This is a genomic window from Yersinia bercovieri ATCC 43970 (assembly GCF_013282745.1).
GTDB lineage: Bacteria > Pseudomonadota > Gammaproteobacteria > Enterobacterales > Enterobacteriaceae > Yersinia > Yersinia bercovieri.
This window is the reverse complement of the sequence record NZ_CP054044.1, coordinates 2,245,612-2,360,954: the sequence shown is the minus strand read 5'-3', so window position 1 is coordinate 2,360,954 and position 115,343 is coordinate 2,245,612. Positions and strand designations below refer to the sequence as shown.

The window sequence follows — 115,343 nt, the reverse complement described above, 5'->3', positions numbered from 1 at the left end:
ATAATCACCGCGAAAGTTAACTTACGAGGTATTGCTGACATATACTTACTCCTAGTGTGGGTTATTTCGGCTGAAAACGCGCACGCGCGATGGCCGCTTGCCAGAGGCGATAGTTATCTTGCATCTCCGCACTTTGAGCGCGCGGTTCGATGTACTCCACTTCACGGGGTAGCGCCGCAAGTTGCTGGCTATCCTGCCACCAGCCAAGGGTTTTCCCGCCTAAATAAGCCGCCCCCAACGCCGACACTTCTGCGGTGTGATTGCGGATCAAAGTGCGTTGCAACAAGTCAGCTTGAAATTGCATCAGCCAGTGATTGCTGGTCGCGCCACCATCCACCCGTAGCTGTTCAAGGCGATGATTACCCGCCCGTTCCATGGCAAAAAAGACATCCGCGATTTGGTAAGCGATCGACTCCAATCCTGCGCGAGCCAGTACTGCCGGTGTCGTCGCATCGGTCAAACCACAAAATAGCCCCCGCGCCTGACTGTCCCAATAAGGTGCACCTAACCCGGAAAGTGCGGGGACGAAATAGACCCCCTGGTTACCTGGTTGGCTCTGCGCCATTTCGGTCAGGCGAGCTAAATCAGTGATGCCCAACATGCGTGAAACCCACGCCACACCTGAGCCGGTATGGGTGATATTGCCTTCGAGGGCGTAACGTAATTCGCCGTCATGCCAGGCAATAGTGGTGCTCAAGCCATTGCTCTGTGTCACGGCCTGTTTCACGGTAGTCATTAGAGAGGAGCCAGTGCCGTAGGTGGCTTTGATTTCACCGGCGCGGTCACCGCCCTGCCCATAGAGCGCGGCATGTGAATCACCAATTTGCGCCACAATTGGCACACCCGGTGACAAGCCGATAATACCGGTATTGCCAGTGTGTCCGTGGATAGCCGCCGAGGGTAAGACCGCCGGTAGGCAGAGGCTAGGGATACCAAATAGCGCCAACAGATCAGGGTCCCACTGCCCCGAATGGATATTAAACAGCTGAGTGCGCGCCGCATTGGAGAAATCGGTAGAGAAGCTTTGACCGCCAGTGAGTTGCCAGGTTAACCAACAATCAATAGTGCCGACACACAACTTGCCGTGAGCCGCCCGTTCAACGCCCCGTGGGATCTGCGCTAACAGACCGTGGACTTTAGCCGCGGGGAACAGGGGATCAATCTGCAATCCGGTGCGCTCTGCAATCATGGCCGCTTCCGGCAACTGACTCAGGGTCTGGCAGAAAGTCTCAGAACGCCGGCACTGCCAACTAACCACTTGCGTCAGTGGGTTGCCGGTTGCTCGTTCCCAAATCAGCACCGATTCGCGCTGGTTGCTGATAGCAATACCCGCAACGCGCGCGCCAACCAATTGACTCAGGCAGCCTTCAATCGCCAGAGAAACCGCCTGCCAGATTGCTAGCGGATCTTGCTCCGCCCAGCCGGGCTTTGGGTGCTCCAGCTGTAATGGCTGCGAGGACTTAGCCAGAATCTGTCCTGCCATATCCACCGCAATAGCTTTAGCATTGGTGGTGCCTTCATCAATAGCCAAAATAATCGGCGTCGACACCGCCGACCTGCTCGGCGTTAGCATAGTTACTCTCCTCGGCAAAACCGCAGCGCACGAGCCACAATGCCTGCCGTATCAAAGCCATGATAGGCACGCATCTCTGCTCTATCGGCAGCAATCGCATAACCGCCATCGGGAATACCGAGTCTAACCAGCGGAATAGCACAACCCGCTTCAGCCAGCACTTCAGCCACCAGACTGCCCACACCGCCATTAATATTGTGTTCTTCGATGGTAATCACCCGCTGGCTGTTTTTGAGGATGGTTAACAGTTGTTGAGTATCACACGGACGAATCGAAGAAACATTGACCACCGCAGCAGAAACCTGGTTATCCGCCAACACTGCCGCGGCACTAACAGCCTCATGCACTGTAGAACCCATTGCTACCAGAGCAATATCCTGCCCTTGCTGTAAAACATCAATCTGGCCGGGGATAAATTGGTAGTGCTCATCATGTAGTTGCGGTAAAGATTTACCATCGAGACGGATATAGACCGGCCCTTGATGGGCCAGGGCATAATCGATTATCTGGCGGCACTCTTCTGGGTCTGAGGGCGCATAGATTTCGATATTGCCAAAGCCGCGCAAGATAGAAATGTCGTCGATACAGTGGTGGGTACTGGCCAGCGGCCCATAACTGGCACCTGAATTGAGGCCAAACAGTTTTACATTGCTGTTGTTGTAGCAAACATCAATTTTGAGCTGTTCGTTGGAGCGCGAAATCAGGAATGGCGCGGCATTACAGGTCACCGCTACTTTGCCGCCCATGGATAGACCCACCGCCGTGCCGACCATCGCCTGCTCGGCAATACCGACATTCACCACCCGATCAGGAAAGCGGGTCATAAATGGCCCGATTTTGGCCGTCGAGGTGGAGTCTGCCACTACTGGCACCAGATCCACGCCGTTATCCACCGCGTTAATAAACTGCTCAACCATCACTGAAGCCAAATGTTCTGCGTTACTCATCATTTAATTCCTCCAGTGCCAGATCAATTTCAGCACCTTTTGGCACCCGGTGGTGCCACTCCACACGCCCTTGAATAAAGGAGATCCCGGCCCCTTTTTCGGTGTTAGCAATCACCACATTGGGTTTGCCGTTTTGTTGCAGCCCCTCCAGGGTTTCCACCACCGATTGCATATCATTGCCACGACATTCAGTGACTTGTAGGCCAAATGCCTGCCACTTATCCGCCAGCGGATCAGTGTTCATGATTGATTTAGTGGTTCCTGCCAGCTGGAGTTTATTTTTATCGTTGATGATTATCAGGTTATCTAGTTGGTAGTGAGCAGCCACTAGCGCGGCCTCCCAGTTGCTCCCCTCCGCCAGTTCACCATCACCAGTCAAAACAAAGACCCGACGTTTGCTGTTGGCACGTTTTGCCGCCAGCGCAATCCCCACCGCGACCGGCAAGCCATGGCCCAAAGCACCGGTATTTAGCTCAATACCCGGCGTTTTATGTTTTACCGGATGGCCCGGTAGATGGGAGTTCGCATGTTGATAGGTCGCCAACCAAGCTTCGGGAAAATAGCCGGCCTCGGCCAGGCAGCAGTAATAACCGCCCACCGCGTGGCCTTTAGATTGCACGTAGATATCGCGCTCAGGATCAGTGGTGCGATCTGGTGCGCAATTAAGGAGGCGAAAATAGAGTGCGGTCAGAATCTCTACCTGCGAAAGATCAGCACCGGTATGCCCCCCTGCCGGGCTATTCGCATTAAGCAGGACTATCCGGCGGCGGATAGCACGCGCCTTTTTCACCAACTCATCGACTGACAATGAATACGGATTCATGACATTACCTCTCTTTAATTTTTATCCGCCAATGAATTTTTACTCATTACCGAATATTTATTCCTGATAGTGCTAAAAAATAGCTCTCATCAAGCCTGTCCGGAAAACGCCCTCCGGCATGACATCTTCACTGTTCTGTGGCCCACAGGTCGATATCGCCCGTCGGCCGGTGATAGGTGCTGCTATCTATTGACGCTAGATTTTTGCGAGACTATCGCCGCTTTGTGCTGCATCCGGTTTTGCATTTGGTCGATAATGACCGCCACAATAATCACGATACCTTTGATGACCATTTGCCAGAATTCACTGACCCCCATCATCACCAGCCCGTCGGCCAAAATACCGATAACAAATGCGCCAATTAATGTCCCGAGAATGGTGCCCCGGCCCCCGGCCAGAGAGGTTCCGCCCAATACCACAGCGGCGATGGCATTCATCTCAAAGCCACTGCCATTCGCGGGATGGCTCGCCACCAGTTGAGCAGAGACGATGATCCCGGCAATGGCAGCGCAGAAACCAGAGATGGTGTAGACCCAGACTTTGACCTGCCGAACTTTGACGCCGGAGAGCTCTGCGGCCCGCTCGTTATCACCAATGGCGTAAACATGGCGGCCAAAAGGCAGGCGACGTGCCACATAAGCAATCACTAACGCCAGAATAAACATAATCCAGATGGCAATCGGCAACCCCAGTAGCGTGCCGGAACCCAGTAGGTCAAAGCCGGTATTCCCCAGTTGCGGATTCCCTTGTAAACCCGGGAAGGTTTCGCCGCCGGAAATCAACATCGCCGCACCGCGTACCACATACATGGTGCCGAGGGTGCAGATAAAGGGCGCGACGTTATAGCGGGTGATAATCCAGCCATTGAGCGCGCCTATCAGTGCACCAATAGCCAATACCACCGGAACCACAACCCAAACACTGGGGAAGATGGCAATACCAAACATCGGTAAAACAATACCTTGGGTGATCATCCAGCCAGCAATCATGCCGCACAGGCCCAAAGTTGCACCGATAGAGAGGTCGATACCGGCGGTGATAATGACGAAGGTGATGCCCAAGGCGAGGAAGGCATTGATTGCAATGTGCTTCACCATAATGATCAAGCTACCGGTCGCCAAAAATCCCGGAACCATCACGGAGAAGAAACCCAGAATCAGGAACAGGGCAATAAAGGTGCGCATCTTGAGCAGAAGCAGCAGCATATTTTCCCGTGACCAAGACGCGCCACCGGGCTGGTGACTCGCCAACGCAGTGCCAGTTGTTGCTTTCATCATTCAAACCCTTGTGCGCTTGCCGTAACCAATGCCGACTCATTGGCCGACTGACGAGAAACATTCGCGGTCAGTTTGCCGTTCGACATCACCAGAATGCGGTCAGATACCGCCATGATCTCTTTCAGATCTGAGGTGGAAAACAGAATGCAGATCCCCTGCTCAGAGAGTTTCACCATCATTTCAAACACATCTGCTTTTGCGCCGACATCAATACCCCGTGTCGGCTCATCCAGCAGCAAAATGTTCGGACTGGTAAGTAATGAGCGCCCAATCACCACTTTTTGCTGATTGCCACCACTGAGTGCCTGAATCTCCACCTGCGGCGAAGAGACTTTGATCGACAGATCACCAATCACCGTCGCCACCACCTGCGCTTCACTCTCCTGCCAGATAGCAAAACGATGTTTTAGCCGACGCCATAAGCTGGAGATAGTCAGATTATTCGCCACCGATGACACCGGGAAAATACCGGTTTTTTTACGATCTTCCGGTACTAAACTCATGCCCAAGCGGATGCGTTCTGCGGTAGAGGTTTTGCTGCTAATCGCCGTGCCATTGAGCCGGATGGTGCCGAGATAGTTCTGTTGTGTGCCCAACAGGCACTCAAACAGTTCGGTGCGCCCCGCCCCCATCAACCCGTAAATGCCGACAATCTCCCCCGCCCGCACTTGCAGTGAGACTTGATTTACCACGGTGTTACCGGATTCATTGATTAAAGTGACATTATCGACTTCCATCATTGGCGCGCCGAAAGTCCGGTCCGGATGGAGGAAACTGGATACCGGATCGCTGCCTAGCATTTCACGCACAATCCACGGCACATCAATCTCTTTGACCGCCGCTTCGGCTTGAAAACGACCATCACGTAAAATGGTGATGTAGTCGCCAATCGCCATCAACTCCTCCAGCCGATGGGAGATGTAGACGATAGAGACCCCCTGCCGCGTCAGCTCGCGAATCACCCGAAACAGAATATCGACTTCAGTTTTACTCAGTGCCGAGGTCGGCTCATCCAAAATCAAGATATCCGCCTGCTCAGCCAGCGCCTTGGCAATCTCAATCAATTGCTGCTGGCCCACTTTCAGGTTAGAAACCATCTCTTTCGGCGAGATGGCCTGATCCAGACGCACCATCAACTGTTCTGCGATCAACTCCTGTGCAGCCTGATTAATCGGTTTCAAACCTTGCTGGATCTCACGCCCCAGAAAGATGTTCTCCGCGACGTTGAGATTCTCCGACAAATTCAGCTCCTGATGCACCATGCCGATACCCAGCGCTGCTGCCTCGCGGGTATTGGCAATGGTCACCGACTGCCCGTTCAGGTAGATCTGCCCTGACGTCTGCTGCTGTACTCCAGCCAGAATCTTCATCAGTGTCGATTTACCCGCACCATTTTCACCGATGATCACATTCACTTTGCCGCGATACACGTTATAACTGACGGCATCTAGCGCCAATGTGCCGGGAAAACGCATCGAAATGTCCTCAGCACGCATGACGATGTCAGGTCTGTGGTCCATTAGTGGCTCTCCTTATTTAAGCTGAGCGGCACCGCATTACTGAGACCGGTAGCGGTGAGTGTCACCGCCGCCAAGACTTCGACTTGCTGCCCCACCCAACTGGCGTCGGGTTTTGCCACATCCTGTAAAGCACGTTTACTGAGCGCCTTAGAGAGCTGGGCGTATTGCACCTGATTTTTAAAATCTTCGAAGCGGATAAAAGTTGATGCATCACGGATAGCATTGCCCTTGACGATTGGCCCCAATTGCAGCACCTGCTCATCGCCATCGACCACCAACTTAATCGCCCCCTCCCGCCCTTCGGTGTCTAGCGCCACCACTTTGCCGCTGAAGCGGACAAAATGACTTTGGCTATTTTTCCCTATTGCTGGCTGACTTTGCTGCTGTTTCACTTGCTGCCAACTGAGTGCATTGCTGTTGGCAAACGGCATCACTTTACTCACCCAAATGGTGGCGGCGACTTTGTCCGATGGTTGGTTATAGTCACTGACTACCGCATTGGGATCGACCGGCAGAATAGGTTTGCCGTTCTCATCTAAATCCACCACGGTGCAAGCCACCAGCAGCGCACTTATCACCAACAAACCGCCTGCTTTCGCTAGAGCACTGAACCACATACTGCCTCCTGTCAGGAGGGGCTGTTACGCCCCTCATTGCCTTTTAATCGCGCGTTTTAGCAAACCCGCTCAAAGGGTTACTCTTTCAGCGCAAAGACATTCAGGTTTTTGGCATTGTTTTCATCAATCAATACGCAGTCCATCAGCTGTTTTTCTTCCTGACCGGTAGAACCGGTTTTCAGGTATTTATCCGCCTGAACCACCGCCATCTGGGCCTGTGCCCAACCTGGCTGAAGCACGGTGGCTTTGATATTGCCTTTGTTGATGATGGAGTCGCGAACATAGTCGCTGCCGTCAAATCCAACCACGATGACATCCTTGCGGCCTGCGGCTTTTAATGCAGCTTCAGCGCCTAATGCCATGGTGTCGTTACCGGAGATAACCCCAGTGATATCTGGGTTAGCCTGCAAAATGGACTCCATACGGTTGAAAGCTTCAGTCTGGCTCCAGTTTGCAGTCTGTTGGGCGACCATCTTCATGTCGCTATGTTCATCGATCACGTCGTGATAGCCCTGTGAACGGACGTGGGCGTTGGTATCAGATTCACGCCCCAACAACTCAACATATTTGCCTTTGCCACCCATCAAGGTGACAAATTTCTCTGCGCCCAGCTGTGCGCCCTGGTAGTTATTGGAGACTATTTGTGAAACGGCAATCCCGGTTTCATTGATTTCACGATCAATCAGGAAGGTCGGAATACCCGCGGCTTTAGCTTTTTTCAATGGCCCGATAGTGGCATCAGAGCCGGCGTTATCCAGAATGATCGCCTTGGCTTTACGGGCGATGGCGGTCTCCAGCAGTTGGTTCTGTTTGTTCACATCGTCATCATGAGAGGCCACCAGGACGGTGTATCCCAACTCCGTCGCTTTGGCTTTAGCACCTTCTGCCTCGGCTTTAAAAAAGGGGTTGTCGTGAGAGGGGGTGATGATGGCGATCAGGCCATTACTGGCGGCACCAGCAACACCTGCCATGGAGATCAATGCTGCGGTAAGACAGGATTTCAGTAGGGTATTTTTCATTATTTTTCTCCGCATTGAATATATATTCACTATTAAATTTATATTCAATCTAATAATACAAACCCCTCTCGGCTTGTCCAATATGAGAGCAAGGAAAGTAGAAGCCGGTCACAAATTGGTCGATTGTCGGTAGGGATAGGTTGGAGAAAAATCGTTTTTTTAGCCGGTAGCCACAGTAAAAGCGTATTGATTATCCCAACAAACGGTATAAAATTTTATACATGCATCAAGGAGTGATGAATGAGTAGAAAAGTAATAGATTGGCGTGGCAGTGCACTTGAAGATTTGAAGGCTTTTCCGGAAAGTACGCGTGCAGTGGCAGGAAAGCAGCTAAGGAATATCCAATATGGCCTAGAGCCTAACGATTTCAAACCAATTAACAATTGGGGTGCAGGCGTCATTGAGATACGATTGGATGATAATTCAAGAGCTTTTCGTGTCGTGTATGTCGCTAAATTTGAAGAAAAAATTTACGTCTTACATAGTTTTCAAAAGAAATCACAAAGTACCAGTCTGAGAGACGTCAACATTATTAAAGCGCGTTACAAAGAAATTATTCATGAGCGGAGGACAAAAGATGAGAGATAAAATTGACACAGCATCACGTCACATTACAACCGCTGAAGACAATATTTTTGCTGATTTAGGTTTCTCAGATATTGAGGCAACTCAGTTGTTGGCTGAATCAAATGCAGAAATTGAACAGGCTTTAGCAATGAAAAAAACACTGATGACGTCAATTGCCAGTTGGATCAAATCAGAAGGAATACGGCAAGTAGACGCGGCCACATTATTGCATGTGTCGCGTCCAAGAGTTTCCGATGTGGTTAATCAAAAAACTGAGAAATTCACCCTTGATTCATTGATAAGCATGGCCGGACGTATTGGTAAAAAAGTCACGCTAGTTATCAAATAGCTCAATCTTTTAATTCAGCGATATAACTCAACCACAGTCGATGTTACCTGTAATTCATCTTGCCAATGGGTCAGTGTGAGGGTCGTCAGCTCAGCCAGCCCCTGATAAAACGGGTGGTTGGCATCGGCTTGTAGTAAGGCCAGATAGCGATAACTCCAGGGGAGCAAGTGCTCTGCCAATAGAACAGGTAAATCCGTCGGTTGATGCTCAGCCAGCCAGGCGGCCATCATCAGCAATAAACCAATATGATCCTCCGGCTCTTGCTGTGCCAAGGTCACCTCCACCTGCTGTTGCGCCATCCAGTCACGCAGTTTTAGCGTCGAGTCGCCAAACAGCACATTTTCTTTATCCCGATAGACCGACCCCCATGGCGGCGCGGGCAGTGCATAGGGGCCAATAAATAGGCGCTGCCAAGCCTCTTCCCGCGTCTCTTCCGGCTGATGTTGCGCCAATAGTGCAGCAATGGGCATGAGCTGCGCTGCAAGGCCATAAGGCCACTCCGCGCCCCACGCACCGCAGCTCAGTTGCGCCACCATATCACTGCACGCCGGACTGTCCGGCGCATAATAAAACAGCGCACCCAACACCTGTCCTGTCAGCGCAATCCGTTGATAAATAGAATCTATTTCAACCATCCCTCAGCCTCCCACCGCCATACCCACCGTCATATGCAGCCCGTAAAACACCCCGCGCCCAATCAATTCGCCAGCAATAATGAGTAGCATGGCAAATATCAGGCCGAGCATCATCGGCGTGCGGCCTCGGATCAGCGGACAGATCCAGCACCCCAACCCCAGTACCAATAGCACCAAGCGCCAGACCATCAGTGTGCCGTAATGGGGGATGAGGTAGGCTGCCTGCTGAACTGAGCTGTAGAGAGTCGACAAACTCGCCGCCTGCATGATGACACTGGCCACACTGACAATCAGCGCCAGGAGAGTGATCATCGGCAGTTGTAGCATCATGCGCCCATTAATATCAGCCAGTTGCAGCAGCAGATAGCCCAACAGCGGCCCACCAATCAGCGCGGTCAAGACAAAGCCCAGCGGGGTGTAGAGGTTGTCCCAAGTCGGCACCGTATCAATGGCATAGACTCGACACATGGCATAAACAAATACCACGCCCAAGACCATCGCCACCGTCAACCATATTTTGCCGAGCATAGCGGGCATTTTGCCCCAGACCGCCAACAGCCAGTAAAAGCCAGCCACCGCAAAGAAGGCTGAACCCGCGGCAATCTCATTGCTCAGCGCCGACTCACCAACCTGACTGAGTGAATTGAATGCCCGCATTGGTGAACCTAAATGCAGTGTCGAGGCGATAAAGGCTAGTGCCATCAGCAGCCACAGCACCAACATGCTGCGGTGCAGCCGCTGCTGCTGCCCGCGACTCAAATCGCCAAATATCAGTGCCAGACCGAGCACTATAAAGCCCCCGACCACACACTGCCCCAGAACTGTAAAGAGCATCAGTGGCCATTCATGCCATCCCGTACCCATGTTATACCTCCTTCGGATTTGCCAGATGACCGGTGGTATCTCTGACCGGGCGGCTGTTGGCATTCGGTTTCACGACAATATTGGGCAGCGTGAAATGGGCGGCGGGCAGTGGCGCGACCTCAGCCAACTCGCCATACTTCTCACGCAGTTCATCGATCGGCGCCATATCCAGCGCTCGCAGTGGGCAGGAGTCGACACAAATCGGCTTTTTACCGGCGGCGACGCGCTCGTAGCAGCCGTCACACTTGGTCATATGCCCTTTTGTTTCGTCATACTGCGGCGCGCCGTAAGGGCAAGCCATATGGCAGTAGCGGCAACCGATACAAATGTCTTCGTTCACCACCACAAAACCATCATCCCGCTTATGCATAGCACCACTCGGGCAGACCTTGGTACAGGCCGGATCACTACAGTGGTTACAGGCGATGGAGAGATAGTAAGCGAACACATTCTGATGCCATGCGCCATTATCCTGCTGCCAATCACCACCGGCATACTCGTAGATGCGGCGAAAGCTGACGTCAGTGGATAAGTTTTTGAAATCCTTACAAGCCAGCTCGCAAGTTTTGCACCCAGTGCAACGGCTGGAGTCGATGTAAAAACCATATTGCGTCATCTGTTAGCTCCTTATGCCTTGCTGACTTGAACGAGGTTGGTGTGGGAGGGGTTCCCTTTCGCCAATGGAGAAGGGCGCTGCGTGGTCAAGACGTTGATACTGCCCGCCCGATCAATGCGCTTCTCATCCGGGCTATACCACGCCCCCTCACCCAGTGCGACCACCCCCGGCATCATACGTGGCGTCACTTTGGCATTGATTTGCACTTCACCACGCCCATTAAAGATCCGCACCATATCGCCGTTTTTGATCTCGCGCTCTCCGGCATCTATCGGGTTAATCCACATCTCCTGGCGGCAGGAGGCTTTCAGCACATCAACATTGCCGTAAGTGGAGTGAGTTCTGGCTTTGTAGTGGAAGCCCGTGAGCTGCAACGGGTATTGCTGATTAAGCGGGTCGTCAAAGCTCTCAAAACCGGCGGCATAGACCGGCAGTGGATCGATAACGTCATCGGGTTGCAGCTCCCAAGTGGCGGCAATCTGTGCCAACGCAGCGGAATAGATCTCAATTTTGCCCGAGGGAGTGGTGAGTGGATTGGCCACAGGATCAGCGCGGAAAGCTTGGTAAGCCACATGGTGACCCGCCGGATCGCGCTTTTTAAAGATGCCCTGTTCGCGGAACGTCTCGAAAGAGGGCAGCTCAGGGATCACTTGCTGCGACTGCTGGTAGAGGTGACGTAACCACCCCTCCTGTGTGCGCCCTTCGGTAAATTGCGCCTCGACCCCCATGCGTTTTGCCAGTTCACTGGTCATTTCATAGATGTTTTTACACTCAAAGCGCGGTTTGATCACCTGATCAGCAAAAATCACATACGCCATGTTGCCACTGGAGGCATCGAGGCAGAAATCCATCTGCTCGGAGGCGGTGCAATCGGGCAAGATAATATCGGCGTACTTAGCCGACGAGGTCATGTGGTTATCGATTACCACAATCATTTCGCATTTCTTATCATCTTGCAGAATGTCATGGGTGCGGTTGATTTCAGCATGCTGATTAATCAGGCAGTTACTGGCGTAGTTCCAGATAAACTTAATTGGCACATCCAGCTTATCTTTGCCCCGCACACCATCACGGGTGGCGGTCATCTCCGGGCCACGCTCAATGGCATCTGTCCACAAGAACATGGAAATACTGGTTTTGACGGGATTTTCCAAGGTGGGCATCCGCACAAACGGCAAACCATAAGAGCCTTCACGCGCGCCGGAGTTGCCGCCATTAATGCCCACATTACCGGTCAGGATAGCTAGCATCGCAATGGCGCGGCTGCTGTTTTCGCCGTTGGCATGGCGCTGCGGCCCCCATCCCTGCGCGATATAAGCCGGTTTGACCGAACCTATTTCGCGCCCCAACTTAATGATTTTTGCAGCTGGAATGCCGGTGATGGCGGCCGCCCACTGCGGGGTTTTGGCGGTTTTATCGGCCCCCTGCCCCAAAATATAGGCTTTATAATGGCTATTTTTGGGCGTACTTTCCGGCAGGGTTTTCTCGTCATAACCGACGCAGTATTGGTCGAGGAACGGTTGATCGACCAGATTTTCGCTGATCATCACATGGGCCAGCGCAGAGGCGAGTGCGGCATCAGTGCCCGGTCGCAGTGGGATCCACTCATCCTCACGGCCCGCCGCGGTATCAGTATAACGGGGGTCAATCACAATCATCTTGGCATTGGATTTTTCCCGCGCCTGCTCCAGATAATAGGTGACACCACCGCCACTCATTCGTGTCTCACCAGGGTTGTTGCCAAACAGCACCACCAGCTTGCTGTTTTCGATATCTGACGGGCTGTTGCCATCAGCCCAGCCACCATAGGTGTAGTTCAAACCGGCGGCAATCTGCGCGGTGCTGTAGTCACCATAATGATTGAGGTAGCCGCCACAGCAATTCATCAGCCGCGCAATAAGGGTTGAACCCGGCGGCCAGGAGCGGGTCATGGTGCCGCCCAGTGTCCCTGTGCCGTAATTCAGATAAATAGCTTCGTTACCATAATCTTTGATGATGTGTTGTAGGCTGGCGGCGAGAGTGTCATACGCCTCCTCCCACGAAATCCGCTTGAATTTACCCTCTCCGCGCGCACCAATGCGCTTCATCGGGTACTTCAGGCGGTCTGGGTTATAGACCCGTCGGCGCATCGAGCGACCACGTAAACAGGCTCGCACCTGATGCAGCCCATCAAAATCATCATCACCGGTGTTATCGGTTTCGACATATTTTATTTCGCCATCCACCACATGCATACGCAGCGGGCAGCGACTGCCGCAGTTAACCGTGCAGGCACTCCAGACAACTTTGCCATCATCAGCAGTGGCGGGGTTAATGGCAGATTGAACAGCCTGAGCGGTGCGGGAAAAGGGTAGCGAAAATGCCCCTGTTGCCACGGCAAGGCCGCCGACCAGTGTGGTTTTGACCAGTTTGCGGCGCGTGACTTCTGCCGTTAACAGTCGGGATTCGTTGGTCTCTTTCATAAGATTCCCACTTGGTTGCATTCCAGAAAAGGGAGGACACCCGCAATGGGTGAAATCCGATTAATTCAAAAAAATGAGTAATTCAGCGGGAGGGGAAGAGAGATCAGAAGCGGCACCTGAGTGCCACTACACCAATTGTTATAATTAGGATAATAAATAGACCGCCCCCGCCAGTATGACCCTACCCTTTTTGGGTAGTGCGGGAGTTGTTTGGTATCAATAAAGCAATGAGGATTACCCCCTCCTCACGGCTTTATGATGAATTTGTGATGGATAACCGTTCTAATCAGCACGCTTGATGATACAGCGCCATAATCTCATCAACTGAGGCTTCACGCGGATTTCCCCCGGTACAGACATCAGCAAATGCAGCGGCGGCCAGTGCCGGAATATCATCGGCCTGCATCCCTACGGCGCTCAAGGAGGCTGGAATGCCAATATCACGATTCAATGCAATTACCGCCTGAATAGTTTGTTCCCGCACCTGTTCCAGTGGCGAATTCAACGCATTATCGACCCCCATCGCCATAGCGATTTGGCGGAAACGTTCCCCGGTATAAGCGGCGTTATAGCGCATGATATAGGGTAATAAGATGGCATTGGCGACACCATGGGGCATGTTATAAAACGCCCCCAAAGGGTGCGCCATCCCATGCACCAACCCTAGTCCCACATTCGAAAACCCCATGCCGGCAATATACTGCCCCAGTGCCATATCTTCGGTTGCGGCCGCATCTCCTTGCACCGAGGCGCGCAATGAGCGACTGATGACCTCAATGGCTTTAAGATGCAGGGCATCGGTTAGCTCCCACGCCCCTTTCGTCAGGTAGCCCTCGATCGCGTGGGTCAAGGCATCCACGCCAGTGGCCGCTTTAAGGGCGGCTGGCATACTGTCCATCATATCGGCATCAATAAACGCCACCGCCGGAATGGCATGGGGATCGACACAAACAAATTTGCGCCGCCGCTCTTCGTCGGTAATCACATAGTTAATGGTGACCTCTGCCGCAGTACCGGCGGTGGTTGGGATAGCCAGAATCGGCACACTAGAATTGTGGGTGTCGGCCACCCCTTCCAGACTGCGCACATCAGCAAATTCAGGGTTATTAATGATGATACCGATGGCTTTGCAGGTATCTTGCGGTGAACCACCGCCCAGGGCTATCAGGTAATCCGCCCCACTTTGGCGAAAGGCGGCAACCCCTTGCTGCACCATGTTGATGGTGGGATTGGGTTTGACGGCATCAAAAACCGTAAAATCCAGGCCAGCCTGCTCCAACCGACTGATTAGGCGAGTCGCGACGCCACATTCGAGTAGCATTTTATCCGTCACCACCAGCGCTTTTTGATAGCCACGCCGCTCAACTTCATCGGCCAGTGCTGCCAGTGAACCACGACCAAACCACGACATCTCATTTAAAATCATTCTGTTCATGATGACTCCTCGGTGTTTTTAACCGCCACTAATTTTTACCCAAAAACGCCTCTTTTGGCCTCAAAGCTACTCTTCGACGCGCAAACCGTAGGTTTTGAATTTTTCCAAAACCACACTGATCTCCTCTTTGGATAACACCGGAACCTCATCGACAATCGGCAAGATAGCCAACAACAGTGTTGCCAACACCTCTACCTCATGGGCCAGCCACAGCGCTTTAGCCAGACTCTCCTCACAGGCAATTAAACCGTGGTGTTGCAGTAGTGTCGCCTTACGGTGTTTCATCGCCACCGCGACATGCTCCGACAGCGCTTTGGTGCCAAAAGTGGCGTATGGGGCGCAAGGAATATCATCACCGCCCGCGGCAGCAATCATGTAGTGAATCGCCGGAATTGGGCGGTTAAGAATTGAAACCGCCGTGCAATGGACAGAGTGGTTATGGACCACTGCATTCGCATCTGGCCGGGTCTGATAGACCGCCTGATGAAAACGCCACTCGCTGGAGGGAACTTTGCCCGCTTCATGGTGACCGCTAGCATCGATATAAACGATGTGCGACTCGGTCAGTTTGTCGTAAGCAATACCGGATGGTGTAATCAGAAATCCATCCTGATAGCGCACACTAACATTGCCGGCCGTCCCCTGATTTAAGCCCAAGCGAGTCATTTCCAGGCAAGTATTGATAATATCGCGCGCCAGTGCTTCTCTCTTCATTTGTTCCTCTCTTAGGATACGAATACCTAAATATAAAATTAATTGAATAATAGATACGAGCTAATGAACATTACGATGGTTAATATGAGATATATCATTCGCTCATTTAATTAATCTTAAAAATAAATCATATAAAAATGTGAGCCATGTCATGACTATTTATGACTTAACTGGCATTTCGTGATTATCTTTTTTTATAAAATGTCCGTTTGGAAAAACAATATAATTAAACGGTCAAGGCGCTGCTGATTGGTTAAATAAGCAGTTAGCCTTCAAGAATTGACCGTTTGTGATGAAAATAGAAAAATCGGTCATTGCAGTTGTGTATTTGAAACACAATTCATTTCAAACGGTCATGAAATGCTTTTATTTAAAGTGACTATCATCACAAAATATCAGCATTGAGTTATCAATGTGATTCAGCTCATACTTTTTAGAATCTTTTACCTTATAAATAACGGAACTTATCGCAATGAGGATATTTTAAATTTGTCACTCGGCGACTCATATCAGTCATGGGAAACAAAAATATCATTCATTAAGTAAAAGATTTTCGCCGATTATTACGTTTCATTGAATAGTTAAAAATAGTTAAAAATAGCTAAATAAGTGCAACTTCATCCGACGAGGGCACCATGGGAAACATACTCATACAAACAGATAGCACCAAAATTTCCGCCTCGATAAGTAACGAGTCGGCTAATAAAAAAAGATATCTGATTCCTTTTGCATTGCTGTGCTCACTGTTCTTCCTTTGGGCAGTAGCAAATAACTTGAATGATATTTTATTACCGCAGTTTCAACAGGCATTTACCTTAACCAATTTTCAAGCCGGATTGATTCAGTCATCCTTCTATTTTGGCTACTTTTTGATCCCCATCCCCGCAGGGATCTTGATGAAAAAATTCAGCTATAAAGCGGGGATCATTACTGGATTGCTGTTCTACGCCTTTGGTGCTGCTTTGTTTTGGCCTGCCGCTGAAACAATGAATTACACCTTGTTTTTAATCGGCTTATTTATTATCGCCGCAGGTTTAGGTTGCCTTGAAACTGCCGCCAACCCCTTTGTTACTGTATTGGGGCCGGAGGAGACCGGGCATTTCCGTATCAATCTGGCACAGACCTTTAACTCCTTCGGTGCCATTATTGCCGTGGTGTTCGGACAAAGTTTAATACTCTCCAATGTTCCCCATCAGACACAGGAAGTATTAGATAAATTGTCGGCCGAGGATTTAAATAGCTACCACCATAGCCTGGTAAAAGCGGTTCAATTGCCCTATTTGATTATTGTGGCGGTGGTCATTTTTGTTGCGCTATTAATTCTTATCACCCGCTTCCCCACAATAAAAAGTGAGTCTGACGATACACATAATGGATCATTCTTCTCTTCATTGCCGCGCTTATTAAAAATAACTCATTGGCGTTGGGCTGTATTAGCACAGTTCTGTTATGTCGGCGCTCAAACTGCATGTTGGAGTTATTTAATTCGCTATGCTATTGAAGAGTTACCGAATATCACCCCTGGCTATGCAGCCAATTATCTCACCGCGACCATGGTCTGTTTCTTTATTGGTAGATTCAGCGGCACCTGGTTAATTACCCGCTTTGCGCCAGAGAAAGTATTAGCAGCATATGCATTTATTTCGATGCTGTTATGTATTGTCTCCGCCGCGTTTGGTGGTCATATCGGATTATTAGCACTCACGTTATGCAGTATGTTTATGTCAATACAATATCCGACCATATTCTCTTTAGGGATTAAGAACCTAAATCAAGACACAAAATATGGTGCGTCTATTATTGTAATGACCATTGTCGGTGGCGGTATTGTCACCCCTATTATGGGTCTGGTCAGTGATGCTGCGGGGAATATACCGACAGCTGAACTTATTCCAGCACTCTGCTTCGCCATTATCTTTATTTTCGCCAAATTCAAAACTACGCCGGTGAATTAACTCCATCGGCGAATGATAAATCAAATTTCGCTAAAGAACACAAGGATCAATGATGAAAACAACAATTAAGTTACCAAAAATTGGCATTCGCCCGGTTATTGATGGACGCAGAATGGGTGTCCGTGAATCACTGGAAGAGCAAACCATGAAAATGGCCCGCGCCACTGCGGAATTTCTGCAAGAAGTGGTGCGTCACCCTTGCGGTACGCCAGTTGAATGTGTGATTGCCGACACCTGTATTGCCGGAATGGCCGAGTCTGCCGCCTGTGACGATAAGTTCAGCGCCCAAAATATCGGGCTGACCATCACCGTGACACCTTGCTGGTGCTACGGCAGTGAAACTATCGATATGGATCCGTTCCGCCCGAAAGCCATTTGGGGCTTCAATGGTACTGAGCGCCCCGGCGCGGTTTATCTGGCGGCGGCACTGGCGGCACACAATCAGAAAGGGTTGCCTGCTTTCTCCATTTATGGTCATGACGTACAAGATGCCAATGACACCCGCATCCCCGCCGACGTACAGGAAAAACTGCTGCGATTTACCCGCGCAGGTTTGGCGGTTGCCAGCTTAAAAGGCAAAAGTTATCTCTCCCTTGGCGGGGTGTCGATGGGGATTGCCGGTTCTATCGTTGACCACAACTTCTTTGAGTCTTGGTTAGGGATGAAAGTCCAGGCGGTTGATATGACCGAACTGCGTCGGCGCATTGATCACAAAATCTATGATGAGCAAGAGTTGGAACTGGCACTGTCATGGGCGGACAACAACTTCAAATATGGGCCGGATAAAAATGCCGAACAGTATCGCCGTTCAGCAGAGAGTAGCCGTGCGGTGCTGCGCGAAAGTTTGCAAATGGCGCTCTGTATTCGCGACATGATGCAGGGCAACCCAACACTGGCAGCTAAAGGTTTTGGTGAGGAGGCGCTGGGCTATAACGCCATTGCCGCCGGTTTCCAGGGTCAACGCCACTGGACAGATCAATACCCCAATGGCGATACCGCCGAAGCCTTGCTCAATAGCTCATTTGACTGGAATGGGGTGCGCGAGCCAATGGTTATCGCCACCGAAAATGACAGTCTGAACGGCGTGGCGATGCTATTTGGCCATACCCTCACGGGCACCGCGCAGATCTTTGCCGACGTCCGCACTTACTGGTCACCCGAGGCGGTGCAACGGGTCACTGGTCATCAACTGGAGGGGGTTGCTGAACACGGCATTATCCACCTGATTAACTCAGGTTCAGCCGCACTGGATGGCACTTGCCGCCAAAATGATGCCCAAGGTAAACCGACGATTAAGCCGCACTGGCAAATCAGTCAGCAAGAGGCCGATGCTTGTCTGGCGGCCACCGAATGGTGCCCGGCGATCCATGAGTATTTCCGTGGCGGCGGCTTCTCCTCCCGTTTCCTGACCCGTGGCGGTGTGCCATTTACCATGAGCCGCATCAACCTGATTAAAGGTGTCGGGCCAGTGTTGCAAATTGCCGAAGGCTGGAGTGTTGAGTTGCCAAAATCAGTTCATGACACCCTGGATAAGCGCACCGACTCAAGCTGGCCAACCACTTGGTTTGCGCCGCGTCTGACCGGTAAAGGGCCATTTAACGATGTCTATTCAGTGATGGCAAATTGGGGCGCGAACCACGGAGTGCTGACTATCGGCCACGTGGGTGCGGACTTAATTACACTGGCATCAATGCTGCGTATTCCGGTCTGTATGCACAATGTGGAAGAGGAGAGTGTTTACCGGCCAACGGCTTGGGGCGCACACGGTATGGATATCGAAGGGCAGGATTACCGCGCTTGTCAGAATTACGGCCCGTTATACAAAAAACAGTGAGCCGCGATTTTTGAATGACGTTAGCTGACCTGACTCAGGTGGGGGACGCGCCTCACCTGAGTCAAATAACAATCCTTGCTGTTAGCAGGAGTATTTATGAAGCGCGATGTGGTCATTGTTTTGGATTGTGGCGCAACCAATATTCGGGCGATTGCCGTTGATCCCCATGGGGTGGTGGTCGCTAAAGCGGTGCTACCTAACCAGAGTTTGCCCGACCCGGCCAATCCGCAATGGCAGTTATGGCCGCTGGAGGGCATCTTGCACAGTTTCGCCCAGTGTTGCCGCCAATTATTGCCACAGATTCAGCAGGATAAGATCCATGCTGTCACGGTGACGACCTTCGGCGTAGATGGCGCACTGGTGGATGCCAAAGGCAATATGCTCTACCCGATTATCAGCTGGAAGTGCCCGCGCACAGTGGCGGTGATGGAGGATATCGCCCGCTATATCTCGGCTGAAAAATTGCAGCAGATATCCGGCATTGGTCAGTTCAGTTTCAACACGCTGTACAAGCTGATCTGGCTACAAGAGAACCGGCCCGATTTAGTTGAGCAGGCCCATGCCTGGCTCTTTATTTCATCGTTGATCAACCAGCGCCTCACCGGAGAATTTACCACCGACCGCACCATGGCGGGCACCAGCCAACTGCTGGATGTGAAACGTGAACAATTCAGCAGCGCAATTTTACAAAAAATAGGTATTCACGCCGATCTCTTCCCAGCGATGGTCGCTGCCGGTGAAATCATCGGCCCGCTACTGCCGGGCAGCGCCGCCGAACTGGGGCTACCACCAGGTATACCGGTCATCTCAGCCGGTCACGACACTCAGTTCGCCCTATTTGGTTCCGGTGCCGAGCTAGATCAACCGGTGCTATCATCTGGCACCTGGGAGATTCTAATGGTGCGTACGCCGCAAGTGAACACCGCCCTACTGCCCCAGTTTGCGGGTTCCACCTGTGAACTGGACAGCTGTCCACAGCTCTTTAACCCCGGTTTGCAGTGGCTGGCATCAGGTGTCCTGGAGTGGGTTCGGCAGCTGTATTGGCATGATGCCGCCTGTGCCGATGTTTACCAGCAGATGATTGCCGAAGCCGAGATGATAGCTCCGGGGGCTGACGGCGTGCGCATGGATTGTAACTTGCTGGGCAACAGCCGCCACCCTCTATCCGGCGGCTGGCAAGGGGTATCACTGTCGAGTGGGCGTGGGCATTTTTATCGTTCCGCACTTGAAGGACTGGCCTGGCAATTGAAAAACAATCTGGCCGTGCTGGAGAAAATTGGTGAGTTCCGCACTCGTGAGTTGCTGCTGGTCGGCGGGGGTAGCCGCAATACATTGTGGAATCAGATCAAAGCTGACGTACTCAACTTGCCAGTGAAAGTGATTGATGAAGCCGAAACAACAGTGTTGGGTGCGGCACTGTTTGCCTGGTGCGCGGCCGGTTACTACGCCAGTGCTGAAGAGGCGCGGGCGCAGGTCAACTATCGTTACCAATATTATCAGCCGGGTGACCAACAACCGCTCTATCAGGCATTGACCACCAGCACCGCCCTAATAGCCGAAACTATGCCATTTGAAACTATGTCATTGTAAACTATGCCTTTGAAAGGAGAGTGTCATGCTTAAAACCATCTCGCCGTTGCTGTCGCCACAACTGCTAAAAACCTTGGCTGAAATGGGACACGGTGATGAGATTATCTTCTCAGACGCCCATTTTCCGGCCCATACCTTGGGTAGAAATGGCGGGCCGCAGGTGATTCGTGCTGATGGGTTATCCGTCAGTGCACTGCTGGAAGCCACCATTCCACTGTTTGAACTGGACAGTTACGCACCACCACTGGTGATGATGGCCGCCGTTGATGGCGACACACTGGATGCCTCGGTTGAGAGACGCTATTTACGCGCCCTGTTTGGCACTCAAAAGGCGTTACCCGTAGAGCGCATTGAGCGCTTTGCGTTTTACCAACGTGCTCAGCAAGCATTTGCGATCGTTATCACAGGAGAGACCGCCAAGTACGGCAATATTCTGCTAAAGAAGGGGGTAACGCCTGTTTTTTAATCGAGTGATCACGTAACCTCACCCCTTTAGCCATCTATTTCATGTTGGTACTCTTTGGTATGAAATAGATGGCTTTGCTGACGGAGAGGATCATGAAAGCGTCTCGTCACCAGGAAATTCTGCAACACCTCAAACAGCAAGAGACATTGACGACCGCCGATCTGGCCCGCTTGCTGGCGGTCAGTCAGGAAACAATTCGCCGTGATCTGAATGAGTTACAGGCTCAGGGCTTGATCATCCGTCAGCATGGGCGCGCAAAAAGCATCAAGCGAGCAACCAAAGATAGCGGCGACCCCTTCACCACTCGGCTGAAAAGCCACCTCTCCAGCAAAGCCAGCATTGCCGACCATGCACTGTCACTGATTGAAAGCGGGATGGTGATTGCGCTGGATGCCAGCTCCACCTGCTGGTATTTAGCCAAAAAGCTGCCAGATATTGATATCACGGTGTTTACCAACAGCGTGCGGATTTGTCAGGAGTTGGCGAAACATCAGAATATCGAATTGATAAGTGCGGGCGGCCACTTACAGCGCAAATATGCCTGCTACGTGAATCCAGCGCTCTTTTCGCTGCTGAAAACCATCGAGATTGATCTGTTTATCTTCTCCTGTGAGGGCATGGATACTGATGGCATTTTGTGGGACTCAAACCCCTTTAACGCCGAATTCAAAACCATGCTACTTAAGCGCGCCACACAATCCATTTTATTGATTGATAAAAGTAAAATGTGCCGGACTGGGGAAGTGAAAATCGGCTCGCTGGAGGATGTGGAACAAGTTATCTCGAATGTGGATGCCGAGTAACTCACCGCAACTTGTGCTGCATTGAGGGCTGATTGCAGCGATATATCATGGCGGTCAGCCAGTTTCCCACTGTGATGCTGTCAGAGCCATCGATAAGTGCGGAAAATGAGATCCACCCTTTATAAAGAGGGTGGAGCCATCGCGTCACCATCACAATCTATAGTAGGATCATGACCAAAGTCATAGTTAAAAATATATCGGCTTGGTTCTGCTAACGATTGTTTCTGTTATCGAACGCTTTCGCTAACTGATGTTGAATGTGAGAAAAATATGTCAAACAAACCGTTCCACTATCAGGATCCCTTCCCGCTAACGGAAGATGATACTGAGTATTACCTTGTCAGTAATAATCACGTCTCGGTTGCACAGTTTGAAGGCCACGACATGCTGAAAGTCGAGCCAGAAGCCCTGACCCTCCTCGCCCAACATGCTTTCCACGACGCCTCCTTCTTACTTCGCCCCGCTCACCAAAAACAGGTCGCCGCAATTTTGGATGACCCAGAGGCTAGCGAAAACGATAAATACGTAGCCCTACAATTCCTGCGCAACTCCGAAATCTCCGCCAAAGGGATTTTGCCGACCTGTCAGGATACCGGCACTGCGATTATCGTGGGGAAAAAAGGCCAGCGCGTCTGGACTGGCGGCAATGATGCCGAAGCGCTATCTCGTGGCGTGTATAACACCTTTATCGAAGATAACCTGCGCTACTCACAAAACGCAGCGCTGGATATGTATAAGGAAGTGAACACCGGCACCAACCTGCCAGCACAGATCGACCTCTACAGCACCGAAGGGGAGGATTATAAGTTCCTGTTCGTCACCAAAGGCGGCGGTTCGGCGAACAAAACCTATCTGTATCAGGAGACCAAGGCACTGCTCTCACCGGGCAAGTTGAAAGAGTATCTGGTTGAGAAAATGCGCACCTTGGGTACTGCGGCTTGCCCGCCCTACCATATCGCCTTTGTTATCGGCGGCACCTCCGCTGAAAGCACCCTCAAAACTGTCAAACTGGCCTCAACCAAATATTATGATGGCCTGCCGACGGAAGGGAATGAGCATGGGCAAGCTTTCCGTGATATCGCGCTGGAGCAAGAGCTGCTGGAAGCCGCCCAAGAGTTGGGGCTGGGTGCGCAATTTGGCGGCAAATACTTTGCTCATGACGTGCGCGTAGTGCGCCTCCCTCGCCACGGTGCATCCTGCCCTGTCGGGATGGGGGTCTCTTGCTCTGCCGACCGTAATATCAAAGGCAAAATTAACCGCAAGGGCATCTGGCTGGAAAAACTGGAGCAAAATCCGGGGAAATATATCCCAGAACATCTGCGCCAGAGCAACGAAGGTAAAGTAGTTAAAATCGACCTTAACCGCCCGATGCCAGAAATATTAAAAGAGCTGTCGCAGTATCCGGTCTCAACCCGCCTGTCACTGAGCGGCACTATTATTGTTGGCCGTGACATTGCCCATGCCAAATTAAAAGAGCGGCTGGATAATGGCGAAGACTTGCCGCAATACATTAAAGATCATCCGATCTACTACGCAGGCCCGGCGAAAACACCGGAAGGTTATGCTTCGGGATCACTCGGGCCAACCACCGCAGGTCGCATGGACTCTTACGTCGACCTGCTGCAATCCCACGGTGGCAGCATGATCATGCTGGCAAAAGGTAACCGCAGCCAACAGGTCACCGACGCCTGCCATAAACATGGCGGCTTCTATCTGGGCAGTATCGGCGGCCCTGCGGCGGTATTGGCGCAAAATAGTATTAAGAGTCTGGAATGTGTGGAATATCCGGAACTGGGTATGGAAGCCATCTGGAAGATTGAAGTGGAAGATTTCCCCGCCTTTATTTTAGTTGATGATAAAGGTAATGACTTCTTCCAGCAGATTCAGGCATCAAGATGTAATCGCTGCGGTTAAGATTACTATTCAGCCCCAGTGGTTTCACTGGGGCTGATTAAATCACCCAGGGCAGTTATTTCAGATAAAAATTTGAATATTTTTTAAGCACCCTACTGGTTGACGAGTCCTGATATAGGTTGACACATTTCAGCCTTAAAACGCCTGATGAACTTCATCGGGCGTTTTGTATTTTAACGACAGATGCGGCCGCCGTTGACTCATCCGTGGTTGCATCATTCTCTACTGCACTCAGCAACACAGCCAACAGCCCGGGGAAACGGGCATCAATATCCTCACGCCGCAGTGATAATAAACTCTCACGTCCGCAGGGCCGCTGCCAGATAACGCCACTTTCACGCAACACACGCCAATGATGGGTCAGGGTTGATTTAGATAGCCCCAGCACCAAGGTGCCACAAGCGTGTTCGCCCCCGGCGGCTAGCCGACGAACCACCGCTAACCGCAGCGGATTACCTAAAGCCGTCAGCACATTTTCCAAACGGATCTGCTCACGCTCAGGGTGATTTGCAATCATAGTGTTCCTATTGATAAACGACAGCCTTGGGCAAATATCCCCCACATGGTCTGATTTGGCCACATCGACTGGCCCTTAGCCGGCGGCAATATAGCCTATACTTCATCTCGACCCTACTCATAATTCTAGTGTCATGCTGAAATCCTCTCCAACCCTGACTTATCGCCATTATTGCACACTTTCAGAACACATAATTAAATTGTACGTGTATATTAGTACAATGAGACTATACTGATCGCGATCATGTGATCATCAAGGATCACCTGGCACATAACCACACAACTTCCCGGCAGAGCATCAAACCGCCCGCCCCGAAATTGCCATTATCTACTAAGGACTTCATATGGCACGTAAAACTCCTATCGAGCGCTATCGCAACATCGGTATCTCAGCCCACATCGACGCCGGTAAAACCACCACCACTGAGCGTATTTTGTTCTACACCGGCGTTAGTCATAAGCTGGGTGAAGTGCATGATGGCGGCGCAACTACCGACTGGATGGCTCAGGAGCAGGAACGTGGCATTACCATTACATCGGCTGCCGTGACCTGCTTCTGGCAAGGGATGGACCATACCTTGCCGGAGCACCGCATTAATATTATCGACACCCCTGGGCATGTGGATTTCACCATTGAGGTGGAGCGCTCCATGCGGGTACTCGACGGTGCAGTCATGGTGTATGACGCGGTCGGCGGCGTACAACCGCAATCAGAAACCGTCTGGCGTCAGGCCAATAAATACCGGGTGCCGCGTCTGGCGTTCGTCAACAAGATGGATCGTCCCGGTGCTGATTTCTTCCGCGTGCGCCAGATGATGATTGATCGCCTGAAAGCCAATCCGGTGCCGATCGTAATCCCGATCGGCAGTGAAGATCACTTCACCGGCGTGGTGGATCTGCGGCTGATGCGCGCCATTATCTGGGATGAAGCTTCGCAAGGCATGACCTTCAGCTATGAGCCAATTCCAGAAAACTTGCTGGCGACCGCCAATGAGTGGCGCGAGAAGATGGTTGCTGAAGCGGCTGAAGCCTCTGAGGCGCTGATGACAGAGTATCTGGAGAGCGGCGATCTGACCGTGGATGAGATAACCCTGGGTCTGCGAATCCGTACTATTGCCGGTGAAATCCAGCCGATGATGTGTGGCAGCGCCTTTAAAAACAAAGGGGTGCAGCGCATGTTAGATGCCGTGGTTGAACTGATGCCATCACCAGTGGATATTCCACCGGTCAGTGGCACCGATGAAGATGGCAACGAAGTGAGCCGTCAGGCCGATGATAATGAGAAATTCTCGGCGCTGGCGTTCAAACTGATGACCGACCCCTATGTCGGCCAGCTGACTTTCGTGCGCGTCTACTCTGGTGTACTGCGCAAAGGCGACAGCGTTTACAACCCAATTCGCGGCAAGAAAGAGCGTATTGGTCGTATCGTCCAGATGCATGCCAATACCCGGATCGAGGTGGACGAAATACGTGCCGGTGATATCGCCGCCTGTGTCGGTTTGAAGGATGTTACCACCGGTGAAACCCTGTGTGACCCAGATGCGGTGATTACACTGGTGCGCATGGAGTTCCCTGAGCCGGTGATTTCGCAGGCGATTGAGCCGAAGACCAAAGCGGATCAGGAGAAGATGGGGATCGCGCTGCAACGGCTGGCCTCGGAAGATCCGTCGTTCCGCATTCGTACTGACGAAGAGTCCGGCCAGACCATTATCTCCGGTATGGGTGAGTTACATCTGGAGATCATTGTCGACCGCATGAAACGCGAGTTTGGGGTGGAAGCCAATATCGGTAAGCCGCAGGTGACCTATCGTGAGACAGTGCGCAAAACCGTGACCGATGTGGAGGGTAAATTTGTTCGCCAATCCGGTGGTAAAGGGCAATATGGTCATGTGGTCTTTACCCTTGAGCCACAGCCGGCGGGCAGCGGCTTTGCCTTTGTCGATGCCACCAAAGGCGGCGTGGTTCCCCGTGAGTTTATCGGCGCAGTAGAAAAAGGGGTGATCGAAGCCACCAATACCGGGGTTTTAGCCGGTTATCCGGTGGTAGATGTGAAAGTGACCCTAACATTCGGCTCCTATCACGAGGTCGACTCATCTGAGCTGGCGTTCAAAATGGCGGCGATCTTTGGCTTCAAAGAGGCGGTCAAACGAGCATCACCAGTGATTCTGGAGCCGATTATGAGCGTCGAGGTGGAAACACCGGAAGAGTACGCCGGTAACGTGATGGGTGATCTCTCTTCACGCCGTGGCATGGTACAGGGCATGGAGGAGATGATTGGCAGCGGGAAGATTATCCGCGCAGAAGTGCCGTTATCCGAAATGTTCGGTTACTCCACCGTATTGCGCTCGATGTCACAAGGCCGTGCAACCTACACCATGGAGTTCAAGCACTACGCCGAAGCACCACGCAATGTTGCCGATGCCATTATTGCGGCACGAGGCAATAGGGGCTAAACCAGGCCCCTATAGATTTCGTGGTGCAGGAAGGCGGCAACTGAGGGCATCCCGATGAGCTGACACCCGTCAGTGATTCGGGTAACCGAGGGCAGCCAACACACCTGTAACCTGAAAGATGACCATCGAATTAGGCAATCCCCTATAGATTTCGTGGTGCAGGAAGGCGGCAACTGAGGGCATCCCGATGAGCTGACACCCGTCAGTGATTCGGGTAACCGAGGGCAGCCAACACACCTGCAACGTGAAAGATAACGGGGATTTTAGAAGGTGACGGGCGTATTCACCCACAACACCCTCGCGGCGGTCTCACCGATATTGCGGTAACCGTGGGGGACATTACTGGGAAAATAAAATGAATCGCCCACACTGAGAGTATAGGTCTCCTCGCCGAGATAGAGTGCTATCTCCCCCTCCAGGACATAGCCCATCTCCTCACCATGGTGCTCTATTTGCCCATCACTGGCGACACCTGCCTCGATGATGTGAATGTTTCCCTGTAGCAACCCACCTTTGTGGTGATGAGTCAGATTCTCCAGTGCAATACCGCCGCGCTTATTTCGGTGGACAAAGTGCTTACGAATGCGCTGCTCTGGCTTCAATACCGGCGAATCTGCCACCCAGCTCTCTGCCATCAGATCTGAAATATTGGTTTCCAGTGCGCTCGCCAGCCGATGCAACATGGCAAGGGAGGGCGATGCGACCTCATTTTCCAGTTTGGAGAGCAAACTCTCTGAGCAGCCGACTTTCTGCGCCAACTGTTTTAGCGTGATCTCTTGCGCCAAACGAGCATGGCGTAAACGCATCCCTAAATCAGATAAAACAAAACCGCCGTTATCGCCGTTTTTTTTCATAAGTTGATATCTGCTGCTGAAAGAGGCTCAAACGCCCGGCGTATCCATGCCGGGCAACATTATCGATATCTGTACCTGCGCAAGCAGAGTGGCCGATTATTCGGTCACACTAAAATGCACATCCTGCGGGTTACAACCATTGATTGGCACAATGTCTTGCGGGCAAGCAGACATAACCACAATACAATCTAGCTCGGCGCGGATCTCGACGTAATCCCCAGCTTTGCTCACGGTCGGTAACCAAGAGATCGTGTAATCCGGATTAACGGGGATATTCATCCACAGATTCAAGGGCTGCGGCACTTCGCGCGCCCGTAAACCGATAGCATTTAGCGCCAGACGCATATTATCGGCACAACTGTCGTGGTATTCAGTGATCCCCATATTGCTATAGCGATAAAGGTCGCAAGCGGCAATCAGAGTATCGTGCACACCCGGCGAAGTATCGGTGAGTAATGTCCCAATGGTACGACGCTGATTGGTCACCAGCGCATCTCCCGGCTGTGGAATGATTTTATCAATAAATGCGCGCGTATGTTCCATTGATGAGAACTCACTCAGATCGGCGCTATTGAAGAGCCAAGTGTCACACACCTGACTTCCGGGAGTATTGGTAATGCGAATAACCTGCCCTTTATTTAGTTTCACCGCCCGCCCACAGCGGGCAGGCACGGTATACACCTCACCAATGACCGGTGTACCGTCGGCAGAGATCGGGGAAGATAACGTGGCATTGGTGCCCAGCGCGCTACCATTGTCTTTTTCACAGCAAGCAGGATAAGTGTGGGTGCTCATGGGAGACTCCTATGGGTTGATTGGCCAGTTCTGTCAGGCAACAGGCTAATGCCTTCGCGCCAAGATACAGATACTGAGGGTCGGTATATTCAGCCGGGTTATGGCTGATGCCGTTATGGCTAGGAACGAAAAACATACTGGTGGGGCAATGAGTGGCCAGATGCATCGCATCATGGAATGCACCGGAGGTTAGGGTCGCGGTATCTATCTGTAGCGCCTGCGCACAGGCATATTGTTGAGTCAGCAGTTGGGCATTGAAGGCCACCGGCTGATGGCTGAAAACGCACTCAACCACCACATTGTCAGCGGCAACCTGCTGCATCCAGCCATCAAACTGCGCCAATACCGCAGGATCAGCATGACGAAAATCCAGAGTAAAGGTGGCACGACCGGCAATCGTATTGATGGCATTTGGCTCCACCTCCCAGCGCCCAAAGGTCAGTCGTAATTGATCTGCCGGCAGTGTCGCGGCCTGTTTTTCCAACTGATCGACTATTTGGCGCGCCAGTGACATGGCATCTTGGCGATCGGCCATCGGGGTAGTCCCTGCATGGGCTGATTGCCCCAGGCAGCTCACCTGATACCAGCGCACTCCCTGAATCCCTTGTACCACCGCTAAGGGTTGATTGGCCTGCTCCAGCACCGGCCCCTGCTCAATATGCAGCTCAACAAAAGCCGCCATCGGCACCGTGGCGCGTCGCGGGAGATGTGGAAAACGTTGATGACAGTCCGCTAGCGCTTGCCGGAGCGTAACCCCTTGGGCGTCCTGATTATTCAGGTAATCTGACAGCCGCTGCGGCTGCACAAAGGCGCTCGATCCCATCGCACCGGGGGAAAAACGGCTCCCCTCTTCATTCATCCAAATAGCCACTTCAATCGGGCGCAGTGTGGTGACCTCCGCCTGAACCAATGCGCTCAGGCACTCCATCCCTGCAATCACGCCATAACAGCCATCAAGGTTGCCACCACATGGCTGCGTATCAATATGACTGCCGGTGACCACTGGTGGTAAATCTTCGCGACCCGCGCGGCGAATAAACAGATTTGCGCAGTCGTCGGTCATCACTTCACAGCCCAATGCCAAAGCCCAATCTATCAACCAGGCCCTGGCATCCAACTCCTCGGTGGATAGTGCCTGCCGGTTCACTCCACCGTTCGCCAGTGCGCCAAATTCGGCCAGTTGCGCCAATCGCGTCATCAAGCGCTGCTGGTTGATGTGACCGGCAAGCTGTAAGCCTGCGGAATTAAGCATGGCCAACCTCCGTTTCATCCAGTTGCAGTGGGCGCTTAAACCACGGAGCCAGAAATGCTTGCAGGCGGGGGGTTTGTGGTTGACGGAACATCGTGGCAGGCGCACCACTCTCCACAATGGTGCCATCGGCCATAAATACCACGCGGGAGGAGATTTTGGCTGCAAATGACATTTCATGTGTCACCATCACCATGGTCATCCCGTTGTTTGCCAAAGTTTTGATCACATCGAGCACCTCTTCGACGCGCTCAGGATCAAGCGCGGAGGTAGGTTCGTCCAGCAGCAGTAATTCCGGCTCAAGGGCCAATGCTCGGGCGATCCCCACTCGCTGTTGCTGTCCACCGGACAGACGTGATGGGCGGGCCTGTGCTTTGTCTGACATCCCGACCTGCGCCAGTGCAGCGGCCGCTTTTTGGCGCGCTTGCTCCCGTGGTAGTTTTTTGCCTAGCATCAACGGCGCGCAGACATTTTCCAGCACCGTCATATGGGGCCACAGGTTAAATTGCTGGAACACCATGGCCAGCGGGCGGCGCACCTCGGCAATTAATGCCGCACTGTCGCGGTGCTTCAGCTCGCGCCCCGCGCTGCTATAGCCCAGCAACTGCCCCTTGATCAAAATCTCCCCTTCGTCATAGGCTTCGAGAAAATTCATGCAGCGTAACGCGGTGGTTTTTCCTGAGCCGGAAGGGCCGATCAAGGTGACAATCTCGCCGGCATTGACTGTCAAATTAACTCCCGTCAGTACCCGATTGGCGGCGAACGATTTGCCCACATTACGTAATTCAATGATAGGTCCAGTACTCATCATGTTATCCCTCCACGGCCTGACGGCTAAGTAAGCGCACACTGACACTGATGCCTTGCGCCAACAGCCAATAACTGAGGATCAACAAGGTATAGGGCACAATGTAGGTATAGGTATTCGCGACTATTTGCCCGGTGGTCATGGTCAGCTCAGGCACGGTGATAATGGAGGCCACCGCGCTCTCTTTGATGGTTAAAATAAATTGGTTACCTAATAGCGGCAGACTAAAACGCAGGGCTTGCGGTGTCTGAATGTGCCAAAAACTCTTCCAGGCTGAAATATCATGCACTTGCGCTGCTTCCAACTGCCCCTGCCCAATGCTTTTCCATGCCGTGCGGAAGATTTCACCAAAATAGGCCGAGCTGTAGATGGCCAGTGATAGCACCGTGGCTTCGACCGCCGTTAATGTCACGCCAATGGCGGGCAAGCCAAAATAGAACAGCGCCAGCTGTGCCAGATAGGGGGTGCCACGGATAATCCACACATAGGTGCGCCACGGCCAATAGAGCCAAAGGTGGTGGCGACAGAGGGCTTGCAATATAAATCCCGCACATGCCCCGATGATCGCCGCACTCATGCTGATACCCAGTGTGACACCTAATGCGCGAGCAAAATCAGGCAGATAAAGGAAGAGATCGTTCATCGGGTCTCCTTATGCCAGCGCCGTTCAACATAGCTGCCTAGCAGGGCCAGCAAGCTGGTCAGCACCAGATACATCAACGCAATCGCCACATAGACCTCTAAAGGCCGGTAAGTTGCTGATGCCAGTTGCTGCCCTACTCGCATCAAATCGGTAATCGCGATCACCGACACCACCGCCGAAGCTTTGATGACATCAATCAGCTCTGAAATCAGTGATGGCAGGGTCAACCGCAGCACTTGTGGGATCTGGATATACCACAGTGTCTGGCGCGGACTTAGCCCGCACATTGCCGCCGCCTCTAGCTGCCCCGGCGGGATAGCGGCAAAACCGCTGCGCAGGATCTGCGACTGATAGGCTGCCGTATTGAGTGTTAGTGCCAATACGGCAGCCAGATAACCGGGTAGTGACACCCCCAGTTCACCCGGCAGGTAGAAGCACAACAGCACTTGTGCCAAAACCGGGGTGCCACGGAATAAGCTGATGTAGACCTGGGCGAATCCTCTGCCAAATCGTGAGCGGCCGCTTTCCATCAGGTAAATCACCACACCGATAAAAAAACCGGCCACAATGGCGACGACACACAGCGAGGCGGTAGTCAGCGCGCCGTCTATCAACATCGGCAGCCAAGCCGTCAGCCGCTGGAAAAAGTCCGCCATAATCTCTCCTCTTACAAACTGGGGGCTGGCATCTGATCAGCGGGAACATCCATCACGAAGCCAAACCATTTTTGCTGTAACGCTTTCATGGTGCCGTCACGGTTGGCCTCGCTGATGCCATCGCTGAACAGTTTGACTAAGGTGGCGCTGTCGTCGCCCTTACGCCCGACCCAGCCAAAATAGGTAGTTGGCCCCAACATCGGTTTCAAGGTGGTGAAAATACCCGGGCGGGTTTTGATTAATGGGCCAAGGTTCGCCAACGATTGGGCAACACCATCCAGGCGCTTGTTGGCCAAATCGGCATAAGCTTCATCGAAGGAGACGTACTGCTTGATCTCTTTGAGGCCCGGCTTGCCGCTGGCTTTCAGTTTTTCGTTAAACTCTTGCAGCACCTGAAGCTGACCAGAACCGGCTTGTGAACCGACAATTTTGCCACTCAGATCCTCTAACGTACTGATCGAGCTGTCATTATCACGTTTGAGCAACGCTACAGTAGATTCGGCAATGGGTACGGTAAAGGCGAAGTGATCCATCCGCTGCTTGTTCACTGTCACGGCGGTCACGACGAAATCGAATTTTTTGGCATCCAGACCCGGCAAGATGCCCTGGAAAGGTAAATCAAGTTGTTTGACCGCCACACCCGGCAGGCTTTTATTCAAAATATGGTTCATTAAATCAACGTCATAGCCCACTATCTTGCCATTTTCTACCGACTCGAACGGCGCATAACGCGCTTCTGTAGCAATGGTCATCGTCTTATCGGTTTTAATGCGATCCAGCAAATCTGCGCTATGAGCAGTAGCAGAGAATACGCTGGCAGCACACAGCATTGCCCAGCACAGAGGTATCGCCTGTTTACGTCGTGTCATGATTGCCGCCCTATTTAAAGTGGTGTGAAGTGTATTCAAGTGACTTGAATGTAATGACATAAGCATGAACTATGCCATCCACAAAAAAGTGAGCGGTAAAATGAAATCAGGGCGTATAACGTCATGTAATAAAAGTGATATTTTTTCGCTTTCACTTGACTGTAGAAATAGCTAAAACGGAAAAGTGGCAGATAACGTCAGCCAAGGTGATGACTCATTGCACAGTTAGCGCACAGTAAAAGTGCAAAATTGCGCTCTTTCTGTGCATCGCGATAACATGGCGGAGTTGGAGAATTGGAGAATTGGAGCGGAAGTTGGCGCTTCCAATCAGAAGCGCCAATGTGGGTTACGACATTTCAGCGGCTTTCTGCGCCAAATCACGGCTGTATTGGCGGCTGGCGTCTACCAGCATATGGGTATAGGCGGTTTTTTCGCAGTCAGTGGTTAAATCTGCGGTGTTCAGGGTTTCCAGAATTCGGCCATGTTGCATCACCGCCACCCGATGGCAAAGGTGGGCAATAACCCCTAAATCATGGGTCACCATCAGATAGGTCAGCTTCTCCCGTTGTTGTAGTTCAGCCAGCAGATTCAGAATTTCGGCCTGTACCGACACATCCAGCGCCGAGGTGGGTTCATCAAGCAGCAAGACGCGCGGCTCCAGAATTAACGCCCGTGCAATGGCAACGCGCTGGCGCTGACCGCCGGAGAGTTGATGTGGATAGCGCTGGCGAAATAGGCTGTTGAGGCCCACCTTCTCCAACATAGTGTCAATCCGCTGCTCGCGGTCACCAATGCCGTGGATCATCAGCGGCTCAGACAGAATGTATTCGATGGTATGACGCGGGTGCAGCGAGCCATAGGGGTCTTGGAACACCATCTGGACATGGCGGCAGCGATCACGTTCAATCCGGTGCGCCAGGGGAATTTGGTTGAGGGTTAACTGCCCCGTCCAGTGGTTAAATAGCCCCGCCAGACATTTTAGCACCGTGGTTTTACCGGAACCGGACTCGCCCACCAAACCAAAAATCTCGCCATTTTTTACTGCCAGATTGACATCAAATAGCACCTGATTCTGCTGGCTACCCTCGCCAAAGATCAGGTTAAGATTATTGATTTCAATCATCGCGTTTGCAGACATAGCAGGCTCCTTAACCATTCATCCAAGCGGGATCGCGCACCATCACGGGCAAACGATCACGGCGGTTATTCAGATCAGGCAGCGCATTGAGCAAGCCACGGGTGTAGGGGTGCTGCGCATGGTCAAGATCACAAGCGGCAATAGACTCCACCACCCGTCCGGCATACATCACCAGTACCCGATCACAGAAGCTGCGTACCAGATTGATATCGTGGCTGATAAAAATAAGCCCCAGCCCGCGCTCTTGCACCAAATCATCCAGCATCGCCAGCACCTGCAACCGCACCGAGACATCCAGTGCCGAGGTTGGCTCATCGGCAATCACCATCTCCGGGCCGGTAATCAGCATCATCGCTATCATGATGCGCTGCCCCTGACCGCCAGAGACTTCGTGCGGATAGAGGTTATACACCCGCAGCGGTTGGCGGATGCGCACCACTTCGAACATCGATAGCACCCGATCTCGCGCCTCTTGACGTGAAACTTTATGGTGCGCCAGATAAGCTTCCGCCACCTGATCGCCGACACACACCACCGGATTCAATGAGTATTTGGGATCTTGCATAATCATCGACATCCGCTTGCCGCGCACCTCGCGCATTTTGGTTTCGTTGGCGCGCAGTAGATCCACTTCAGCAAAGCGCAAGATATTGGCATCAATCCGCGCGCTGCCGGGATGTAGTTTGAGCAGCGCCCTGCCGACCGTTGATTTACCTGAGCCGGACTCACCGACAATCGCCAGCTTCTCTTTGCCGAGGGCAAAGGAGACACCGCGCACCGCGTCGGTGACCTGTTTACCATTGACGAAACTGACCCGCAGGTCGTCCACTTCCAGCAAGGGCACTGATTTATTCTGTTCTGGGATCGAGAATGTCACGTAGGCCATCTCCTAGGAAGTTAAACGCCAGACTGTTCAGCAGAATCGCCAAACCCGGGATGGTCACTAACCACCAGCACTCCATCATGTAGCGGCGACCACTGGAGATCATCGCCCCCCACTCAGGATCTGGCGGCTGAGCACCTAAACCGAGGAAGCCCAACCCTGCGGCGGTCAAAATAATACCGGCCATATTCATGGTGATACGGATGATCACCGACGGTAGACACAGTGGCACAATATGGCGCAACAGGATCCGCAGCGGCGATGCCCCCTGCAATTTCACCGCAGAGACGAAATCGGCATTGCGCAAAGAGAGGGTCTCAGCCCTTGCCAGACGGGCAATCGGCGGCCATGCCGTTAAGGTAATCGCGATCACCACATGCTCCAGGCCGGGGCCTAAAGCGGCGACAAAAGCCAGTGCCAACACCAAGCTGGGGAAGGAGATGAAAATATCGGTAATGCGCATCAGGATGCTGTCGACTTTACCGCCGAAATAGCCTGCCACCACGCCAAGTAATAGCCCAATTGGCCCGACGGTCACTGACACCAACGCCACGATATATAAGGTGGTGCGAGCACCATAAATCAGCCGACTGTATTGATCGCGGCCAAACTCATCGGTGCCAAACCAGTGTTGGCTACCGGGTGCCTGCAAAGCATTGCCGAGATCCTGCACCAGCGGATCATGGGTTGCCAGCCAGGGGGCAAAAAATGCCACCACCAGTAGCAAGCCGATGATCGAGACGCCGATGGCGGTCAGCGGATTTTTCATTAAGGTGCGCATAAAGTTCAGCACCCGCCGGAGTCCGCGCCTCCAGCCCTGATTGTTGTGCTCAGAGCGGGTGACAGTGTTATCCGGTTCAGAGGAAAGCATCATTGATTCGTCCTCGGGTCAAAGATCTGATACAGCATGTCAGAGAGTAAATTCAGTGAAACGAAGATCAGGCCAACCAGCAATACGCACCCCATCACCGCATTCATATCGCCGAGCAGTAAGCTACCGGTCAGATAGGAGCCAAAACCGGGCCACGAGAAGACGGTTTCGATCAGTACCGCGCCTTCCAATAGTGAGCCGTAGGCCAGTGCGACCACCGTCAGCAGCTGCACCAGAATATTGCGGAATGCATGGCCCCACAGCACCTGAAACTCAGATAACCCCTTCACTTTGGCAGTGATAATGTACTCCTGCGACAGCTGCGCCAGCATAAAACTGCGGGTCATGCGGCTGATATAGGCCAGTGAGTGGAAGCCGAGAATGGTAGCAGGCAGCACCAGATGATTGAGTGCGCTGCGGAACACTTCCCACTCCCCCGCCAGTGCCGAGTCAATCAGCAGCAAGCCGGTACGACGATCCACCAGACCGTCATAAGCCATATCGACCCGCCCGGCACCACCCACCCAATTTAACCAAGCATAAAACACCAGCAGCCCCATCATGCCGACCCAGAAGATCGGCGTGGAGTAGCCCGCCAGACTAATAAAGCGCACCACATAGTCAGCAAATTTGCCGCGTCGCGCCGCAGCCATCACCCCCAGCGGAATCCCCAGACCGGCACCGACCAGAATCGCCATGGTCGCAAGTTCGATGGTGGCAGGGAAGACGCGGATGATGTCATCCACCACCGGCCGACCGGTCAGCAAGGCATTGCCGAGGTCACCGTGGATCAGCGAGTTAAAATAGATAAAAAATTGCGTCCAAAGTGGCTTATCCAGCCCCAATTGCAGGTAAACCTGCTGATAGGTGCTTTGATCCGCATCCTGACCAACAATTGCCAATACCGGGTCAATTGGCATCACCCGGCCAATGATAAAAGTCAGAATTAATAAGCCAAATAAGGTCACCACCACTTGTAAAATGCGCTTTGATAAGCGCCGCGCGATGCCATGGGGGGCCAACCAGTCTGAAACCTTCATGCTATCCTCCCGAAACGGGCAGGGCACACAATGCCCTGCCCCTTAGGTTGCGTGCAGTGAGTTAGCGCTGCTTGTACACCTGTAGCAGGCGGGTCGTGGTTGATGGGTGCGGCACGTAATCCATCACGTCTTTGCGCACCACCACGGAATCAACCATTTGTGAGATGGGTAAAATGGCAGGATATAGCGCGTCGTAGCGCTCCTGAACTTCAATGTACATTTGCTTTTGTTTGGCCGGATCTTTCTCGATTAATGCATTATCAATCAGGTCGTTAAGTTGCTTATCATAGAAAGAGGTGCGCCAGCCTTGGAAGTTGGTCAGCTTGGCGGCATCACTGTTATCCGGGTTATAGGCAATTGAGCGCAAGCTAGAGTGAGGATGCGGGTCAACGCCACCACCACCACGGCCGACCAGCATGTCGAATTGACGATCACGCATCGCGCCATAGACCTGATTACCAGTGCCGGTCAAAATTTTGGCCTGAATCCCCGCCTGTGCCAGTGTGGATTGCACGGAAGTCGCCACATTGATAAAGGGTGGATCAGAGAGTACGCGCAGTGTGGTGGTGAAACCCTCTGGATAGCCCGCTTCGGCTAACAGCGCCTTGGCTTTCGCGACATCCAATTTATAGCCAGGATCCGGCAGTGTGACATCCATCCCTTTCTGAATGGGGCGCTGATGGAAAATCCCATAACCCGGCATTATCGTGCTATTAATGCCATCATAATCAATTAGATAACGTACCGCCTCGCGCACTTTAGGATTAGCGAAGTGCGGCTCCTTCAGACTCATGGCCACATAATAAATGGTGCCGCGCTGGACCTCATCGACCTTGATTGCAGGGTTACTTTTCAGCGCGTTGATATCCGGCACCGACATGCCACTGGCAATATCAATATCACCTTTTTCGATCATTAACCGCAGCGCCTGTGACTCCGTCATATGGCGGAATATCGCCCGTTTTATCTTGGCATCACCCTGCCAGTAGTTCTCTACCCGACTCATGCGCAAGACATCTTTCGCCTGCCAGACATCAAGCTTAAAGGGGCCGGAACCCGCTTCGTTGGTGGTCAGCCAGCCATTGCCCCAGTCGCCGTTTTTCTCATGTTGCATTACGGTGGCACGATCCAGAATCGAACCACTGCCTAAGGTGCCCAGTGAATAGATCACCAGTTTCGGGTCAGTGGGTTTAGGCAGCTCCACTTCCACTGTTAAAGGATCTTTGGCGCGAATCAGTTGTTCCACGTTATCGGCAGTGAAACCGTAGGATTTCCAGGTGGTGGCTTGTGCCAGATTGAGGTGCATCAGGCGATTCATTGACCAGGCAAAATCGGCTGCCGTCACCGGGTTGCCGGAGTGGAACTTCATGCCATCCCGCAGGGTAAAGGTGATTAACTGACCATCATCACTGATGCTCCACGCCGTCGCCGCGCCGGGCAGCACTTTACTCGGCGTGTGTGGGTCCAACTCCACCAATGAGTCATACAGGTTCACAATGATAGAAACCGCATCATTGCCAGTCATAGCTGCCGGATCAAGAGACAGCAGGTTATTCATATTCATGCCAACAATCAGTTGGTCATCGGGTGTTTTAGCCACACTGACGCCAGCCGATGTCAGGGTGACCAGCAGGGTAAGGAGGAGTGTTCTAACTATTATTATCGCGTTCATGGACCATCTCCGGTAAGAAAAGGCTAGATCTGAATGCTTATTTTTATAGTCAATACAACGGGTTATTATGCCCCAAAGACATTAGTGTTGCCGGTGAGCTACCGGGTTAAAGGTTATTGCGCACTCAGGGTATGGGCCTTGATATAGTCGAAATTGATATCCTCACCCAGGCCAGGGCGTGTTGGCAGTGAGACATAACCTTCACTGTCCATTGGGTCGATGATGCTATTGAGGTAAGCGGCTGGCTCGTCGTAATCGAGGAACGGATGCAGTAGCCCGCGCTCATACCAGCGGCAGTTACGGATAGCCCCGACCACCGCCAAATTAGGCGCGCCGTTACCGTGGATTTCGCAATCCATGCCGAAAGATTCCGCCAAATGCGCCACTTTCAAGCAAGGGGTAATGCCGCCCACGCCCTGAACACCGGCACGTAAAATATCGCAGGCGCCAGCCTTCACCCAATCAGCACGGCTAAAGTATTTACCCGCCAGACTTTCAGGCCCAATAATGTCAATCTGTAGGTTCTCCCTTAACCAGCAATAAGAGGCCATGCTCTGCTCCTCCATCGGCTCTTCAAACCAGCTGAAATTCAGCTTTTGTAGCTCACGGCCAATATAGAGTGCGTCGCTGCGGCTGTACCAGTGGTAGCCATCGAGCATCAGAGCGATATCCGGCCCAACCGCTTCGCGCACTGCGGCACAGGCACGGACGTCCATTTGTGGACTCGGCGCAAAGGAGACCGGCGGCATCCAGGTATGCAGCTTAATCCCCTTGTACCCTCTGGCGACCAGCTGCTCGGCAAAGCGCGCATACTCATCGGGTGTCGACAAGCCATCGGCCAACTCGTCACCACACATGGTGCTGCCGTAGGCCAACACTTTATCGCGATAGCCGCCGAGTAACTTATAAACGGGCTGGCCCAGCTTGCGCCCTAACAGATCCCAGATAGCTTGCTCGGCAACCGCCAGCGCCCGATCGGTTAGTTGATTGGCGCTGCCCCGCTGCCAGTGTACTAAATCATTCCATAGCCGCTCGCGGTCAAAGGGGTTCTGCCCAATCAGCACTTTTTTAAAAAAGCTATTGATGATGTGCGGGCGAATAACTTCTGGCGGAGCAAAGGCGTAGCCACAATCGCCTTCATCGGTGGTCAAGGTCAGCATCGCCATTTTGGCCTGCGACTCCTCACCGGGATGCGAGTGCCCGGCAGTATCAGAAACACGCCGGGTGGGATAAGAAAAAACGGTTACATCTACTGAGATTATTTTCACCTGATTACCTGCCTTTAAAGTTCATCTCGTTTTCAATCGAAACTGGGGTCGCTTCGCGACTTAGGCTGCTAACAAACCTATTTTATAGCTCGGTGACTCGCGGGGTGACTGCACCGATGGGCGCTCCGACGGCTTACGCCGTTACGACCCATTCGGCACATTTCCCCGCTGACCAACCTGGTCAATGGTCTGGGTCTATTCGCGACTGTTTTCTGACTAAATGGCCTTCATCCCTTGGCGCGAGAAACAGCAATCCCTTATTTTTAATAATGATTTAATCACCTAAAATATTAGAACGGCAGATCTTTTTAAGTGGAATATCATTTCACTTACTCAGTATTGAAGATAACCATCAAATAGTCATTAGGAAATTCGCTGCAAAAGTAGCAATAAAGGCGAGGTTTTTTAGGCAAATGCCCAGTTTGTTGTGAGCAGTATCACGATGAGATCGAGGGAGGGTGTCATACATCACAAAACAGGGCATAACCCTAGGGTTCAGCCTTGCTTTTTAAATGAGTGGCGAGCCAACCTGGCTAACCATTGCCCGCGAAGGGTTAGCCAGGATCTATTGACGCCAAACTTAAGCCGTTAACCCGCCATCCAGCACCAGTGTCTGGCCAGTCATGTAGCGGCTATCATCGCCAATCATAAAGGCGCTAGCGCGGGCGACTTCCTGCACCTCACCCAAGCGCCGTAACGGTATCTGTTTCCGCAGCCCTTTTAAGGCATCGGCAGGCATCGCGCGTGTCATGTCGCTGTCGATGATCCCCGGCAGTAGGCAGTTAACCCGAATACCAAAACGCCCCATCTCCAGCGCCAGCGAGCGGCCAAGGCCAATCATCGCCGCTTTACTGGCACCATAGGCGCTCTGCCCGATATTGCCTTTGATGGCAGTGACTGAAGAGATCAGCAGCACCGCACCCTCGCCCTGCATCATCATCTGCGGCAATAGATGCTTATTCCAGTAGAAGACCGCGTTCAGATTGGTGTCCAGCACATTGCGCCAGTTATCACCATTTTGCTGAATGTGTAAGCTGTCACCGGTAATGCCAGCATTATGAATTACCGCACCGGGCGGGCCATATTTCGCCAACAGCTGCGGGGCCAAGTGGTCAACATCCGCCTCGTGACTACCATCACAACGGTAACTGGTCACCGAGCCGGGTAGCCCTGCACAGCTTGCTATCACCTCGCAGCTCTGCTGCTCACCGCTACGCCAGGTAAAAACCACATCCCACTCTTTAGCCAGCTCTTCGACCAATGCGCGGCCAATGCCACGGCTGCCGCCGGTAATCAATACCCACTTCCTGCTCATTATATTATCTCTTCTGCTCAGCTAATTTCTGGCAAAGCTCGCCTAAAGTCATGTCTGGGTTTTCCATAAACATCTCGGCATTTAGCGTGGCCCCGAATTCGCGCTTTGCCAAAACCATCAATTCGACGTAATCCAGGCTGTCGAGTTTCAGTTGATGCAGCGACATCTCAGGTGATAGCGCTGACATTTCCAGATCTTTGGCGTCACACAACATTTCGCAAACGGTGTCATAAACGTGTTGATACTTTTCCATGGTCAAATCCTTATTGAGTTCGCGGCTAGCGGCCACGTTTTTAATGTTACGGCGGTGGTGATTAAAGGCCCGGCGTCTGACCGGGCCTGAATAGCCGCGCGCAATACCCAGCCATCCTCGGCGTTACCGACGATTAATGTCGGTTCGATGCTGTATTGCAGCGCACTACGGACAAATAGATGCGGGTTGGTGCGCAGTAAATCCGCACTGAAATGCACGTCATGATGTGTCTGGATGACCGGCACATGCTCGAAAATATCAATCAAGGTGTCCGCCTGAATCCCCGGCAACACTGCTTTCGCGGTCGCTAAGGTTTCAGGGGCGGCCACTAACAGCTTAAACAGCAGCGCGTCGAAAAATCCCCAACACTCTGCGGGTTCTGCCGCATTGCCAGGGAATTGCTGACTGAACTGATGCACTTTTTCAGCCGATAGCGAACTCCATTGGTCACTTTTCATCTGTTTCAGCGCAGGCCCGCTGCGCAATTTGCTGTTGAAGCAACTTTCGCCAGTGCCAATATCCAGCAAATTGCCACTAACCTGTCCCACCGCCTCACTGAGTTGCAGCTGATAGGCGGTGTGGCACTGCACTGGCTGGCGCAAGCGCACGTTAAACCGCAGGTAATCCGCCTGAGGCATAGCGAGTAATAGCGCCGCACTGAGCTGATATTTAATATCCAGCATCGCGCGCATACCATGCACAGTCAGTTGCTGTAGACCAAGGTGCTGCGCATGTTGCAGATCAAAATGGATCGGGTTGTAATCGCCGGAAAACTTAGCCCAGCGTTCAGCATCACTGAGGGTGTAGTTAAAGATCATGCTCAATCCAGCCCGATAACCAATGCCGCGTTCGCCCCACCAAAGCCGAAGCTGAGGTTTAGCGTATTACGCAAGGCTTTTGGCCGATGCCCTTCGCTGATGTAGTCCAGATCGCACTGCGGATCGGCATTTTTTAGATTACAGGTCGCCGGCATAATCTGATGCTTCAGCGCTTGCAGGCAGATGATCGATTCAAAGCTGCCAGCCGCTGCAATCAAATGGCCGGAGTAGGATTTAGTGCTGGAAAGTGGCGTGGTATAAGCCGCGTCACCAAACGCCTGCTTGATAGATTGAGTTTCATTCAGGTCGTTAAGCTGAGTCGAGGTGCCGTGCAGGTTAACGTAATCGATCTCTTCGGCGCTCAAACCCGCCTGCTGTAAGGCGTGACGAATGGTTTTCACCCGTGCCACCCGGTCTTCTGCTGGTGCAGTAAAGTCAAAGGCATCGGAGTAGTTACCGTAGCCTTTGATCTCGCCGAGGATAGTCGCGCCACGTGCCATCGCCCCTTCGCGCTCTTCAAGGCACAAGACTGCCGCCCCCTCAGAGAGTACAAAACCGTTGCGATCCAGACTAAACGGGCAGCTGGCTTTGGTCACATCCTGTTGCTCGCGCGCCAGTGCACCCAGAATATCGATATTCCACACCGCCGCATCGCTGCGCAGTGATTCACCCGCCCCGGCCAGCATCATTGATGCGCGGCCGCTGCGGATAATTTCAAATGCATCACCAATGGCAATAGTTCCGGTGGCACAAGCGGCGATCGGTGAGTTCTGATAACCCCGTAGTCCCCAGTACAAACTACAGGCGGCAGTACCGGCATTCGGCATCGACAGGAAGCAGCCGAAAGGTGTGCCCAGCCCGGTTTCCAGATAGCCTTCGTAGTTATCATGGGTCTCATCTTGTCCCGCCCAGCCGCTGCCGATGATGGTGCCGCAATCTAGCAAATCATAATAGGCCTCTGGTGACTGTTCGCCGAACGCCATACCCATGGCTTCACGTGCGGCCGCCAGTGCCAGTCGGGCATAGCGCGGTAGGCGGCGGCGAATGGCCGCAGGAACCGATTTCAGATTGGGTTCAGCGTCAAGCAAGCCAAAAAAGCGCGACTTGATGCCTTGCTCAGATTTATCGTAATAGCGGTAGCCCAATTGGTAATCCATAATGGCATCCCAACTCTGCTGTGCGGTCATGCCCATCGGGGTCACGCTGCCGTAACCGGTCACGACAACACGGCGCTGTGTATCTCTCTTCGTCATGGTTTGGTTCCTTTACTGTCCTTATCAACTCCGCTGCTAACCACACCGCCGCCGAGGGCTAACCACAATTTCATAGTGGCATTCAGGTAGTTATATTGCAGTTCGAGCAAACTGGTTTCACTGGTCAGCAGGGCGTCCTGCGCGTCCAGTAAGGTCTGAAATGAGATGGCCCCCGCCTGATACTGACTGTTGGTTAGGCTCAATCGGCGTTGGCTGAGTTGCAGGTTCTGCCACTGATTCTGTTTCTGTTTCTGGTAGCTCAGCCGCTGCATCATCGCGTCATCCACATCTTTGAGCGCGCTATAAACTTTGCGGCGGAAATCGACAGCAGCCAATTGCACCTCCAGTTTTGACTGGTCGATGGTGAGCTGCACACTATTCCACTGTAAGAATGGCAACGCGCCGCTGGCACTTAGGGTGCGGCTCGGGTTGCTAAACCATTGTGAAAACACCGCACTACCGGCATCCAATGTGGCCCCCAGCGAGAGTGTCGGGTAGAAGTTCAATTTAGCCACATCCGATCCGGCCAATGCGGCACGCAAGCGCCACTCGGCGGCCTGTACATCGGGTCGCTGGGCAATCACCTGTAGTGGCAAACTTTCCGCTATCGGCACCTGCTGCTGTAGATCCAATGAGTGACGTTCTGCCTGACGATAATCAGGCGCACGGTTAAACAGCAGCGCCATAGCATTACGCGCCGCTTCCCGCTGCTGTTCGAGATTTTGGTACTGGTTTTGGCGATCCAACAACGTCTGTTGCGCCTGCAACAGCTCGATCTCACTGGCATCACCTGCTGCCAGCCGTGATTGCACCATGTTTAGGGTATCCTGCGAGATAGCCAGTGCCGCCTGTTGATAGCCCAATTGCTGATTGAATTTGGCAATCTGCCAGTAGAGATCCGCAGTAGTACCAATGAGCGAGAGCGCCGTTTCCTGGCGATCCTGTTCGGTGGCATTCACCAGCCACGCTGATTGCTCGCGGGCGCGGGCCAGTTTGCCCCACAGATCCAGCTCGTAGCTCAACCCCAGCGAGGTGCTATAGCTCTCTCGTGGCTGAGTATTTTCATTCAGCGCGCGGGTATTACTGCCCGCACCGCTCAGCGTGACATTGGGGGTCATATTGGTATTGGTCAGCCCCGCAGTTAACCGCGCCTGCTGCAATTTCAGCCCTGCGGCGGCCAGATCGTTGTTGCTGAGCAACATGCGGTTGATGCTTTCCGATAGCTGTGGATCGTCGAAATTCTCCCACCAGTGCACACTGTGATTCAGGTAGCCGCCGCCACTCTCCTTAACCCGCCACTCGTCGGGTACTGACAACATCGGCCGCTGATAATCACTTTTCAGCAGGGAGCCGCAACCGGTGAGCAGCAGTGCCATAAGCCCGACATTAATCAATCTATTCATTCTCTAGCCAACGCCTCGGTCGGGTGCAAACGAGCGGCATTGCGGGCTGGGAAAAAGCCGAATCCCAGCCCGATAAGCGCAGAAAAACTGCACGCCAGCGCCAACGGCTGCCAAGTGAAAATCATGGTGAATGTCTGCGTCACCCACGAGAAAACCACCCCAGCCAGCGCCGAGCCAGCAATACCAATCAAACCGCCAAGGGTGCAGATCACCACCGCTTCAATCAGGAATTGGAGCATGATGTCACTTTGGCGCGCACCCACTGACAGGCGAATCCCTATTTCGTGGGTGCGCTCGGTTACCGACACCAGCATGATGTTCATCACGCCAACCCCCCGACCAGCAGTGAAATAGCGGCGATTGCCGTGATCAGCAGTGTCATCGAATCAGAGGTTTTCTGGATGGCTTTGCTCATTTCATCATTGCTCAGAATAAAAAAGTCACGCTGACGGTGGGCCTGATCCAGCAACACCTCAACTTCGCGCTGTGCTGCATTGAGTTCGAAACCGTCACGCACCCGCAGGGTGATCGACTCCAATGGCATCTCACCAGAGATGCGCTCCGTCAGCGAGGTATAGGGCATCCACGCGCTCAGCAATCCACCAAACTGCATACCTGAACGTTTGGCCACCCCCATCACCCGCAACGGAATACCATCGAGCTGCACAATCTCACCAATCGGGTTTTCCCCACCAGCAAACAGGGTGTCACTCAGTTCAGGTTGCAGCACCACGACCGGCTCACGGGCGCTGACATGGCCTGGGTCAAAACCCTCGCCGTTAATAAAGTTCAGCCCTTCCACCTGAAAATAGCCGCTGCTGACCCCAGCAAGATTGATCATCACTTTTTTATCGCCCCGCACCGCAGTCACCATTTTGCTGACCACCGGCGACAAGCTATCGACATAAGGTTGCTGGCTGAGCAATGCCACATCCGCTGGCGTGAGGGAGCGTTCCAGGTCAGGGCGTGGTTTATCCCAGCCCAATCCGGGGCGAATATCCAGCGTACTGGTGCCAAGTTGACTGATTTCGCTAAGGATCTCTTGTCGTGCCCCCTCCCCTACAGCCATGGAGGAGACCACTGACGAAATGCCGATAATGATGCCCAGCATCGATAAAAAGGCACGAATGCGGTGCCCAAGCAGTGAGCGCCAGGCCATTTTGATAGCCTCTCTGACACTCAACCACCAGTGTGGGCGGCCAGTGGCAACAGTGGCGGGTAACGCCGCATGAGCCACCGCGCTTTCGGCGACGTCGTTATGAGCGTCGGCGATGATCTCACCGTCGCTTATCTCGATAATGCGCTGCGCCTGATTGGCGATATTGCGGTCGTGGGTCACGATAATAATGGTGTGGCCGGACTGATGCAGGCCGTGGAGTATCCCCATCAGCTCCTGCCCGCTGGCACTGTCCAGCGCACCGGTCGGTTCATCCGCCAGAATAATTCCCGCGCCATTCATCAAAGCGCGAGCAATACTGACCCGCTGCTGTTGCCCCCCTGAGAGCTGTGCCGGTTTATGCAACAGGTGCTGGCCCAGCCCCAAGCGGCGCAGCAAGTAGGCGGCACGTTCCTGGCGCTCGGCGGCAGTCATGGCGGTATAGAGTGCCGGAATGACCACATTTTCGCTGGCCGTTAAGTAGGGCATCAGGTGGTAGCGCTGAAAAATAAAACCGATGTACTGGCTTCTTAATTGCGCCAGTTGTTCACTGTTGGCTTCGCGCGTTGGGATGTTATGAATCGACATCTCGCCCTGCGTCGGCTTATCCAGACAGCCGATGATATTCATCAGCGTCGATTTACCGGAACCAGAAGCGCCGATGATCGCCACCATTTCACCGCGCTGAATCGACAGAGAAATGTTCTTCAGCACCGCGACAGAGTGCGCGCCAGAAGTAAAATGGCGATAAATGCCCTTGAGCTGGATCAGCGGCCCCACGCCCGCCTGAGCAGGGTTATGGCTCATGGGTCGCTCCCGATGGCGCACCCATCAGCACCACCTGATCACCCTGAGCTAACCCCTCTTTCACTTCAGCATATTGACCATTGCGCAGGCCAAGGGATACCCAGCGAGTCGCTATCTGTTTGCCGTTAACCACCTGCACTCGATAGCGCTTATTCGGCTGCTGTTCACCCAGCGCGGAGAGTGGCACGCGCAACACACTCTTCGCCTGCGCGGTGATAATAAACACCTGTGCCGTCATTGAGGTACGCAACAGCCGCTCGTGGTTGGCGATATTAAATATGCCAGTGTAATAGATAGCCGAGGGTTGCTGGTTGGGCTGCTGTCCGGCGCTATCTTCGCGCAAACTCTCCGCTGACGCTTCCTGAATAGCATCCATTTGGCTTTCATAACGGCGCTCAGGATCGGCTACCACATAGAACCATAACGGCTGCCCGACACTAACTTTCAGAATATCGGTTTCGGAAATGCGGGTATGTACCTTCATGGTATCGACATTCGCCAGTACCAGAATGGTGGGTGCACTTTGTGAGGAGACAATGGTTTGCCCCTCTTTGGTGACGATGCCCAGCACTTCGCCATCAATGGGTGCCATGATGCGCGTAAAGGCCAGATTGGCTTTGGCGGTTTCCATCGCCATTTGGCTCTGCACAATCAAGGCTTCATTAACGCGTAACTGCGCCACTTGGCTATCATATTGCGCCTGCGCTTTTTCCAGGGTGCTTTGCATACCTGAACCCTCTTTTATCAAGGTCTGCTGGCGGCGAAGCTCCAGTAAATATTGGCGTAACAGTGCCTGCGCGGCCTGTTTCTGCGCCTGCGCACTCTCTAATTCAGCTCCGGTTTTACGTAATTCGTTCTGCTGTAACGTGGGGTCGATCTCAGCCAGCAACTGGCCTCGGGTCACGCGGTCGCCCTGCTTGACATAAAGTTTGGTCAACTGCCCGTTGACTTGCGCACCAACATTGACTTGCAATGAGGGTTTTAAGCTGCCGGTTGCCATGACATTTCTTTCAATATCACCGCGACCAATGGTTTCAGTTAATGGTGGTGCGACCTGCTGGCTATCCGATAACCACAGCGCAACCCCAGCGCCCACCACCAACAGCAGCACAATCAGCAGGATCAGCGCTAAGCGCCCTGTTTTGCTCGTCATATTGATGCGCATCAGTTAACCGCCGCTGGGGTGAGGTGGTTTGAGGTCACCGATTGAGAGAAACGCACCAGTTGGCCGTCGTGCAAGCGGAAAACCCGATCAAACATCGGCAGTACACTGTCACTGTGGGTTACGGTTATCAGTGTTTTCTGATATTCGCGGCAGTGAGCCAATAGGGTCTGCATCACCTGATGGGCGGTCTCTTCATCCAGATTGGCGGTGGGTTCATCCAGCACCAAAACCGAACAATCGCTGTACATCGCGCGGGCCAGTAATAACCGCTGGCGCTGCCCTAAAGAGAGCGCGGCGTGACTTTCACGCACCAGTGCACTAAGGCCGCCCGGTAATCTATCGATGACCGAGGTTAATTGCAGCCCTTGCAGTGAGCGCTCAATACGTTGGCGCTTATCCGCATCTAACTGACCATCAAACAGGGTGATATTTTGTAATACCGAGGCGTTGAACAGGATGTCCTCCTGACTTTGCAGGAAGAACAGTGCGTGGGCCTGCTGAAAATCAACCGCTTCGCCATCGACCAACACCTGCCCTTGCTGTGGTGGCATCAATCCCGCCATCACTTTCAGCAAGGTGCTCTTCCCGGCACCGGACTCACCGATGATCGCCACACTCTCTCCACGGGTCAGTGACAGTGACAAATCGCGCAATACTGGCTGGCTGGCGTCGTAGGCAAAACGGATATGCTGGTAATCCAACTGGCGGGTAAACGCCGGGATCGCCGGAGGAATCGACGAGCTGTTTTCAGGCGGCGTTGATTGCCCCGCCGGGAACAGATCACGGGCGCGGATATCAATCACATGTAATTGGTTTTTCTGCAAAATCGCATAAAAAATCTTGGTGATATATGAGGTGAAAATTTCGCGCACAAAACTGTAGGCAAAAAACTCGCCCAAGCTGAGGGTGCCCTGCTTCAACATCGGCAGAGCCAGCAGCATAAAGAACACCATTTCGAGGCTGCCGATCAGTTGATAGAGGCTGTTTTTGACCTGATCGTAGATTTTTTTCTTCTGTAGTGCGCTGAACAGTGACAGCGCCAGACCGGCAAACACCCCTTGCCGTTGGCTGGCTAAACCGGCAGATTTAATGGTGGAGAAGCCCTGAATGGTTTCTAAAATGAAATCACTTTGCTCAGCGCCTTTGACCTGCAACTGCTGGGTGTAATAGCGGTCACGGTAGATGGCCCAAATACTGATAAGCCCCATCAACATCACGCCAACCGCAGAGACCATCGCCAGCAATGGGCTCATATAGCACATCACGGCTAATGCAATGGCGCCGATAATCCAGTCGGTGCGCAGGCCATTATCCAACTCAATTTTTTGGGTAGCGGCCATTTGCCAGTTCGAGAAGCGGCTGAAGATATCGCCCGGTGCCCGCTTATCAAAGAAGTTGAGTGAATGGCTGAGCAGACGGGCGAAACCCGCGACGCTATTGAGCACCACGAACTGCTTGATGTAGCGCTCGGTGATGTACCGCACACAGAAAGCGAGTGAGGTGGAGACCACAAAGGCCAGCAGAAAATAGAAGTAGGGGAACTCTTTATCGCCCGCAGAGGAGAACACATCATTGATAGCGCTGCTGACCATGGTCGGCATGATAAATAGCGTCAGGGAGATCAAAAACGCCAGCGTCATCAGCCAGTAGATACCACGAACACTCGCGGTCTCTTTTAGGCTCATGCAGTCGAGTGCACTAAGTCGCTTGCTGTGCTCCATCTTCTTCACCGCTTCAGGCGAGGCTGGAGTTTCGGGGTCCAGCACCAGTGCATAGCCGCTGATTTCTGCTTTTAGGGCATCCATCGGCAGTAGCTGCTGCCCGATCGCCGGATTCATCACGCAGACATAGTTACCTTTACGGTAAGCGAGCAGCACATAGTGGCTCGCACCGTAGTGCAAAATGGCCGGCAGCGGAATAGCTGACAGCTCTTGATGCTCAAACACCACCGGATAAGCGGGTATCGCCAGCTCAGACAAAATAGTGCACAGTGTGGCCAGTGAGGTGCCATGCTGTGAGGCAGGATAGCGCTCCCGCAAGCTTTCCAACGGTGCATTGATGCCCTGCGTCTGTGCCAGCATCGAGATACAGGCCAAGCCGCATTCATTGGTTTCGCTTTGAAAAACTTGCGTCGGGATTATCTTTTCCATTTTCTACTATTCTTGATGAGTGACATTATTCATTAATAAAAAATAACGAATGCGAGTGCCATAACAGCCAATCCTGTGGATGCTGCTTCATTGACGTTTCGATCAATTCAGGTAATCTCTTTTTGACTTCCCGTGCGCTAAGTGCAGGGTAAATATGGATTTTTATCCCTTTGTCGTAATACAGGTAATAAAAAACCACCTGTGCCGACAGTGCTCTGGCAATGCGAATAATGCCACTGTGCAAATTGGCGGCTCGGTTAAACAGCTGGCAGGGCATTTTGGCGGTTTCTGCCATCTGGTTATTGATGGTGTAATCCGGCGTAATATCCGGAAAAACCATGATATTTCGCTTATGCTCAGCCGCTTCCATAATGGCGTCCATCAGGTTACCGGCAATCGCCCGACTATCAGCATGAATGGAGCAATAAGAGATATTCACCCCACCCATTTGCCGCGCCTGCTCTTCATAAGCCTCAGCGCTAGCCGAGACCACAACTGTCGCCTGCCCCGGATAAGCCCCGGCGCCCACCATGCCGGCGAGCACATCCGAAACCATGTGCAGTGGTGCCAAAACAACCGGTGAACCGGCGGCGTGCAGTGCGCTGACCTGACAGTCCAACTGCTGGGTACAGGCAGCCAACTGCGCTAAAATCCGCCGATTCTGCCCATAGGTTGCCGCCAACTCCAACACCTGACGCCGCTGTGCGGTGCGAATAAAATGGTGCGCCGACGGGCTTTTCTGACCGGCCAATAAGCATTGGCTATTGGCCGCCGCCACATGGGCCAGATTCTTCTGCCGCCGTGGCACCAAACCGAAAGCCCGGCGCAGAGCACCGAGCATCAGTAGAAAGCGATAATCACCGTGCCGTAATAGCCAGATAGCCAGTTGGGCCTGCCTGCGGGTGAATGCTTGCCCGCTAAAAGCCAGCTTATCCAGCTGGTTTCTCCAGGCAAAATAACCCCATACGGCTAGCAGTCTCATTATTTCTCCAGCTCCTTATCGTGCTCGAGCAATGACAAGAGGTGATCCGAGAATGCCGGGAACTCACGATCCTGCAACGCTATCCATTTTTTGCCGACAATAAAGGTCGGGGTGGCGTCAATTTTGTAGTGCGCCGTCACCGCCGTCATATAAGCGATTAGCGCTTTGGCTTCTGCAGACTGGCTTGCTTGCTGATATTTGCCGACATCGATGCCATTAGCTTTCAACCAGTTCTCGAGTTGGCTGTTATCGCTGAAATCGATGTTATCTTCGAGTACCGCTTTGTAAGCACTTTGCCGATGCTGCGACTCAATGCCCATCACCGATAATGTGGCGAACATTGGCGCGAAACGCCCCAGCCCCGTGGTTTTATCACTGCTGATATGTAGGCGAATAAAGCGGCTGCCCTCTGGCATACGTTTTTCTAATTGGGCGACGTTCTCTTCATTAATGGCGCAGTAATGGCAGCCATAGGAGAAGATTTCAATAATTGTTTTATCGTCTTTGATTGGGCTGTTTGCAACTTCACTTTCGCTGACAGAAAACAGCGTTTCCTGAGTATCTTGATTAAGCACGAAATAGTGAAAATAGGCTGTTGTTATCAATGAAGAAATAAGGATAACCAACAGTGTGTAACCGATAAAAAATCCCTTATTTCTAAATATACTGTTTTTTGTCGACATATCGTTTTTTATAGACATAAAGGTGTATTCACATTCAAGGTTCAGGTAAAGACATAAACAGGTGTTAAATCATATTTATGTCGGCTTAAACTCGTGTTTCTTAGCATTCAGTTAATGCGAAAATTCTTGAATCTGAAAATCGATTACGCATTAATAAAAAATAAAGCAGGCAAGCACAGTCATTCGCCCTGCACTTGCCAGAGGTATCGTTAAATATCAATAGAAATTAACGAAGACTTAAAGCCACATCTTATTTGCAGTTAGCAACATTAGAAGGTGCAACTGTACGGCTAACAACTTTACCGTGTTTGTCAGTACAAGTCGTGATTGCCTGACAAGTTAAAGTGGTGCTACCAGTCAACCACTCAAAAGTATCTTTACAAGTAGTCCCAGTACCGCCAACGATTGTATTGGCATCAGCCAGGTTCATTTTTTTCATGAGTTTTTCCTTAAAGAAAAAATAAAAAATTACAGCCTATTATTTAATAGCCCATTGAAGTATGCGTTTTTAGCTATAGATTTAAATCTTAATAACCAACCACCAAAACACAGTGGATTTATACTATATAAACGCAATGAATTACAACTCAAAAATAACATTTATTCATTTTAAAATAACACACAAATAAATTCCGAGCGGGTACGCCATTATATTTAAATAACAGTTAAACACCTCGATTTATGAAACTTAAAATAGCGCATTTGAAACGCTATTTTATCTTCATAATAATCACGCACTCAGATTAAGAGTGCATATAATTCTATATTTAGAGGTATGACATAATCACCACTCCACTTCCGCTAAATGTGCCCGCGTCAGGTAATGCTGGCGCATGAAGTGTTGATTCAATCAGGAAAGGGGTGTTTCCCACCGCAGCGGTTACCGTGACACCGCTGGACAGGTCTTGCCCCGACACTTTCAATGTCGAGGTCAAATTCCCATTTTGTCCAAGATTGATACTTTTGCCACCCACCAGTGTCAATATCACTGATGTTCTGGCGGTGCAGTTGATAATCAATGGCTCAGTTTTTATTGCACCATCAACAGATTGCTGATTAAGCGAACCATGATTGATATAGACATCACCGGTGACTTCACAGGTCTCAGGTGTTGGTGGAACCGCGCCGCAGTAGGAGCCGGGAATGACTCTACCGGTGAGATTTCCATCATTAGATCCTTGCCAATACATCACACCAAAGCAGCTGCCAACAGCACGTAATGGATCAGGTGTCACGGTGCCCCAACTTCCTGATACTCCATTTTTAGCCACAAAAGCTGCTCTCATCATCTCCGCAGTCGCCCCCTGCGAAACAATAACCCGGGTCAGGGCATTGGATGGGTTACCACATATTTCAGCATTCGCCGCTGTCGAGTAGTGACATATCGCCACAGAACAAGATGCAGCCGTACAAAGTACCCCCTGCATCTCCTCAGTCGGCCAGGCGAATGTCCCCTGATATTGGGTTCCCACTCTTGTTTGGGTAGAAACCCAGGCACTGGCCTGGCTATAGAGCGGCAATAAGAACAGCACGCAAGCTATTAGCCAGCAATATCCAGTATTCGATCGCATATTAGGCTGTTCCATTTATTTAAGTTCCATTGTCCTATCAGCATTCGTGCTGTTGATAATAAATTTCAGCGGCAACAACTTGGCGTTGGAATAACATCAGGCGGGAGAACTCACCGCTCAATAGTATTGCAAGCTAAATGTAGCAACTGCATTAAACTCACCGCGCTTAATCGTGCGCTGGGTAATGGCATCTGGCTCACCCTGAACATAAGCTTTCAGAGTAATAATATTGCTATCCGCGTTTAGTGAAATATCTTCACTGGCCTGGTCTAGAGGTAGGGGTCTACCCGCCAATGTTTCGATACCAATACCTATTCCCATATCAGCATCAGTAACCGACAATAACCCCGGTAATTTAAGATTATTGTTACCGGTAAACATTATCTTGGCGGTATTACCCAAACTGATATCACAATCGACCAGATGAATTTGAAATTGCTTACCTAAAGTACGTTGATTCGAATACAGATATTTATCGACCACCGTGCCAAAATTCAACGCAATAGCTTCGTCACCAGGGCGTATTGTGCAAGGCTCCGCGACTAATGCACCGTGAAAACGCATATTATCAGCGGCCCATGTTGGCATCGCCCAGACAATATTCAGCATCAGAATGCTGAATATAATTCGTTCAGGGCGCATCAACAGATTAAAATTAGCCATCATGTGATCCTATTGATAATCCACTAATAGTGTGGCGGTGGCGGCAAAGGCCCCTTCAGTTAATGTCGCACCCGGTGCCTGGACCGGTACTGCCTGAAGTACCGGCGGGTTATTTTTGTCATATGGAACACGTGTATTCAGTGTAAAAGCGGTGCCATTTTTCAGTATTCGAATACCCAGATCCGGGGTATCAGTTTGGATCGCGGCAGGATCAAATGTGGTCACAGAACCGCTAATAATCGTCAGACCCAATTCCGAACCACCGGCCGGCGTATCACAGGTGACGGTGTAGGGCACATTCTGGGTATAATTGATGCCATTAATTTTGTTCACCCCCAGATTTTCCCCGAAAGGCACATCAATGGTGTTGCCACCACTAATAATGCAAGGTGGGGGATTAATTAATGTGCCCGAGAACGTCATATTCTCGGCAAATGCCAGCGAGCCACTCAGAACCAAAACCACCGCAGCAGAAACGCGCGATATCAATACGCTGTTTTTCATTATTGATACTCCACAACCATGGTGGCTGCTGCGGTAAAAAGACCGGTTGCCAGCGCAGCACTTGTTTGTTTTATCGGTACAGCCTGCAACACAGGGATTGTCGGATAGGTAAAGTTGAATGTGCTATTGAGCGGTAATGCTTGCCCACTGCGCATCAACTTGATCCCTAAACCCGTGTTACTCGTTCTTAAATAGCTGGCGTCGAGCGCAGCGCCATCACCTTTGATGCTCATTTTCATGGCATTGGATGCTGCCGCAGTACAGTTCAGGCTATAGCTTATTGGCTTCATGTAATTAGCGCCGTCGATACGCGAAGTCAGTAGGTCATCACCAAAATCGACGGTGATCATACTGTTGCTGTTAATCACACAAGGCGGCGCAGCAAAAATATTGACCGTGACATTGACTGCCGCAACTTTATTCAGCGCCCATGCAGAGCTGCTTAACAGTGTCGTCGCGCCGATGAAGGTCATCATGACCATCGGGACCAGCCGACTAGCTATGTAGCGACCAACCGGGCCGCGACAAACAGAGCGGCGATAAACAACACTCATCCCATATTCCTTTTTCATCGTTCAGTCTGACATCCGCGCTGTCGTCTCATCTGCTCAACTAAAGCCATACCGAGATAAACAGCTATTTAACGCTTTCAACCACTGAGCAGGTGCTGCCAGTACAACCAAAGATCATTTTTGGTCGGCCACCGAAATCATTGACATAAGTCAGTACCGGTTTGCTGCCCAATGCGCCTGCGCTGACATCTAACATGCCCTGTGATTTTGGTGCGATCATCAGCGGCTTGAAGCCCGCAGCTGTTTTGCCATTTTTGCTCTCACTGGCATCAACCAGCGTGATGTAATACGGCGTCGGGTTATTCACCTGGTAGCGATCGCCCTGTCGAGTCAGCTGTACTTTTTCTTGCCACGGTGTCGCCATGTCGGCCTTTTGTGGCACGATGCTGACTGGGCGGTAAAACAGCTTGATGCGGGTTTGCAGCGCAATCTGCAAGGTATTGGCTTTTTCCGAGCGCGGTGGAATTTCACGCAAGTTAAAGTAGTAGAGCGTTTCGCGGTCTTGCGCCAACTGGCTCACCGCCGGTAACGTCTGTATTTTTAACTGGCTGAGCGCACCCGGCTCCACACGCTGAACCGGTGGAACCACCGTCAGCGGGGAGTTAATCTTGTTCCCCTGCTCATCTTCAATCCATCCCTGCGCCAGATAAGGTAATTGCTTATTCTGGTTGCTGATGTTCAGGCTGATCGACTTATCGCCGCCATTGAGGATCACCCGGGTTCTGTCCAGTGCAATCGCTGCTGTCGCCTGTTGGGCCATCAATGCCGTCACCAAAAGGGTGGCGATGCGCAGTTTGTTATTCAATTTCATTACCTTTTCCTTCGAATTAATCATGTCAGAACCTAGTGGCGCCGATCGTTTTCTATTCTCTAAACGAGCTGTTATCCGCAGGTCCATTGCTAAACCTTTCTACTGTGATACCGGGGGTTTATCCCCTTCCGTTATCGGCTGACAAGGCAACAGTAGATTCGTCAGTACTGCTGGAGTCAGTATCTTCGGAAGTGTCACGCTACATTGCGCCTTCCCATTCCAGTGCACTGACATGGTTTCACCGGCTTTGATCCCACTGAGATAAGTAGAACCATCGTCATTAACTATGCCGGTCTCTTGCTGATTTTCATTTAATACCGTGGCACCGAATGGCGGTGCTGAACCATCAGCCATGCGCAACATGGCCATCGCTTTCTCACCAGCAATCACATTAAAGCGGCGATAACCGATAGCGCCTTCAGTCAGTGTGACTTGCGCTACCGTGCCTCGGGCTTCCACGTTATCCGACAAGTTATCGATATCAATACTCGCTCGGTTGCGGTGATAACTGTTCACATCACTGACGATGGCTTTACCAAAGCGGTTGGTACGTACGGTTGAGCCATAGCCCTGAACCGGAACATCCTCCACACCTTGAGTATCAAGTAGCAGTCGCGTGCCGCCCATGACATTTGCCCGATGCAGTGCCGCACCTTCAGCCGTGACGGTAGCGCCCCCCTGAATACCTAAACCGACGGAGGAGTACTGCCCTGCCTGATAGCTGGCGTTGGCGTTAATATCTGCGCTATTGCCAATATGGTTATAGTTACCACTCACCAATGCGCCGCTACGTGCTACGCCGGTATTAATCTGGTAGTTGTTGTGAGCATCCGGACGATTGGCGTATCCGACTCGATGCGTATTTTCACCACTACTGACTGACGCGCTATAACTCAAGGTTGCGTTGTTGCCAAATGGCATAGATAAGGACAAGTACATGCCGTCATCATTGCTGTCGTTATACCGGTTACGGAAAGCAGACAGTGACAGACTGACATTCTTGAATTTACCCACGTCAAAATAGCGAGCTAATGAGAGGTTATAGCGGTCATTCGCCGAACGATCCCAGTAGGTCTGATGGCTATAGTTCAGATAAGCACTTAACCCCAGATCACGGAACTGCTGGTTGAAGCTGATGGTATACATCTCTTTATTGCCGCCAACTCTGTCGCCGCGATATCGCGCATCGAGATACTCGGTCATGCTCATAAAGTTACGTTCAGAGAAGCGGTAGCCGGCAAACGTCACCTGGCTGCCCGTTTCCTGGAAGTTTTTCGAATAGTTGACTCGGTAAGAGCCACCACTCAAGGTGCCTTGATCCGGCAAGTTGGCCCACGATTGAGTCATATCAACCGATACAGCACCAAACTCCATCAGATCACGCCCCACCCCCATGGATGCGGCTTGATATTCATTTTCACCGCTGATCCCACCACCAAACAGTGACCAACCGTTATTGATCCCCCAAGAGAACTCCCCGGTGGCAAATGCTGGCCCTTCAGCCCGATGCCCAATATTCGAGGGCTTACCGGCGGCAACTCTATAGCGCACCATGCCGGGGCGAGTCAGGTAAGGAATACTGGCGGTATTGACCTGGAATTGCTGGACTTGGCCATCAAGCTCCTCCACCCGCACATCCAACGCCCCAGAAACAAAACTGTTCAGGTTCTGAATACGGAATGGGCCAGCGGCGACCAACGTTTCACTCAACACACGTCCTTGTTGACTGACAATGACCCGCGCATTGGTACGAGCAACACCCATAATTTCAGGTGCATAACCGCGTAAGTTCGGCGGTAACATGTTGTCATCAGTGACCAGACTGGCACCGCTAAAGCGGAAGCTGTCAAAAATCCCTGAGTTGAGAAAATCCTCACCCAGCGTCAACTTGGCACCCAAACTCGGTATCGCACGGTAGGCGTAATAACGACTCCAATCCCATTGGCGTTCAGTGGGTGAACCGGAAGCCTGCTCGATACGCGTCTGCCAATCAGCACGGAACCGCCAGGCACCAACGTTGGCCCCAGTAGTACCGTTACCGCTCAAACTGTTGTTATTGGTATTATTCGTCTGCTGACGGTTCAATTGCCCCAACAGGTTATAGTCGAAAAGCACCCCAGGAATCCCCTCTTCCCAACGAGAAGGCGGGTCCCAATCTGGCTCGCTGTACTCCAACCAAGCTTGCGGCACACTCAGGTAGAGTGATGAGGTCGCCAGATCACCTTGCACAGTCAAACCGGGCAAGCTGCTGATATCCAGACACTCGCCATTGCGCCACCAGGTCAGCTTATGGAGGTTCTCTTCTTTCAGCGCCAGCAACTCAACCAACTCGGGTGATAAACACGCCTCACTAATTTTTGGATCTTTCTCAGAGGCGTAGAACACCACAGGCTGCTCGTTGAGCTCCTGCTTATTCATATGAACTAATAAGTTATAACTCCCAGGCATGATATAACCACGCTGGGAGAATTGGCTCAGATCGATATTGGCGCGATCCTTGGTATCCAACACATCGGTATTAAACTGAATATCATCGCTGGCTGACACGCCATAGGCATTGCCACTTAACGCAACTGCAATCAAAATGCGTAATAAACCGCTACGGGCAATACCGTGGGTGATGGAACGAGCGGATACCATGGGATATGTCACCTTACTCATTGAAATCAGTAATAATCCAATTTGAAACGAACACTGGAGTAATAGTTTCCAGCACGCAGCATCTTGCCATTGCCCACTAACCGCAGGGCATAATTGAGTCTCATATCATCAGTAGGGATAATATTAATTTCCGGTGACGGCACACCTGGAGTAGAAGCATTGCCTTTATCATCAATGATTTGCATTGCAACTCCCTCGGCTTCACCGTAAACCGCGAAATTATTGCCATCCGCCGCACCATCAAATGACACCGTAAAATGCTGCCGATTAGACTTATCGGGATCCGCATGAACTAACGTGCAATCCAGTAAGCGAATCGCAAACGGGTGCTCATTCCCCACGCCATTCTCAACCAACTGACCAATCGGCATAATCGCCATATCGATGGTCTGCTCCAGACTTCCTGGGTCTATCGCGCAAGATGTGTCAGTAATACTTCCTTCCATACTCACGTAGCCCAAATCTGTCTTCATGGGATCAGCCATTGCAGAAACACTAATCAATGACGCCATTAGTAAGGAGGGAGGCACTAGCAAAAAAAATGACCTGGACATAAATCACCTAGCTCATCCAACACGTATCTTTCTCAAGATAAAAAGACATGCGGATAAATCCGCATGTCCAATTAAAAAAGGGGTGCTTATTGGTAAGCCAACATGAAGTTAGCTACGCTTGAGAAGCTACCTGGTTTGATGGCGTCAGAAGCAGTGCTGCCCTGCAGGTAAGCAGAGAAAGCCAAGGTGTTGTTGCCAGTGATCAGAGTCTGTTCAGCAGTTGCATCACCCAGAGTAACAACAGAGCCAGTACCATCAACGATGGCAATACCAGCGCCTTCAGCCAGACCAACGATACCCAGCAGGCCAGGGACTGCAGCTGATTCTGCACCGCTAAAAGTAGTGGTTACTGTTTTCAGAGTAGTGGTATCGCAGTTTTCCAGTTTGATGTCGAAATCATGGGAAGAAGAACGACCACCATTCTGCAGAGCTACGTTAGAGATCTGACCCATTTCAACAGTCTGAGAATCAGAACCTGCTGCGATTGAGCATGGCGCATCAATGATAGAACCATTGAAAGTCACAGTACCTTGACCTTGATCTGCTGCGTTAGCTACAGAAGCAAAACCTAATACCAAAGCTGCTGCCAAGATCGTTTTATTCAGTTTCATTACGTAATTCCTTTATACACAATTTAAGTTTTGCAAGTTCACCTACCTTAATAGACTCAAGGTAAATACCGCATCGAAGTAGTTGAAACATAAGAACTCATACATCTTATTTTCGTTAAAATACGAAGAAATAAGTCGCAGACAACAGAGAGCTATAGATTCAACATGCAGACATTGAAAGACGCCTGCATTTTAAAAAAACCTTTAAATAACGTTTAAGACCTTTTTGTTCGACGCAGATAATACAAATATAGATGCTCACTTCATAGGTAATTAATTCAAAAAATCAAAATTCAGAGTGTTTAACTTAATTAATTACACTTACCAATTAATCTCGATAAGATTGATCGATAAACACCACACCTTCGATACTTACCACTATCAAAAATGACATGTCGACACATTAGATCGCTAAAAGTCATTTTTTCGAAATTAACGATTGCTTATTCCATAAGTCAAATTATAATCGACATTAAATCCTCAAGACCTTAATTCCAAAAGCAGAAAAAGCTTAGCATCGATAAAACCCAGACTTAATAACAGCTTAAAACTCAAAAAAACACTTGGATCTAAAGCCATGAAAATCACCACAACACATTGAAATACATGAATAAAAAATAGCAAAATCAAAACTTTATTTTATTGAAGAATAAAGGTGGATTGTTTTCTTATACCTTTGAGAATGGTATTTATTTGGTGCTAAAATCCGGATTAATTATTAATTTTCGCACTCTGATTTATGGCCGTTAAATAAAAATTACAAAAACAATATAAAATAAATAAGACGAGACCTTAATGCCTGTAAGAACTATCCTTTAAATTTGTAGGAAAATACCTACCCGCACGTAGGAAATACAAATAAAGAATAGAGAATGTAAGAAATAAAAAACAAGACATCCTTAATAAAGATATTGCATGAGGAAAAATCAATGAAACCTAAGAATCAACGTAAAGAAGAAGTCATGGAAATCTTGGCAGAAACATGTCATGTATTGAAAGAACAATTTAATGAGTCTGTACCACCCGTGGATAGTTGGCCAAAAACCCGAGAGTTGGCTGATAAAGCACAATTAGATATTTATACCGCAAGATTGGTATTAATGAAGTTGGTTGATGAGAACAGAGCCAAGATGTCAGAAACAAAAGTGCTGAATTCATTACGCTGGTTTATTGCTCAGCCCGCAGAAAAATAGAGACGGTCTCCCTAACGGGTATAGTGGCTGAGTGCGCTGATAAAACGTGAACCAATCATTGTGTCATGTTTTGTTCGATATAAAAGTAACCTATTGATAGATAATGAAACTCTGCTTACCCAAACCAATAAAAAATGCCCTCCCAGCGAAAGGGAGTCACCCTATTGTTATCGCGATCATCGCCATAACCTTTATTGCCATGATGCACTATGAGATCAATAGAGGCGGTGCCGGGCTTCATCTCCCCACCAACATTGTCATTTGGGCCATGATGGCGCTACTGACGATGGCACTCTATTGGCCACGCCAAGAAGCGGGCCATGCCCTGAACTCTCCGGGCTATCTGTGGCTACTATCCGGGGCGCTGATGATGAGTATTCCTGGACTATTTCCCGCCTCCTTGCAGCACCCAGGGGCTTGGTTACCGCGCATTTTGGGTTTGTGGGGCGGGATAATAGTGCTGTTTGGGCTATTTCGCCTGAAGCTGAACACAGGTGCGCGACAAGTGTGGTTGATGCTCATCCTCTTGTCCGCTTGGGGGCAGGCCATGCTGGCCCTACTGCAATTATTTGTTTTTACATCCAATAACTGGATGGAGTTCGATATTGCACAGCGCCCTTATGGCATCTTTCAGCAAACTAACGTGCTGGCCAGTTATCTGGCAACGGGTTATGCCATCGCCGCCTATCTGTTTATGGTCTCGGGCAGCCGAGCCGTACGCGGTGTCAGCACACTGAGCCTACTGGTTTTCCCTGGCTTATTGATGCTACTGCAATCGCGGATCGGCTGGGTCGGTGGAGTCTCAACCTTACTCTTGCTTTCGCTCTATTACTGGCGTCAGCGGCAAATCGCCTGGCTGTGGTTATCGAGCCTGATAAGCATACTGGCCGCCCTTTATCTGTTAAGCCAATTGAGTGAGAACTTGCTGCTCGCCAAAGAAGCCAGTAACCGCGAGCGCGGGTTAATCCTCAAATATACCTGGCACATGATACAGCAGCACCCCTGGCTAGGCTGGGGTTACGGTAGCTTTGAGTCTGCTTTTGCACAAACACTGGCGCAAGCCGGGCAAGTTCCGCATCACTTTATTTTCCCTTCTCACCCCCATAATGAAGTGCTGTATGGCTGGGTTGAGGGTGGCATCGTGACACTGATAGGAGTGTTGCTACTCGCTATCGGCTATGTAAAACCACTGTTGATGCAGCCCAAAGCGGTGTTCCCGTTGTGGGTACTCACTTTGCCGATCGCGTTGCATCTGATGACCGAGCTGCCTCTTTATCAATCCGCCGCCCACTGGCTGGTGCTTATTCTACTTGGCCGATTGATGATCCCGGAAAACATGTTGGTGGCAGCCACTACGCCCCTCGTGCGATGGCAGCGTGGGCTGCACTACATCGTCATTTTATCCGCACTATGTACTCTGCTATTTATGATGACGGGCTACAAAACTGGCCGGGTGCTAACAGTGGCCGAAAGAGATGGGCTAGTTGATATGCGGCCATTAAATACGCTGACAAATCCCTACATTCAATGGGAAAGGTATGAGTACAACCGCCATATCAATCTGTTACTGCAATTTAACCAGCACCAAGATCCTATGTTGCTGACGCAGTTTAGTGCATGGGCAGAACAGTACATTCAGCTACACAATGATCCGAATGTTTATCTAAGTCTCATCATGATTAACCAGTATCAGAACAATGTTGCTCAAGCCAATCGCCTGTACCAAACGGCAAAAACTCTATTCCCCGGCAACCCCGCTTTTAAATAACATTTTGAAAAATATTACGTTAGAATTTTATAGCCTCTAAATTTAGGGGCTGAACTGCATCATTGCGAGGGTTCTCGAATTTTTACCTATGTCAGTTTTCAGGCCACTGGGCTAGTATGTTGACTGGAAAAAGGACTTAACTAGAAAACATAAAACGCATGAATAATCCTGATAAACTCGATAGCCACACCCCAATGATGCAGCAGTACCTTCGACTCAAAGCCCAGCATCCGGACATACTGCTGTTCTACCGGATGGGGGATTTTTATGAGCTGTTTTACAGTGATGCGAAGCGCGCCTCACAACTGCTGGATATCTCATTGACTAAACGGGGTGCTTCCGCCGGTGAGCCGATTCCCATGGCCGGTGTCCCCTATCATTCGATTGAGCCATATCTGGCGAAACTGGTTCAGTTAGGTGAATCAGCGGCTATCTGTGAGCAAATCGGTGACCCGGCAACCAGTAAAGGGCCGGTTGAGCGTAAAGTCGTGCGGATAGTGACGCCGGGAACAGTCAGTGATGAGGCTTTACTCCAAGAGCGACAGGATAATCTGCTGGCGGCTATTTGGCAGGATGCCCGTGGATTTGGCTATGCGACCCTGGATATCAGCTCTGGCCGCTTCCGGGTTGCAGAACCTGACGATATTGAAACCATGGCCGCCGAGCTGCAACGCACCAATCCCGCCGAGCTGTTGTATCCAGAGAATTTCGAGCAGATGTCGCTGATTGAGCAGCGCCATGGCTTACGCCGCCGCCCATTGTGGGAGTTTGAGTTGGAAACCGCCAAACAGCAGCTTAATCTGCAATTCGGCACACGCGACTTAATCGGTTTTGGTGTTGAGCAAGCCCATCAGGCATTACGTGCCGCGGGCTGCCTGCTGCAATATGTCAAAGATACCCAGCGCACCTCCTTACCCCATATCCGTGGTTTAACCATGGAGCGTCAGCAAGATGGCATTGTTATGGATGCCGCCACCCGCCGTAATCTCGAACTAACCCTTAATTTATCTGGCGGGACAGAGAATACGCTGGCGGCAATTCTTGATTGCAGTGTGACCGCCATGGGTAGCCGAATGCTGAAACGCTGGCTCCATATGCCCGTGCGCGATATCAAGGTGCTAACGGATCGCCAGCAAGCCATTGGCGGCCTACAAGATATTACCGCTGAGCTGCAAACCCCGCTGCGCCAGGTGGGTGATTTAGAACGTATTTTAGCACGTCTGGCACTACGCACCGCCCGTCCACGAGATCTGGCCCGTATGCGTCATGCTTTTCAGCAATTGCCGGAGATCCATCGTTTACTGCAACCGGTCGATGTTCCTCATGTACAAAATCTGCTATCACAAGTCGGCCAATTTGATCAGTTACTCGACTTGCTGGAGCGGGCCATTGTTGAAACGCCGCCAGTATTGGTGCGCGATGGTGGCGTTATTGCACCGGGCTACAATGCCGAGCTGGATGAGTGGCGAGCATTGGCCGATGGCGCGACCGACTATCTGGATCGGCTGGAAATTCGCGAACGTGAGAAGTTGGGTCTGGATACGCTAAAAGTGGGCTTCAATGGTGTCCATGGCTACTACATTCAGGTGAGTCGCGGTCAGAGTCATCTGGTTCCCATTCATTATGTCCGCAGACAAACACTGAAGAATGCTGAGCGCTACATTATTCCTGAGCTGAAAGAGTATGAAGACAAAGTTCTGACCTCTAAAGGTAAAGCGCTGGCGATTGAAAAAGGGTTATACGAAGAGATTTTCGATCTGCTATTGCCACACCTGTCCGAATTGCAAACCAGCGCCAATGCGCTGGCTGAGTTGGATGTGCTGTCGAATCTGGCGGAAAGAGCAGAAACACTCAACTACAGTTGCCCGACCCTGAGTGATAAACCGGGGATCAAAATTATCGGTGGCCGCCATCCGGTGGTTGAGCAAGTGTTGAGCGAGCCCTTTATCTCTAACCCGCTAACGCTATCACCACAACGACGTATGCTGATCATTACTGGCCCGAATATGGGGGGTAAAAGCACCTATATGCGCCAAACAGCACTGATTGTGCTGCTGGCCCACATGGGGAGTTATGTACCTGCGGATCAGGCCACTATTGGCCCGATTGATCGCATCTTTACCCGCGTTGGTGCGGCGGACGATCTGGCATCAGGCCGCTCTACCTTCATGGTGGAAATGACAGAAACAGCCAATATCCTGCATAACGCCACCGAGCAAAGTTTGGTGTTAATGGATGAAATTGGGCGCGGCACATCAACTTATGATGGCTTATCACTGGCCTGGGCCTGCGCTGAAAATCTGGCTAGCCGCATTAAAGCAATGACGCTGTTTGCCACCCATTACTTTGAGCTAACTACCCTGCCGGAAAAAATGGAGGGCGTGGTAAATGTACACCTTGATGCATTGGAGCATGGGGAAACTATCGCTTTTATGCACAGTGTACAAGATGGCGCAGCCAGTAAAAGTTATGGTTTGGCGGTTGCAGCACTGGCCGGTGTGCCGCGAGATGTGATCAAGCGGGCACGGCAGAAGTTGAAAGAGCTGGAGTCGCTCTCCAATAGTGCCGCGGCGAGCAAAATTGATGGTTCGCAACTAACGCTGCTCAATGAAGAGACGCCACCCGCCGTTGAAGCATTAGAAGCACTAGACCCCGATTCGCTGTCACCTCGTCAGGCACTGGAGTGGATTTACCGCCTGAAAAGCATGGTATAGCGCCCATAATAAATATCCTCCGGCATAGCCGGAGGTTTTTCATATGCGCCTATAAGGCTCTCTTACCTGCCGCGCCCTAACAGGCGCATCGCGATCTGACATTTGCATCACAATTCGTTACTTACGGCCCGTAAACGGGCTACCCGGATAGGGGATCGACAACTGCTCACCCATTTTATCCTCTTCCAGTTGGTGTTTTATGTATTCTTGTATCCTGGCTGTATTTTTACCCACCGTATCAACGTAATACCCTCGACACCAAAACTCCCGGTTACGATATTTGAACTTCAAATCGCCAAACTGCTCATAAAGCATCAGGCTACTCTTTCCCTTTAGGTATCCCATAAAGCCCGACACACTCATCTTGGGTGGGATTTCCAGAAGCATATGGATGTGATCCACACAACATTCCGCTTCCAGAATATTCACGTTCTTCCATTCGCACAGCTTTCTTAAAATACTGCCAATCGCTTTGCGCTTTTCCCCGTAGAACACCTGTCTTCGGTACTTCGGCGCAAATACTATGTGATATTTACAGTTCCATCGCGTGTGCGCTAAGCTCTTTTCGTCCCTCATAGGGACCCCCTTTTGATTTCTTGTTGAACGTTTGCAGTTGCCAGACCGCAAACTGTTTTAACAAATCAAAAGGGGTTTTTATAACTGACTCAAAGCTGAAAGCTTTACGGAACCCCCAGCCTAGCTGGGGGTTTTCTGTGCACAAAAAAACGGTGAACATCAGTTCACCGTTTTTGTGTTTTATCGGAATAACGCTCTATACCCTAAAGACAATCTGAAGTATGACGGGTATCTCTATTCGCGAAACAGCGCCTCAATACTTAAACCTTGAGTTTGCAGAATTTCCCGCAGACGGCGCAAGCCTTCAACCTGAATCTGGCGGACACGTTCGCGTGTCAAACCAATCTCCCGGCCAACGTCTTCTAACGTTGCGGCTTCGTATCCTAACAGACCAAAACGACGGGCCAATACTTCGCGCTGTTTTGCATTCAATTCAAACAGCCATTTGACGATACTTTGTTTCATATCATCATCTTGCGTTGTATCTTCTGGACCGTTTTCATTCTCGTCAGAGAGAATATCCAACAAGGCTTTCTCTGAGTCGCCGCCTAAAGGCGTATCAACAGAAGTGATACGTTCGTTGAGGCGTAACATACGGCTCACGTCATCGACCGGCTTGTCGAGTTGCTCAGCAATCTCTTCAGCGCTCGGTTCATGATCCAATTTATGAGAAAGTTCTCGGGCGGTACGCAAATAAACGTTTAATTCTTTAACGATATGGATAGGTAAACGTATGGTTCGGGTTTGATTCATAATTGCCCGTTCAATCGTTTGACGAATCCACCATGTAGCATAAGTGGAGAAACGAAAACCGCGTTCAGGATCAAACTTTTCCACCGCCCGGATCAGGCCGAGGTTACCCTCCTCAATCAGATCCAGCAGCGCTAAGCCGCGATTGCTGTAACGACGAGCGATTTTCACCACCAACCGCAAGTTACTTTCAATCATACGCCGACGTGAAGGCACATCTCCGCGCAATGCACGCCGGGCAAAATAAACCTCCTCTTCTGCGGTCAGCAGTGGCGAATAACCAATCTCACCAAGGTAGAGCTGTGTTGCATCCAGCACGCGCTGGGTAACGCCTTGCGCCAACAGCTCATCTTCCGCTAACTCGCTTTCAGTAGGTTCATCTTCTACTGATGCTTTTTCATCGAAAATTTCAGTTTCCGTACTGTTTTCATCAAAATCAGCATCTTCATGCAACTCGTTAACTTTCAGCGTATTTTGGCTCATATGCTGCTCCTACCCGTGAATCCGGCGAGCAGAATACAGCGTATTCTGCCCAATCTATCGCTGCGGAAGGTAACGCAGCGGGTTTACGGATTTCCCCTTGTAACGAATTTCAAAGTGCAATCTTACTGAACTGGTTCCGGTGCTACCCATGGTGGCTATTTTTTGACCCGCCTTCACTTCTTCTTGTTCCCGGACCAGCATTGTATCGTTGTGAGCGTAGGCGCTCAGGTAATCATCATTGTGTTTGATGATGATTAGATTACCGTAACCACGCAGTGCGTTCCCAGCATACACAACCCGCCCATTTGCTGTAGCGAAGATTGGTTGCCCACGAGAACCGGCGATATCAATCCCTTTATTGCCCCCTTCGGAAGCAGAGAAGCTATCGATCGTTTTACCCTCAGTTGGCCATTTCCAGCTACTAACTGGACCCCCATTGCTGGTTGGATCACTGATGGGACTGCTTGGCGCAGTAACAGGTGCGGTTGTCGCGGCAACTGCCCCTGACGCTGGTAACATTTTACCAACATTCTGTTTACCCGAGTTTCCAGAATACGCGCTAGTTGGTTGAGAATCAACCGTTGTAGTTGTGTTCTGAATATTTGACGGCGGTTTTGCTATTCCGCCTGATGTGGCATCAGTTGCAGCTAACATTCCACCGCCAGAGCCATTACCCAACTGAATGGATTGCCCCACATTTAGGCTATATGGCTCAGCAATATTATTTTTTGCCGCCAGATCACGGAAGTCATTTCCCGTTATCCAGGCGATATAAAACAGCGTGTCGCCACGCTTAACGGTATAGGTATCACCGCTGTAACTTCCTTTGGGGATAGTGCCATAACTGCGGTTATAAACGATGCGCTCACCCGAACTGTTGGTGTCCGAGCCATTTAGCATAGTACCTGAACGATCACCACCGACACTGCTGATTGGCGCAGAGGTTGTATTATCATTGCTACAACCTACCAACCATAAACTCATAACCGTACATGCCGCGATTCGGCGTAATGTAATCATTGGGCTTCCCGTGCTCATGCTTCCCCCATGACAGCAATAATAAGCGATGTATCAAATACAGAAGCGCGCATGCTATCAATACCACGCCTGCCATACCATAAAATTTATGTTACTGATTTTTTTGCCGATCTTTCACGTAAACCAACACGTCTCGGATGAGATAAAAGATTTAGGGCTGAATTAAAAAGATTGAGTTCAGGCCAATTCCCCTTTGACCAAGGGGACAAAGCGGACAGCTTCCACCGTTTCAATCTGAAATTCATTGTGACGGCGCTGCACACATTTCAATGTTTGAGCTAGCTCTCCGACCGGCAGAACCAATATCCCACCATCATCTAACTGCTCAAGTAATGCCTGCGGGATCTCTGGTGGTGCCGCTGTCACAATGATCGCATCAAATGGCCCGCGTGATGCCCAGCCTAGCCAGCCATCACCATGGCGGGTAGAGACATTATGCAGATCCAGCTGTTTCAGGCGGCGTTTTGCCTGCCACTGTAACCCTTTGATTCGTTCAACTGAGCAAACATGTTCGACTAAATGCGCCAGAATTGCGGTCTGATAACCCGAACCGGTGCCAATCTCCAATACCCGCGAGGTCGGCGTCAATTGCAACAATTCGGTCATTCGCGCCACCATATAAGGCTGGGAAATAGTTTGACCCGAACCTATTGGTAGAGCTGTATTCTCATACGCTTTATGCGCCAAAGCTTCATCAACAAAACGCTCGCGCGGCACCGCTTCAATCGCCTGTAACAAGCGATCGTCCTGAATACCTTGCTGACGTAACTGCATCAACAATGTTTGCATGCGTTTATTTACCATTCCCCGTCAACCTCATGAATGCTGGCTAACCAGTTTTCAACTACGTCTTGCGCCCCATAGGCGGTTAAATCAACCTGAAGTGGCGTGATAGAGACATAACCTTGCTCAATTGCCGCAAAATCTGTGTCCGGTGCCACATCAAATTTCTCACCCGGAGGGCCAATCCAGTAGAGATCTTGCCCTCGCGGGTCTTGTTGACAAAATACCTGCTCCGCTGGATGGCGGCTACCACAACGTGTTACCCGGATACCTTTAATCTCAGATAAGGGTAAATCAGGTACATTAATATTCAGTATTTTGCCGGTACGCAATGGAATATGTTGTAACGTGCGCAATATGCGGCAAGTGATCGCCGCCGCCGTCTCATAATGCTGATGCCCATTAAGTGAGATAGCCAAGGCAGGAAACCCCAAATGCCGCCCCTCCATCGCGGCCGCGACCGTCCCGGAATAGATAACATCATCACCGAGATTTGCGCCGGCATTGATGCCGGAAACCACAATGTCGGGCCGAGGGCGCATTAATGCATTCACCCCCAGATAGACACAATCGGTTGGCGTACCTTGCTGAACCGCAATATCACCATTGGATAATGTGGTGATGCGCAGTGCGCTATCCAGCGTTAATGCATTGGAAGAGCCACTGCGATTACGATCAGGAGCCACGATTTGTACCTGCGCGAATGTCCGCAATGCGCTGGCGAGCGTTTGGATGCCCGGCGCAGAGATACCATCGTCGTTACTCAGCAATATCCGCAGCATCAGCATTATCCTGATTCATGATTTCGCGCACCACACTGGTGGCAAAGCTGCCGGCGGGTAACCAGAAACGGAGTTCGAGGGTCACATCATCCCACCAGCTCCACGCCATGTTCTGCGGTTGCAGCAGGATTGCCCGACGTGCGCCCTCGACACCTTCGCGCTTTACCAGCGCCAGTAATTCGCTCTGCTCCGCCAAACAGGCCAGTTCGAAAGCCAGTGCCTCGCCCTGAGTGCCCAGCTCACCCTCCCCTGGCAACGGGGCGGTGATATTCAATTCGCCTGCATCGACGCGCTGCTGTAGCGCGGTCAATTCATCAATGGCGGCAACAAACCAACTGCCGCGACCGGAAAGCTGCAATGCATCGCCCTCCAGCACTGTCGTGGCCTGCTGTTGTGCCAAACGGATGCTGCTAATCAGATTGAACATTGCGCTACGACTGGCTGACAGATAAAAGCTACGCTTACTGCGCTCTTTGACCCGGATTTGGTTGTTCGCCCACAAACGCGCCTGCACCAGATTATTGCCACCACGGCCAAACCGCTGGCTGCCAAAATAGTTCGGCACGCCATGCTCCGCAATTTGCTGCAACCGCTGCTCGACATCCTGATTATCGGTAATGTGGCGCAATACCAGGGTAAAAGCGTTGCCCTTCAGTGAACCAATGCGCAGTTTTCTTTTTTGGCGCACCGACTCCAGTACTTCGCACCCTTCCAGTTCAAAGGTGGAGAGATCCGGGGCCTCTTTACCCGGCAGGTGCAGACAGAACCACTGTTCGGTAACGGCGTGGCGATCTTTCAAGCCGGCGTAGCTCACCAGGCGGGGATGTATCTTGGCAAAACGCGACAGATAGTCAGCGACAAATTGAGTATTACAACCGTTTTTGCGGATACGAACCAACAGATGCTCGCCTTCGCCATCTGGCTCAAAACCCAAATCCTCGATCACTACAAAATCTTCCGGATTAGCTTTTAGAATGCCACTCGCTTTGGGTTTGCCGTGCAGCCAGGTGAGATTTTCCATGTCCATGTTTTATGCCTTAACCAGCAGAGCTACCGCTTCACAAGCAATACCTTCGCCACGCCCCGTGAAACCAAGCTGTTCCGTGGTGGTAGCTTTGACGTTGATATCATCCATATGACATTGTAGGTCTTCCGCCAAATGAACGCGCATCTGCGGGATATGGGGGGCCATTTTAGGCGCTTGGGCAATAATGGTAATGTCCAGATTCCCCAACTTATACCCTTTAGCCAGAATACGGCGGTAAGCTTCGCGCAGTAAACCACGGCTATCGGCCCCTTTAAATGCCGGATCAGTGTCGGGAAATAACTTGCCGATATCACCTAAAGCAGCAGCGCCTAACAAGGCATCGGTGGCCGCGTGCAGTGCCACATCACCATCGGAGTGTGCCACCAGCCCCTTTTCGTAGGGGATGCGTACACCGCCAATAATCAGGGGACCACTGCCATTCTCACCAAATTTATGAACATCGAAACCGTGACCGATCCGCATTAGTGCTTCTCCATATGATGTAACCGGGTTAAGTAAAACTCTGCCAGCGCCAGATCCTCTGGACGCGTCACTTTGATATTGTCCGAACGGCCAGAAACTAATATCGGATGATAGCCGCAGTGCTCTAATGCAGAAGCTTCATCGGTGACCACCGCCCCCTCTTTCAAGGCGCGGGATAGACACAATTTTAATAACTCAAGCGGAAAAAGTTGAGGTGTCAAAGCATGCCACAGTGCTTGACGATCAACAGTGTGGGCAATGGCTTGAACCCCTGCCTCACTGCGTTTCATGGTGTCACGCACGGGTGCTGCCAGAATACCGCCCACTTTGCTATGCCCAATAATCGACAGCAATTGATCAAGATCGTCACGGTGCAAGCAAGGGCGCGCCGCATCATGGACCAAAACCCACTCCGCCTGCCCGGCACATTGTAAACCAGCCATCACCGAGTCGGCCCGCTGTTCACCCCCGTGAACAATATGAATGCGGGGGTCCTGCGCGATAGGTAACTTGGTAAATTGCGTGTCCTGCGGATGTATGACGACGATAATCTGCTGAATTTGCGGGTGATCAAGCAAAGAAAAAATTGCGTGCTCAATGATTGTCTTACCGCCCGCAGTTAAATACTGTTTAGGGCAATCAGCCTGCATACGGCTGCCAATACCCGCAGCCGGTATTACAGCAATGACTTCAGGAAGGGAAACTGCAAAATTACTCATTATTATTGCGCGTTATTTTGCGTCGAAGGGGTACTCGCATTGCGTCTGGATTGGTCAGGAACCAGACGATAGAAACTTTCGCCGGGTTTAATCATACCCAGTTCGTTACGTGCGCGCTCTTCGATCGCCTCTTGACCACCGTTTAAATCATCAATTTCAGCAAATAGCTGGTCGTTCCGGGCTTTAAGTTTGCCGTTGTTGGTCTCTTGAAGAGCCACGTCATCCTTAACCCGAACAAAATCATGAACACCATTCTTGCCCAACCACAGTGAATACTGGAGCCAGCCAAGTAAAATCAGCAAAAGAAGTGTAAGTTTTCCCATTCCCGCCCCCCGAAAACTGCCTAATCATCCCACAACTTTTCGTCGGACTCCACTCTGTGACGGAAATAGGCCATAACACCCAGATTAAGGGCGATTTCCAGCCCAATAACAGCACTACTTTTCGCGAATTTCACTTAATAAATGTGATTGACCTTATTTTCGCCGAATCCTCGCATAACAAATGAGCAACATACGTACTTTTGTTTGTGGTTATACGCGGTAAATCAAGAGTAATAAAAAGAGAAATAAACCACCAAATGGATTAATGCGCAGGTTAATACCTTTTATCTCCAATAAATGGGATTTTTGTAAGTTAGAACGAAAAAACACAAAGAAATAAGGATATTTTCTGTTCACTATATTAAACAAATGTTCTACTATTTTACTCAATCCGACAGGATAATTCTGAATTTTAGGTGTTCGGTAAACACTGTCAAAGAGGCCGACTCTTCTTTTGCCGGGGGCAAAACCCATGGAAAAACAAACAATTCCGCCAGATAATGAATTGTTAACTGAAATTGCAGTGTCTTATTACCAAGATGAAATGACGCAGGAAGAGATTGCACATAAGTTTGGTATTTCAAGGATCAAGGTCGGGCGGCTGCTTAAGCGGGCAAAAGCCGAGGGCATTGTTGAGATTACAGTACGTTATCATCCGGTGTTTAGCACCCGCCTCGAACAGCAGTTGATTGAGCATTTTGGCCTGAAACGGGCATTGATCGCGCTGGATTATCAAGATGAAGATGAGCAGCGGCGTCAGGTTGCCTCGCTGGTTTCCGGCTATCTGGCAACAAATTTAAAAGACAACACGGTATTAGCGGTTGGACAGGGGCGTAATATCGCCGCCATCGCCGATCACGTTAGCATCGTGCCGGAAAGGCAGTGTAAGTTCATCTGCGGCATTGGCGGAACACATCGCCCCGGTGATGCAATTAATGCCGACCATATCAGCCGTCGGCTAGCCAAAAAATTTGGTGGTTCCAGCGAAACCCTTTACGCCCCCGCGTATGTGGAAAATCGTGCGTTAAAAGAAGCTTTTATGCAAAATGGCACCATCAAAGAGACCCTCGATCGCGCCAGAAAAGCGGATATCGCCCTGGTCGGTATTGGTGATATGAATGAAAACAGCTATATGGTGAAACTGGGCTGGTTCACGCCGCAGGAGATTGTTGATGCCAGTATGCATCAAGGTGTGACCGGTGAGATCGCCGGATACGATTTCTTTGACGCCCAGGGCCTGCCGGCGAATACCGTTATGAACGATCGGGTTATCGGCATCAGTACTCAAGAGTTGCGCCAGATACCTTGCGTGATAGCTATCGCCTCCGAAAGCACCAAAGCATTGGCTATTTTGGGTGCTTTGCGCACCGGTGCGATTGATATTATTGCCACCAGCGCATCAAATGCGCGGACAATTTTGAAGATGATCCAGCAACAACCTTAAGCTGGCTTTTACTGCTGGCGACAATACGGCGGTCAGCGTCCCGGCTAACCGCCGCCTAGCGGTTGACTAGACCAAACGCTGCTCTACCGAATCAGCCAATTGACTCAATATTAAGCAACATGATGTTGCCCCCGCGTCTAAAACACCGCGAGAACGCTCACCCAAACGGCTGGCCCGGCCAATTCTGGCGACTAAATCAATGGTGGAGTCGCGCCCTGCATGGGCCGCATTTTTCATCAGGTGGAGTGACTCAACGAAGGACTTATTCTGCTGTTGCGCCAGTTCGAATGCTTCGACCGTGGGGATCAGCGTATCCATAATGCATTTATCACCCACACCGGCATCGCTAATATCCTGTAAGCTGGAAAGTCCGCCTCTCAACATGGTGCCAAATGCCGTGGCATCAATGTTATCGCAGTTGCGGATACTATCCGCCATGCCCATAAAAATGCTGCCATAAAGCGGCCCCATCGAACCACCAATTCCCTCCATCAGGGAGTCAGACAGTACATCCAGCGCCTCGGACACCGTCAGATCCTTACCTTTGATACTGTCGGCACAAATATTGAATCCTTTCGCCATATTGATGCCATGGTCGCCATCGCCAATCGCGCCGTCGATCTCACTGAGATAGTCGCGATTGGCGATAATAGTCTCCACCAACTCCTCAACAATCGGCGTGCCATCTTGGTTACAAAATACGCTCATCATCCCTTACTCCACCTGCGTTAAGCCTAATGAATGAGTCGGCACATCAATTAGCGCCTTTAATTCATCATCCAATTTCATCAATGTCAGCGTGACACCCATCATGTCCAGCGAGGTAAAATAGTTACCAATATAGGGGCGGTATATATTTATCCCTTTATTTTTCAATAAGCTGACAACTTCAGCATAATAAATATACAGTTCAAGGGTCGGCGTGGCCCCTAAACCGGAGATCAAAATCGCCACATCATCACCATCGACAAAAGGCACATCATCCACCACGATATCCACCATGGTTTGAGCAATCTGAGCCGCAGATTGTAATGGCTCCACCCGAATCCCCGGCTCGCCATGATGACCAATACCCACTTCCATCATGCTATCTTCAATATGGAAGTTAGGTTTACCTACCGCCGGAATGGTGCAAGAGGTTAAACCCACCCCCACCGAGCGGCAGTTATCTATGGCTTTTTGCGCCACATCAATGACGGCATCTAACTCATAGTGTTGAGCCGCAGCCGCAGCGCCCACCTTCCACATGAAAATTTCACCGGCCACCCCACGGCGTTTCTCTTTTTCTGTCGCAGGAGCGGAGGCCACATCATCATTGGCGACGACAGTTCTGACTTTGATGCCCAGCGCTTGCGCTTTTTTGACCGCCATTTTGACGTTCATATTGTCACCGGCATAGTTGCCATACAGACAAGCAACACCAGCCCCTCCGTCAGCCGCTTTAATGGCGGCTAAAAATGCGCCAGCCGCCGGTGAGGAGAAAATCTCCCCGATAGCGACTGCATCCAGCATATTTTTACCAATGTAACCTAAAAATGCCGGCTCATGGCCAGAGCCGCCCCCAGTCACCACACCGACCTTTCCTTTATAGGGGGCCTCGGGGTGCTTCAACACTTTCTCATGATCCGTTTTAGCGAAAAAATGTGGGTAAGCCGCCAGATACCCCTTGATGGCATCCTCAACAACGTGGTCGGGATCGTTAATAATTCGGTTCATGACAATCTCCTCGCAACAGAAAATAGATAGCGGACTACTGGATGGTATAGCCGCCATCAATCACCAAATTTGCCCCGGTGATCATGTTAGCAGCGTCACTGGACAGGAATAGCGCGCAGGCAGCGACCTCGACCGGGTAAGCAAAACGACGAGCGGGAATTTTCAGTTTCATCTCTTCCGCCACCTCTCCTGACCATGCCTTTTTGCCCAATTCAGTTAATACCACGGTGGGTGAGATCGCATTAACTTGTATCCCGAGCGGCCCCCACTCGAGCGCCAGCACTTTCGTCATGCCGATCACCCCGGCTTTACTGGTGCAATAGGCCAAGTGATTGGGTAGCGCCACGATCCCCGCTTGCGATGCCAAATTAACGATCTTGCCATGGCCCTGGGCAATAAAATGCTGCCCCACTTCCTGGCTCATGAGGAAAACCCCTTTCAGATTGACATTAATTGTCCGGTCCCAATCTTGCTCCGTGGTCTTTTCCGCCGGATTCAGCGCCACAATTCCGGCACAGTTGACTAAAATATCCAGTCGGTTAAAGGTATTGATCGCCTCGGCTACCGCTATTTTGACCGATTCGCTATCACTGACATCACAAAACAGTCCGCTCGCGCTATCGGCATTTAGCTGCTTTGCCACCTCAGTGACGCTATCATTACAGTCAATCAAGATAACTTTCGCCCCCTTAGCCAAAAATAGCTCGGCAATGGCGTAGCCAATTCCTGCTGCGCCGCCGGTAATGGCGGCAACTTTACCTTGCAGAGAAAAATCAACATTGAATCTGTTGTATTCAACTTTCATGTTTTAACTCCCTTTCAATGGCTCTCTGGTTATCACGGCTGATCTGCTAGTAAGGTGCTGAGTTACAATGTTTTGTTCACCCTGTAGATCTGCTCGTGCTCCTCCAGTTGCTCATCAGGGCTGTCTGCTGGCAAGGTGACAAACCTCATCAAGATGGCGGCAACCAGGTATAGCCCTGAGAAGAGCCAAATAATGCCTTCGATACCTAAAGGAGCAATAAAGAGAGTGACGATCAGTGGCCCGATGAAGGCACAAAGCCCGGCCCCCAGGTTCAGCACTGACATGGCCGCACCTTTATCATTGGGCGCAAGACTTGGCATAATGGCTGACAGGGGAACAAATCCGGCGAAGCATGCGCCCAGCGCCCCAGCGGCCAGCATTGTGTAGCTGTAGCCTTCAACGCCAAAATTCGTTGGGATGTAATAGAGCAGCAGGATAGAGATGGCGCTGCCCACACAGCCAAACCACATCACGGTATTCGTCCAGCCCCACCGGTCACTGATCACACCGGACAATAAGTTGAAGACAATATTGACTGTCCACATAAAGGCATAGATAGACAACCACTGGTCACGGGTAAAACCAATCTCATCTTGCAGATAGGTCGGCAGGAAAACGATCATGCCGAAAGCAAACGACAGGTTAATGGTGCGCACAAGGCCACCCAGCCCGATTTTGTAATTCTCAAAGGCGATCGACACCCCTTTGAACAGATAAGTGAAGGTTTTAGGTGGCGCATCCGTTGGCGCAGTAATTTTGCTCTCTTTGCTCAACATCAGGCCAATCACCGCCCCGATCAAAACAAACACAATTCCGCTCCACAGCGTGTGGATCTCCCCTAATATCGGCAGCGCAATACTGGCGTAGAACACCCCGAGGACACTTAGCCCGCCGGTAAACACAAACCAGAAAATACCCACCGCCGACCCCAATTTGGCTCTAGGGGCTTCATAGGCAATCCAAACTAAAAAGCCGTATGAGAACAAGGGGTAGCCGAGTCCGCGTAGCGCATAGGTCGGGATCATAATTGACAAGTTATTGCTGGGTAAGCCGAGTGATAAGAACAGTACAGAACCTATCAGGAAAATCACGACACCGGCCGCCATCACCTTTTTAGCGGTAAACATTTCAGCTAATACACCGGACAGCCATGCGGCAATCGCCACGGCAAAGCCGTACACACTGAACATCAGGCCGGACTCTTCAACCGTCAAACCGCGACGAATAATGAAATCAGATAGCCAACTTTGCTCCAGTCCCTCCCCGGCCATAAATATCAGTACACCGATATAACCTAATAATATTTTCTTAGGCAGCCCTATCTTTTTAATCAACATGTTTAACATGGTGCATCACCTGTGATTTGGAAATAATGCGCTGATTACTGGATATTGGGATTGAGGACGACTTTAAGAGAGCCGATGCCTTTGGTGACCATCTCAAAGCCTTCGGCAAATCTCTCCAGCGGTAGGATATGCGTCACCACACCATCGGTTGGCAGGTCACCGTTACAGATGCCCTTGATGACCAGCGGGTAGCAATAAGGCCCCAGATGTGATCCCAACACATCCAGCTCTTTGCGGTCACTGATGATGCTCCAGTCAACCGTCACTGGCTCTTTGAAGACCGAGAACTCCACAAAAGTACCCAACTTGCGTAGTAGCGTTAGTCCCTGCTCTACCGCCTTTTGCGCGCCAGTGGCCTCAATGTAGATATCGCAGCCATAGCCGTCGGTCATCTCTTTAATAATAGAGATCACGTCATCTTTACTGGGGTTAAGCACTAAATCGGCACCAAACTTCTTCGCCAGTGCCAAGCGATCATCGGACAAATCCAAAACAATCAGCTTGCCGGGGCCTGATTTTTTGATAGCCCCCACCATGCCTAGCCCTAATGTCCCTGCGCCAGCCAGCACCACAACATCGCCGAGTTTGATATTGGCGCGCTGCACAGCATGGAAAGAGCACGCGTATGGCTCGATCAGAATTGCTTTTTCCAAGGGAAGATCGTCAGGAACGCGGTAATTAATTGCCTCTTTGGTGAATTTCATATATTCAGCCATTGCGCCATTAACGTTGTGCTGAAAACCGTAGAGATCGTGTTTTTCACACATCCAATACTGCCCACGATTACAGAACCGACACTCCCAACAAGGAACGATCTGTTCCGAGGTCACCCGATCGCCTAACTCAAACCCCTCAACTTCAGCCCCAAGACCCACCACGTGGCCGATAAACTCATGACCGGGGATCATCGGTGCTTTGATATAGGCGGGTTGCGTCTTATCACCCCAAAAACTGGGCGCGCCGCCAAAAGCTTTTGTATCACCAGCACAGATACCGCAGGCTTCAACCTTAACTAAAATCTCTTTCGCATCAATTGTCGGTACCGAAACTATCTCAAGCCGATAATCCCCTGGCCCATAGGCAACAACTGCACGCATATTTTTAGGAATATTTTCCAGCATCTGAGCATCTTTAGAACATTCGTTATACATAATTGACTCCTTCGACAATTCTTCTTTGTCATAAATTTAAGTTCGCCATAACACGAGATGAACATAAGATCTTTAAATGTACTATTGAACAGTACGATTAAGCACCAGATTTACGCTATTAAAAAATACTCAGGCTGTGAGGGAGATCATAAATAAAAGCAAAATGGCAATAGCCCCTATTTTAGTGGGAGATTAGTGGGCTAAGAGAAAGGCGATAGGAGATCCAAACGACATCAAGATTCGCTTAAAATGAACATAAGTTTATTGACTGATCAAATGAAAGGAGTAAATATAATAAACATATGAACACATTAATAACTTTTGTTAATGACATTATGTTGTGTTCTTGAGGCCGAAATGCCCAGTAATCAGCTCGCTAATAATGTGTGGCGGCAATAAAAGTGGTTAATCGGATTACCGTTCAATTTGTTAAGGGGTGAAATATGTTATCTATTGCCATCGGCTGTGATGATGCGGCTATTGATATGAAAAATCAGATTCTTGCCTTTCTGCAAAACAAAAACATAACTGTTGTCGATTACAGTTGCGACCAACAACGCGAACCCACCATCTACCCCGATATCGCCGTTCAGGTTGCTCAAGCCATTAAGGATGGCAAGCATGAACGCGGAATTTTGATCTGTGGAACCGGCATTGGTATGAGCATCACGGCCAATAAAGTGCTGGGCATTCGTGCCGCACAGTGCCATGACCCCTTCTCAGCCCAGCGGGCCAGAAAAAGCAATAATGCACAGATCATCTGTCTGGGCGCGCGGGTGATTGGTGTTGAGTTAGCCAAAACCTTGGTCGATACCTGGCTTGAGTGTGATTTCGATGGCGGCAGCTCAACTGAAAAAGTGGAACGCATCAGCTATTACGAGCAGCGACAAAATCTCTGAGAAATGCCGCTGCCATTCATCAAGCTGGCGGCAACAGGGAAGGAATACGATAACGATAGTGGAAAATCATTGCGGGCTGTTAGCGTATTACACCTTAGTAGCCCGCGGATTCAGCGCTCACCAGCCAGTGAGAAATGAGAACAGCATCCAGAATAAGCACAATACTGCAATCCCGGCGCCCCCGATGGTTACCAGCAGATTACCGCGCGATAACACACTGAGTACAATGCCAATTAATACTGAAACCGGCATCAGCGCCAAGAAAAACGGCCAGGTGTACAGCAGAAAGAAGACGGTATTGGGGCCGTAGACAAAGAAGGGGATCGCAAACGCCAGCCAATAAAAAACAAAACCAGTGACGCCACCGAGAAAGGAGTATGAAGGTTCATCCCGCTCCCGCTGTTCGTCGATCATCATTTGGGTGACATTCTGCATAGAAATCCTGTAGGTACAATTTACCGGCACGTTCTGAGGACGTTTTGCCAGTTTAGTCATTACATCCTAAGCCATTGACGTTACAGGTCGGCAGCAAGCAACAGTCCCGAGACGCTAACTTAAGTCAGTGACTCGGGTGAGTGTAGCGAGCGAACAACCCAGTAACGGCAGGGGTGAAGGATATACGTTTAGGATTTGATAATAGCGCGACCACGCAGTACGTCTAACAATTGTTCAATCAAATTTGTTACTAATTGTTCACCCTGCAAATGAATATCTGCGTGCTCAGGTGATTCGTAAATAGAGTCGATGCCGGTGAAGTTTTTCAGCTCGCCAGCACGGGCTTTTTTGTATAAACCTTTAGGATCGCGAGCCTCACAAATCGCCAACGGCGTATCAACAAAAACCTCGATAAACTGGCCTGACGCCAACATATCTCGCACCATTTGCCGCTCGGCACGATGAGGCGAAATAAATGCCGTCAGCACCACCAAACCGGCGTCCACCATCAGTTTAGCCATTTCGCCGACCCGCCTGATATTCTCGCGCCGATCATCATCCGAGAAACCCAAGTCACGGCACAAGCCATGGCGCACATTGTCACCATCCAGCAAGTAAGTGCTAACACCGCGGGCGAACAGCGCCTGTTCCAGCGCGCCGGCCACCGTGGATTTTCCTGAGCCGGACAACCCGGTAAACCAGAGCACTACGCCCTGATGCCCATGCTGCTGCTCACGATCCTGCCGAGTCACCGCATGGGGGTGCCAGACGATATTCTCATCGGCTGGCGTCACTTGATCGACCGGCACGCTATTTCCCCCCCAACAGATCGCGCGCACCCCAATGTGGGAAGTGGCGACGAACCAGCGCATTCAGCTCCAGCTCAAAGGCACTGAAGGCGGTGCTTTCCTGATAAACCGACGCCACTGTTTCACGAATTAAACCCGCGCCGACCGTGACATTACTCAGCCGATCAATAAAGATCATGCCGCCGGTATCACGATTGCGTTGATAGCTGTCCAGCACCAGCGGCTCATCGAACGCCAGTTCAACTAAGCCGATGCCATTGAGCGGCAGACTCTCCACCACCCGCTGAGTTAGCGAATTGATCTCGACCTGATATTGGATATTTTCAACCCGTGCACGGCTCTTTTTACCCGCCACTTTGATGTCATAACTTTGCCCAACCACCAGCGGTTGCTCCGCCATCCAGACAATATCCACCAGCGCATTCTGCGCAGCTTTTAGGGTTTCACCGGCATCTACCAGTAAATCTCCACGGCTGATATCGACTTCATCGGTCAGCACCAGCGTGATGGCTTCACCGGGGACGGCCTGGGCCAAATCGCCATCAAAAGTGACGATACGTGCCACCGTCGACTCCACACCAGAGGGCAGCACTTTCACTTTTTGCCCAACCCGCACAATGCCCGCCGACAAGGTGCCGGCATAGCCACGGAAATCCAGATTGGGCCGATTAACGTACTGCACCGGGAAGCGCAATGGCTGTTGGCGGCTGGAGTTCACCACATCGACACTTTCCAGCACTTCAAGTAGCGTCGGGCCGGAATACCACTTCATTCTCTCGCCAGGTGAGGCCACATTGTCGCCATCTAGCGCCGAGAGCGGGACAAACTTAATATCCAGATCTGTCGGCAACTGCTCGGCAAAACTCAGGTAATCCTCTTTAAATTGCTCGAAGACACTCTCCTGATAATCCACCAGATCCATCTTGTTCACCGCCACCACCAGATGGCGAATACCCAGTAAGGTGGCAATAAAGCTGTGGCGACGGGTTTGATCCAGCACCCCTTTGCGGGCATCAATCAATAAAATCGCCAGATCACAAGTCGAGGCCCCGGTGGCCATATTGCGGGTGTACTGCTCATGGCCCGGAGTGTCCGCAATGATAAATTTGCGCTGTTCAGTTGAGAAGTAACGATAAGCTACATCAATAGTAATGCCCTGCTCGCGCTCGGCCTGTAAACCATCCACCAGTAGCGCCAGATCCAGTTTTTCGCCCTGCGTACCAATGCGCTTGCTATCAGTATGCAGCGTAGTTAGCTGATCTTCGTAGATTTGGCGGGTATCGTGCAGCAAACGCCCAATCAGGGTGCTTTTGCCGTCGTCGACACTGCCGCAGGTCAAAAAGCGCAGCATGGTCTTATGCTGCTGTGCATGCAGGTAAGCTTCGACCCCGCCCTCGTTGGCGATTTGCTCGGCAATAGAGCTGCTTTGTAAAATCATCGACCTGTTTTCTGGCGCTGATTTTTCAGGCGCTGATTGTTGGGCTGCAACAGGTTGATGTTGTAATTTGGTGTTCATCGTGCGCTCCTCAGAAATATCCCTGACGCTTTTTAAGCTCCATGGAGCCGGATTGATCGCGGTCGATCATTCGACCCTGGCGTTCACTGGTGGTCGAGATAAGCATCTCTTCGATGATGGCGGGCAAGGTTTCTGCCTCAGACTCCACCGCACCGGTAAGTGGCCAGCAACCCAATGTGCGAAAACGCACCATCTTCTGAGTAATGACCTCACCCGGCTGTAAATCGATGCGATCATCATCCACCATCAGCAACATACCATCACGTTCCAGCACTGGCCGTGGCTTCGCCAGATAGAGCGGCACAATGTCGATTTTTTCCAGGAAGATATATTGCCAGATATCCAGCTCAGTCCAGTTGGAGAGCGGGAAGACGCGGATACTTTCGCCTTTGTTAATCTGGCCGTTGTAGTTGTGCCACAACTCAGGGCGCTGATTTTTCGGGTCCCAGCGGTGGAAGCGGTCACGGAAAGAGTAAATTCGCTCTTTAGCACGTGATTTCTCTTCGTCACGCCGCGCGCCACCGAAAGCCGCATCAAAACCATATTTGTTCAGTGCCTGTTTGAGGCCCTCGGTTTTCATGATATCGGTATGTTTGGCACTGCCATGGACAAACGGGTTGATACCCATCGCCACCCCTTCCGGATTGCGATGAACTAGTAATTCACAGCCAAAAGCTTTGGCTGTGCGGTCGCGGAATTGGTACATTTCGCGAAATTTCCAACCAGTATCCACATGCAGTAGCGGGAAGGGCAAGTTACCGGGGAAGAATGCCTTGCGCGCCAGATGCAGCATCACAGAGGAGTCTTTGCCGATGGAGTAGAGCATCACCGGGTTACCGAATTCGGCGGCCACTTCACGGATGATATGGATGCTCTCCGCCTCCAATTGCCGCAAATGAGTGAGTCGTTTTTCGTCCATAACAGATCCTTTATGCCAAATTCACGACTGACGGGCTGATGGCCTGTTCAGTCTGTCGTTGTTGCCCAAACCAGGCGATTTGGTGATGCAAATCCACCACTTCACCGATAACCAGCAGTGCCGGAGTGGGGGCCTGATGCGCTAATGACTCTAGCTGTGCCAATGTGCCGGTGCGAACTTGTTGGTCTGCGCGGGTGCCCCGACTGATGACCGCCACTGGCGTGGTGCTCGCGCGGCCATGAGTGATTAACTGCTGGCTGATCTCAGCCGCTTTCACCGTGCCCATGTAAATCGCCAGGGTCTGACGACCACGGGCCAGTGCTTGCCAATCCAACTCATCGCCATCACTACGGCAATGGCCGGTAATAAAAGTCACGCTCTGTGCATGGTCACGGTGAGTCAGGGGAATACCGGCGTAGGCTGTCGCCCCAGCCGCCGCCGTCACCCCCGGCACCACCTGAAACGCAATACCCGCACGCGCCACTACTTGTAACTCTTCGCCACCACGGCCAAAAATAAAGGGGTCGCCCCCTTTCAGCCGCACCACCCGCTTCCCTTGCTGCGCGAGGGTGACCAGCAATTGATTGGTCTCCTCCTGCGCCACTGAGTGCGCACCCGCCCGCTTGCCAACACAAATTCGTTCAGCATCACGGCGAACCAAATCTAAAACCTCTGGGCTGACTAAATGGTCATACAGCACCACATCAGCCTGCTGAATAACTTGCAGACCGCGTAAGGTCAGCAAACCGGGATCACCGGGGCCGGCTCCCACCAAGGCAACCTCACCGAGGGTACTGCCCTGCCCCTCAAGCGACTGTTGCAGCTCCTCCTCCGCCTGCGCAAATTGACCACGGCTGATCAAGCTGGCAAAACGACCACTAAAGGCGTTCTCCCAAAAGCGGCGTCGTGCGCCCATCGAGTTAATCTGCTGCTTAACGCGACTGCGCCAGCGCCCGGCAACTGCCGCCATCTCAGCCAAACTGGGCGGTAACAGTGCCTCCAGTTTCTCGCGCAATATTCGCGCCAACACTGGGGCCTGACCGGCAGAGGAGATAGCCACCACCAAGGGGGAGCGGTCGACAATCGATGGGAAGATAAATGAGCAGAGAGGTTGATCATCCACCACGTTAGCCAAAATATGCCGTTGATCCGCAGCGGCGAAAACAGCGGCATTCAGTGCGGCATCATTAGTGGCCGCAATCACCAGGAACACCTCATCCAACTGTTCGGGCAAGAAAGCCTTTGCCTGCCAGTGAATGCGCTCATCCTGATGCTGTTTTTCGAGTTCAGATGAGAGCGTCTGAGCCACTACCCGCACTTGAGCACCTGCGCGGTGCAGCAATTCAATTTTTCGCGCAGCAACTTCACCGCCGCCAACCACCAGTACTGGGCGCTGTTTTAAGTCGGCAAAAAGAGGTAGATAATCCACAACGGCCTTCGATTACATGATAAAGCGTAGGGTGACTATAGGTGGGGGGCCTGACCTTATGAAATGACGAAAAGTAATTACAAGTTCCATAATGATATATAGCCACAATAGTATAGCTCACAGCTATGTTAGCCCGTTTTCACGGGAGCTATTTTCGGGCCTATCTTTCTGCAATTTAAGAATCATACAAATTGTTAATTTGTGCAGACAGTTTCATACTAAGCGTCGTGTTATCCATGCCAGCAGGCATGCCCCAGACTATAACAAGGATATTTCGGTATGTTTTCCCGCCGTCGCCTAAAGTGGGCACTATTCACCCTCTGTTTCAGTGCCGCGCTGCCATTGCAGGCCGCCACGACTCAAGCCGCTGGCAACATTGCTGAGCAGCAAACTCGCCACATTAGCACCTACTTCCCCGGCCGAATGGCGGGTAGCCCGGCTGAGTTACTGGCAGCCGAGTATATCAATCATCGCTTTCAACAGATGGGCTACCAAAGCAATATGCGCGGTTTTAATACCCGCTACCTCTATACCAGCAAAAATGGCAAGCAGAGCTGGCGGACACTGAGTGCAACTTCAGTGATTGCGGCGCGCAGCGCAACAGCCACCAACAGTGATGCGGCCAGTAAAGCGGATGAACAGCAGCAGATAGTGATCATGGCGCACTTTGATACTTACACGCCGCAAAGTGATGCCGATTTAGATAAAAACCTTGGTGGCCTGACACTGCAAGGTGTCGATGATAATGCCGCCGGGGTAGGTGTCATGCTGGAACTGGCCGAGCGCCTGAAAACAGTGCCGCTGCGCTATGATTTGCGTTTTGTCGCCCTCAGCGCGGAGGAAATTGGAGCGCAAGGCACCGAGAACTATCTGCAACGGATGAGTAAAACAGAGAGGGCCAACACCTTGTTGGTGATCAATCTGGATAACCTAATTACTGGCGACCGCCTCTATTTTAATGCCAGCAACCAGCCCTCGGCCATTGCCGCCAAAGAGCAGGCACTGAAGCTGGCACGCCGTTATGGCATTACCGCAGCGACCATTAAAAATCAGGTCAACGCCCCGTGTCGGGTAGATAAATCTCTGTTCGCGACTGCCGGATTGCCGCTGCTATCCGTCGAAGCCAGCAACTACAGCTTGGGTAACAAAGATGGCTGCCAGCAACGCGCCATCAACAGCCACTTCCCACAAGGCAGCACTCGTCACCAGAGTCAGTTGGATAACTTAAATTATCTGGATAAATTCTTGCCGGGCCGAATCACTAAACGCACCCATGACACGGTAAAAATATTGCTCCCGCTGATAGAAGAGTTAGCTGGCGCGAAGCAGTAATTTTAGCGCTACGCGCGCTGGCGATAAGGATCGCCGCCAGTTTTTGGCGAAGCTGGCTCGCGAGCGAATTTCTAGCTAATTTTGATACTGGTTCATCGCGACACGGGTTCATCATGACACGGGTTCATCATGATAAAAAATAAGGGCGGACTCTGCGCCCTGAGGTTATTGACAAAGTGCTGGTTGCGGAGAGAACAGCTAGATCGTAAAGACGCCGTAAATCCTTCCCTGGAGGCTCGAGCCGCGCCATCCCTGGCGCGGACGCTTTACTCTTCTACCCGTCCTCTCCGTTCCAGATCGCGTCATCGGGGTTTGTCAGCAGTCTGAGAGCGCACTCTGCGCCCCTTATTATCACTAATCAGCCACATCAGCCCTCATGCAGGCCGCACTCACGTTTTAGGCCAAAGAAGCGGGTCTCTTCCTCACTCATACCGGGTTCCCATTTACGCGTTGTATGGGTATCACCGACAGATAGATAGCCCTGCTCCCACAGCGGATGATAGCTCAACCCATTTTGCGTCAAATAGTGATAAATCTGGCGGTTATCCCAGTCAATGATCGGCAACAGCTTAAATACGCCGCGCTGGATAGCCAAAACAGGTAGCTGCGCACGACTGCCCGATTGCTCGCGGCGTAAACCAGCAAACCACGTTTGCGCGCCCAAGGTCTCTAGCGCCCGATTCATAGGCTCCACTTTGTTCAGATCATTGTAGCGCTCAATGCCCTCAACCCCCTGCTCCCACAACTTGCCGTACCGTGCTTCCTGCCATGCGGGGCTTTGCGGGGCGCGGAATACCTGCAAGTTAAGTTGCAGTTGCTCGGTCAACGTATCAATAAACTGATAGGTTTCTGGGAACAGATAGCCGGTATCCGTCAGAATGACCGGAATATCAGGGCGCTGACGGGTCACCAGATGCAAACAGACTGCCGCCTGAATCCCAAAGCTGGAAGAGAGCACAAACTCACCGGGCAGATTTTCCAGCGCCCAGCTCACGCGCTCTTGAGCGGTTAAATGCTCAAGTTTGCCATTAATCATGGCTAATGCCGCCGCTTGTTCCGCTTTCGGTAGCGCATTAAGTTCGCTTAAATTCATTTGGCTCACACCGCCTCCAGCACTTCATAAAAGTCACGGGCTGAATCAATCACTGGCGCAATAACACCTGCGCGGATAACAAAGTCACCGAAGCCTTCATCGGTATGGCGCTCTTTGGCCCAACGCCCGACCAGTTGATCAGTGATAGCCAATATCTCATCTTCAGTAATGTTTTCGCGGTACATCCGTGGGATGCGCGTGCCCTCACGGTTGCCGCCCAGATGCAGGTTATAACGGCCAATCGCTTTCCCCACCAGCCCCATTTCAGCCAATAAAGCGCGGCCACAGCCGTTCGGACAGCCCGTTACGCGCATCACAATATGTTCATCGGGCAGACCGTGCTGCTGCAAAATGCCTTCAATGCGGGTGACAAATTCCGGCAAGAAACGCTCGGCTTCCGCCATTGCCAGCGGGCAGGTTGGGAATGAAACGCACGCCATGGAGTTTTCACGCTGCGAACTAACAGTGTCGTCCATCAAGCCATGTTCGCGCGCCAAAGCTTCAATGCGCGATTTATCTTTTTCCGGCACGCCCGCCACAATCAAGTTCTGATTAGCCGTCAGACGGAAATCGCCCTGATGGATTTTAGCAATCTCGGCGACGCCGGTTTTCAGGCTGCGGTCGGGGTAATCCAACAGACGCCCATTCTCAATAAATAGGGTCAGATGCCATTTTTTATCAATACCTTTTACCCAACCGATACGATCACCACGACCAGTAAACTGGTAGGGTTTGATGGCAGCAAAACTCACACCGGCGCGTTTTTCAACTTCAGCTTTGAATGTCTCAACACCAACGCGCTCAAGGGTATATTTGGTTTTGGCATTTTTACGATCGGTGCGGTTACCCCAATCACGTTGAGTCGTGACCACCGCTTCAGCGATCGCCAGAGTGTGTTGCAGTGGGATATAACCGAATTCACTGGCCTTACGTGGATAAGTATTCTTATCACCATGAGCAATGGATAACCCGCCGCCCACCAGCACGTTAAAGCCCACTAATTTGCCTTTTTCCGCCACTGCAACAAAGTTGAGGTCGTTAGCATGGAGATCGACATCATTTTGCGGCGGAATAACGACTGTGGTTTTAAATTTACGCGGCAAATAGGTCGCACCGAGAATCGGCTCTTCATCCGTGGTGGCAACTTTTTCCGCATCCAGCCAAATTTCAGCATAAGCACGGGTTCGTGGCAGCAGATGTTCAGAGATCTTTTTCGCCCATTCATAGGCCTCTTGATGCAGCACCGACTCAACCGGGTTCGACGTACAGAGCACATTACGGTTGACATCATTTGCCGTCGCCAGCGCATCTAGCCCCAATTGATTCAGCAACTGGTGGGCCGGTTTTACATTGCCCTTCAAAATGCCATGGAACTGAAAGGTCTGGCGGTTGGTGATACGGATGCTGCCGTATAAGGTGTTATCCGCCGCGAATTTATCAATACCCAGCCACTGTTGCGGGGTAATAATCCCCCCCGGTAAGCGGCAACGCAGCATCATGGCGTGGCGAGGTTCCAGCTTCTGCTCAGCACGTTCTGCGCGGATATCGCGGTCATCTTGCTGATACATACCGTGGAAGCGGATCAGCAGGAAATTATCGCCGTTGAAACCACCGGTCAGCCCCTCATTCAGATCTTTGGCGATGGTTCCGCGCAGGAAATTGCTTTCCGACTTCATCCGTTCGCCATCGGAGAGTTTTCCGGTCACGACCAGTGGCCCTGGGTGTTTTTCATTCATCAGTACACATCCCGCTGATAACGGCGCGCCAGGCGCAGCTCACTTAAATATTCATCAGCCTGCTCGGTATCCATTGCACCGTGCTCAGCCACCACGTCCAGTAAAACTTGCTCGACATCTTTTGCCATGCAGTTTGCATCGCCACAGACGTAAATGTGGGCGCCTTGTTGGATCCAGCTCCACAGCTCTGCGCCCTGTTCGCGCAGTTTGTCTTGTACGTATATTTTATCAGCCTGATCACGGGACCAGGCCAGATCAATGCGGGTCAGCAAGCCCTGTTTGACGTAGCGCTGCCATTCAACCTGATAGAGGAAGTCTTCGGTGAAGTGCGGGTTGCCGAACAGTAGCCAGTTCTTACCACTGGCACCAATAGCCTCACGCTGTTGCATAAAGGCGCGGAATGGGGCGATACCAGTGCCCGGCCCAATCATTATCACCGGCGTTTCTGGGTTAGCTGGTAAACGGAAGTTATCGTTATGTTCAATGAAGATGCGGATGTCGTCATCTACCTCCAGCCGATCAGCCAGATAACCTGAAGCGCCACCCGCGCGTGGTCGGCCATCAATGTCATAACGCACCACGCCCACAGTGATATGAACTTCAGTTTCGGTTTCTGCCTGCGAGGAGGCGATGGAGTAGAGGCGCGGTGTCAGCGGGCGCAGTAGCGCTACCAGTTGATCGGCATTCAAGTCCGATGGAGCCTGACGCACCATATCAACAATTGGCGTGTTTTTCGCATAGTGTTGCAGCGCCGGTTTATCTGCCAGCAAAGCAATCAGGGTTTGATCACGCGAGAGCGCCGCGTATTTATCGACGATCACCGTGGTGTTTTGTGTCAGTTCAAGATGGCTACGCAGCGCTTGTACCAGCGGCATGTTCTGCCCATCAATGCCAACTGGCTCATCACCTTTGAGCCACAATAGCGCCAGCAGCTCATCGACCAGTGCCGGGTCATTATCAAACCAGACCCCCAGCGCATCACCCGGCTGGTAACGCAGCCCTGAGTCACCTAAATCAATTTCAATGTGGCGCACATCTTTTTCTGAGTGGCGGCCAGTCACTTTTTGCTGAACGGATAACTGCGCCGTCAGTGGCGCGGTTTTGCTGTAGGGGCTGGAGGTAATCTCATCAACAGCGCCACTTGGTGTTGCCGCAACTACCGCCGTCGATTGGGCCGGAACTCTGGCCTGCAATGCCGCAACCACCTGCTGACGCCACTGCAGCGCTGACTCCTGATACTCCACATCAGCATCGACGCGATCCAATAGCCGCTCAGCCCCCAACTCGGCCAGTTTGCTATCAAAATCTTTGCCCGCCTGACAGAAATGCTCATATGACGTGTCCCCGAGACCAAATACCGCAAACGCGGTTTCTGGCAATTTCGGGGCTTTTTTTGAGCAGAGGAATTTGTGCAATGCGACGGCTTCTTCCGCAGGCTCGCCTTCACCCTGAGTCGAGGCCACCACCACCAACAGGCGCTCTTGCGCAATTTGTTTAAACTTGTAATCGCCCGCATTGACCAGATTGACGCTAAGCTTAGCGGCCAAAAGGTCATCACGTAACTGTTCCGCTAAGCGCCTTGCATTGCCGGTCTGAGAGGCCGAAATTAGGGTTACTGTCACCGCCGGAGGGGTTACCGCCGCAGGAGCCGCAACCATGCCAGGCTGCTGATCCACCCTGCCCCAGAAGTAGCCGGACAACCATGCCATTTGGGTTGGAGATAGCTCACCAACTGCCGCTTGTATGCGGGTCAACTGATCCGGCGATAGCGGAAGTACAGAGGTAGGGGGGGCCTGAGTCGTCATTGCAGTACGAATTCCTTTATGCTTGAGCCAGTGTCAGTCGATTATTTTGGGCAAAAAATCTTTATGTTTGTAAGGTTAACCATCTCGATAATAACAATTAAAGAAGCGATGGAAATAATAAATAACTAAAACGACTAAGCAGTTTTTCAGGTAATCAATACGAGTTAAAGTGTTCAACTTATTGGGGAAATTCCCAGCAGCGGATATCAACCCCTGGGTTTGCCATCTCTGCATATAAATCAGTAGGCTACGTCATGATTACCACGGCTCGCTGGAGTAAATTGACGGCGTAATGACGGGCTTTCATAGCCAGCATCAGTGCTTTCCGGTACTATGCGGCGGTTTTTTGAGTCAATTAAGGTCAGAATGATGAGCACCACCCTATTTAAAGATTTTCAGTTTGAAGCCGCTCACCGGCTGCCCCATGTTGCAGCAGGGCACAAATGTGGCCGTTTGCACGGTCACTCATTTATGGTTCGTATCGAGGTGACTGGTGAAGTTGATGCTCACTCCGGTTGGGTGATGGATTTTGCTGATCTAAAAGCGGCATTTAACCCTATTTGGGAACGTTTGGATCACCACTATCTGAACGATATTCCTGGCCTGGAAAACCCAACCAGCGAAGTGTTGGCGTGCTGGATTTGGCAACAGCTGAAACCGCAACTACCTGAGTTAAGTGCCGTGATGGTGAAAGAGACCTGCTCTGCGGGCTGTGTTTATCGCGGTTAAATCATTCGTCAGGGCGCTGCCACGCCCTGCACTTTAAGCTATGTTTAGGTATTTATGCGTCTGCATGGAGAGCCGCCAGTTCCTGGCGATACAGGTTTCAATGCAGAGTTTGGTTGCATCATCTTTCTGACTGATGGGCTGCAACGCAATTATCCGTTTTTTATCATCATGTAGAGTAGCCAATAACACCTCCAGCGCTTCGATATCCCGTAAGCGCCCCACCGGATGCTTAATTTCATCTGCGCGCTGCAATGCTTGCGGCAATATTTTCAAGCCACCGCGCATCTTCACTTTCGGCGAAACAGTGACCCAAGTGGCTGCTGAGCACTGCACCTCGTGCGTGCCGCTGGTTTCAATCTGGCAGCTGTAACCGGCTTGCTCCAATACAGATGTTAGCGGTAGCAGATCGTAGATAGCCGGCTCCCCGCCGGTTATCACCACATGGCGAGCGGTATATCCTTGCTGAGAAAAGATAGCCAATAGCTGCTGTTCGCTGGCAGAACCCCAGGCATCACTTTCAGCGGTTTTCACCATAATGCGCTGCATATCGACTTCCCGATCTGCCTCTTTTTCCCAGGTATGCTTGGTGTCGCACCAACTACAGCCTACCGGGCAACCCTGCAAGCGCACAAAAATCGCCGGAACGCCGGTGAAGTAACCCTCGCCCTGCAAGGTCTGGAACATCTCATTAATCGGGTACAGCATCAGTATCTCTATATCGTGATTAGGCCAATGGGCAATTATTGCAGATTCCCTCGCCTTCACCAAACCGGCAGCCCCCAGAGTGCCAGTTTGTTTGTATCAGAGCGTTACTCAATAACACCGCAGGCCATGCGAGCACCGCCACCACCCAGTGGCATTGGATGGTCAGCATAGTTATCACCACCGGCATGGATCATCAGCGCATGTTGTTTCAGCTCGGATAACGATTTCAGGCGCGGAGCCAAGAGCTGATAGGTGGCGGTGCCATCAGCATTGACCACCAGCCCCGGTAAATCCCCCAGATGCCCTTTATCATTATAAGGGCCAAGGTGAGTGTCGGTTTTTTGCGGGTCAAGGTGGCCACCAGCGGCAAGGGCAGGCACGGCTTTACCCTCTTTCTGGCCCGGTGCACAACTTGGCTTTTCATGCAGATGGAACCCATGGATACCTGCTGCCAGCCCAGTCAGATTGGGGGTAAACAATAAACCATAAGCGGTTTCTGTTACTGTAACAGTACCCAGCACCTTGCCATTACCTTCGGGCAGGGATTCATTCATGGTCACGGTAACGCCGGCAGCCAGCAAGCTACCGGAGAACAGCATCGCCGGTAACAGTAAGTATTTCAATTTCATCAGTTATCTTCCTTTATGCATGATTATCGAGTCATTCGGGTGATTAATAAGGATAACTGTTGATGAATTATCTGCACGATAGCAGTGTTATAGATGTGAGTCAGATGAGGGTTATTTGCCAGATTCAGATGAATCTGGCAAAGGGCAATCAATGACAACAATAAAGTAGAGTGCAGTCATGACTGACTTTTAACGTTTGTCAGAGCGTTGCTCCGTGGCCTAGCACAATAGCTTTGAATAAAGAAGAAGGTATGGCGGTTGTTTCCTGGCTTAATTGCTTCTCAAAAGCAAAAGATAATAACTCATCACGAGTTTCCAACATTGCCGCTGTCGCGTCACTAAGAATAGCGCTATCAACTGCATGGCCACCATCTAGATAAGCATCGCCAAACATTTCCTTATTTAAGTCATCCATTTCTTTCTGTAACTTTGCCGTTTTTTCATTATAGTCAAATTTGATCTCATCTATTGTTAACTTGCCAAGAGTAACATCAATAAATTCTTTTTCAGTAATAGGGGTTTTACCTAAATCAATAAATATACTTTTTATTACCTCATGACTATCCACAGACTTAATCGCGGCGAAAAGAATATGATTTTCTATATTTTTCTCCTTAGCCGAAATTAACAGATCGTCAGTCAATTTATGAGCAGATAATACAATCAATGATGCTAGATTTCCTATGTGCACCATTCCGCGGCTAGAAGATGAATTAATCAGTTTGCTGTGTTCAGGATATTTATTTATGTAATAAGATTGTTCATTCACATAAGAACCCATCTCCTTCGGTTGAAGGAGATCCTTTATTACTTCCCTTACTTCCTTTTTATACCGTATAATTTCTTTATAAAAAAGATAGGTTTCTATATCCTTAACGCCACACTTCACCATTTTAATGAAATCAAGCACATCAAAATTAGAAATTTTCTTAGCAACATACTCCAGTGAGTGGTCGTCAACCTTCAGTTTCTCAAGTATGCATAATGCTGCCACATCGGTTTTGCCATAAACACCATGGCGACGCATTAGTTTAGCGACTTTATCGCTTACCTTATAAGACTTAAATATATAATCCAGGCTAAAGTCAGCTCTGTGTGCCCCATCAATATAAATCCCTTCACTAATTAACTTAATATCTTCAGCTACCTCTGTGGATAAAGAACTAGAATTGTATTCATTTTCAAAATGATAATCCATTATATACTCCAATTAGTTTTTGTTAACACTAGCATGCTTACTAATTGATACTATATAAAATTAAATTATATGACTAATGATATTATCTTTATAATACTTATTTTTATAACAATGAAAATATAACATTATTATTGAGAATGAAATAAAAAATACACCTAAATTATAGTTAACAATCGGATAGCTATATTAATTGATAATATTAAGACTATAAGTCTATAGTTATCTCTGCTTTGGCAACACTGATTATATTTCATCTTGGTTTTGCCTAAACAGACAATCTTCAGATAACACATTGAAGTTGATAGTGGATTAACTGCCAACTCTGCTGTTTTTTTAGATGATGCCCCAAAATAAAACACCCTGTCAGCTTATCGCTCACAGGGTGGGGGTGATCATCTCATTAACCCACCGAAGTGGATTTTTCAATCAACTTTTCAGAAGATAAGGCGCAGTAAGATTACTGACCTTTCACTTCTTTCAGACCGTTGAATGGTGCGCGGTCGCCCAGCGCCTCTTCAATACGGATCAGTTGGTTGTATTTAGCAACACGGTCAGAACGGCTCATAGAACCGGTTTTGATTTGGCCTGCTGCAGTACCTACTGCCAGATCGGCAATGGTAGCATCTTCGGTTTCGCCTGAACGGTGAGAGATAACCGCGGTGTAACCTGCATCTTTCGCCATCTTGATAGCAGCCAGAGTTTCGGTCAAAGAACCGATCTGGTTGAATTTAATCAGGATAGAGTTAGCAACACCTTTCTCGATACCTTCTTTCAGGATCTTGGTGTTGGTTACAAACAGATCATCACCAACCAGCTGGATTTTGTCACCCAGAACTTCGGTCTGGTATTTGAAGCCAGCCCAGTCAGATTCGTCCAGGCCATCTTCGATAGAGACGATTGGGTACTGTTTAGTCAGATCTTCCAGGAAGTGAGTGAACTCTTCAGAAGTGAAGGCTTTGTTGCCTTCGCCGGCCAGAACATATTTGCCGTCTTTGTAGAATTCAGACGCCGCACAGTCCATCGCCAGAGTCACATCTTTGCCTAACTCGTAGCCAGCTTGTTTTACCGCTTCAGCGATAACAGCCAGTGCTTCAGCGTTAGAACCCAAGTTTGGTGCATAACCGCCTTCGTCGCCGACTGCAGTGCTCATGCCTTTGGATTTCAAAACCTTAGCCAAAGTATGGAACACTTCAGAACCGATGCGAACAGCTTCTTTCAGAGTTTTAGCGCCGACTGGCTGAATCATAAACTCTTGAATATCAACGTTGTTATCAGCATGTTCGCCGCCGTTGATGATGTTCATCATAGGCAGTGGCATAGAGAACTTACCTGGGGTGCCGTTCAATTCAGCAATGTGCTCGTACAAAGGCATGCCTTTAGACGCTGCTGCTGCTTTCGCTGCTGCCAGAGAAACAGCCAGGATGGCGTTAGCACCAAACTGGGATTTGTTCTCAGTACCGTCCAAATCGATCATAATTTTATCGATGTTAGCCTGGTCTTTGGCATCTTTACCCAAAACTGCCTGAGCAATTGGACCATTTACTGCGGCAACGGCTTTCAGAACGCCTTTGCCCAGGAAACGGGATTTGTCACCGTCACGCAGTTCCAGTGCTTCACGGGAACCAGTAGAAGCACCTGATGGTGCCGCAGCCAAACCAACAAAACCGCCTTCCAGATGAACTTCGGCTTCTACAGTTGGGTTACCACGGGAGTCGATGATTTCGCGACCGATGACTTTAACGATTTTGGACATTAGATTTTCCTCAGTACAAGTTAAACTAAAACTCCAGACAGAGGGGGCGACATCGCTGCCGCCCCTTCTACCAAATATTTTATTTCACCTGGCGCTTCTGATAATCACCAGCCGCTTTCACAAAGCCGGCGAACAACGGGTGACCATCACGTGGCGTCGAAGTAAATTCTGGATGGAACTGACAAGCCACAAACCATGGATGGTTTGGCAACTCGATAATTTCCACCAGTTTGTTATCCGCAGAACGCCCGGCAACACGCAACCCGGCAGCTTCAATCTGCTTCAACAGCATATTGTTGACTTCATAACGATGACGGTGGCGCTCAACGATGGTAGGTTCGCCATACATCTGACGTACCAAGCTACCTTCAGTCAGGTTGCAAGGTTGCCCACCTACACGCATAGTACCGCCCAAATCGCTCTCTTCCGAACGCACTTCAACGTTGCCGTTTTCATCACGCCATTCGGTGATTAATGCAACCACCGGATACTTACAGTCTGGCACAAATTCTGTGGAGTTCGCGTTTTCCATTCCCACAACATTGCGGGCAAACTCCATCAGTGCAACTTGCATCCCCAGGCAGATGCCCAGGTAAGGAATATTGTGTTCACGGGCATAGCGTGCCGCCAGAACCTTGCCTTCCACACCACGGTAGCCGAAACCACCAGGGATAAGGATAGCATCCAGCCCTTTCAGCATCTCTTCGCCGCGTGTCTCAACATCCTGCGAATCAATCAGCTTGATGTTCACCGTCAGACGATTTTTCAACCCACCGTGCTTCAGGGCTTCAATTACAGACTTATAGGCATCCGGCAGTTCTACGTATTTACCAATCATCCCGATGGTCACTTCGCCACCTGGATTTGATTCTTCGTATAATACCTGTTCCCACTCAGCGAGATTTGCTTCAGGACAAGTTAAGCTGAATCGTTTACAAATATAATCGTCAAGGCCCTGTGATTTCAATAGCCCTGGGATTTTATAAATGGAATCAACGTCTTTTAGGGAGATAACCGCTTTTTCTGGCACATTACAGAACAGCGCGATTTTGGCACGTTCATTAGCAGGAACTGCGCGATCAGAACGGCAAATCAGCACATCTGGCTGAATACCAATTGAAAGTAGCTCTTTTACCGAATGTTGCGTTGGCTTGGTTTTCACTTCACCAGCCGCAGCCAAATAAGGAACCAATGTCAGGTGCATGTAAAGCGTGTGCTCGCGGCCAACATCAACCGCCATCTGACGAATAGCTTCCAGGAATGGCAGGGATTCGATATCACCTACGGTGCCGCCAATCTCAACCAATACCACATCGTGGCCTTCGCCGCCTTCGATGATGCGCTCTTTGATGGCATTGGTGATATGAGGAATAACCTGAATAGTTGCACCCAGATAGTCGCCACGACGCTCTTTACGCAGGACTTCAGAATAGATGCGCCCCGTAGTGAAGTTATTACGACGGGTCATTTTGGTGCGAATAAAGCGCTCATAGTGCCCTAAGTCCAGATCGGTCTCAGCACCATCTTCGGTGACAAAAACTTCCCCGTGTTGTGTCGGGCTCATGGTGCCCGGATCCACGTTGATATACGGGTCCAGTTTCATGATGGTAACGTTGAGGCCACGGGCTTCAAGTATAGCCGCCAGAGAGGCTGCGGCAATGCCTTTACCCAGAGAGGATACGACCCCGCCGGTCACAAAAATATAATTAGTTGTCATGCTGAACCTGAGAGTTTAGGTTTAAAGACGATGGAAGTACCAGGACGGGAAAGTAGTATACCGGAACCTTGGTTTCGCTACAAATGATCTCCACGACCATGGCGGTTTTCGCTGCCAAAACCGCGCGGAACATCGTCTTACTATCCGTTATAATTCAATATATTAACGTAATTAAAATTCAACAACCATCCGTAAAATGAATTAAAACACCTTACATTTCAGTTTCTTGCTTTTTAACTTGCTGCCAGGCGGCTTCCATCTCAGCGAGTGTGGCACTCTCCATGGTACGACCTGATGCTGTAACTATTTGTTCTACCTGACGAAAACGCCGCTCAAACTTACGATTAGCCGCCTGTAGAGCATTTTCCGCTTTATGACCTAAATGGCGGGATAAATTCACCGTGGCAAACAACAAATCACCGATCTCTTCGCCCAACTTATCCTCATCGACCACCGCTTGACGCGCCTCGAACATCACCTCATCAATCTCTTCGTAGACTTTATCCAGCACTGGCCCCAGCGTATCCCAATCAAAGCCCACCGACGCACAGCGTTTCTGGATTTTATGGGCTTTCATCAATGCGGGCAGTGCATCAGGGATATCATCCAAAGCCGAATACAGTGCCTTTTCGGCCCGCTCCTCCGCTTTACGGGACTCCCAACCTGCCAGCGCGGCTTCACTGCCAATAGTCGCCTCAGCGGCGTGCTGAGCTTCATTGGGGAACACATGCGGATGGCGGCGCACCAGCTTATCACTGATGGCGTGACACACATCATCAAACGCAAACAGCCCCTGCTCCTGCCCCATTTGCGCATAAAACACCACCTGAAACAGCAGATCACCCAATTCGTCGCGAAGATCGTCGAAATCCTTGCGCTGAATCGCATCAAGCACTTCATAAGTCTCTTCCAACGTGTAGGGCGCAATAGTGTCAAAAGTCTGCTTACGATCCCACGGACAGCCGTGCTCAGGGTCACGCAAGGTGCGCATAATATCCAACAAACGTTGCAGAGCTAAGGCGGTGGAGTTGGGAGTCGAAATTTGGGTCATGACGATTTATCACTTTTGTTATTTGCACAATATCAGCGGAAAGGATAGGCAGAAGAGTAAAGTGTCCGCACCACGGATGGCGCGGCACCAGCCCCCAGGGGTGGGTTTACGGCGTCTTTACGATCTGCCTAATTCTCTCCGCAGCAGATACATTTTTTATCAATATGCCAAAGCGCAGTAGCCGCTTATACCCTTCGCCCTTGAAGCCGCAGGGTTGTTAGCTGCGCTCACTCACCCGAATCACTTACCTGAGTAAGTTCATCGGGATTTGTTTGCTTGCCGCCTAGCTGCAACCCCAATGGCTTTGGGTATAGATAGTTTTAATTGCCGTGGAGCCGACGGGCATCTATCACATCCGGCAACTGATTCAACTTCGCCAATACCCGCCCCAACACCTGCAAGTTATAGATCTCGATATCCATATCAATAGTTGCCATCATCTTTTTGGTATCACTACGGCTAGCAACACCCAGCACGTTGACTTTTTCATTCGCCAAAATGGTGGTGATATCGCGCAACAATCCACTGCGATCGTTGGCGCTTACTCGCACCACCAGCGAATAGCCGCTGGAGTAGCTTTCACCCCAGACGGCATCAACAATCCGCTCTGGCGCATGAGATTGCAATTCAGCCAACTGCTCGCAATCGGCGCGGTGGATTGATATCCCCCGCCCCTGGGTGATAAAGCCAATAATTTCATCACCGGGGATCGGCTGGCAACAGCGAGCAATGTGGTGCATCAGATTGCCGACACCCTCGACCACAATGCGCCCACTGTCTTTGCTGGCATTGCGCGGCGGTTGCTGCGTTTTATTCTTCAGGTGGCGTAATGCTTCTAAATCAGCCTCTTCCGCCGTCGGCTTATTCAGTTTCCCTTGCAGGAAGTTCACCATCTGATTCAGACGGATATCACCACCACCAATGGCCGCCAACACTTCATCCATAGAGTTCATGTTATAGCGCGGCACCAGTAGCTTCTCAGCCTCTTTCAGGCTGATATCCATATGCTCCAGCTCGTCATCCAACATCTGCCGACCAGCAAGAATATTCTTGTCTCTATCTTGTTTTCGGAACCAGTTATGTATCTTGGATCGCCCACGGCTGGTGGTGACGTAACCGAGGTTAGGGTTCAGCCAGTCGCGACTTGGATTCGGCTGTTTCTGAGTGATGATTTCAATCTGATCACCCATCTGCAACTGATAGGTAAAGGGCACAATGCGCCCACTGATTTTTGCACCAATACAGCGATGGCCCACATCACTGTGGATATGATAAGCAAAGTCCAGTGGCGTAGAACCTGCTGGAAGATCAATAACATCGCCTTTCGGGGTAAACACATATACCCGATCGTCAAATACCTGACTGCGCACTTCATCCAGCATCTCGCCGGAATCAGCCATCTCTTCCTGCCAGGCAATCAGTTTGCGTAACCAGGCAATGCGCCCTTCATAACCAGAGCGGCCTGCGACCACGGCCCCCTCTTTGTACTTCCAGTGCGCAGCAACCCCCAGCTCGGCATCTTCATGCATCTGGCGGGTACGAATCTGAATTTCCAGAGTTTTTCCGCGCGGGCCTAATACCACGGTATGGATCGACTGATAACCATTGGGTTTAGGGTTAGCGACATAATCATCAAATTCATCCGGTAAATGACGAAAATGGGTATGCACAATCCCCAGCGCGGCGTAGCAATCCTGCAAGCGCTCCACCACCACCCGCACAGCGCGCACATCAAATAGCTCATCAAAAGCGAGCGATTTTTTCTGCATTTTGCGCCAGATACTGTAGATGTGCTTGGGGCGACCATAAATCTCAGCTTTGATACCTTCATCCGCCATCGCTTTGTGCAATGAAGCAACGAAGTCATCAATGAATTGCTCACGATCGATACGTCGTTCGTGGAGTAATTTGGCAATTTGCTTATATTCGTCGGGGTGCAGATAACGGAAACAGAAGTCTTCCAGCTCCCATTTTATCTGGCCGATCCCGAGGCGGTTAGCCAGCGGCGCATAGATATTGGAGCACTCTTTGGCGGCCAAAACACGAATCTCTTCTGGCGCATCTTTCACTTCGCGCAGATGGGCGATGCGTTCTGCCAGTTTGATCACCACGCAGCGGAAATCTTCCACCATCGCCAGTAGCATACGGCGCACGTTATCCACTTGCTCGGAGCTCATGGAGTCATTGTGGGTGGCTTTCAACTGACGAATGGCGTCCATATCGCGCACACCGTGCACCAGATAGGTGATGCCTTTGCCAAATTGCTCGGTCAGTGTGGCTTCATCCACCACATTGGCATCCGCTAGCGGGAACAGCAGCGCCGCGCGCATACTGTCATTATCCATGCTTAGGGTGGAAAGAATTTCAACCATTTCAAGGCCGCGCCACAGCAGCAACGAGGCGTCGGGATGGTTTTGCGTCTGCTGCTCACAGTAACGCCAGGTTTCGGCTAATCGCTCACATGACTGCGGATTGGGAAGCCCCAAACTGGCGATCCAATCGTCGAGAGCAAACTCGCCCGCTGGATTCAAATGTGCACTTCGTACCGCAACCATAACTTCTCCCTACTTTGCGACCCCTGACGCCTGCATGAACAGCGCCATAGATTCAAGATGCCCGGTGTGGGGGAACATATCCAACATTCGCACCTGAGCAAGACGGTAACCGGCGGCTAACAACACCTGACTATCCCGTGCCAGCGTAGTGGGATTACACGAAACATACACCACCCGCTTTGGCGCCAGTTTAACTATATGTGACATAACCCCAGCAGCGCCAGCGCGTGCCGGGTCTAATAATACTTTGTCGAATCCTTGAACCGCCCACGGCTGGCAACTGATATCGGATTCCAGATTTTCATGAAAAAATGACACGTTAGGCAATGTATTATTCCGCGCATTATACTGCCCATTCGCCACCAGCGCCGCAACTCCTTCCACTCCGACAACTTCCCGCGCGCGCTTTGCCAGCGGCAAGGTGAAATTACCCATGCCGCAGAACAGATCCAGCACCCGCTCCTGTGGCTGTACATCAAGCCAGGCGATAGCCTGAGCCACCATTTTCTGGTTGACAACATCATTGACCTGAATAAAATCTCGCGGGTGAAATGCTAAACGTAGACCATCAATCTGGTAATAGGGTTCCTCACCAATGAGTTTTTCCAGATTCTCGCCATCACCAGCCAGATAAAACGTCACCTGCTCACGTTTAGCAAAATCAATTAGCGCGGTGCGATCTACCTGTTTAAGGGTATCAAGGTGACGTAAAACCAGCAACGGCCCATTGTCGGCCAACACCAACTCCACATGCCCTAGCCGCTGCACCGCCTGTAAGGCGGATAGACACTGATAAAGCGGTTGCAACAGGCGCTCCAACTCCGGCCGCAGAACTGGGCAGTGCTTCACGCTGACCAAATCGTGAGACTCGGTTTGGCGAAATCCCATCTGTAATCGATGCTGTTTTGGCTGATAGAGCAGCCCCAACCTCGCCCGCCGCCGATAGCCATACTCAGGCCCGCAGATAACCGGCTCTAACTTAGGGCAGAGACCTGTTGCGTGCGCTATCAACCGCGAGAGCGAATCGGCTTTGCTCGTTTGTTGCAGTTGGCTACAGGCGTGTTGCTGCTGACAGCCTCCACAAATTCCAAAGTGAGGGCAAGGAGGCGCGACCCTTTCGCTGCATTGGTTCAGCAAACGTTTAATTTTGCCACGGCCATACTGGCGTTTTTGCTCAATTAGCTCAATTTCAGCTTGCTCTCCCGGTAAAGCGCCAGGGATAAAAATAGCTTTACCTTGATGGCGCGCAACGCCCTGACCAAAAGGGTCGAGGGAGTTTACGGTCACAGTTATCGTTTGTCGGGTCGTCACACGTCGGTTTGCAGAGTAGAATTGCGCCATAATGATTGATCGAGCGTCAGTTTTATAAGCTGCCAATTCTCCCACATTGGAATACCATGACCAAATACAGTCTTCGCGCGCGCATGATGATTTTAATCCTGGCCCCCACGCTGCTTCTTGGGCTGTTACTCAGCACTTCCTTTATGGTCAATCGCTATAATGAGCTGCAAAACCAAATAGTTAACGCTGGCACTAACATTATTGAACCGCTGGCGGTTGCCAGTGAGTACGGAATGACCTTCCGTAACCGCGATACCGTCCGACAGTTGATAAATCTCTTTCATCGTCGTCACTCAAATATTGTTCGGTCAATTTCGGTTTTCGACGCAGATAACCATCTTTTTGTCACATCTAACTATAATTACAACTCCTCACAATTAAGGTTACCCAAAGGCGAACCCATCCCCCGTTCGCTGATGCTCTCCTATCGCGGCGACTCTCTGGTCATGCGTATGCCCATTGTCTCCGAATCTAATTTATCCAGTGATCGGGAGTCAGATTCAGATATCACCAGTCGGCCACTGGGCTATATCGCCATCGATCTGGATCTGCAATCCGTGCGTTTGCAGCAATATAAAGAGATCTTTATTTCGACCCTACTGTTGCTGTTCTGCATGTGTGTAGCGATTTTGTTTGCTTATCGTCTAATGCGTGATGTCACCGGCCCGATCCGCAACATGGTGAATGCCGTCGACCGGATCCGCCGTGGGCAGTTAGATAGCCGCGTCGAAGGGCATATGCTCGGTGAGCTGAATATTTTGAAAAATGGTATCAATTCGATGGCGATGTCGTTGGCGGCCTATCACGAAGAGATGCAGCAAAATATCGATCAAGCCACATCCGATTTGCGTGAAACCCTGGAGCAGATGGAGATACAAAACGTCGAGCTTGGGTTGGCGAATAAGCGCGCTCAGGAAGCGGCTCGCATTAAATCTGAGTTTCTGGCGAACATGTCCCACGAGCTGCGAACTCCGCTAAACGGCGTGATTGGCTTTACCCGGCAAACACTGAAAACATCACTGACACCGACGCAAACCGACTATTTACAAACAATCCAACGCTCGGCCAATAATTTGTTATGCATCATTAATGACGTGCTGGACTTCTCCAAACTGGAAGCCGAAAAACTGATTTTGGAACATATCCCCTTCTCGCTCCGTAGCACACTGGATGAAGTGATTATCCTGCTGGCGCACACAGCTCATGAGAAGGGGCTGGAACTGACACTGCATATTAACAATGATGTCCCGGAGCAGGTGGTCGGGGATGCGATGCGTTTGCAGCAAATTGTCACAAACTTGCTCGGTAATGCGATTAAATTCACCGAACAGGGCAATATCGATATTCTGGTTACCGCGCAAGTACTAACGGCGCAGAGAGTGACCCTAGTGGTTGAGATTCAGGATACAGGCATCGGAATTTCTGAATCGCAGCAGGCCCAACTATTCCAGGCGTTTCGTCAAGCGGATGCCAGTATCTCACGCCGCCATGGCGGCACCGGGCTTGGACTGGTGATTACCGAACGATTGGTCAAAGAGATGGGGGGCGATATCAGCTTTCTCAGCCAGGTGGATCGCGGCTCAACCTTCAAATTCCACCTCACTCTGGATCTCAATGAAACGCTCTCTTATCGCCAACCGGATATGTCATATTTAGAGGGGAAAACGCTGGCCTATATTGAGCGCAACGCCTCTGCCGCCAGGGCCGCACTTGACATTCTCAGCATCACGCCGTTGCAGATAACCCATAGCCCGACATTAGCGCAATTGCCAGTGCAACATTATGATTTTCTGCTGGTCGGCGTACCCATTCCGTTCCGTAATAACATGGCTGTTCATCAGGATAAACTGGTGGCGGCGATGAAGATCTCCGAGCGGGTTATTCTGGCGCTGCCAAGCCAATCACAGGTGGAGGCCGAGCAGCTTAAACAGCTGGGCGCAAAAGCATGTCTCATCAAGCCATTATCATCTAATCGTTTGATTCCTTTATTTTTATCTGAAGAGCCGCTTGAGGTATCACTGGTTGAAGAGCAAGCAGAGAAACCGCTTAAATTACCGTTTAAAGTGATGGCAGTTGACGATAATCCGGCTAATCTGAAATTGATTGGCACCCTGCTGGAAGAGCAAGTTGCAGAAACCGTGCTCTGCGACAGCGGGGCGAAAGCCATTGCCTATGCCCGTGAAAACACCTTGGATATCATTTTAATGGATATTCAAATGCCAGAAATTGACGGCATCCGCGCCAGTGAAATCATTCATCAGATGTCCCATCATCTGGACACGCCGATCATTGCCGTCACCGCTCATGCGGTCAGGGGGCAGCAAGAGCAGTTATTAAAATTGGGTATGGCTGATTATCTGGCAAAACCTATTGATGAAGCCCGATTGATACAAGCGCTCTCCCGTTATAAGCACGATAGCTCGTCACCACTCGAGATGAAGGATGATATCCGGCCAATCGTGCCGCTTGCATATGCAGGAGCAATAGATTGGCCATTGGCTATCAGGCAGGCAGCAAATAAAGAGGATCTCGCCAAAGATCTACTCACCATGCTGTTAGCGTTTATGCCGCAGGTAACAGATCGTGTGCAGGCGATTCTGGCAGGAACAGATGATGACGATATCCTGAATCTGATTCACAAATTCCACGGCAGCTGTGCATGTAGCGGTGTACCACGGCTAAAACAGCTGTGCATGACAATCGAACAGCAATTGCGTCAGCAAACTGATTTGCAGGATTTGCAACCTGAATGGTTTGAATTGTTAGATGAGATAGAGAATGTCCGCTATGCCGCTAAAAGCTACTTAGGGGCGGCGTAGCACTCATCCGAACCGCAGAAATAAAAAGGGCACAGCGATAAATCCCTGTGCCCTTTTTGACGCTATTTATTGGATGCTTAGTGCCACATAAATATCGGTTACTGCATCAACAAATAGAGAGAAGTATCACCACGCTGAATGTTCAATGCCAATACCGATGGTTTGGTATCGAGGATTTTCCGCAACTCACCTAGATTCTGGACCGGTTGCTGGTTAATCCCAATGATGATATCGCCTTTTTTCAGACCGATACGTGCAGCTGCACTCCCCGCTTTCACGTTATCGACTTTCACGCCTTTCTTACCATTCACATCAGAGTTGCTCAGTTCAGCACCTTCAATGCCGGTATAGATATTGCCTGAATCAACCTGTGCCTGGCTGCTCTGCTCCAATGTTACTTCCACATTGACAGGTTTGCCGTCACGCAGCAGACCTAAGGTCATTTTGCTACCCACTGGCAGAGTACCAATTTCGGCACGGAAGCCGGCGAAGCTATTGATTGGTTTACCATTCATGCTAACAATCACATCACCAGCTTTGATCCCGGCTTTTGCCGCAGCAGATTTCGGCACGACCTGGCTGATAAAGGCCCCTTTCTGCGTATCAACATTCATCGCTTTTGCTAGCTCAGAGTTCAGCTCAGTACCCATGATGCCCAGCTCACCGCGTTTCACCTGACCAAACTCAACCATCTGAGATGTCAGGTTTTTCACCATGTTGCTCGGGATGGCAAAACCAATCCCAATGTTGCCGCCGTCTGGTGCCAAAATAGCGGTATTGATCCCGATCAGCTCACCGCTCAGGTTGATCAAAGCCCCCCCAGAGTTACCACGGTTAATCGCCGCATCAGTCTGGATAAAGTTTTCGTAGTTTTCCACGTTCAGACCGCTACGGCCCAAGGCAGAGACAATACCAGAGGTGACGGTTTCGCCCAGACCATATGGGTTACCGATAGCAACGGTATAGTCGCCTACGCGCAGTTGATCAGAATCTGCCATTTTAATTGCGGTCAGATTTTTAAAATCTTTCAGCTGCAATAACGCAATATCAGTACGTGGATCTTTACCAATCACTTTCGCTTCATAGCTGCGGCCATCGCTCAACTTGACATTGATTTTGGTCGCATTATCCACCACGTGGTTATTGGTAACGACGTAACCTTTAGCCGCATCAATAATTACACCCGAACCCAGTGCACGGAACTCCTGCTTGCTTGGCACAGCGCCTTTACCGCCTTGCCCCCCCTGACACATCGGAGAACCCTGGAACGGAGAACCGTCCTGGCAGAATGGTGAATCATCACCAAAGAACTGCTGGAACTGTGGTGGTATACCACCAGCAGCTGCATTGCTTACCTGGGTGCTGCCTTCCACATTGATACTGACCACGGAAGGCATGACTTTCTCTAGCATTGGCGCCAGGCTAGGGAGCTGCTGGCTGCTAGAAGGCGCCGTTTCTGCCGAAATGGCAGAAGAAACCGGCCCCATGACTAAACCGATGCTCAATGCCAATGCACTTAACACTAAAGTTGTTTTCTTCATCTATTTTGTTTCTCGCTATACAATTAATAATGATTCAATAAATGGTGAGTCGCAGACTAATGCCGTCTTGCATAGTAAGATTAAATATGGGGGATGAAGTTCACAGACCCAAGAATCAGAATAGTAAAAAATATTGTCCGTCTTTACAAAACTACAGTTAATTAAACGGACAATTAAATTTGCCTGCATACTATTCCGCAGCCATTAAGCGCCGATATTCATCATAAGCATAAAGATCAGTCATGCCACTGATATAATCCTGAATTAAACGAGCACGATAATAATATTCATATATCTCATATTGTTCAGGCGGTAATTTACATAACCGCTCCACGGATTCAGCATAAGCCAACCGGTGCTTAGTTGATAATTTATGGAATAATCGGGTTTCAATGAGATACTGACGGTGGTTATCTTCTGTGACTAATGCCGTAAATGCCGTTTGCGGCATAGCTAATAGCGGACTATAAATATCGAGCAACCCACTAATAACTCTATACCCTTGTAATTCAAGCTGTTCTACTTCAGGATGATTAAATACGTGCTTTACAGCTACCTTTTTAAAAATTTGCAGTAATTTACATGCAGCACTGGAATCTTCTAATAATGCCTGATTAAAGGAACCGGAAAATACTGCGGGTAGATTCTCAATAAAACGCTGTGCGGCATGTGGAACTAATTTCCCTACCGTATTGACTCGTAAATACATAAAAAATTGATCTTCGGTACTTCGCCGACCTTGTTCGCGTCCTAATTGCCGAAATGCCCCACCCACCACTTTATCAAACAGATCACCATGGGTAACATCGCCCCACTCCTTCACCATATGATCATAAAGTTGCTCGACGCTGAAAATATTTTTTTCCACTGCGTCTTCTAAATCGGCAATACAATAAGAGATATCATCGGCAGCTTCCATAATATAGGTCAGCGGAAAACGGTCAAACTCTCCCATATTGAGTTCACGGCGCAAATCTTTAACATAGTTCTCTTCGGCAAGATAAAAACCGGGTTTTTTCATCAAATAGTTATGGGAAGGTGGAATATCGCCTGACCAATAAGCCGGTTTGGTATATTTAAGGATACAGCCCACCTGAGCATAGGTCAGATTCAGTTTTAATAAGCTGTAAACCAGCCGTATCGCTTGTGCGTTACCTTCGAACTGACTCAAATCATGGCGAATTTTGCTGCGCAGCACATTAAGTTCTGCTTCCCCTTCCCGCAGCCTCAATGCATTTACCTGACAATGATCCTTGCCCCGTGGCTCGATCCCTCCTCCATTTGGATCCATCTGCTTGGTAAACCAGTTATTGATTGCTGACTCACCAAAATGACCAAAGGGCGGATTGCCGATGTCATGCATCAGACAGGCCATTTCCACAATACTTTCAAAGGGATCAAGCAACTTATCCAGCCCATAAGTCGTGATTTTCTTATCCTGCTTAAAGCGATTAAGGACTTCTTTGGCAATATAGCGGCCCACCTGCTGGACTTCCAGCGAATGGGTTAAGCGGCTGCGTACCGCGGCATTACGCTCCAGCGGAAACACCTGGGTTTTTTGTTGTAAACGCCGAATAGCGGCAGAGTTTACAATACGCCCACGATCGCTTTCAAATACCCGGGTAATCTCATATTCATCTTCCGCCGAACTAGATTTACCAAATGGCCGCTGAAAACTGATTTTCTGCTTAAAGTCGATCCCAGACATATTTCCCCCTGATATTTCAATACAAACAGTGATACCCACTCTTGCTCGTAGAAGCAATTGATAACGTATGAACTGCGGCACATTACGCATTATCTTTGCTTAGCTACCCGAAGATCTCACTTAGCTGATAAACTGTATGCCGATAATTACAGATGAATTCACTCGTTAAAATCAGCAGGTATCCCTATGAAAGTTGGCATTATTGGTGCAATGGAAGAAGAAGTGACGCTGCTGCGTGACAAAATTGAAAATCGCCAAACCTTATCCCGTGCGGGTTGCGAAATTTATAGCGGCCAACTCAATGGCGTGGATGTCGCATTACTGAAGTCAGGTATTGGTAAGGTAGCAGCCGCAATGGGTACCACCTTGCTGCTAGAACATTTCCAACCTGATATCGTGATCAACACCGGTTCGGCGGGTGGCCTGGCTTCCAGCCTGAAAGTGGGCGATATCGTGGTCTCGACTGAGGTTCGCTACCACGATGCCGATGTCACTGCCTTTGGCTATGAACCGGGCCAGATGGCCGGTTGCCCAGCCGCTTTCGTTGCTGATGCCAGCCTGATTGCGCTGGCGGAAAGTTGCATCAAGCAATTGAATTTAAACGCAGTACGCGGCCTGATTTGCAGCGGAGATGCATTTATTAATGGTGCCGCCCCTCTGGAGCGTATTCGCACCACCTTCCCGACCGTAGCCGCAGTTGAAATGGAAGCCGCAGCAATCGGCCATGTTTGTCATCTGTTCAAGACGCCATTCGTTGTCGTACGCGCTATTTCAGATGTCGCAGATCAAGAGTCTCACCTGAGCTTTGATGAATTCCTGGTTGTCGCCGCTAAACAGTCGACACTGATGATCGAAGCCATGTTAACCACGCTGGCTCAACGCGGTTAATGGGGCAGTTCAGTATTGCCCCCCTGGCGCGAGCTGCAATAACCTTGCCCCGAGCAATTATCCTATTATTGCTCGGGCTGTTTGCCCTTAGCCTGTTCTCCTTGCAGGCACTGGCAGCAGAGCGGATTATCAGTCTGTCGCCCAGCACGACTGAGCTGGCCTATGCCGCTGGATTGGGGGATAAGCTGGTTGCTGTAAGTGCTTACTCCGATTATCCCGAAGCGGCAAAGAAACTGGAACATGTGGCATCGTGGCAAGGGGTAAATGTCGAGCGTATTTTGGCACTCAAGCCCAGTTTGATCCTCGCCTGGCGTGGCGGAAATCCACAACGCCCACTGGATCAACTGGCCTCTTTTGGCATTCCGATCTTCTATTCTGATCCGGTAAATATTGACCAAATAGCCGGTGATCTGGATAAGTTGGCACAGTACAGCCCTCATCCTGAGCAGGCCCATCGAGCCGCTGAGCAGTTGCGTCAGCAAGTGGCGGAGTTACGCCGCCACTATGCCCGTCAAACCCCATTACGTACTTTTCTGCAATTTGGGACACAGCCCTTATTTACCAGTTCCGGGCATACATTACAGAGCGAGATAGTTTCCCTCTGTGGTGGAGAGAATATTTTTGCGGGCAGCCGGGTTCCCTGGCCGCAGGTGAGCCGCGAACAAGTGATGATCCGCCAGCCACAAGTTATTGTGGTGAGTGGTGATAAGTCTCAGGCAGAGAGCATCAGCGCCTTTTGGCGGCCTCAGCTTGCTGTACCGGTGATAACCCTCAATGAGGACTGGTTTAATCGCGCTGGCCCACGTATTCTGCTGGCCGCTAAGCAGCTGTGCCAACAAATGGCCAGTCTTCCATCCCCTGTGGCGGAGTCACATTAATGCTGGTTTATTGGCTGGATATTTTAGGTACTGCGGTATTTGCTATCTCTGGTGTATTGCTGGCGGGGAAGTTGCGCATGGACCCGTTTGGTGTGTTGGTTTTGGGGGTGGTGACGGCTGTCGGGGGCGGCACAATACGTGATATGGCATTAGCCAATGGCCCGGTATTTTGGGTAAAAGATCCCACCGATTTAGTGGTCGCGATGGTAACCTGTCTGGCAACTATTTTGCTGGTACGTCAGCCGAGGCGAACACCAAAATGGATCCTGCCAGTGCTTGATGCCATTGGTTTGGCGGTGTTTGTCGGTATTGGCGTCAATAAAGCCTTTGCTGCAGGTGCCAGCCCACTGGTGGCTATCTGCATGGGTGTCATCACCGGTGTCGGCGGCGGGATTATCCGCGATGTATTAGCCCGTGAGATCCCGATGATCCTGCGGACTGAAATCTACGCCACCGCCTGCATCATTGGCGGCATTGTCCATGCCACAGCGTTCTATACTTTTGGCATGCCATTACAGCAAGCAATGATGCTGGGGATGGTGATAACACTCGGTATCCGCCTTGCCGCCATCCGCTGGCGCTTAAAACTGCCAACATTTGAAATTGAGCATTAATAGCGGCCCTCGCAAGATTCCCTGTGCAATAAAGCGTATTTTTTGTACTATGCGCTGGTTTTTTAGGTTCAGCGCCGAACTTTTAGACTTTCACCCAGTCTATTAGCTCTCTTTATGATCCTATCAATCAAGATAGAGCATTTGTGTTGATGTGATTCAAATCTTCAAGTTTTTAAATAATTAGCCGATATCTATCTATAGTTATTGCTTTTGCAGCTAGGCAGCAAACGAATAAATCCCAATGAGCTGACACTAGTCAGTGATTTGGGTGAGTGAGAGCAGCTAACAACGCTGCGGCGTCAAGTAAGAAGGATATTATCCAAAGTAATTGGCGTTGCAGCTAGGCAGCAAACGAATAAATCCCAATGAGCTGACACTAGTCAGTGATTTGGGTGAGTGAGAGCAGCTAACAACGCTGCGGCGTCAAGTAAGAAGGATATCCCCATTTGGCAGGCTAAATGGGACACCGACAGTTTAACTGCAGTTAAAATCATGAAAGCTATTTTTCTTATGTTTTGGCTGGTATTTTTTGCCAGTTCGTCGCTAGCTCAGGGGCTTAGCGGCACAATAGATATACGCCTGACTATCGTGTCATCTTGCCAGGTGAAATCATCGAATCAGAATGTAGATACCACCCATGATTCAAAAGCGAATTACCCAGCAATACAATGTCATAAAGGAGGTGGATTGGTTACAGAACCTAAAATCAGCCATACCTTTATTGCTCCTGATGGCATGCTGCTTAGTAAAAACAGCACTCGTCAGATGGCGCAGTTGATTACTGTAGAGTGGTAAGATGCAGATGTAAAAAAACCGCAGCTCACAACGTTGCGGTTTTTTTTATCGAAATTTTGATGGTAGCTTTATTTCCAACGTAGAGATAAAACGATTACCCAAAGTCATTGGCGTTTCAGCAAGGGGGACGGGTAATTTAAATACTGAAGGAAGAACCGCATCCACAGGTACTCTTCGCATTCGGGTTAGTCACGACAAAGCGCGAACCTTCTAGCCCTTCGGTGTAATCCACTGCGCCGCCGACCAGATATTGCAGACTCATTGGATCAACTACCAGCTCAACGCCTTGTTTTTCAATGGTCATATCACCATCATTGATCTGATCATCAAAGGTAAAGCCATACTGGAACCCGCTGCATCCGCCACCGGTAATGTAAACCCGCAGCTTCAGATTTGGATTTTCCTCATCAGAAATCAGCAGCTTAACTTTTTTAGCTGCTGCCTCGGTAAACTGTAGGGGCAGTACTGTTTCGTCGCTCATACTCATCACTCCCAACCGATATTCGAGTTGCAGGTTACTACAATGGCAGCCTGATCTATGCATCAATTATCCAATACCTGAGTAGTTCATTCAAGTATTGCTGACTAATGTTATATATTACTTACCTGTTTGAGCATGACTTTCAACCACCGGTTGTTGCTGTGCTGCCGCAGATGCTGCTTGTTCTTGTCTCTCTAAAGTGCGGGCCAAAATAGCTGAATACAAGGGCTTACCCCCCATAAACTGGGCAATTAATGTCGCCCCCAGACAGGTAACAATCATCGGCAAAATAAGTTGATAATTATCGGTCATTTCCAACACCAATACCAACCCAGTCAATGGTGCGCGTACTGAAGCGGCAAACAGTGCGCCCATCCCGGCGATAGCGAAGGTTCCAGCCTCAATACCATATTCTGGGAAAAAGTGTGCACAAGATAGGCCAAAAGCGGTGCCCAGTATGGTCCCCAGAGCCAACATCGGGGCAAATATTCCGCCCGGTGCACCCGAACCAAAGCACAGCAAGGTAGTAATAACTCGGGCAACAAAGATGAAGATCAACATACCAATGCTGAAGTTGCCGGCCAGCGCGATAGGAATTAATGTAAAGCCGCCGCCCACCGCCTCGCCATGAATCAATGCCAGCAGGCCGCACATCCCCCCAATAAACCACCGATCAACACCAGCTTGCGCCAATCGCCACCGTGGAAGCGCATAAACAGATCCTGCGTGCGAAATATCAGGGCGTTGAACATTACGCCCACCGCACCAAAAATAGTGCCGAGCAGGAGGTAAAGCCATAGGGTATTCAGCGGGACATCACCAAGTTTACCCACCTCAATAATCGCGCGCTCGCCATTAAAATAGCGATAGACAATGGTTGAGGTAATTACCCCGACAAATACCGCTTTGATTGAGACCAGACTGTAGCGGAACTGCGAGCGCATCTCTTCAATGACGAACAAAATCCCCGCTAACGGGGCATTAAAGGCGGCAGAAAGACCCGCTGCTGCACCCGTCGCCAATAATGAGTGCCGTGCTTCAGGGCTGCGCAGACGGAAAATATCGACAATCATGCGCCCACTGTTACCCCCCATCTGCACCATCGGCCCCTCACGGCCTAACACCATGCCCGCCCCTAATGTCCCAAGGCCGCCAATAAACTTAACGGGGATGACCCGCCACCAGCGCACCGGGCGCATCTCCTCCATCGCGCCTTCGATCTCGGGGATCCCCGAACCACCGGCCTCAGGAGCAAAACGACGCACGAGAAAATAGCCCAGCATCGCCAATAGCGCCGACATAATAAATGCCAGTGGCCATACCAAAATGGCAGAATCTGCCACCTTCGCCAGCGTCGCTAATCTTTGTTGTTGAATCCAATCGACACCGCGGTCAAAGGCGACCCCCAGTAACCCCGTCACGACCCCGACAACACCCGCCATAATAAGAATGATCAGTGGGGTTTTATCACGGTTAACCAGAGCATGGATAAAGCGCCCACGCTTGAGTTTAGTCTCGCCTTCGGAAGAGATATTTTGCGTTGAATCAGTCATGGTTTGTATGATTTTCAGCCAAATGATAAGTAGTACAAATAAACAGTAGCCTAAGTCTAGTCTAGCTACCCATGATGCGCTTGGTTAAACGCCGATGAAATGATCTGCCTCAGTAAGGCTATTTGAATGGTATCGAGTTGGATTTGCGGCACGCTGCGCAAGCTAGCGGTTAAATATGCCCAATCATTTGATAACCGCTGCCAGTTCTTTAGAATGGGCAGCATTATTCTATTGCTAAGGCGGATGTTATTAGCGTCGATGTCATCAATACTAATATCGCCAACCCCAATTCAGGAGCCAGTTTATGAGTAAGTCCGAAAATCTGTATGCCCAGGCAAAACAGTTAATCCCAGGCGGGGTTAACTCCCCGGTGCGTGCATTCACTGGGGTTGGTGGCGTCCCACTATTTATTGAGCGTGCTGATGGCGCCTACTTATTTGATGTAGATGGTAAAGCTTACATTGACTATGTCGGCTCTTGGGGGCCAATGGTGTTGGGCCATAACCATCCGGCGATCCGTCAGGCGGTAATTGAAGCTGTCGAGCGCGGTTTGAGCTTTGGTGCGCCAACAGAGATGGAAGTGAAAATGGCTAAGTTGGTCACCGACTTAGTGCCAACCATGGATATGGTGCGCATGGTCAACTCAGGCACCGAGGCGACCATGAGTGCTATTCGTCTGGCTCGTGGCTTCACCGGTCGCGATAAAATTATCAAGTTTGAAGGCTGCTATCACGGTCACGCGGACTGCCTGCTGGTCAAAGCCGGTTCCGGGGCGCTAACACTCGGCCAACCCAACTCGCCTGGCGTACCCGCTGATTTCGCTAAACACACGCTGACCTGCACTTATAACGATCTAGCCACAGTGCGCGAAGCTTTCGAGCAATATCCGCAAGAGATCGCCTGTATTATCGTCGAACCCGTCGCCGGTAACATGAACTGCGTGCCACCACTGCCAGAGTTCCTGCCGGGCCTGCGCGCACTGTGTGACGAATTTGGTGCGCTGTTGATTATTGATGAGGTGATGACCGGTTTTCGTGTGGCATTAGCCGGGGCGCAAGATTATTACGATGTTACCCCTGATCTGACCTGTCTGGGTAAAATCATCGGTGGCGGTATGCCAGTCGGTGCTTTCGGCGGTCGCCGCGATGTGATGGATGCACTGGCACCAACAGGCCCGGTTTATCAGGCTGGTACACTGTCCGGTAACCCCATCGCAATGGCCGCAGGTTTTGCCTGTCTGACAGAAGTTGCGCAGGTGGGTATCCATGAGACCCTGACTGAACTGACCGACTCGCTGGCGACAGGCCTGCTACATGCCGCTAAAGCAGAGAATATTCCGCTGGTGGTTAACCACGTCGGCGGCATGTTTGGCATCTTCTTTACCGATGCACAAACCGTGACCTGCTATCAGGATGTCATGAATTGCGATGTTGAGCGCTTCAAGCGCTTCTTCCATCTGATGTTGGAAGAGGGCGTTTATCTGGCGCCTTCTGCTTTTGAAGCAGGTTTTATGTCAGTGGCGCATAGCAAGGAAGATATCCAGAAGAGTGTGGATGCTGCACGTCGCTGCTTTGCCCAGCTTTAATATCAGTGAATTGACTAACCACCGCCTAATATTAGGCGGTGGTTAACAAGTTAAATTAAATGAAATTAAAGAAATTTAATATTTACGAGGAAATTCAAGTGG

The 115,343-nt window shown here is 50.7% G+C and carries 102 protein-coding genes and 2 pseudogenes (1 of these 104 running past the window's edge); 22 read left to right on the top strand and 82 right to left on the bottom strand.

What is annotated here, in order from left to right:
• The 8 genes from HRK25_RS10545 to HRK25_RS10510 all read right to left on the bottom strand — a co-directional run.
• Positions 1-41, bottom strand: the start of a protein-coding gene (locus HRK25_RS10545) for an L-fucose/L-arabinose isomerase family protein (protein ID WP_005273998.1). It extends 1,381 nt beyond the left edge of the window; only the first 41 of its 1,422 coding nucleotides appear in the window; it begins with the start codon at positions 39-41; its stop codon lies off the left edge, out of view.
• 20 nt (positions 42-61) lie between these two features.
• Positions 62-1,549 carry an FGGY family carbohydrate kinase gene (locus tag HRK25_RS10540; protein ID WP_005274000.1) on the bottom strand — a complete coding sequence of 496 codons (1,488 nt, stop codon included), beginning with the start codon at positions 1,547-1,549 and terminating at the stop codon, positions 62-64.
• Between the two features lie 26 nt (positions 1,550-1,575).
• The gene (locus HRK25_RS10535) at positions 1,576-2,520 is read right to left on the bottom strand and encodes a transketolase family protein (RefSeq protein WP_032897818.1); all 945 of its coding nucleotides are present in this window, start codon (positions 2,518-2,520) and stop codon (positions 1,576-1,578) included.
• Positions 2,513-3,343 carry a transketolase gene (locus tag HRK25_RS10530; RefSeq protein WP_005274004.1) on the bottom strand — a complete coding sequence of 277 codons (831 nt, stop codon included), beginning with the start codon at positions 3,341-3,343 and terminating at the stop codon, positions 2,513-2,515. The genes HRK25_RS10535 and HRK25_RS10530 overlap by 8 nt, the downstream gene beginning before the upstream one ends.
• Before the next feature lie 182 nt (positions 3,344-3,525).
• Positions 3,526-4,617, bottom strand: coding sequence for an ABC transporter permease (locus tag HRK25_RS10525; protein WP_032897760.1), 1,092 nt, complete (start codon positions 4,615-4,617; stop codon positions 3,526-3,528).
• Positions 4,617-6,140 carry a sugar ABC transporter ATP-binding protein gene (locus HRK25_RS10520; protein ID WP_032897762.1) on the bottom strand — a complete coding sequence of 508 codons (1,524 nt, stop codon included), beginning with the start codon at positions 6,138-6,140 and terminating at the stop codon, positions 4,617-4,619. The genes HRK25_RS10525 and HRK25_RS10520 overlap by 1 nt, the downstream gene beginning before the upstream one ends.
• Positions 6,140-6,757: a DUF2291 family protein gene (locus tag HRK25_RS10515; protein WP_005274010.1), complete on the bottom strand. Its 618-nt coding sequence runs from the start codon at positions 6,755-6,757 to the stop codon at positions 6,140-6,142. The genes HRK25_RS10520 and HRK25_RS10515 overlap by 1 nt, the downstream gene beginning before the upstream one ends.
• Positions 6,758-6,834: 77 nt before the next feature.
• Positions 6,835-7,776, bottom strand: a complete 942-nt coding sequence (locus HRK25_RS10510) for a D-ribose ABC transporter substrate-binding protein (protein ID WP_032897764.1) — start codon at positions 7,774-7,776, stop codon at positions 6,835-6,837.
• Positions 7,777-8,016: 240 nt separating this feature from the next.
• Here HRK25_RS10510 and HRK25_RS10505 point away from each other — a divergent pair, with 240 nt between their 5' ends.
• Together HRK25_RS10505 and HRK25_RS10500 are read left to right on the top strand one after the other, a co-directional pair.
• On the top strand, positions 8,017-8,364 hold the full coding sequence (locus tag HRK25_RS10505) for a type II toxin-antitoxin system RelE/ParE family toxin (RefSeq protein ID WP_032897766.1): 348 nt from the start codon (positions 8,017-8,019) through the stop codon (positions 8,362-8,364).
• Positions 8,354-8,692 carry a helix-turn-helix domain-containing protein gene (locus HRK25_RS10500; protein ID WP_005274018.1) on the top strand — a complete coding sequence of 113 codons (339 nt, stop codon included), beginning with the start codon at positions 8,354-8,356 and terminating at the stop codon, positions 8,690-8,692. Before HRK25_RS10505 ends, HRK25_RS10500 begins: the two co-directional genes overlap by 11 nt.
• A gap of 14 nt (positions 8,693-8,706) precedes the next feature.
• Here HRK25_RS10500 and dmsD read toward each other — a convergent pair whose 3' ends face one another.
• The 6 genes from dmsD to HRK25_RS10470 form a co-directional block, all read right to left on the bottom strand.
• Positions 8,707-9,327 (bottom strand): Tat proofreading chaperone DmsD, encoded by a 621-nt coding sequence (gene dmsD, locus HRK25_RS10495; RefSeq protein ID WP_005274020.1) that lies wholly within the window; start codon positions 9,325-9,327, stop codon positions 8,707-8,709.
• Positions 9,328-9,330: 3 nt separating this feature from the next.
• Positions 9,331-10,191, bottom strand: coding sequence for a DmsC/YnfH family molybdoenzyme membrane anchor subunit (locus HRK25_RS10490; RefSeq protein WP_032897768.1), 861 nt, complete (start codon positions 10,189-10,191; stop codon positions 9,331-9,333).
• A gap of 1 nt (position 10,192) precedes the next feature.
• Complete coding sequence (locus tag HRK25_RS10485) at positions 10,193-10,807, bottom strand: DMSO/selenate family reductase complex B subunit (RefSeq protein WP_005274026.1); 615 nt, start codon at positions 10,805-10,807, stop codon at positions 10,193-10,195.
• 11 nt (positions 10,808-10,818) lie between these two features.
• A complete protein-coding gene (gene dmsA, locus HRK25_RS10480; RefSeq protein WP_005274028.1) occupies positions 10,819-13,269 on the bottom strand; it encodes a dimethylsulfoxide reductase subunit A in 2,451 nt (816 codons plus the stop codon).
• A gap of 286 nt (positions 13,270-13,555) precedes the next feature.
• The gene (gene fucO / locus HRK25_RS10475; RefSeq protein ID WP_081444618.1) at positions 13,556-14,704 is read right to left on the bottom strand and encodes a lactaldehyde reductase; all 1,149 of its coding nucleotides are present in this window, start codon (positions 14,702-14,704) and stop codon (positions 13,556-13,558) included.
• Positions 14,705-14,770: 66 nt separating this feature from the next.
• Entirely contained in the window at positions 14,771-15,418 is a 648-nt protein-coding gene (locus HRK25_RS10470) for an L-fuculose-phosphate aldolase (RefSeq protein ID WP_005274033.1), read from the bottom strand.
• A 635-nt stretch (positions 15,419-16,053) separates the two neighbouring features.
• Here HRK25_RS10470 and fucP point away from each other — a divergent pair.
• The 6 genes from fucP (at position 16,054) to fumA (ending at position 23,980) form a co-directional block, all read left to right on the top strand.
• Positions 16,054-17,373, top strand: coding sequence for an L-fucose:H+ symporter permease (gene fucP, locus HRK25_RS10465; RefSeq protein WP_005274037.1), 1,320 nt, complete (start codon positions 16,054-16,056; stop codon positions 17,371-17,373).
• 52 nt (positions 17,374-17,425) lie between these two features.
• Positions 17,426-19,207 carry an L-fucose isomerase gene (gene fucI, locus HRK25_RS10460; RefSeq protein WP_032897773.1) on the top strand — a complete coding sequence of 594 codons (1,782 nt, stop codon included), beginning with the start codon at positions 17,426-17,428 and terminating at the stop codon, positions 19,205-19,207.
• Positions 19,208-19,303: 96 nt separating this feature from the next.
• Positions 19,304-20,797 carry an L-fuculokinase gene (gene fucK, locus HRK25_RS10455; protein ID WP_005274041.1) on the top strand — a complete coding sequence of 498 codons (1,494 nt, stop codon included), beginning with the start codon at positions 19,304-19,306 and terminating at the stop codon, positions 20,795-20,797.
• Between the two features lie 25 nt (positions 20,798-20,822).
• Positions 20,823-21,263, top strand: coding sequence for an L-fucose mutarotase (gene fucU, locus HRK25_RS10450; protein ID WP_005274044.1), 441 nt, complete (start codon positions 20,823-20,825; stop codon positions 21,261-21,263).
• 92 nt (positions 21,264-21,355) lie between these two features.
• Complete coding sequence (fucR, locus tag HRK25_RS10445; protein WP_032897775.1) at positions 21,356-22,066, top strand: L-fucose operon activator; 711 nt, start codon at positions 21,356-21,358, stop codon at positions 22,064-22,066.
• Positions 22,067-22,336: 270 nt separating this feature from the next.
• Positions 22,337-23,980, top strand: coding sequence for a class I fumarate hydratase FumA (fumA, locus tag HRK25_RS10440; protein ID WP_005274053.1), 1,644 nt, complete (start codon positions 22,337-22,339; stop codon positions 23,978-23,980).
• Between the two features lie 154 nt (positions 23,981-24,134).
• On the opposite strand, the gene HRK25_RS10435 is transcribed toward fumA, so the two are convergent.
• The gene (locus tag HRK25_RS10435) at positions 24,135-24,497 is read right to left on the bottom strand and encodes an ArsR/SmtB family transcription factor (protein ID WP_005274056.1); all 363 of its coding nucleotides are present in this window, start codon (positions 24,495-24,497) and stop codon (positions 24,135-24,137) included.
• Between the two features lie 343 nt (positions 24,498-24,840).
• Here HRK25_RS10435 and fusA point away from each other — a divergent pair, with 343 nt between their 5' ends.
• On the top strand, positions 24,841-26,949 hold the full coding sequence (gene fusA / locus HRK25_RS10430) for an elongation factor G (RefSeq protein WP_005274058.1): 2,109 nt from the start codon (positions 24,841-24,843) through the stop codon (positions 26,947-26,949).
• 263 nt (positions 26,950-27,212) lie between these two features.
• Here fusA and HRK25_RS10425 read toward each other — a convergent pair whose 3' ends face one another.
• The 32 genes and pseudogenes from HRK25_RS10425 to HRK25_RS10270 all read right to left on the bottom strand — a co-directional run bounded on the left by HRK25_RS10425 (position 27,213) and on the right by HRK25_RS10270 (position 59,627).
• Positions 27,213-27,803, bottom strand: coding sequence for a cupin domain-containing protein (locus HRK25_RS10425; protein ID WP_005274061.1), 591 nt, complete (start codon positions 27,801-27,803; stop codon positions 27,213-27,215).
• 96 nt (positions 27,804-27,899) lie between these two features.
• Entirely contained in the window at positions 27,900-28,598 is a 699-nt protein-coding gene (locus HRK25_RS10420) for a DUF1989 domain-containing protein (protein ID WP_032897778.1), read from the bottom strand.
• Positions 28,567-29,850 carry a M20 family metallo-hydrolase gene (locus tag HRK25_RS10415; protein ID WP_032897781.1) on the bottom strand — a complete coding sequence of 428 codons (1,284 nt, stop codon included), beginning with the start codon at positions 29,848-29,850 and terminating at the stop codon, positions 28,567-28,569. The genes HRK25_RS10420 and HRK25_RS10415 overlap by 32 nt, the downstream gene beginning before the upstream one ends.
• Positions 29,843-30,658 (bottom strand): amino acid ABC transporter ATP-binding protein, encoded by an 816-nt coding sequence (locus HRK25_RS10410; protein ID WP_005274070.1) that lies wholly within the window; start codon positions 30,656-30,658, stop codon positions 29,843-29,845. Before HRK25_RS10410 ends, HRK25_RS10415 begins: the two co-directional genes overlap by 8 nt.
• A gap of 1 nt (position 30,659) precedes the next feature.
• Positions 30,660-31,298, bottom strand: coding sequence for an amino acid ABC transporter permease (locus tag HRK25_RS10405; protein WP_032897783.1), 639 nt, complete (start codon positions 31,296-31,298; stop codon positions 30,660-30,662).
• Positions 31,295-31,954, bottom strand: coding sequence for an amino acid ABC transporter permease (locus HRK25_RS10400; RefSeq protein ID WP_005274076.1), 660 nt, complete (start codon positions 31,952-31,954; stop codon positions 31,295-31,297). Before HRK25_RS10400 ends, HRK25_RS10405 begins: the two co-directional genes overlap by 4 nt.
• Positions 31,955-31,965: 11 nt before the next feature.
• Positions 31,966-32,823 carry a transporter substrate-binding domain-containing protein gene (locus HRK25_RS10395; RefSeq protein WP_032897787.1) on the bottom strand — a complete coding sequence of 286 codons (858 nt, stop codon included), beginning with the start codon at positions 32,821-32,823 and terminating at the stop codon, positions 31,966-31,968.
• A gap of 346 nt (positions 32,824-33,169) precedes the next feature.
• The gene (locus HRK25_RS10390; protein ID WP_005274079.1) at positions 33,170-33,946 is read right to left on the bottom strand and encodes an ABC transporter ATP-binding protein; all 777 of its coding nucleotides are present in this window, start codon (positions 33,944-33,946) and stop codon (positions 33,170-33,172) included.
• Between the two features lie 25 nt (positions 33,947-33,971).
• Positions 33,972-34,847: an ABC transporter ATP-binding protein gene (locus HRK25_RS10385; RefSeq protein WP_050413687.1), complete on the bottom strand. Its 876-nt coding sequence runs from the start codon at positions 34,845-34,847 to the stop codon at positions 33,972-33,974.
• Positions 34,810-35,625, bottom strand: a complete 816-nt coding sequence (locus HRK25_RS10380; RefSeq protein WP_371410622.1) for an ABC transporter permease — start codon at positions 35,623-35,625, stop codon at positions 34,810-34,812. Before HRK25_RS10380 ends, HRK25_RS10385 begins: the two co-directional genes overlap by 38 nt.
• Positions 35,626-35,714: 89 nt before the next feature.
• Positions 35,715-36,755 (bottom strand): ABC transporter permease, encoded by a 1,041-nt coding sequence (locus HRK25_RS10375; protein WP_005274085.1) that lies wholly within the window; start codon positions 36,753-36,755, stop codon positions 35,715-35,717.
• A gap of 61 nt (positions 36,756-36,816) precedes the next feature.
• Positions 36,817-38,427, bottom strand: a complete 1,611-nt coding sequence (locus tag HRK25_RS10370; protein WP_005274087.1) for an ABC transporter substrate-binding protein — start codon at positions 38,425-38,427, stop codon at positions 36,817-36,819.
• A 113-nt stretch (positions 38,428-38,540) separates the two neighbouring features.
• Positions 38,541-39,695, bottom strand: coding sequence for a mandelate racemase family protein (locus tag HRK25_RS10365; protein WP_005274090.1), 1,155 nt, complete (start codon positions 39,693-39,695; stop codon positions 38,541-38,543).
• A gap of 580 nt (positions 39,696-40,275) precedes the next feature.
• Entirely contained in the window at positions 40,276-41,010 is a 735-nt protein-coding gene (locus HRK25_RS10360) for an SDR family NAD(P)-dependent oxidoreductase (protein ID WP_005274093.1), read from the bottom strand.
• Between the two features lie 4 nt (positions 41,011-41,014).
• Entirely contained in the window at positions 41,015-41,263 is a 249-nt protein-coding gene (locus HRK25_RS10355; RefSeq protein ID WP_005274096.1) for an acyl carrier protein, read from the bottom strand.
• A gap of 2 nt (positions 41,264-41,265) precedes the next feature.
• Positions 41,266-42,081, bottom strand: a complete 816-nt coding sequence (locus HRK25_RS10350; protein WP_005274100.1) for a MaoC family dehydratase — start codon at positions 42,079-42,081, stop codon at positions 41,266-41,268.
• Positions 42,082-42,083: 2 nt separating this feature from the next.
• Positions 42,084-43,334 carry a beta-ketoacyl-[acyl-carrier-protein] synthase family protein gene (locus HRK25_RS10345; protein WP_032897794.1) on the bottom strand — a complete coding sequence of 417 codons (1,251 nt, stop codon included), beginning with the start codon at positions 43,332-43,334 and terminating at the stop codon, positions 42,084-42,086.
• Complete coding sequence (locus tag HRK25_RS10340) at positions 43,331-44,737, bottom strand: efflux transporter outer membrane subunit (RefSeq protein WP_032897797.1); 1,407 nt, start codon at positions 44,735-44,737, stop codon at positions 43,331-43,333. The genes HRK25_RS10345 and HRK25_RS10340 overlap by 4 nt, the downstream gene beginning before the upstream one ends.
• Positions 44,734-46,700, bottom strand: a pseudogene (locus HRK25_RS10335) (ABC transporter permease). The gene HRK25_RS10340 and the pseudogene HRK25_RS10335 overlap by 4 nt, the downstream one beginning before the upstream one ends.
• On the bottom strand, positions 46,690-47,865 hold the full coding sequence (locus HRK25_RS10330; protein WP_032897802.1) for an efflux RND transporter periplasmic adaptor subunit: 1,176 nt from the start codon (positions 47,863-47,865) through the stop codon (positions 46,690-46,692). Before HRK25_RS10330 ends, HRK25_RS10335 begins: the two are co-directional and overlap by 11 nt.
• A complete protein-coding gene (locus HRK25_RS10325) occupies positions 47,865-50,015 on the bottom strand; it encodes a peptidase domain-containing ABC transporter (protein ID WP_005274114.1) in 2,151 nt (716 codons plus the stop codon). Before HRK25_RS10325 ends, HRK25_RS10330 begins: the two co-directional genes overlap by 1 nt.
• Positions 50,016-50,040: 25 nt before the next feature.
• The gene (locus HRK25_RS10320) at positions 50,041-50,997 is read right to left on the bottom strand and encodes a lysophospholipid acyltransferase family protein (protein WP_005274115.1); all 957 of its coding nucleotides are present in this window, start codon (positions 50,995-50,997) and stop codon (positions 50,041-50,043) included.
• A complete protein-coding gene (locus HRK25_RS10315) occupies positions 50,997-51,623 on the bottom strand; it encodes a DsbA family protein (protein WP_032897824.1) in 627 nt (208 codons plus the stop codon). Before HRK25_RS10315 ends, HRK25_RS10320 begins: the two co-directional genes overlap by 1 nt.
• 307 nt (positions 51,624-51,930) lie before the next feature.
• Positions 51,931-52,119, bottom strand: coding sequence for a DUF4762 family protein (locus tag HRK25_RS10310; RefSeq protein WP_032897804.1), 189 nt, complete (start codon positions 52,117-52,119; stop codon positions 51,931-51,933).
• 328 nt (positions 52,120-52,447) lie between these two features.
• On the bottom strand, positions 52,448-53,251 hold the full coding sequence (locus HRK25_RS10305) for an MrpH family fimbial adhesin (RefSeq protein WP_226713788.1): 804 nt from the start codon (positions 53,249-53,251) through the stop codon (positions 52,448-52,450).
• A gap of 117 nt (positions 53,252-53,368) precedes the next feature.
• On the bottom strand, positions 53,369-53,914 hold the full coding sequence (locus HRK25_RS10300) for a fimbrial protein (RefSeq protein ID WP_032897810.1): 546 nt from the start codon (positions 53,912-53,914) through the stop codon (positions 53,369-53,371).
• 9 nt (positions 53,915-53,923) lie between these two features.
• Positions 53,924-54,418: a fimbrial protein gene (locus HRK25_RS10295; RefSeq protein ID WP_005274120.1), complete on the bottom strand. Its 495-nt coding sequence runs from the start codon at positions 54,416-54,418 to the stop codon at positions 53,924-53,926.
• Positions 54,418-54,972, bottom strand: coding sequence for a fimbrial protein (locus HRK25_RS10290; RefSeq protein WP_390898806.1), 555 nt, complete (start codon positions 54,970-54,972; stop codon positions 54,418-54,420). The genes HRK25_RS10295 and HRK25_RS10290 overlap by 1 nt, the downstream gene beginning before the upstream one ends.
• 82 nt (positions 54,973-55,054) lie before the next feature.
• Positions 55,055-55,801, bottom strand: coding sequence for a fimbria/pilus periplasmic chaperone (locus HRK25_RS10285; protein ID WP_005274123.1), 747 nt, complete (start codon positions 55,799-55,801; stop codon positions 55,055-55,057).
• Between the two features lie 99 nt (positions 55,802-55,900).
• On the bottom strand, positions 55,901-58,441 hold the full coding sequence (locus HRK25_RS10280) for an outer membrane usher protein (RefSeq protein WP_005274126.1): 2,541 nt from the start codon (positions 58,439-58,441) through the stop codon (positions 55,901-55,903).
• Positions 58,442-58,467: 26 nt separating this feature from the next.
• Positions 58,468-58,974, bottom strand: coding sequence for a fimbrial protein (locus tag HRK25_RS10275; protein WP_049599656.1), 507 nt, complete (start codon positions 58,972-58,974; stop codon positions 58,468-58,470).
• 128 nt (positions 58,975-59,102) lie between these two features.
• Positions 59,103-59,627, bottom strand: coding sequence for a fimbrial protein (locus HRK25_RS10270; protein ID WP_005274134.1), 525 nt, complete (start codon positions 59,625-59,627; stop codon positions 59,103-59,105).
• Positions 59,628-60,556: 929 nt separating this feature from the next.
• Here HRK25_RS10270 and HRK25_RS10265 point away from each other — a divergent pair.
• The 3 genes from HRK25_RS10265 to mutS all read left to right on the top strand — a co-directional run bounded on the left by HRK25_RS10265 (position 60,557) and on the right by mutS (position 65,302).
• Positions 60,557-60,820: a hypothetical protein gene (locus HRK25_RS10265; protein ID WP_005274137.1), complete on the top strand. Its 264-nt coding sequence runs from the start codon at positions 60,557-60,559 to the stop codon at positions 60,818-60,820.
• Between the two features lie 103 nt (positions 60,821-60,923).
• Positions 60,924-62,588, top strand: coding sequence for a PglL family O-oligosaccharyltransferase (locus HRK25_RS10260; protein ID WP_005274140.1), 1,665 nt, complete (start codon positions 60,924-60,926; stop codon positions 62,586-62,588).
• Positions 62,589-62,746: 158 nt separating this feature from the next.
• On the top strand, positions 62,747-65,302 hold the full coding sequence (gene mutS / locus HRK25_RS10255) for a DNA mismatch repair protein MutS (protein ID WP_005274142.1): 2,556 nt from the start codon (positions 62,747-62,749) through the stop codon (positions 65,300-65,302).
• 117 nt (positions 65,303-65,419) lie between these two features.
• On the opposite strand, the gene tnpA is transcribed toward mutS, so the two are convergent.
• The 10 genes from tnpA to ftsB all read right to left on the bottom strand — a co-directional run bounded on the left by tnpA (position 65,420) and on the right by ftsB (position 72,266).
• Positions 65,420-65,878, bottom strand: a complete 459-nt coding sequence (gene tnpA / locus HRK25_RS10250) for an IS200/IS605-like element IS1541B family transposase (protein WP_032899290.1) — start codon at positions 65,876-65,878, stop codon at positions 65,420-65,422.
• Positions 65,835-66,038, bottom strand: a complete 204-nt coding sequence (locus HRK25_RS10245) for a hypothetical protein (protein ID WP_173361752.1) — start codon at positions 66,036-66,038, stop codon at positions 65,835-65,837. Before HRK25_RS10245 ends, tnpA begins: the two co-directional genes overlap by 44 nt.
• 74 nt (positions 66,039-66,112) lie before the next feature.
• Positions 66,113-67,111: an RNA polymerase sigma factor RpoS gene (rpoS, locus tag HRK25_RS10240; protein ID WP_005278950.1), complete on the bottom strand. Its 999-nt coding sequence runs from the start codon at positions 67,109-67,111 to the stop codon at positions 66,113-66,115.
• 54 nt (positions 67,112-67,165) lie between these two features.
• Positions 67,166-68,131, bottom strand: a complete 966-nt coding sequence (gene nlpD / locus HRK25_RS10235; protein ID WP_032898887.1) for a murein hydrolase activator NlpD — start codon at positions 68,129-68,131, stop codon at positions 67,166-67,168.
• Positions 68,132-68,326: 195 nt separating this feature from the next.
• Positions 68,327-68,953, bottom strand: coding sequence for a protein-L-isoaspartate(D-aspartate) O-methyltransferase (locus tag HRK25_RS10230; protein ID WP_032898888.1), 627 nt, complete (start codon positions 68,951-68,953; stop codon positions 68,327-68,329).
• Entirely contained in the window at positions 68,947-69,714 is a 768-nt protein-coding gene (gene surE / locus HRK25_RS10225; RefSeq protein ID WP_032898890.1) for a 5'/3'-nucleotidase SurE, read from the bottom strand. The genes HRK25_RS10230 and surE overlap by 7 nt, the downstream gene beginning before the upstream one ends.
• Positions 69,692-70,741: a tRNA pseudouridine(13) synthase TruD gene (truD, locus tag HRK25_RS10220; protein WP_032898891.1), complete on the bottom strand. Its 1,050-nt coding sequence runs from the start codon at positions 70,739-70,741 to the stop codon at positions 69,692-69,694. Before truD ends, surE begins: the two co-directional genes overlap by 23 nt.
• A gap of 3 nt (positions 70,742-70,744) precedes the next feature.
• Positions 70,745-71,224 carry a 2-C-methyl-D-erythritol 2,4-cyclodiphosphate synthase gene (gene ispF, locus HRK25_RS10215; RefSeq protein ID WP_032898892.1) on the bottom strand — a complete coding sequence of 160 codons (480 nt, stop codon included), beginning with the start codon at positions 71,222-71,224 and terminating at the stop codon, positions 70,745-70,747.
• Positions 71,224-71,943: a 2-C-methyl-D-erythritol 4-phosphate cytidylyltransferase gene (ispD, locus tag HRK25_RS10210; protein ID WP_005278961.1), complete on the bottom strand. Its 720-nt coding sequence runs from the start codon at positions 71,941-71,943 to the stop codon at positions 71,224-71,226. The genes ispF and ispD overlap by 1 nt, the downstream gene beginning before the upstream one ends.
• Before the next feature lie 2 nt (positions 71,944-71,945).
• Positions 71,946-72,266 carry a cell division protein FtsB gene (gene ftsB / locus HRK25_RS10205; protein WP_032898894.1) on the bottom strand — a complete coding sequence of 107 codons (321 nt, stop codon included), beginning with the start codon at positions 72,264-72,266 and terminating at the stop codon, positions 71,946-71,948.
• Positions 72,267-72,738: 472 nt separating this feature from the next.
• Here ftsB and HRK25_RS10200 point away from each other — a divergent pair, with 472 nt between their 5' ends.
• Positions 72,739-73,710, top strand: coding sequence for a sugar-binding transcriptional regulator (locus HRK25_RS10200; protein ID WP_005278968.1), 972 nt, complete (start codon positions 72,739-72,741; stop codon positions 73,708-73,710).
• A 66-nt stretch (positions 73,711-73,776) separates the two neighbouring features.
• Here HRK25_RS10200 and dhaL read toward each other — a convergent pair whose 3' ends face one another.
• From dhaL to HRK25_RS10175, 5 genes are all read right to left on the bottom strand, one after another.
• On the bottom strand, positions 73,777-74,421 hold the full coding sequence (gene dhaL, locus HRK25_RS10195; RefSeq protein ID WP_005278970.1) for a dihydroxyacetone kinase subunit DhaL: 645 nt from the start codon (positions 74,419-74,421) through the stop codon (positions 73,777-73,779).
• 3 nt (positions 74,422-74,424) lie between these two features.
• Positions 74,425-75,426, bottom strand: coding sequence for a dihydroxyacetone kinase subunit DhaK (locus HRK25_RS10190; protein ID WP_005278973.1), 1,002 nt, complete (start codon positions 75,424-75,426; stop codon positions 74,425-74,427).
• A gap of 34 nt (positions 75,427-75,460) precedes the next feature.
• The gene (locus HRK25_RS10185) at positions 75,461-76,231 is read right to left on the bottom strand and encodes an SDR family oxidoreductase (RefSeq protein WP_005278976.1); all 771 of its coding nucleotides are present in this window, start codon (positions 76,229-76,231) and stop codon (positions 75,461-75,463) included.
• 62 nt (positions 76,232-76,293) lie between these two features.
• A complete protein-coding gene (locus HRK25_RS10180; protein ID WP_032898896.1) occupies positions 76,294-77,577 on the bottom strand; it encodes an MFS transporter in 1,284 nt (427 codons plus the stop codon).
• A 35-nt stretch (positions 77,578-77,612) separates the two neighbouring features.
• On the bottom strand, positions 77,613-78,728 hold the full coding sequence (locus tag HRK25_RS10175) for an erythritol/L-threitol dehydrogenase (RefSeq protein ID WP_005278980.1): 1,116 nt from the start codon (positions 78,726-78,728) through the stop codon (positions 77,613-77,615).
• Positions 78,729-79,171: 443 nt separating this feature from the next.
• Between HRK25_RS10175 and rpiB the strand changes: the two genes are divergently transcribed.
• Complete coding sequence (gene rpiB, locus HRK25_RS10170) at positions 79,172-79,627, top strand: ribose 5-phosphate isomerase B (RefSeq protein WP_005278982.1); 456 nt, start codon at positions 79,172-79,174, stop codon at positions 79,625-79,627.
• Between the two features lie 117 nt (positions 79,628-79,744).
• Here the strand turns inward: rpiB and HRK25_RS10165 are convergent, their stop codons facing one another.
• The 5 genes from HRK25_RS10165 to cysG all read right to left on the bottom strand — a co-directional run bounded on the left by HRK25_RS10165 (position 79,745) and on the right by cysG (position 84,735).
• Positions 79,745-80,062, bottom strand: a complete 318-nt coding sequence (locus HRK25_RS10165; RefSeq protein WP_005278984.1) for a DUF3561 family protein — start codon at positions 80,060-80,062, stop codon at positions 79,745-79,747.
• A 188-nt stretch (positions 80,063-80,250) separates the two neighbouring features.
• Positions 80,251-80,934 carry an adenylyl-sulfate kinase gene (gene cysC, locus HRK25_RS10160; protein ID WP_161598538.1) on the bottom strand — a complete coding sequence of 228 codons (684 nt, stop codon included), beginning with the start codon at positions 80,932-80,934 and terminating at the stop codon, positions 80,251-80,253.
• Positions 80,873-82,309, bottom strand: a complete 1,437-nt coding sequence (cysN, locus tag HRK25_RS10155; RefSeq protein WP_032898898.1) for a sulfate adenylyltransferase subunit CysN — start codon at positions 82,307-82,309, stop codon at positions 80,873-80,875. Before cysN ends, cysC begins: the two co-directional genes overlap by 62 nt.
• Before the next feature lie 88 nt (positions 82,310-82,397).
• Positions 82,398-83,306: a sulfate adenylyltransferase subunit CysD gene (gene cysD / locus HRK25_RS10150; RefSeq protein WP_005278991.1), complete on the bottom strand. Its 909-nt coding sequence runs from the start codon at positions 83,304-83,306 to the stop codon at positions 82,398-82,400.
• A gap of 10 nt (positions 83,307-83,316) precedes the next feature.
• Positions 83,317-84,735: a siroheme synthase CysG gene (cysG, locus tag HRK25_RS10145; RefSeq protein ID WP_005278994.1), complete on the bottom strand. Its 1,419-nt coding sequence runs from the start codon at positions 84,733-84,735 to the stop codon at positions 83,317-83,319.
• A 279-nt stretch (positions 84,736-85,014) separates the two neighbouring features.
• On the opposite strand from cysG, the gene HRK25_RS10140 reads away from it, so the two are divergent.
• On the top strand, positions 85,015-86,067 hold the full coding sequence (locus HRK25_RS10140) for an aminopeptidase (protein WP_005278997.1): 1,053 nt from the start codon (positions 85,015-85,017) through the stop codon (positions 86,065-86,067).
• A gap of 367 nt (positions 86,068-86,434) precedes the next feature.
• Here HRK25_RS10140 and HRK25_RS10135 read toward each other — a convergent pair whose 3' ends face one another.
• The 3 genes from HRK25_RS10135 to cysJ are packed head-to-tail and all read right to left on the bottom strand — an operon-like array spanning position 86,435 to position 90,701.
• The gene (locus tag HRK25_RS10135) at positions 86,435-87,169 is read right to left on the bottom strand and encodes a phosphoadenylyl-sulfate reductase (protein ID WP_032899035.1); all 735 of its coding nucleotides are present in this window, start codon (positions 87,167-87,169) and stop codon (positions 86,435-86,437) included.
• The gene (gene cysI / locus HRK25_RS10130) at positions 87,166-88,896 is read right to left on the bottom strand and encodes an assimilatory sulfite reductase (NADPH) hemoprotein subunit (protein ID WP_032899037.1); all 1,731 of its coding nucleotides are present in this window, start codon (positions 88,894-88,896) and stop codon (positions 87,166-87,168) included. The genes HRK25_RS10135 and cysI overlap by 4 nt, the downstream gene beginning before the upstream one ends.
• The gene (gene cysJ, locus HRK25_RS10125; protein ID WP_005279389.1) at positions 88,896-90,701 is read right to left on the bottom strand and encodes an NADPH-dependent assimilatory sulfite reductase flavoprotein subunit; all 1,806 of its coding nucleotides are present in this window, start codon (positions 90,699-90,701) and stop codon (positions 88,896-88,898) included. Before cysJ ends, cysI begins: the two co-directional genes overlap by 1 nt.
• 369 nt (positions 90,702-91,070) lie before the next feature.
• On the opposite strand from cysJ, the gene queD reads away from it, so the two are divergent.
• Positions 91,071-91,430, top strand: coding sequence for a 6-carboxytetrahydropterin synthase QueD (gene queD / locus HRK25_RS10120; protein WP_032899040.1), 360 nt, complete (start codon positions 91,071-91,073; stop codon positions 91,428-91,430).
• A gap of 33 nt (positions 91,431-91,463) precedes the next feature.
• Here queD and queE read toward each other — a convergent pair whose 3' ends face one another.
• The 8 genes from queE to rlmD form a co-directional block, all read right to left on the bottom strand.
• Positions 91,464-92,135 carry a 7-carboxy-7-deazaguanine synthase QueE gene (queE, locus tag HRK25_RS10115; RefSeq protein WP_005279395.1) on the bottom strand — a complete coding sequence of 224 codons (672 nt, stop codon included), beginning with the start codon at positions 92,133-92,135 and terminating at the stop codon, positions 91,464-91,466.
• A gap of 104 nt (positions 92,136-92,239) precedes the next feature.
• A complete protein-coding gene (sodC, locus tag HRK25_RS10110) occupies positions 92,240-92,764 on the bottom strand; it encodes a superoxide dismutase family protein (protein WP_005279397.1) in 525 nt (174 codons plus the stop codon).
• Between the two features lie 199 nt (positions 92,765-92,963).
• A complete protein-coding gene (locus tag HRK25_RS10105) occupies positions 92,964-93,962 on the bottom strand; it encodes a hypothetical protein (RefSeq protein WP_005279401.1) in 999 nt (332 codons plus the stop codon).
• Positions 93,963-94,419: 457 nt separating this feature from the next.
• Positions 94,420-95,715 (bottom strand): phosphopyruvate hydratase, encoded by a 1,296-nt coding sequence (eno, locus tag HRK25_RS10100; protein ID WP_004875041.1) that lies wholly within the window; start codon positions 95,713-95,715, stop codon positions 94,420-94,422.
• A 79-nt stretch (positions 95,716-95,794) separates the two neighbouring features.
• The gene (gene pyrG, locus HRK25_RS10095) at positions 95,795-97,432 is read right to left on the bottom strand and encodes a glutamine hydrolyzing CTP synthase (RefSeq protein ID WP_032899044.1); all 1,638 of its coding nucleotides are present in this window, start codon (positions 97,430-97,432) and stop codon (positions 95,795-95,797) included.
• Positions 97,433-97,643: 211 nt separating this feature from the next.
• Positions 97,644-98,483: a nucleoside triphosphate pyrophosphohydrolase gene (gene mazG / locus HRK25_RS10090; protein ID WP_005279406.1), complete on the bottom strand. Its 840-nt coding sequence runs from the start codon at positions 98,481-98,483 to the stop codon at positions 97,644-97,646.
• Between the two features lie 320 nt (positions 98,484-98,803).
• Complete coding sequence (gene relA / locus HRK25_RS10085; RefSeq protein WP_049599698.1) at positions 98,804-101,038, bottom strand: GTP diphosphokinase; 2,235 nt, start codon at positions 101,036-101,038, stop codon at positions 98,804-98,806.
• Between the two features lie 9 nt (positions 101,039-101,047).
• The gene (gene rlmD / locus HRK25_RS10080) at positions 101,048-102,379 is read right to left on the bottom strand and encodes a 23S rRNA (uracil(1939)-C(5))-methyltransferase RlmD (protein ID WP_032899089.1); all 1,332 of its coding nucleotides are present in this window, start codon (positions 102,377-102,379) and stop codon (positions 101,048-101,050) included.
• 56 nt (positions 102,380-102,435) lie between these two features.
• Between rlmD and barA the strand changes: the two genes are divergently transcribed.
• The gene (gene barA / locus HRK25_RS10075; RefSeq protein WP_032899083.1) at positions 102,436-105,198 is read left to right on the top strand and encodes a two-component sensor histidine kinase BarA; all 2,763 of its coding nucleotides are present in this window, start codon (positions 102,436-102,438) and stop codon (positions 105,196-105,198) included.
• Between the two features lie 98 nt (positions 105,199-105,296).
• Here the strand turns inward: barA and degP are convergent, their stop codons facing one another.
• Both degP and dgt read right to left on the bottom strand, forming a co-directional pair.
• A complete protein-coding gene (degP, locus tag HRK25_RS10070) occupies positions 105,297-106,739 on the bottom strand; it encodes a serine endoprotease DegP (RefSeq protein ID WP_005279570.1) in 1,443 nt (480 codons plus the stop codon).
• Positions 106,740-106,929: 190 nt separating this feature from the next.
• A complete protein-coding gene (gene dgt / locus HRK25_RS10065; protein WP_032899085.1) occupies positions 106,930-108,447 on the bottom strand; it encodes a dGTPase in 1,518 nt (505 codons plus the stop codon).
• A 186-nt stretch (positions 108,448-108,633) separates the two neighbouring features.
• On the opposite strand from dgt, the gene mtnN reads away from it, so the two are divergent.
• The 4 genes from mtnN (at position 108,634) to HRK25_RS10045 (ending at position 111,622) form a co-directional block, all read left to right on the top strand.
• On the top strand, positions 108,634-109,335 hold the full coding sequence (gene mtnN / locus HRK25_RS10060) for a 5'-methylthioadenosine/S-adenosylhomocysteine nucleosidase (RefSeq protein WP_032899086.1): 702 nt from the start codon (positions 108,634-108,636) through the stop codon (positions 109,333-109,335).
• Positions 109,335-110,213 (top strand): vitamin B12 ABC transporter substrate-binding protein BtuF, encoded by an 879-nt coding sequence (gene btuF / locus HRK25_RS10055; protein ID WP_005279574.1) that lies wholly within the window; start codon positions 109,335-109,337, stop codon positions 110,211-110,213. The genes mtnN and btuF overlap by 1 nt, the downstream gene beginning before the upstream one ends.
• Positions 110,213-110,827, top strand: a complete 615-nt coding sequence (locus HRK25_RS10050) for a TRIC cation channel family protein (protein WP_019211026.1) — start codon at positions 110,213-110,215, stop codon at positions 110,825-110,827. Before btuF ends, HRK25_RS10050 begins: the two co-directional genes overlap by 1 nt.
• A 396-nt stretch (positions 110,828-111,223) precedes the next feature.
• The gene (locus tag HRK25_RS10045) at positions 111,224-111,622 is read left to right on the top strand and encodes a hypothetical protein (RefSeq protein ID WP_143707638.1); all 399 of its coding nucleotides are present in this window, start codon (positions 111,224-111,226) and stop codon (positions 111,620-111,622) included.
• A gap of 136 nt (positions 111,623-111,758) precedes the next feature.
• Here HRK25_RS10045 and erpA read toward each other — a convergent pair whose 3' ends face one another.
• Positions 111,759-112,103: an iron-sulfur cluster insertion protein ErpA gene (gene erpA / locus HRK25_RS10040; RefSeq protein ID WP_005276505.1), complete on the bottom strand. Its 345-nt coding sequence runs from the start codon at positions 112,101-112,103 to the stop codon at positions 111,759-111,761.
• 117 nt (positions 112,104-112,220) lie between these two features.
• Positions 112,221-113,656: pseudogene (gene clcA, locus HRK25_RS10035) on the bottom strand (H(+)/Cl(-) exchange transporter ClcA).
• Between the two features lie 304 nt (positions 113,657-113,960).
• On the opposite strand from clcA, the gene hemL reads away from it, so the two are divergent.
• A complete protein-coding gene (hemL, locus tag HRK25_RS10030) occupies positions 113,961-115,241 on the top strand; it encodes a glutamate-1-semialdehyde 2,1-aminomutase (RefSeq protein WP_005276511.1) in 1,281 nt (426 codons plus the stop codon).
• Positions 115,242-115,343: the final 102 nt, after the last annotated feature.

Bases quoted from the DNA above. Each gene is read 5' to 3' on its own strand.
- cysC (WP_161598538.1), bottom strand. From the start codon at position 80,934: ATGCGCTGGTTCGTCGCCACTTCCCACATTGGGGTGCGCGCGATCTGT.
- eno (WP_004875041.1), bottom strand. From the start codon at position 95,715: ATGTCCAAAATCGTTAAAGTCATCGGTCGCGAAATCATCGACTCCCGT.
- ispD (WP_005278961.1), bottom strand. From the start codon at position 71,943: ATGAGTAATTTTGCAGTTTCCCTTCCTGAAGTCATTGCTGTAATACCG.
- HRK25_RS10515 (WP_005274010.1), bottom strand. From the start codon at position 6,757: ATGTGGTTCAGTGCTCTAGCGAAAGCAGGCGGTTTGTTGGTGATAAGT.
- HRK25_RS10330 (WP_032897802.1), bottom strand. From the start codon at position 47,865: ATGCGCATCAATATGACGAGCAAAACAGGGCGCTTAGCGCTGATCCTG.
- HRK25_RS10175 (WP_005278980.1), bottom strand. From the start codon at position 78,728: ATGTATAACGAATGTTCTAAAGATGCTCAGATGCTGGAAAATATTCCT.
- HRK25_RS10525 (WP_032897760.1), bottom strand. From the start codon at position 4,617: ATGAAAGCAACAACTGGCACTGCGTTGGCGAGTCACCAGCCCGGTGGC.
- HRK25_RS10275 (WP_049599656.1), bottom strand. From the start codon at position 58,974: ATGGCGTCATTGATTAGTGTTTCTGCAATGGCTGATCCCATGAAGACA.
- HRK25_RS10285 (WP_005274123.1), bottom strand. From the start codon at position 55,801: ATGAAATTGAATAACAAACTGCGCATCGCCACCCTTTTGGTGACGGCA.
- fucP (WP_005274037.1), top strand. From the start codon at position 16,054: ATGGGAAACATACTCATACAAACAGATAGCACCAAAATTTCCGCCTCG.
- HRK25_RS10320 (WP_005274115.1), bottom strand. From the start codon at position 50,997: ATGAGACTGCTAGCCGTATGGGGTTATTTTGCCTGGAGAAACCAGCTG.
- HRK25_RS10520 (WP_032897762.1), bottom strand. From the start codon at position 6,140: ATGGACCACAGACCTGACATCGTCATGCGTGCTGAGGACATTTCGATG.
- HRK25_RS10165 (WP_005278984.1), bottom strand. From the start codon at position 80,062: ATGCAGAATGTCACCCAAATGATGATCGACGAACAGCGGGAGCGGGAT.
- HRK25_RS10360 (WP_005274093.1), bottom strand. From the start codon at position 41,010: ATGAGCAGGAAGTGGGTATTGATTACCGGCGGCAGCCGTGGCATTGGC.
- barA (WP_032899083.1), top strand. From the start codon at position 102,436: ATGACCAAATACAGTCTTCGCGCGCGCATGATGATTTTAATCCTGGCC.
- erpA (WP_005276505.1), bottom strand. From the start codon at position 112,103: ATGAGCGACGAAACAGTACTGCCCCTACAGTTTACCGAGGCAGCAGCT.
- HRK25_RS10500 (WP_005274018.1), top strand. From the start codon at position 8,354: ATGAGAGATAAAATTGACACAGCATCACGTCACATTACAACCGCTGAA.
- btuF (WP_005279574.1), top strand. From the start codon at position 109,335: ATGGGGCAGTTCAGTATTGCCCCCCTGGCGCGAGCTGCAATAACCTTG.
- HRK25_RS10200 (WP_005278968.1), top strand. From the start codon at position 72,739: ATGGAAAAACAAACAATTCCGCCAGATAATGAATTGTTAACTGAAATT.
- HRK25_RS10345 (WP_032897794.1), bottom strand. From the start codon at position 43,334: ATGACGAAGAGAGATACACAGCGCCGTGTTGTCGTGACCGGTTACGGC.
- HRK25_RS10385 (WP_050413687.1), bottom strand. From the start codon at position 34,847: ATGGCCTACGTGACATTCTCGATCCCAGAACAGAATAAATCAGTGCCC.
- HRK25_RS10535 (WP_032897818.1), bottom strand. From the start codon at position 2,520: ATGAGTAACGCAGAACATTTGGCTTCAGTGATGGTTGAGCAGTTTATT.
- queE (WP_005279395.1), bottom strand. From the start codon at position 92,135: ATGCTGTACCCGATTAATGAGATGTTCCAGACCTTGCAGGGCGAGGGT.
- sodC (WP_005279397.1), bottom strand. From the start codon at position 92,764: ATGAAATTGAAATACTTACTGTTACCGGCGATGCTGTTCTCCGGTAGC.
- HRK25_RS10050 (WP_019211026.1), top strand. From the start codon at position 110,213: ATGCTGGTTTATTGGCTGGATATTTTAGGTACTGCGGTATTTGCTATC.
- HRK25_RS10510 (WP_032897764.1), bottom strand. From the start codon at position 7,776: ATGAAAAATACCCTACTGAAATCCTGTCTTACCGCAGCATTGATCTCC.
- HRK25_RS10105 (WP_005279401.1), bottom strand. From the start codon at position 93,962: ATGGATTATCATTTTGAAAATGAATACAATTCTAGTTCTTTATCCACA.
- truD (WP_032898891.1), bottom strand. From the start codon at position 70,741: ATGGACATGGAAAATCTCACCTGGCTGCACGGCAAACCCAAAGCGAGT.
- HRK25_RS10420 (WP_032897778.1), bottom strand. From the start codon at position 28,598: ATGAGCACCCACACTTATCCTGCTTGCTGTGAAAAAGACAATGGTAGC.
- ispF (WP_032898892.1), bottom strand. From the start codon at position 71,224: ATGCGGATCGGTCACGGTTTCGATGTTCATAAATTTGGTGAGAATGGC.
- cysN (WP_032898898.1), bottom strand. From the start codon at position 82,309: ATGATTTTACAAAGCAGCTCTATTGCCGAGCAAATCGCCAACGAGGGC.
- HRK25_RS10140 (WP_005278997.1), top strand. From the start codon at position 85,015: ATGTTTTCCCGCCGTCGCCTAAAGTGGGCACTATTCACCCTCTGTTTC.
- dhaL (WP_005278970.1), bottom strand. From the start codon at position 74,421: ATGATGAGCGTATTTTGTAACCAAGATGGCACGCCGATTGTTGAGGAG.
- HRK25_RS10260 (WP_005274140.1), top strand. From the start codon at position 60,924: ATGAAACTCTGCTTACCCAAACCAATAAAAAATGCCCTCCCAGCGAAA.
- HRK25_RS10415 (WP_032897781.1), bottom strand. From the start codon at position 29,850: ATGCTTAATTCCGCAGGCTTACAGCTTGCCGGTCACATCAACCAGCAG.
- surE (WP_032898890.1), bottom strand. From the start codon at position 69,714: ATGCTGCGGATATTGCTGAGTAACGACGATGGTATCTCTGCGCCGGGC.
- fucI (WP_032897773.1), top strand. From the start codon at position 17,426: ATGAAAACAACAATTAAGTTACCAAAAATTGGCATTCGCCCGGTTATT.
- cysD (WP_005278991.1), bottom strand. From the start codon at position 83,306: ATGGACGAAAAACGACTCACTCATTTGCGGCAATTGGAGGCGGAGAGC.
- HRK25_RS10505 (WP_032897766.1), top strand. From the start codon at position 8,017: ATGAGTAGAAAAGTAATAGATTGGCGTGGCAGTGCACTTGAAGATTTG.
- mutS (WP_005274142.1), top strand. From the start codon at position 62,747: ATGAATAATCCTGATAAACTCGATAGCCACACCCCAATGATGCAGCAG.
- HRK25_RS10295 (WP_005274120.1), bottom strand. From the start codon at position 54,418: ATGAAAAACAGCGTATTGATATCGCGCGTTTCTGCTGCGGTGGTTTTG.
- HRK25_RS10180 (WP_032898896.1), bottom strand. From the start codon at position 77,577: ATGTTAAACATGTTGATTAAAAAGATAGGGCTGCCTAAGAAAATATTA.
- fucK (WP_005274041.1), top strand. From the start codon at position 19,304: ATGAAGCGCGATGTGGTCATTGTTTTGGATTGTGGCGCAACCAATATT.
- HRK25_RS10305 (WP_226713788.1), bottom strand. From the start codon at position 53,251: ATGCGATCGAATACTGGATATTGCTGGCTAATAGCTTGCGTGCTGTTC.
- HRK25_RS10470 (WP_005274033.1), bottom strand. From the start codon at position 15,418: ATGAAGAGAGAAGCACTGGCGCGCGATATTATCAATACTTGCCTGGAA.
- fucR (WP_032897775.1), top strand. From the start codon at position 21,356: ATGAAAGCGTCTCGTCACCAGGAAATTCTGCAACACCTCAAACAGCAA.
- HRK25_RS10325 (WP_005274114.1), bottom strand. From the start codon at position 50,015: ATGGAAAAGATAATCCCGACGCAAGTTTTTCAAAGCGAAACCAATGAA.
- HRK25_RS10485 (WP_005274026.1), bottom strand. From the start codon at position 10,807: ATGACGCAATATGGTTTTTACATCGACTCCAGCCGTTGCACTGGGTGC.
- dmsD (WP_005274020.1), bottom strand. From the start codon at position 9,327: ATGGTTGAAATAGATTCTATTTATCAACGGATTGCGCTGACAGGACAG.
- HRK25_RS10355 (WP_005274096.1), bottom strand. From the start codon at position 41,263: ATGGAAAAGTATCAACACGTTTATGACACCGTTTGCGAAATGTTGTGT.
- HRK25_RS10395 (WP_032897787.1), bottom strand. From the start codon at position 32,823: ATGACACGACGTAAACAGGCGATACCTCTGTGCTGGGCAATGCTGTGT.
- pyrG (WP_032899044.1), bottom strand. From the start codon at position 97,432: ATGACAACTAATTATATTTTTGTGACCGGCGGGGTCGTATCCTCTCTG.
- HRK25_RS10245 (WP_173361752.1), bottom strand. From the start codon at position 66,038: ATGTTCACCGTTTTTTTGTGCACAGAAAACCCCCAGCTAGGCTGGGGG.
- HRK25_RS10340 (WP_032897797.1), bottom strand. From the start codon at position 44,737: ATGAATAGATTGATTAATGTCGGGCTTATGGCACTGCTGCTCACCGGT.
- HRK25_RS10190 (WP_005278973.1), bottom strand. From the start codon at position 75,426: ATGAACCGAATTATTAACGATCCCGACCACGTTGTTGAGGATGCCATC.
- HRK25_RS10390 (WP_005274079.1), bottom strand. From the start codon at position 33,946: ATGATTGAAATCAATAATCTTAACCTGATCTTTGGCGAGGGTAGCCAG.
- HRK25_RS10405 (WP_032897783.1), bottom strand. From the start codon at position 31,298: ATGAACGATCTCTTCCTTTATCTGCCTGATTTTGCTCGCGCATTAGGT.
- HRK25_RS10490 (WP_032897768.1), bottom strand. From the start codon at position 10,191: ATGGGTACGGGATGGCATGAATGGCCACTGATGCTCTTTACAGTTCTG.
- HRK25_RS10290 (WP_390898806.1), bottom strand. From the start codon at position 54,972: ATGAGTGTTGTTTATCGCCGCTCTGTTTGTCGCGGCCCGGTTGGTCGC.
- degP (WP_005279570.1), bottom strand. From the start codon at position 106,739: ATGAAGAAAACAACTTTAGTGTTAAGTGCATTGGCATTGAGCATCGGT.
- mazG (WP_005279406.1), bottom strand. From the start codon at position 98,483: ATGACCCAAATTTCGACTCCCAACTCCACCGCCTTAGCTCTGCAACGT.
- HRK25_RS10270 (WP_005274134.1), bottom strand. From the start codon at position 59,627: ATGAAACTGAATAAAACGATCTTGGCAGCAGCTTTGGTATTAGGTTTT.
- HRK25_RS10300 (WP_032897810.1), bottom strand. From the start codon at position 53,914: ATGGCTAATTTTAATCTGTTGATGCGCCCTGAACGAATTATATTCAGC.
- queD (WP_032899040.1), top strand. From the start codon at position 91,071: ATGAGCACCACCCTATTTAAAGATTTTCAGTTTGAAGCCGCTCACCGG.
- fucO (WP_081444618.1), bottom strand. From the start codon at position 14,704: ATGAACAGAATGATTTTAAATGAGATGTCGTGGTTTGGTCGTGGTTCA.
- HRK25_RS10375 (WP_005274085.1), bottom strand. From the start codon at position 36,755: ATGAAGGTTTCAGACTGGTTGGCCCCCCATGGCATCGCGCGGCGCTTA.
- HRK25_RS10400 (WP_005274076.1), bottom strand. From the start codon at position 31,954: ATGGCGGACTTTTTCCAGCGGCTGACGGCTTGGCTGCCGATGTTGATA.
- rlmD (WP_032899089.1), bottom strand. From the start codon at position 102,379: ATGGCGCAATTCTACTCTGCAAACCGACGTGTGACGACCCGACAAACG.
- fucU (WP_005274044.1), top strand. From the start codon at position 20,823: ATGCTTAAAACCATCTCGCCGTTGCTGTCGCCACAACTGCTAAAAACC.
- HRK25_RS10280 (WP_005274126.1), bottom strand. From the start codon at position 58,441: ATGGTATCCGCTCGTTCCATCACCCACGGTATTGCCCGTAGCGGTTTA.
- mtnN (WP_032899086.1), top strand. From the start codon at position 108,634: ATGAAAGTTGGCATTATTGGTGCAATGGAAGAAGAAGTGACGCTGCTG.
- HRK25_RS10530 (WP_005274004.1), bottom strand. From the start codon at position 3,343: ATGAATCCGTATTCATTGTCAGTCGATGAGTTGGTGAAAAAGGCGCGT.
- HRK25_RS10370 (WP_005274087.1), bottom strand. From the start codon at position 38,427: ATGAACGCGATAATAATAGTTAGAACACTCCTCCTTACCCTGCTGGTC.
- ftsB (WP_032898894.1), bottom strand. From the start codon at position 72,266: ATGGGAAAACTTACACTTCTTTTGCTGATTTTACTTGGCTGGCTCCAG.
- HRK25_RS10380 (WP_371410622.1), bottom strand. From the start codon at position 35,625: ATGCGCACCTTAATGAAAAATCCGCTGACCGCCATCGGCGTCTCGATC.
- HRK25_RS10350 (WP_005274100.1), bottom strand. From the start codon at position 42,081: ATGATCTTTAACTACACCCTCAGTGATGCTGAACGCTGGGCTAAGTTT.
- HRK25_RS10410 (WP_005274070.1), bottom strand. From the start codon at position 30,658: ATGATGAGTACTGGACCTATCATTGAATTACGTAATGTGGGCAAATCG.
- rpoS (WP_005278950.1), bottom strand. From the start codon at position 67,111: ATGAGCCAAAATACGCTGAAAGTTAACGAGTTGCATGAAGATGCTGAT.
- fusA (WP_005274058.1), top strand. From the start codon at position 24,841: ATGGCACGTAAAACTCCTATCGAGCGCTATCGCAACATCGGTATCTCA.
- dgt (WP_032899085.1), bottom strand. From the start codon at position 108,447: ATGTCTGGGATCGACTTTAAGCAGAAAATCAGTTTTCAGCGGCCATTT.
- cysI (WP_032899037.1), bottom strand. From the start codon at position 88,896: ATGAATGAAAAACACCCAGGGCCACTGGTCGTGACCGGAAAACTCTCC.
- HRK25_RS10185 (WP_005278976.1), bottom strand. From the start codon at position 76,231: ATGAAAGTTGAATACAACAGATTCAATGTTGATTTTTCTCTGCAAGGT.
- HRK25_RS10425 (WP_005274061.1), bottom strand. From the start codon at position 27,803: ATGAAAAAAAACGGCGATAACGGCGGTTTTGTTTTATCTGATTTAGGG.
- rpiB (WP_005278982.1), top strand. From the start codon at position 79,172: ATGTTATCTATTGCCATCGGCTGTGATGATGCGGCTATTGATATGAAA.
- dmsA (WP_005274028.1), bottom strand. From the start codon at position 13,269: ATGAAAGAGACCAACGAATCCCGACTGTTAACGGCAGAAGTCACGCGC.
- cysJ (WP_005279389.1), bottom strand. From the start codon at position 90,701: ATGACGACTCAGGCCCCCCCTACCTCTGTACTTCCGCTATCGCCGGAT.
- HRK25_RS10230 (WP_032898888.1), bottom strand. From the start codon at position 68,953: ATGGTAAATAAACGCATGCAAACATTGTTGATGCAGTTACGTCAGCAA.
- hemL (WP_005276511.1), top strand. From the start codon at position 113,961: ATGAGTAAGTCCGAAAATCTGTATGCCCAGGCAAAACAGTTAATCCCA.
- HRK25_RS10265 (WP_005274137.1), top strand. From the start codon at position 60,557: ATGAAACCTAAGAATCAACGTAAAGAAGAAGTCATGGAAATCTTGGCA.
- relA (WP_049599698.1), bottom strand. From the start codon at position 101,038: ATGGTTGCGGTACGAAGTGCACATTTGAATCCAGCGGGCGAGTTTGCT.
- HRK25_RS10310 (WP_032897804.1), bottom strand. From the start codon at position 52,119: ATGAAAAAAATGAACCTGGCTGATGCCAATACAATCGTTGGCGGTACT.
- HRK25_RS10435 (WP_005274056.1), bottom strand. From the start codon at position 24,497: ATGATTGCAAATCACCCTGAGCGTGAGCAGATCCGTTTGGAAAATGTG.
- tnpA (WP_032899290.1), bottom strand. From the start codon at position 65,878: ATGAGGGACGAAAAGAGCTTAGCGCACACGCGATGGAACTGTAAATAT.
- fumA (WP_005274053.1), top strand. From the start codon at position 22,337: ATGTCAAACAAACCGTTCCACTATCAGGATCCCTTCCCGCTAACGGAA.
- nlpD (WP_032898887.1), bottom strand. From the start codon at position 68,131: ATGATTACATTACGCCGAATCGCGGCATGTACGGTTATGAGTTTATGG.